This window comes from Vibrio caribbeanicus ATCC BAA-2122, from assembly GCF_000165125.1.
Lineage (GTDB): Bacteria > Pseudomonadota > Gammaproteobacteria > Enterobacterales > Vibrionaceae > Vibrio > Vibrio caribbeanicus.
The window spans coordinates 57,672-173,014 of record NZ_AEIU01000096.1; the positions used below are offsets into that span (position 1 = coordinate 57,672).

Below are 115,343 nucleotides of genomic sequence, written 5' to 3' on the forward strand. Positions count from 1 at the left end.
ATACCAACAAAATAAACAGCAAACACTTTCACGGTTAGTTCTAATTGGACTTGGGTTGGGCAGCGGTTTTGGCTTATTAATGCAAATGAGCTTTGGTTCTAATGACCCTACCATGGTAAACGCTCTACAGTGGATTAATATTGTTGGCGGAGGTTATATAGCATTACTCAAGATGATTATTATGCCTCTAGTATTAATTTCTATGATCGCTGCTGTGGTTAAGCTAGATCAAGGAGAAGCTCTAGGCAGAATGTCTGCACTAACCATCTCTGTGCTACTCATCACAACGGCAATATCGGCATTGGTTGGAATATTTATCACTCATTGGTTGGGGGTTAGCGCTGACGGTTTGACAGAAGGAACACGAGAAACTGCAAGATTGATAGCACTCGAAGATCGTGCTGATGTTGTAAGTGACCTATCGATTCCAACAATGCTGGTCAGCTTTATACCAACAAATCCATTTTTAGATCTGACTGGAGCTCGTTCAACCTCAATTATTGCTATCGTCATTTATGGTATTTTGACAGGCTTGGCAACTCGCAAAGTTATGTCAGAGCAGCCTGAACTATCAGCGCCAATTAAGCAGTTTGTTGAGGCTATTCAAGCCATCGTTATGAGATTGGTTAAAATGATCATGGCGCTTACTCCGTATGGAATTGCAGCATTAATGACAAAAGTGGTCGCCACATCAAACGCGAGTGATATGTTAAATCTTATTGGTTTTATACTCGCGTCGTATCTTGCGATCGCTGTGATGTTTGTAATCCACGCCATGCTCGTTTCATTTTTTGGAGTGAACCCTAAAAGCTACTTTAAACATATTTGGCCAGTATTGACTTTTGCATTTACATCACGCAGTTCAGCGGCAACAATTCCACTCAACGTAGAAGCACAAGTTAACAAACTTAAGGTGCCGCCAGCTATTGCCAACTTGTCAGCATCGTTTGGAGCCACCATTGGTCAAAATGGTTGTGCCGGTATCTACCCTGCAATGTTGGCCGTTATGGTCGCACCAAGTGTAGGAATCGATCCCATGAACATTAATTTTATCTTGTCTCTTGTAGCGATGATTGTAGTTAGCTCTTTTGGTATTGCAGGTGTTGGTGGTGGTGCAACATTTGCCGCATTAATTGTCCTACCCGCAATGGGACTACCGGTCGCTATTGCTGCCCTTTTGATTTCTATTGAACCTCTAATAGACATGGCCCGTACGGCATTGAATGTATCCGGAGCAATGACAGCAGGAACCATTACCAGTCGTATTTTAAAAAAACCATCTGCGGAAACGACCCCGAAAGAAGCATAAAATAGGTACAATGGCCAACTTAGTTGGCCATTGTTGTGGCCCCTGATTGAGTTAACATCGGCGGCAACTCACACGTTCCAATATCAAACCTTCAGATATTTATAACTATTCAGTGCTTCTTTGATTGCGGCCAAATCCGTTGAATGGTCTAATACTCGTCTGCCTAGCGTAAATGGTCGATAAAATGCACCAAGATACTCAACCAACATTTTTCTTCTTTGACTATGAAACATGGGGTACAAACCCTGCCACTGATCGGCCTTGCCAATTTGCAGGGGTAAGAACCGATCGTGATTTTAATATTATCGGCGAACCAGTCGTCCTCTATTGCCAGCCACCCAATGACTATCTCCCATCACCTGAAGCCGCGCTTATTACCGGTATTACACCACAAAAAGCACAGGCTGAAGGTTTGATTGAACCAGAATTTATTGCCAAGATCCATGAGCAATTAGCGACGCCCAATACCATCAGTTTGGGCTATAACAGTATTCGCTTCGATGATGAGGTGACACGTTATACCTGCTATCGAAACTTTATCGATCCTTATGCTTGGAGCTGGCAAAACGGTAACTCACGCTGGGATTTGCTCGATGTTATGCGCGCATGCCATGCACTGAGGCCGGAGGGTATAAACTGGCCGCAGAATGATGAGGGTTTCCCTAGTTTTAAATTAGAGCATCTATCGGTTGCAAATGGGATAGAACACGAAAACGCACACGATGCGATGGCTGATGTCATTGCAACTATTGAAATGGCAAAAAAGATAAGCGTGGCACAACCGAAATTGTTCCAATATTTTCTAGATATGCGTCATAAGCGTAAACTAAATGATCTTATTGATATAGTAAACATGACACCACTAATGCATGTTTCAGGAATGCTCGGCAAAGAGTGCCAGTATACCAGTTGGATAGTACCGGTTGCTTGGCACCCAACAAACCAAAATGCTGTTATCTGTATTGATCTTGCACGAGATCCTAGTGCAATTTTCGACCTAAACGCTCAACAACTTCATGAGCGCCTTTATACAAAGCGATCTGAGCTGAATGATAAAGAGGTATCGGCTCCTATAAAGCTTGTGCATTTAAATAAGTCCCCAATCCTTGCACCTGCAAAAACCTTAACGGCAGAAGATGCGCAAAGGATTGGTATTGATCGTGAAGCCTGTTTAGAAAACCTAGCAATGTTAAGAAACCATCCGGAAATTCGTGAAAAACTCATCGGCGTATACAGTATCGAGCGCGAATTTAAAAAAAGTTCAGATGTCGACGCTATGCTTTATGACGGTTTTTTCAACCCAGCAGATAAAACCGCAATGAAGATCATTCGTGAAACGGACCCTGAATGTTTATCAACGCTAGATATAAGCTTTGACGACGAGCGGATTAGTAAGTTGTTGTTTCGTTATCGCGCAAGAAACTTTCCATGGACACTCAGTGAACCAGAACAACAAAAGTGGGCAAATCATTGTCGAGAATATTTTGAACAACGCATTGAAGATTACATGCTAAACCTTGAGAATCTTGTTCATGAACACGAACAATGTCCAAAGCAAATGGCCATACTCAAATCTATTTATCAACACGTAGAAACCCTCGTATCTTAACTAGATTGTTTGCAACGTAATCACCATTATATTTATCAGCAAAAGAAATAAATGCTTTGTAACTCTTTTGCTGATAACACAGCCTTCCTGAATTATGGCTCGGAATATAAACGTTATGGTATCAATACTTTTCAAATACTTTGTTTCTTTTGCATTGATCTTTTTATGTTGTTTTCTTGGAACAAGTATACAAGACGCTCTTCAACTCTCAGTACCGGGTAGCATCATTGGAATGCTGATACTTTTTAGTTTAATGGCAAGCGGATTAGTAAAAGCAGAGTGGGTAAAACTAGGGGCATCCGTTTTTATTCGTTACATGGTGCTACTTTTTGTCCCAATAAGTGTTGGTCTGATGAATCATTTTGATCTTCTTTTATCCAATGCAATTTCAATATTGGCCAGTGCGGTAGGTGGTACAACAATTGTACTTGTTAGTCTCGCCCTACTTATCGATAGATTACTTAAAAGAGGTCAAAAATAATGTGGCTATTGGTAACCATTATTGTTTTTTTCTCCGCTCGTTGGATATGCCAGCGTACAAATAGCCCTTTGATGAATCCTCTTTTGATCAGCTTGGTTATTTTGATACCAACATTGATCTTTTTTAGTGTCCCCTTCGAGCAGTATTACTCGGATAATAAGTGGATAAATTATTTACTACAACCCGCTGTTGTCGCTCTTGCCTACCCGCTATATGAACAGTTACCTCAAATAAGGCGCAACTGGCGAATTATTATGCTCGCTTGTTGTGTTGGCAGTACTTTTTCTTTGCTCAGCGCTGGTTTAATTGCCATCTCCTTAAATACCGAACTTTCTCTAGTCGCTAGCTTACTGGGCAAGTCAGTTACCACACCGATTGCTATGGAAATTTCCAAACACCTGGGTGGAGAGCCTTCTATCGCAGCCATTATGGTGTTGATCGTTGGCTTATTCGGCGCAATCATGGCCTACCCCATTTATGGTTGGCTCAACATTTCTCATCCAATTGCAAGAGGTCTAACCATGGGCACTGTTTCACATGCACTTGGGACAGCAACTTGCGCAGAAAAAAGTAGCGAAGACGCGGCATTTAGTTCACTCGCTTTGGTGATATGTGGAGTCATAACATCCATTCTTGCACCTCTAGTATTTTCGATACTTGTTTGGTTATCAAAGTAACTTATTTTTAATGAATATCGAGACGCTTCACAATATTCATAGGTGTAATCGATTTCATGTGTGAGCTCACTCTAAATATGAAAACGGATAGCAAATTACATTATTTAATGTGACAGTGATCACCAAATAATTCTGATATTTGCTTAAAATAAAGCACCAAGTCGATAGCTGAAGTTCGAATGGGAAATTTTAACCAAGATAACCTATTTCAAACTAAGGAGTGACTATGAATAGCCGAATCGAACAGGCATTGGCAGAAGCACCTCAACCTATCGCTAACTTTCTCGACCCTATTATGCGGTCAGATCAATTCGACGCGACTTTGTCTGCAACACAGTTTGAAGAGTTACTCGATCTTTCTGGCCTTGAAGATCATCAATTGAGACTTGCCCTGCTTCCTTTTGCTGCCGCATTCGCTCATGTACCTTTATCACAGTTCTATGTCGGTGCTGTGGTCAAAGGCTTATCAGGAACACTATATTTTGGAGCCAATGTTGAGTTTTCAGGTGTACAGATAGGCCAGACTATTCATGCTGAACAGTGCGCTATAAGCCATGCATGGATGAAAGGAGAGCAAGGAATCACTGATATCACGATAAACTTTAGCCCATGCGGCCATTGTCGTCAGTTTATGAGTGAATTAGCAACCGCAGATGTACTGAACATTCAATTACCCGAGGGAGAAAGTAAAAAGCTTAATTACTATTTACCCGAATCTTTTGGTCCCCATGACCTCGGTATAAAATCAGGTTTTATGGCGAATGTTGATCATGGCAAAGAGACCACAGAGAAAGACCAGTTGCTAAAGATAGCGGCGAGAGCACTAAATAAATCATACTCCCCGTATACTGGCAGTCTAAGTGGTGTTGCTATCAAAACGAAAAATGGCAAAACTTACCAAGGTGCATACGCTGAAAATGCTGCATTCAATCCGAGTCTACCTCCATTGCAAGTTTCCATCATCCAGCTTCTTATGGATGCGCAAAAATTGGAAAATATTGAATCAGTGGCATTGATTGAGACGAAAAATGGTCATGTAAGTCAACTCGCGTCTACCCAAGCTATGCTTGAGGCAATCGACCCCGACATCCAGTTGATATATCAAGAAATCTGACATGTGGCGCCAGCAGGCGCCTTTTTTATTTCACTTTTTCAAGCAAATATACTTCTTCGGCAAAACGAGACATCCCTTTTTCTGCTCTCTTAGGGTGGTTTTTTCCTGCTTCTTTTCGCTGAAGTTTAGTCACGATACAATCAGAATAGAGTATTTTTATCTCTTCCTCAGGCACTGAGAAAGGAGGTCCAGCCATTTCAGACTGTTCATAGTCAAGATTAATAAGAAGTATTTTCCCGCCAACATTAAGTAAAGATTGAATACGTTTAGCATAGTCATTGCGCATCTCCATAGGCAATGCAACTAGTGCTGCTCGGTCATAGACAAGGTCTACCATCTCAAGAGGCACAGTAAAAATATCTCCAATTACTATGGAAAGCTCATCAAATTGATAGAGCTCGTGTTGTCCAGATACATTAGTCACCAAGGGTGTGTAAAAATGCTCAGCAAAAAAAGCCCGAACAGCAATGTTGCTCAAATCGACTCCTCTCACATCATCATGCTTACTTGCTAACCAGATAAGGTCTTCTGATTTACCACAAAGAGGTACAAGGACTTTGTCAGACCTAGTCGCCGAGGTATGTTTCCAAAACTGAATAAGTAATGGATTAACATCCTCCAAGTGAAATCCTATTTCATTTGTCGCCCATTTATTGTGCCAAAATTCCGGATCTTTCATATTACTTAACCCTCTGAATAATTGCGTTTAGATTACCGAAAACACCACAGAAGTGATATCAATTTTTTGTGTGTATTTCGGGTAATATCAAAGCCCATTCTTAACCGCTACTGTTCAATTTCATTCAGATTAGGTTCAGGTAAAAACCTTATACTCTCAGGTAAAGTAAAAAGCTAAATTTTAAGTCGAGGAAAACTTTTTTAAAAATTAACGACTCATAGGGGTTTAAAAAAATATAGTCGACCCAAGTTATTTTAATGGGTATGTAGCGCTAACACACACTTTAAAGTCCTACTTTGCGTAGCCCTACAGACCTAAGGAGAAGGGATGAACTTACTTCTGCGAACAACGGCTCTAGTGCTTTTCATGCTCAGCCGTACGCCTGCAGTTGCTGCAGCACCAGCAACTATGATCAGTGAGAAGTCTGACAACAGCACACAAAATGAAGTTTGCTCGAAAACATTTAAACATAATCTTAGTGGACTATACGGTATTCCATCAACAACCAACTATAGCCCTACACAGCCTCATGTTGACTTTGATGTCCTTTATGCAAAAGCTCATCACGGACAAAAAGAACTGGAGCAAATTTGTAAAAACACGGCACTACTCACCTCAACTCACGCCTACTTTTCAGGTGTAAAATCAGAGCAAAGAGCTAGGCAAAAAATAGCACATGAACTAAGCGGAGAGGTGAATCGGATCACCGACCTTGCTCGAGCGACCATTGTCGCTGAGGATATAGAAAGCCTGATGCTCGCTTACGAACAGCTAAATCGCTTCACAAAAATCGTTAAAACGAAGAACCGTTTTAAGACACCGGCTCGTTCCGGCTATCGCGATCTCAACTTACTTGTTCAGTTACCCCACAGCAACATCGTTGCAGAAGTTCAACTACATTTAAAAGCGATTGCAGATGTAAAGAGTGGTGAGGAACATGATATTTATGAAGAAATCCAGTCGATTGAGCGTGCTGCAGCGAGTCAGTCTCGCCAACTGAATGAAATTGAAGTAGCTCGCATTCATCATCTAAGAAATCAATCGAGATCACTCTATCAGGATGCATGGCAGCCTTATATTACAACGAACTTAATTGCAGCATAAGTAATATCAAAGCCCCTTATCTAGAGTAAGGGGCTAGAAAATTTGGTGCTCATTTACTATATTTTAGGTATGTAAACCTTTTCTTGAGTAGTTGAATGAGAGGTTACATCTTCTTGTTATTCTCATGTCTTGCTGCGGCTTCTCCCGGTAGTCTTGCAAACGAGTTTAATAGAGAGGACAAGTTCGGGCCGCTGCAACATCACACGCAATCTCCCCTTCATTCGAGTAGCCTATCCCCCCAATTGCGCTCTAGCCTGTTATCAAATTCTGAGTTTTACATTTCTAGTGTCATTGCAAGTGTGTGGGCCAATACCAACACTTATCAGCTCGATTATTACCAAAATCAGTTTGTTATTGGGAGCAACTGGCAGGTTAATGATGATTGGAGATTGGATGTCAATTATCGCTGGAACTATGCAGGCAATAATCAGCTTGATGGGCCCACAATCTATTTCCATGATATTTTCAACATAGAGCAGAACGGCCGTGATAGAGTTGATAAAGACCGTTTCATTATTGATATACCAGACTACGGCATCCACCTTGCTAATTTTAAAGGACAGTCACTAAGCCACACATTCACCAGCTATTTGCAATACCAACTCTATAAAGAACAGACCATGGGAATCTCTGTCGGTGGGACATTACATTATTCTAATACTAAGCATGGAATACTCGACACCCCCAGACTGGAACAAGGTTTGCAGCTCAACTTTAGTTTAAGGGAGAGGTCTTATACCATGGATGCTTCACTCGCTTTTACTCGAAGGAAACACTCCAGCACTTTTCAACATATCCCTTATCGAGAAAGTAATTTTTCGCTAGCCTTAGGATATCGATACTATATCAGCAACGCACATACACTACTTACACAATTCTCTATTCACCAAGGTATTACCAATGATGAGAGTGAGTTATCCAAGCCGATCAATGAATTTACTCTAGGCTATCGTTTTACATACCAAAGAACAGCTGTCGAATTCTTCGTCACGGAAAATATGTTTAATGCGGATAACAGCACAGATATTGCCCTTGGATTGAACGTTCGTTACTTGTATAACCAAGACTAAATTGACAGGATCTGTTTAACCATAGATTCCACTTCATGCGCTTTCGCATCTCTATTAAGGGTGAATGAAGCATACTGATCACCGCGCATACTCATAGATCTATCTACCTCTGCGAGACAATGAACACTGTCACCATTGACAATAAATGACAACTCAATTTCTTTTTTGTTAAGAAAACCTTTATTTTTAAATTCTATCTCTTGATAACAGCCTGACTGAGAGGAAAAGCCCTGTCCGCGAAGAAAGCCTTTCTCAACATCTGCTTTATTCATCACAAAACCTGCATCTTCGATGGCTGCAATAGTTTGACTTACAACAGAAGATGGATGTACTGCAAGATAATCTCGGTCTTTCGGATCGATAGCAAAATCGATATCTAGTGTTGTCTCTAACCAAACTTTGCTCTGATTCATTTGCGCGTTTAGTTCCGTTATAGGGGTTTCATTATCCAAAACCAATTCAAACGGAACTTGTTTAATTTCATCTGCCGAGATGGTGAACGTTTGGACGGCATCCAATCGAGTTAGAACATGCTTTTGGTAAGAGATACTGTCATCAATATCAACTTTTATCTCTGTACATAACTCAATTCTTATTGCGTCTATCTTCTGCTCAACTTCCCCACCTTTAATGACAACATCGCCTTTTAGGGTGCCACCTTGTTCGACAAATAAACTTTCCAAGACAGTATCAACTTTTGCAGCACCTATCCCTAAAGATGCCTTTAACATATTCAACATTAACGATAACCTAGCATAATATTCAAAGAACTCTTGTTTACCTTTTTTGTTGATATTTCTCAAGCTAAAAAGTCGTATGGGTTGCATTTTAATCCCAAATACATGACTATTTGTATAGTCAAAATAGAATTTAGTCTTTTTATGAATCAATCTCCCCTTTATCTCCAAATTAAAACCTACATCATCAAGCAAATTGAGCAAGGTTACTGGCCTATAGGGCACCGTATATCTACCGAATTAGAATTGACTGAGCAGTTTGGTGTTAGCAGGATGACCGTTAACAAAGCACTACGAGATTTAGTTTCTGAAGGAAGGTTAGTGAGAAGGCCGCGACTTGGTACATTTGTTAGCGCACCTGATGATAAAGCCGAATCTCCCCTTTTGAATATTCGCAATATTGCTGATGAAGTTTCTCAAAGAGGAAAAACCTATAGCAGTAAAGTCATCAAACAAGCGTCAATACTAGCTGATGACATGGTAGCGACTCAGCTAGGCGTTATGCTTAACAGCTCTGTATATTGCTCAGAAATCATTCACTTTGAGGATAAAACTCCGATACAACTAGAGATACGTTGGGTCAACGCAAACTATGTCCCGCAATACATTGAGCAAGATTTCTCTGATATTACACCAAACCAATACCTTTCTAATAGCTGTCCATTGAGTGCTATCGAGCATACAGTGGAAGCTATTGTTGCAAGTGATAGTGTTCGCGCTGCATTAAGGTTAGGTATCAACGAGCCTTGTTTGCTACTCAACAGACGTACATGGAGTGGTGATAAGCTAATCAGCACTGCACTACTTTATCATCCGGGAACTCGCTACAAACTAAGTTCAAAAGTGATGTTTTAACATAGATACCCAAGTGACTTTAAAATGCAGGATTCAGAACTCGCGGAAAGACATCATTCTTTCGATCACACTTTTATAACAAGCTACTTGAAGACGGCAATTTTTTACACGAGTATTTGTATATACATTTGAGTTTGAGAAGTAACTATGAGCAAAAAAAATGATATCTTGCTGACCAATGCAAAAATAGTGTCTATGAAGGAAAATCCACAAGGCTACCAGATATCAGAGCCCTGCAATATTTACATCCAAGACGGAGTAATCAAAACAATCACAGCAGACACAAGCGTTCAATGCTCCAACCAGTATGATTGTGGCGGTAAATTAGTGACTCCTGGCTTTATCGATAGCCACACTCATCTTATTTTCGCAGGTAGTCGAGCTCATGAATTTGAAATGCGATTAAACGGTATTCCATACCAAGAAATTGCAAAAAATGGTGGCGGTATTTTATCTACAGTTCGTGCTACGCGTAATGCATCTGAGGACGAATTAGTCAGCCTAGCGTTACCAAGATTAGATGGATTGATCCGCTCGGGGGTTACCACTGTTGAAGTAAAATCAGGGTATGGCCTTACTCTCGATGACGAAGTTAAAATGTTAAAAGCTGCGAAAAAGCTCGAAGAAAGCCGAAGAATCAGGGTTTCCACTACCTTACTCGCCGCTCATACTGTTCCTCCTGAGTTTCAGGGTCAGTCAGACAAATACGTCGACCTTATCTGCGAAGAAATTATCCCTTACGTCTCACAAGAAAAACTGGCTGATAGTGTCGACGTCTTTTGTGAATCAATAGGATTTAATCTTGCTCAAACTGAACGAGTATTTCTTTGCGCAAAAGAAAACGGGTTGGCGATCAAAGGCCATACTGAACAACTTTCCAACCTAGGCGGAACAGCTCTAACGGCAAAGCTTGGAGGGCGATCGGTCGACCATATTGAGTACCTTGATCTAGACGGAGTCCTCGAACTTCAAAAATATGGCACGGTAGCAACACTTCTTCCTGGTGCCTTTTACTTCCTGCGAGAAAGTCAGTTACCACCGATTGAACTATTAAGACAACATAATATTCCTATCGCGGTTGCCAGTGATTTAAATCCTGGAACCTCACCTTTCTCAGATTTGACTATGATCATGAATATGGGTTGTACATTATTTGGCCTAACCCCAGAGGAAACACTTCGAGGTGTTACCAATAATGCTGCGAAAGCTCTGGGTGTAAACCATAGCCGAGGGCAATTAAGCGAGGGCTTTGACGCTGACATCGCAATATGGAATGTGACACACCCAGCCGAATTTAGCTATTTCCAAGGTGAAAGCCGTTTGCATGCTCGCCTTGTCGTTGGAGAGTTAGAACATGTCGAATAACAGTGTGACTAATCAAGAATTTCATTGGCAGGGTCGGCATGACGCGGAAGATGGTCCGTTAGGTAAACGGGTTCACCATATTATCAAACAAATCCAAGTCGAAGATCTCCAGCCTTATCGAAATGCGGTAAGTATCCTAGGGTTTTGTAGCGACGCAGGTGTCGCAAGAAATAAAGGGCGCATAGGCGCAAAAAAAGCACCAGATCTGATCCGTCGTGCTCTTGCTAACATGGCATGGCATAAAGAAAGCAATTTGATTGATTTGGGCAACGTGATTTGTGACGATGATTTGCTTGAACAAAGCCAAGAGCTGTGTGCAGAGGTCATATCGAAAGCCTTAAGATCAACACCCGTAATTACCTTAGGCGGTGGTCATGAAGTCGCATGGTCATCGTTTTTGGGGCTTGCTAAATACTTCGAGTATCTCAATCCAACCAAGCCGCCTAAGATTGGTATTATTAATCTTGACGCTCACTTCGATTTAAGGGCTTTCGAAAGTGATCATATAGATGTTAAATCTAGCTCGGGCACCCCTTTTAATCAAATTCACCACTATTGTCAAAATAGGGACTGGCCATTTCACTACGCATGCCTCGGTGTGAGTCGAGCCAGCAATACTGAAGCGCTTTTCAATAAGGCTGATGAGCTTGGGGTCTGGTATGTCGAAGACAAAGATTTAGCCCACCTTAATCACATTTACCACTTAACCCAACTGCAGCACTTTATCGATAACTGTGACTATATATATCTGACCATTGACTTAGATGTTTTTCCCGCCGAAACCGCACCTGGGGTCAGTGCTCCTGCTGCTAGAGGAGTAAGCATGGATATGTTAGCTCCGTTTATAGATAGAATACTTCACTACAAACAGAAACTTGTCATCGCAGATATTGCCGAATATAACCCAACTTACGACGTAGACAGTCAAACCGCACGATTAGCGGCTCGACTATGCTGGGATATTGCCAACGCCTTTTCAGAAAAATAACGTTTAATAAAGCACTAGGTGATTATCGATGTTTATGACGTCGAGCACCAATGCGTCTAGATACCATGAATATAAGGAACACGATCATGACAGAACGCCAAGTAAACCAGAAGCGCTTAGACACATCCCGTACTATACGCGCCCCTCATGGCACGACTCTTAGGGCAAAATCGTGGCTTACTGAAGCCCCCCTACGAATGTTGATGAATAACCTTGATCCAGATGTCGCAGAACACCCACATTCACTCGTGGTATACGGAGGTATTGGTAGAGCTGCAAGAGACTGGGATTGCTTTGATAAAATTGTTGAAGTACTAGAACGCTTAGAGGATGACCAGACACTGCTCGTTCAATCCGGGAAGCCAGTTGGAGTATTCCCAACACATAAAAACGCTCCACGTGTTCTTATTGCCAACTCCAACATAGTTCCTCACTGGGCGAATTGGGAACATTTTAATCAGTTAGATAAAGAAGGCCTTATGATGTACGGTCAGATGACAGCAGGAAGCTGGATTTATATCGGATCACAAGGCATTGTACAAGGGACCTATGAAACATTTGTCGCTGTAGCAAAAAAACATTTTGATGGCATGGCAAAAGGTCGCTGGGTCATGACTGGCGGTTTAGGGGGCATGGGAGGCGCACAACCTCTCGCAGCAACGATGGCCGGCTTTTCTATGATTGCAGTCGAGTGTGATGAATCAAGGATTGATTACCGTATGCGTACTGGTTATGTCGATAAAAAAGCAACAAGTTTAGACGAAGCACTCTCGATTATTTATGAATCTGAGACCCCCGTGTCCGTTGGACTGTTAGGGAATGCCGCAGACATTTTTCCAGAATTAGTTGAGCGTAATATTACTCCTGATGTTGTTACAGACCAAACTTCAGCTCATGACCCATTGAACGGATATCTGCCTACTGGCTGGTCTATGGCACATGCCAGCGAAATGCGAGAAAAAGACGAATCTATGGTGGTTAAAGCGGCCAAAGAATCAATGGCTATCCAAGTCAAAGCCATGCTTACATTACAAGAGCGCGGTGCGGCTACATTAGACTATGGTAATAATATCCGCCAAATGGCTCTTGAGATGGGAGTGCAAGACGCCTTTGATTTTCCCGGTTTTGTTCCAGCCTATATTCGCCCGCTATTTTGCGAAGGTATTGGACCATTCCGTTGGGCAGCCCTTTCTGGTGACCCTGAAGATATTTATAAAACAGACCAAAAAGTAAAAGAGCTTATCCCTGATAACCCACATTTACATAACTGGTTAGACATGGCTCGCGAGCGTATAAAATTTCAAGGTTTACCAGCTCGGATTTGTTGGGTTGGATTAAAAGATCGTGAACGTCTTGGTCAGGCTTTCAATGAAATGGTAAAAAATGGTGAGCTGAAAGCTCCAGTTGTCATTGGACGTGATCACTTGGATTCAGGCTCTGTTGCCAGTCCAAACAGAGAGACAGAAGGAATGATTGACGGCTCAGACACCGTGTCTGATTGGCCCCTTCTTAACGCCCTACTTAATACTGCCGGGGGTGCTACATGGGTTTCTCTTCACCACGGAGGTGGTGTTGGTATGGGCTTCTCGCAGCATTCAGGAATGGTTATATGCTGTGACGGTAGTGACGATGCATCTCAACGAATTTCTCGCGTACTTCACAATGATCCGGCAACAGGAGTCATGCGCCATGCGGATGCAGGCTATGGACTAGCGAAGGATTGTGCGGCAGAGCAAAATCTCGACCTGCCCATGTTGAATGATGAACTTCGCAAGCTCAAATAAGGATTATCAGATGTTTAAAGTTATAATTAAGCCAGGCCATTTAAGCCTCATTCAATTGCGCAATATCAGCCGCTCAAAAATTCAGGCTGAACTTGACCCAGAATGTATAGCAGCGATAGAAGCGAGTAATCAAACCGTTAACAAAATAATTAAAGAGAACCGCACCGTATATGGTATCAATACAGGTTTTGGCTTACTTGCCAATACTAAAATCGCTGCAGAAGATTTAGAAACCTTACAGAGAAGTATCGTACTCTCTCATGCTGCTGGAATTGGAGATTTTATGGCCGATGAAACCGTCAAAATGATGATGGTTCTAAAGGTCAATAGTTTAGCTAGAGGTTATTCTGGGATCCGACTGAAAGTTATCGAGGCATTGATTCAACTTTTAAATGCAGAGGTATATCCTTGCGTGCCTAAAAAGGGTTCAGTGGGTGCATCTGGCGATCTCGCCCCTCTTGCACACATGAGTACGGTATTACTTGGCGAGGGGCAAGCTCGCCATAAAGGCGAGTTATTGTCTGGCTCCGACGCCCTTAAAATCGCAGGCCTTGAGCCAATAACGCTCGCTCCCAAAGAAGGATTGGCGCTACTCAATGGAACTCAAGCCTCTACCGCCTTTGCGTTAGAGGGATTATTTGCAGCAGAAGACCTATTTGCCTCCGCGCTTGTTTGTGGGGCTATGTCGGTAGAAGCCGCACTTGGTAGTCGTCGCCCATTCGACTCAAGAATTCATATGGTGAGAGGTCATGCTTCACAGATTGATACTGCAGCAGCATTCCGACACTTACTAGAATCAAGCAGTGATATTGGAGAATCTCACCATTGTTGTGAAAAAGTTCAAGACCCTTATTCACTGAGGTGTCAACCTCAGGTCATGGGGGCTTGCTTACAACAAATCCGTAATAGTGCTTCCATACTAGAAACTGAAGCGAATTCTGTCTCAGATAATCCGCTCGTTTTTTCAGAAGATGACGATATCATCTCTGGTGGCAACTTCCATGCCGAACCCGTTGCAATGGCGGCAGATAACTTGGCGCTTGCGATAGCCGAAATTGGTAGCCTATCCGAGAGACGTATGGCGCTTTTGATTGATAGCGCATTAAGCAAGCTTCCTCCATTTCTGGTCGACAATGGAGGGGTCAATTCTGGCTTTATGATTGCTCAAGTGACATCAGCGGCCCTTGCAAGTGAAAACAAAACATTAGCTCATCCCGCTTCGGTAGACAGTTTGCCCACCTCTGCCAACCAAGAAGACCATGTATCCATGGCTACCTTTGCAGCAAGGCGATTGAAAAATATGGCAGAAAACACTCGCGGAATTTTAGCTGTAGAGTACCTAGCGGCAGCACAAGGCCTTGATTTCAGAGCACCAAATTTATCGTCACCTAAAATTGAAAAAGCGAAATCAATGCTTAGAGAAAAAGTAAGCTTCTACGACAAAGACAGGTACTTTGCGCCAGATATTGAGGCTGCTAATAACGTTCTTGCAACAGCAACTCATCATTACTTGCTCCCTGAAGGGCTGCTACCTAGTTTAAGCTCAAAATAAACACTCCTAGCCCTGCTTTCTAAGCAGGGCTTTATCATTCTTTTCTTTTACTCAGCTTGTAAAATTCGCAGTAACGCTTGAAGTGGATGGCGAGCCCGTATATCTTCAAATCTCTTTACCTGACTCCGACAAGAGTAGCCTGTCATCAGGCAACGTTCTTTGGGCAAGTCTTGAAGACGCACCTTCCAGCTAAGCGCATAGATATCTTTGGACATTTGTAATTTATCGGTTTCATGCCCAAAAGTCCCTGCCATGCCACAACAGCCCACAGAAACGGCATCCAACTTTGCACCAAAATGAGCAAATATCTTGCTCCACTGTTTCTCAGCATTGGGCAATTTGGTTTTTTCTGTGCAATGTGACAAAAGGTACCAAGGTTTGGCCTCTTGATTATTTGGCGACTCAAATTGGAAAAGGTTGGGCTCGAGCCATTCGTGAACCGTCAAAACCTCAAAGTCTCCCCGCCGTTCACCCAGAGCCTCAACATATTCATCGCGGTAGCACAGCACAAGAGCAGGATCAACACCAACCATGGGAATACCCAAAGAAGCGACTTGCTGCAAAAAATCAGAAGTTGATTGCGCGTTTTCAGCAAATTGTTTCAAAAAACCTTTGACGTGTTGAGCTTTACCATTGGGTTTAAATGGTAAAACAATCGGTGTCTTGCCTAAACGAGTCACCAAATGCGCAAAGTCTTCCACAACAGTCGCGTCATAAAAGCTAGTGAATGGATCTTGGACAATCAGCACGTAATCAGATCGCTGAGCTTCGCTCATCGCTTTAAGTTTATCAAAATCAAACTGTGAGAGTTTACTCGTTCGTTTGGCAAGTGTCGGAACTGAAAGATAAGGTGAGTCGACATAACCAATGCTTTGTGCAGTTAATTTTTGTGTCCAAGGCCAGCTTAATACCCCATTAACGACTCTCGGCATCATTGAGAGTACAGGTAACATTGTCTCTATGTTCGAAACCAAATAATCCTTTATCGGTCTTTGGTAGCGAGTATGATAAATGTTTAAAAAGCGCGAGCGGAAACTTGGCACATCGACTTTGATCGGACATTGACTGGCACATGCCTTACAGGCAAGGCACCCATTCAACGCTTCGTAGACCTCGTGAGAAAAATCATGTGCATTTTTGTCGCTTATGCGATTAGAAACCCGGTTTATAAGGCTTTTGATAGATGAGGTGCCAGTCAGCGTCTTTTGCTCTAAATCTAAAATATCTACACCCGCTTCACTAAGCTGACGTAGCCACTCTCTTACAATACCCGCACGCCCTTTTGGTGAATGCCTCCTATCCGCTGTTACTTTCATTGAGGGACACATAGGAGAAGCAGTGTCATAATTGAAACACAGGCCGTTACCATTACACTCCATCGCTCCTTTGAAGCTATCACGTACGTCAACTTCTATTTGGCGGTCAAAATACCCCCGTTTTACGTCAGATACTCTGACAAGCGACTCGTCACTATCGATAGGTGTGCAAATTTTTCCCGGGTTCATCTTGTTTTTGGGGTCGAAAGCACCTTTAATCCGCCTTAAGTCCCTAAATAAGCTTTCGCCAAAAAATTCTGGGCCATACTCGGAACGATATCCTTTACCATGCTCCCCCCACATGAGGCCGCCGTATTTAGCCACCAAACTGACCACTTGGTCAGAGATTTTATGCATCATTTCTTCTTGCTTTGGATCACATAGGTCTAAAGCTGGTCTTACATGTAGTACACCGGCATCGACATGTCCGAACATACCGTAATGTAGTGAGTGAGCATCCAGAAGCTGGCGAAATTCCGCAATAAAGTCAGCCAGATTTTCAGGTGGAACACAAGTATCTTCAGCAAAAGCAATAGGTTTCGCTTTTCCCTTTGCGGCTCCCAGTAAACCAACGGCTTTTTTGCGCATTGCGTAAATGCGGCCGATACTCTCAACGTCATCACATACTTGATAGCCGATAATACCTGCTTGATCATTTACAATCATTTGGTCGAGTTTATCAGTCAATGCTCCGACCTGACGGGCATTTTCTTCTTGGCACTCACTGGCGTACTCAACCATGTTAATTCCCTGCATGTCATGTCCAGGAACATCGGTGAGTAACTCGCTAACGCTATGCCAAACAATATCCTGTTTAGCTAAATTGAGTACTTTTGAGTCAATAGTTTCAACTGACAACGCGTTTGCCTCGACCATAAACGGGGCATTTCGTAAAGCCGAGTCGAAACTTTTATACTTCACATTAACTAAGGTTCTAGCGCGGGGAATTTTTGTTAAGTCGAGCTTAGCCTCAGTAATAAAGGCGAGGGACCCTTCTGCACCACACAATACTCTAGTTATGTCAAAGTGATCATTTTCCGGAGTGTACGCGTTTTTCAAGTCATACCCCGTCAAAAAGCGATTTAGCGGAGGAAATTTTTCCTCTATTTCATCACGTTTCTCGCGACAAATTTTTTGGGTAGTATGGAAGGCTTCGTAGGCAAGTTCCCCTTCGGTAGGCATACCTCTCGAAAGATCAGACTCTAAAATGGAACCATCAGCAAATACTGCCGTTAGGGACATCACATGATCTGACGTTTTACCGTACTTTAACGAACCTTGCCCTGATGCATCTGTGTTTATCATACCTCCCAGAGTCGCTCTATTACTGGTGGACAGATCAGGTGAGAAAAAATAACCAAAAGGCTTAACGGCATCATTCAACTGGTCTTTAACCACTCCAGTTTGAACACGCACCCAACCTTCAGCTTCATTGATCTCTAATACATTGTTCATATGCCGAGACAAATCTACAACAATACCTTTCGTCAATGATTGACCATTCGTGCCGGTTCCACCGCCCCTTGGTGAGAACTTGATCGAATTGAAACGAGGTGAGTTTGCAAGTCTGGCAAGGCACGCCACATCATCCGTTGTCTTTGGATGAACAACTGCTTGGGGAAGTTGTTGGTATACGCTGTTGTCTGTGGCTACAGCTAAGCGACTTGAATATTGCGTCTCGATATCACCAGTAAAACGAGTGCCTCTTAGTTCATCAACGAACTTACGTACAGATGAATCAAGGTCTGATTCGGGATCTAATCGTGGTAACATGTGCTTCCTGCCCCTAATACGCTGATCCTATCAGCATCGGGAATATTGAATTTTTAAACGATTTCTTTGATTTCCATCACTTTACAACATTTAAATAGATGATTAAAACAGAATTGCAGTGTCAAAATGGCGTTTAACGCATTTTTTTCCCACACTTATATCTCAATCCACCTGATTTATAGTGTCTCTATGAGCGAAAGATCAATGAAAAAAAATAAAGTAATTACCACAGAAGATATCCTGTTGAAGCTCTGCCAATCTGTATCAAGCATTTTGACTGAGGCAACAAGTACGAATATCTCATATTCAGCAATGGTACAAAAAATCACTAAAACGAGTTTGAAGCCCGATTTCGGCTGCTTTGTTTTGTTCGATGGTGGCTTTTCTGGACTCGTGGTTATCAACTTCGAATCTAAAGCAGCTTTAGAAGTCTATACAAACTACATGCGCAACATGGGCATGCCCGAAGAAGAGCTTGCTGTATTACATACTTCAGATGAAGTTGCTGATGTACTCGGTGAATTAATGAACCAAATTGTAGGTGGCTTCACCAACCAAGTTCGTAAAGACTTACAGACTCACATCACACAAAACCAACCTAAGATGTTATCTCTTAACAAACAAGTCAACTTGTCTGTCGATACCAATTTAGATCGCCCACAAGCACGTCGAGTCACTTTTTCAACCGAGCAGAGTAATATATTTTACCTCGAGCTGGCGATGGATAAAACAGAGTTTATACAACTGGGTGATTTTGAAGTAGCGGAAGAACAAAGTCCCGATGATATTTTGGAACAAGCAAGGAGTAAAATGAGCAACAACAAGTCATCAGAAAAAAGTTCAAGTAACGCTGCATCTGATGACTTACTTGATGACTTAGGTATCTAATACCTCTTCCATATTAGCGAAGCACCACCGAACCAATAGGTGGTGCAAACGTATTTAAAAAATCATGCGTGATAACTCATTTCCGTTTTGTCTAATAAAAGGCTAAAATGATGGACTTTGCCTTATAAATGAATGTCTCTAAAGCCGATGGATAAACAGAAAGCCCTCAAAAAAATTGCAAAATGCTTAGAGCTCGGTAACTCTGCAAACGTTAATGAAGCGGCAAATGCTATAAAAATGGCACACCGCTTAATGCTCAAGTACGGCCTAGATAAAGATGACATTGAATTCATCAAGATGGGTAAGACTCAATCTACCCATTTACTCCCAGCAAACGTAGGTTCAAATATTCTGCGCATAATCAGAGGTATTAATACTAAGTTCGGAGTTGAAGCAGTTCTGTTGAACCACAAAGGCCTAAAGCGTGTTGAATTCATTGGGGAAGCCGATCGTGCAATTTTCGCCGCTTTCGCTTTCGATATCGTCTATCGAGAAATGAACGAACAAACTGGTCGTTTTAGAAATGGCTTCGCTGGGAGTGGTACATCAAATCAGGAAGTAACTCGCAGAGTAAATTCGTTTCTGTCTGGCTGGGTTGAGGGCGCTTTAGAAAAGCTACCAATTATTAGTCCAGACGAAGAATCCGCCAAAAAGATTGATGACTACATAGACAAAGAGTTCCAAAATATTGATCGCGAGACTTTCAAGCAGCAGTTAAAAGAAGCGATGAAGAATATTACCGAAGACTATGAAGTTGGCCTTAAAAAAGGCAGAACTGTGTCAGTGAGCCGTCCAATTGATGGCGCGCAAGCACCCAAGATGTTGCGTTAAATCATTATCGAGTCTTTCCCGAGTCATTATTCTGTCAAGTCTGAAGAGATCAATTGACAATACCATCATGATAAGTTTTAGTTCCCACTACTTTTAATTACTTAATTGTATACCTAATTCGTCTCGAGGTAATGGGTTCAATAACATTAGCTGACTTTTAAGACGCGGTAACGATTTAAAGATCAATTCTTTCAAATCGAAAAATACTGGGTCTGCGTGCAAAAAAGCACTCACCTAAAGGGTATTTCAAGAGGCTAATCTTTGTGAGAAACAACTGAGAAAGCCTCCACAGCCTCACTTTTGAACCCCTCGTCTCGAAACCAAATTAATATGTGATTCACACGGAGACATAATTGTGAATAAAATGACCCTTACTCTCGTTGCAACGCTCATCCTTAGCGGTTGCCAGGCAACACAACGTCAAAATGCAACAACAGGTCAAGATGAAACCAATTCCACCACTCAAGGCGCGATTATAGGTGCTATCGCAGGCGCTGCTATTGGTTTAGCAACTGGTGACAACGCCAAAGAACGTAGAAACCAAGCTCTCATCGGCGCTGCAGGTGGTGCTGCAGTTGGCGGTGGTATCGGTTATTATTTTGATCAACAAGAGGCAGCGCTTAGAAAAGAATTACTTAATTCGGGCGTTCAAGTCGAACGTACAGGAGAAAATCAACTTCGCCTACGAATGGAAAATGGCATTGGTTTTTCTTCAGGCTCATCGACACTTGATAATAGTATTCACAAAACGTTGAGAGGCGTCGCACGAATTTTGGTTGAATACCCAGAAACAAGTCTTGTTATCGAAGGGAATACTGACAGTACCGGGAGCGACAGAACCAATCAGATTTTATCAGAAAAACGCGCAGAGTCAGTCAGAGGCTACTTAGTTGGTCAAGGAGTTGCACCCGGGAGAGCAGTTTCAAGAGGACTCGGAGAAAGACAGCCTATTTGTACCAACAGTACTAAGGAAGGCAGAGCATGTAATCGTCGAGTAGAGATAAAAATATTGCCTCTAAAATAGACTTTAGAAAATTTATTTTTATTTAAATCAGTGGCTTTTTATGGATATGGGTTCTACATATTTATTATCACATTTCATGGAAAGCCACTTCGATATCAATCTCTCAAACCCTTTTAAGATAAGCTCTGCACAAAACATGAAAATCTTGATCGCCTCCATGTCTCAAATTGATATACTTAAGCGATAGTTTTATTGTTTTTCAGGTGAATCTTTGCGAACTATCGCACTTCTACTCACTTTTTTTGCTACTGCTGTCTCTGCCCAAAGTGTAGAGGAACTTATAGCAAGTGCTGAAAATAACAATGTCCATGCCCAGCTCCAGCTTGCAGAACGCTTTCTACGAGGACGAGATGTCGAGCAATCAGATCAAGATGCTATATATTGGTATAAAAAAGCGGCAGAGGGAGGCAGTCATGTTGCCGCTGCAAAACTCGGTTTTGCCTATTACCGAGGTATTGGTACTAAATCAAGCGATGAGAGGGCATCTTTCTGGTTAAGCCAAGCTGCTTTTGCAGGTGACCCACAATCTACATATTTACTTGGTAGGTTATACGAAGGACGAAAAGAGCCACTTAATAACCTAATACTCGCAGAAGTTTGGTATCAAAAGGCAGCCACGATTAATCCAAAGGCTGAGAACGATTTCGCACGCGTTGCCGAAAAACGTTTTAATCAGCTTAGGGCAAAACAATTGTCAAAAATGGAAAGCATGGACTTAGCAGAGCAGACACCCAGTGTTAACCAACATTCAAAAGGTGACAATCCACAAGCAATTTCAAATCCCACATACGCACTTTCAAGCGCGCTTTTGGGAGTGTTAGTTTTAGTCTGTTTACTATGGAAAAAGAACCGCTCACTTCGAGCTCATTCTAAATCACTAGAGGAGCAGATCCAGCAACAAAAATTAAAATGGACTAAAGAGTTAAGTTCCAAAACAGAAAGGCTTAAAAAGCAAAAGAGCCAAATTGAAACGCTTTATAAACACGTGAAAAATACACCTACTACCAGCTCCAAAAATCACGAAGCGCTAAACCTTTCCTGTGCACTTTTCGGATTTAATCCTGCCAAAATCCCAGAGCAAAAACAAATTAAAGTACGCTATAAGCAGCTTTGTAAAGTTTATCACCCCGACCTACAGGGCAGTGACGATGAGATGAAACGCTTAAATCAAGCACTAAAAATCATCTTAGCCTTTAAAACAAAATGAGTGCTAACAATAAACATTACAACATAAGTGAATATCTACAATTTTTTAGGTTAACAAAATCAAAAAGCAAACGATCTCCATCCCACAATCTATAACAAACAGTTAACTCATTAATTATCCATATGTCATAATTTGCAATAAATTTTCACTCAGAAACGACATAAAGAGTTTGATATGTACATCTATGAAGGTATTTGCGATTGGTGTAAGAAACTAGCAATGCTCAAAAAGCACGATTACATTGATGGTAAGAGCCATTTTTCCTGCCATGAATGCAACACACTCGCGACGCTTGATGTGAGGCAGTTCAATCTTGCAGAAACGAAGTCACAGAACGAAAAGTATTTTAAAAATAATTAAATTTAAAAAAGATAACGATTGAGCCACTCTACTTGGTGGTATTTTTATAATTGATACTATTGGGTATAAATAATGACAATCAATTTACATTGTTCCTATATTCGGGTAGGTTCGAAGAACATTCATAAAATAATATAAGTCAATGGATCCAATTAGAGCCTCTGAGATAGAACGCAGAAAATACTTGGAAATGTTGGACTCATTTCCAACCGTTGCAATAATCCAATCTGTTTTGGCCGCAACTGTACTCTGCTATTGCTTTTTATCCTATGGCGTAACAACACATGCCATCGTATGGACTGCTCTATTTCTCATTTCAATTCTCTATCGGTACCGGCTAGATCATGGTCTTAGACCTTTTGTAGTCGAAAGTAAACCCACGAAAAAACAACTCGCTTTACTTTTATCTTCAAGAGCATTCATAGGGTTAGTCTGGTCAATAGGGTCCATTGGATATATCGAGGCCTCGCCTGATGAAAACTTCTTAGCTGCCATTATATGGTGCTCCGCCCTCGCCTATGCTGGATGTTTATTTCACCAAAACTCCGTCTCGGCACTACTTTGCTATTTTTGGTCTATTATTTTGCCTTTATCAATATATATGGCTTTAGTATTAGACTGCTACAAAGAAGCATTCATACTTATATTCTGCGGAATTGCGTTTGTCATTCTTTATATTCATCTGCTTCACCAAAAAGTAATAACCAGAATTGATGAAACGATTACCAAAGAAAGACTAATTGAAAAACTTTCAAATGCGAACTTATCCGCTAAGTTACTTGCGGAACAAGATGCATTGACGAAATTGAAAAACAGAACTTTCTTCAACCAGAAAATCGTGAAAGTCTGGAGACTGTCTCACAAGAAGCAACAGCCATTGTCTGTTGTTATCCTAGATATCGATCATTTTAAAGCTTACAACGATAATTATGGGCATATAGCCGGAGATAAAGCACTGAGAAAGATTGCCAAATGTATCAAACAAATCAACTTGGAATCTGAGCATAGCTTTTTCGCTCGTGTCGGCGGGGAAGAGTTTATTGCAGTTCTACCAGATACCGAAGTTGAAAGTGCTGTTTCAATTGCAAACTTGATTAGGGAGAAGGTTGAAGACGCTGCGATACCACATGAATTTTCATCTTGTTCAAACATCGTGACCATAAGCGCAGGTGTATCCTCGATCATACCACCCAAAGGGCGATCATTTATTGAGCTCATCGAGATGTCAGATAAGGCCCTCTATCAGGCGAAAGAGGGCGGCAGAAACCGTGTTTCTGTTCTCACAATTCAGCATCATGCTGAAGCTCAGGAGCTGCTTCTGCAAAAGCAGGCAGTTGATTGAGGCTGTTATATAATCTTTCTATCGAGGGGAATTGGGAAATATCTACCCCAAAGCGTAGAGCATTGTAGACTTGGGGGACTAGGCAAACATCCGCGATACTCACCTCGTTCCCGATACAAAATTCCCTACTTGATACTACTAACCTCTTTTCTAAGGCCTCAAAGCCGACCTCGATCCAGTGTTTGTACCAAGCACTTTTTTCCGTATCTTTAATGGCAAGTTTATCCGATAAATACTGTAGCACTCTTAAGTTATTGACTGGATGAATGTCAACAACAATATCTTGCGCCATAGCTCTACTGAGAAACCTTTTAGCACCTTTACTTGGTGTTAATAATCTCTCTGGATATGTCTCATCGAGATAATCTATAATCACCAAAGACTGGTTCACCGTGAAGTCACCATGGACAAGGACAGGCACAAGTTGGTTAGGGTTCAATTCCTGAAAGTGCTGATGATGCTGCTCGCCACCATTTTTCACGAGATGAATAGACCGACTTTCATATTTCAGACCTTTCAAATTCAGAGCAATTCGAACTCGATAGGCAGCTGAAGATCGCCAATAACCATATAGGACAAGATCACTCATACTTCACCACTTGTTGATCAATCGCGCCAAATATTGTCATACCACTCTTATCATGCATTTCAATCTTGATTTTATCGTTGAACTTCATAAATGAGGTTTGTGGTTTGCCATCACGTATCGTTTCAATCATACGAACTTCAGCGATACATGAATAGCCTACACCACCTTCTGAAATAGAAGTGCCAAAATCGGTACCCTGCTTATTCGAAACAGTTCCTGAACCAATGATAGCACCTGCTGCTAGAGGTCGTGTTTTCGCTGCATGAGCAATCAATTCTGAAAAACTAAAAGTCATATCTACGCCAGCATTTGGGCAACCAAAAGGCTTATCATTATAGGTACTCAATAATGGAAGATGGACTTTAGAATCGCGCCATGCTTCACCGAGCTCATCAGGAGTGACCGCAACAGGCGAAAAAACGGATGAGGGTTTAGACTGAAAGAAACCAAAACCTTTCCCCAACTCATTTGGAATAAGCCCTCTCAAGGAAACATCATTGACTAACATCATGAGTCGAATAGATTTCTCAGCCTCTGATACAGAAACGCCCATAGGTACATCTCCAGTAATTACGGCCACTTCACCTTCGAAATCAATACCCCATTCCTCACTGGAAAGAGGAATAGGATCACAAGGACCTATAAACGAGTCAGACCCTCCTTGATACATTAAAGGGTCAGTCCAGAAACTGGGGGGCATTTCTGCTCCGCGGGCTTGGCGAACCAACTCAACATGATTGACGTAAGCAGAACCATCTGCCCATTGATAAGCACGGGGTAATGGAGACTCACACTCTGAAGTGCAGAACGGCATTTCACTGTTTAATTCACCGCTATTGAGGGCAATATAAACCTCATTCAACTGAGGTTCAGTCCTTTCCCAGTTATCCAATGCCTCTTGTAAAGATTGAGCAATTTCAGGCACCGCGACACACTTCGAAAGGGACTTATTGACTACAACTAATAGCCCATCTCGGCTATCATTTTTTAAGCTCGCTAACTTCATTTATTAAATTCTCTTTATTTTGTTTCTTGCCAACTGTAGACGTACTGAGGGTTTTCAACTTGTTGTGCATGTTCGCTAAACTGCAAAGCATGACGAGTGTCGATCATAACCGCTACTTCATCGGTAAATTTCTTTTTATGCTCTCGTCCTGCTTTAAACGCTTTGGGATGTGGCCCATGCGTAAAACCAGCAGGATGAAAAGTCACCATTCCCGCCTCAATGTTATCGCGACTAAAAAAGTCTCCAGCATGATAGAAAAGGACTTCATCATAATCATCATTGTTGTGATAAAAAGGAACTTTTAACGCACCTGGATCACTCTCTATTGGGCGTGGTACGAAAGTACAGATAACGAATCCTTGCCCAACAAAAGTCGTATGCGCAGAAGGAGGCAAATGATAACGATGCGACATCAAAGGCCGAATATCTCTCCAATTCACTCTAACCACAGCAAGATCGCCATGCCAACCAATTGCATCTAGTGGATTAAAAGGAAATGAAATAATACTTACCTTCTCATGTCTTTTGACATGAACTTGTGTGGCGACCTCTGAGTATTGAGCTTTAAACTGGTCGTCAATTTTTGGCACGTCGAGCACCGCAGGGTCAAATACCGCATGATTTCCAACCATACCTTTCTCAGGTAATGCATAGGCTGCGTCGGTATTTTCTATCATTAAGATAAACAAAGGTTCCTGAGTTTCAATCCGCCAATTTGTTGAACGGGGGATCATGACATAATCCCCCTCTTTCACTGTCATGTGGCCATAATCGCAAAAAAGTTCAGCCGTACCTTGGTGAATAAAAAGTAACTCATCACCATCAGAGTTTCTCACTAAATGGGTCATTGACGCATTTAACTTCCAAATACGTATTTTGCAATCAGAATTATGCAGCAATGAGGGCACATCCCAAGGCGAGGGCTGCAGTGCTTCATCTACATTATTGAGATTGAATGCCCTTGGTTTTAGATCTCCCTCCCACTCACTCCAGCCTGTTGGAGCATGTCGATGGTGAAAATGGGAAGCAGGACCGAAGAACCCACTCCGCCCAGCTTCTCGCTCATAAATTGCCTCATCAGGAAAATCGGCATGTGCCTGCTTTGAGCATATCCCTTCCTTGTGAGGAAATGATATCCATTTATGCATTATCAAGTACTCCACGACGGATCTGATCTTCTTCAATTGACTCAAATAGAGCCTTAAAATTGCCCTCACCAAAACCTTCGTTACCCTTGCGTTGGATAATTTCGAAGAAAACTGGGCCGATAACCGTTTGAGTAAATATTTGCAGAAGAATGCCGTCTTTTGTCGGTGCACCGTCAATCAAAATCTGTAGCTCACGCAATTTTTCAACGTCTTCTGAGTGGCCTTCAACTCGCGTATCGATTTTTTCATAGTAGGTATCTGGTGTTGGCATAAAATCCATACCACGACTTCGGAGGGTCGACACAGTTTTGTAGATATCATCTGTTGTCATGGCGATATGTTGAATGCCTTCGCCCTTGTACTCACGGATAAACTCTTCTATTTGCGATTTATCATCCGATGATTCGTTAATTGGAATTCGTATCTTTCCACATGGTGCAGTCATTGCTCGGCTCACGAGCCCTGTAAGCTTGCCCTCAATATCGAAATATCTGATCTCCCTGAAGTTTCCAATACGCTCATAGAAACCAGACCAAACGTCCATATTGCCCTGCTTAACATTGTGAGTAAGATGATCGATTTCATATAAGCCAACGTCCATTTTTGATAAGCGTGCGTCGGCATCATCATAAAAACGAAAATCAACATCATAAATACTGGCTTGCTTATAACGGTCAACGAAGTAAAGCAAGCTTTCACCGATCCCGTAAATCGCTGGGATACTTAACTCCATAGGACCAATCTCAGTAACGTATTCTTTTCCACCATTTGCGACGGCTTGTTTCATTGCCACACAAGAGTCATGTACACGAAATGCCATACCACAAACTGACGGGCCATGTATCTTTGCGAACTCGTGAGCTTGACTGTGAGGTTGAGCGTTAACAATAAAATTAACGCCTCCTTGACGGTACAACCATGCTTCTTTCGAGCGATGTTTGGCAACTTCAGCAAAACCAAGAGAATTAAATAAATTCTTCAGTGCTTGAATGCCTTCTTCATTGGCTGCTGTGTATTCTACAAATTCAAAACCATCTGTACCAAGTGGGTTGTACGCTTCGTTCATTTCCATTCCTCGTTATAAATAATACTGCCGTGTAACTATTTATAAGTTGGCCCAGAAACAGAAAAAAAAGAATATTTTGAGGAAAACGAATTGTTAATTAACTGTAAACAGTAAAGTGTAAAATGGGAGAAACCGAAACAAAAAGAATGGATAAAACAGTGATTTAATAAGCTCAGAAGCAGTAACAATAATTTTACATTATTCGTTACGTCGTGCTATTTGAGAAACCTAGAGTTTAAGAAGGATAAGCTCGGCCTTACAGGCCGAGATTTTGAGAAAGAGCTTTCATCTGTTTTAAGTCCATTTGATGAACTCGGATCATTTGTTCTACTTGGCTCAATCTTGACTGAGATTCATCTTGCTTGTCACAAGAGTCTGACTTTGCTTCCCAGGAAGTTCCAGAAAGGTAGTCATCACAAGCCTTCTTGAGTTTCTGTAGACGAGGATGAAGACTGTCTCTTTCTTTTTCAAGAGCATCAAGTTCTTGTTTTACCTTAAACTCTTTTTGGAAAATTTCCCTAGACCTCTCAAACATACTCGCTTGCATATCTGCTTGGCGGTTTAGCTTTACGTTTTCCTTTTGGGCAGACGCAAGACGATCAATCTGACTGGTCACCTTTTCTTCAAGAGATGTGTTTACCTTCTCTAGTTCTTTTATCTGCTGTTCGAGTTTTTTAATAATATCTGCGTGTTTGGTGTCGTTCTCTTTTATCGCGCTTTCAAGTTTAACTTTTACCTCATGATCTACATCAGCCACTTTCTCTTTTACCTTATGAGCCATGGCTTTTTGGTCTGCAACCATTGAAAGGTATTTCTGCTCGACCACATCATAGTGGGCTTGCCATTTTTTCGCTGTAAGAGAGGAACCGACCAAACCACCCAAAGCAAGACTCAATATACTCGCAATTATAATATACAGATAAGTGCGCTTGTCTCGCTCTTCAATAACTACAACATCATCATCTCTGGCTTCATTATTTTCGTCCAACTTACTACTCCCCAATTCTAACGTATCAACTCAGACACAACGACTGCACTGGTGTAAATACAAAAGGCCGATATTAGCGTTATTACAACATATTTTTGCAATTTTTCATTAGTTCGGTAACGGATCAAAACGTACGCAAGGACGACCAAAAACGCTATCGCAAGTAAACGAGTCATATTTATGCCCTAATTAAATTCGTATTTTCATTACTTTAACTCATTTTTACGTTATCAGGGTCAGAGCAAAGCAGTTTTGTGCTCGAAAATTCAAATTTTTTCAGATTAGTGGGTGTAACAACTCAATATTTCGACAATTACACTTAATATACCCAAAAGACAGAAAGACACTTGGTTATCAACGTTTTTAGGTTGGTTAGCAGCCGTGTTTAGGGTATAAAGAGCCTAATTCACTTAATGAGACTTTCAAATGAAACCGTACATTACGAAAAACAAAAAACGCCGGATAAAAAAGAAGCTCTTTCTCGATGAGTTTGCCATGCTGGGCTTCGAACTGAGTTGTGAGACATCGATTGTTGATTTTGACACATACGACCTTTTTGTAGATGAATTTGTTGATTTCATCGATGCTCAAGGACTTAGCTTTGGCGGAGGTGGTCTCGAACTATTTGAAGGATTCCTGTGTTGCAGCAAACGTTACCAAAGTGTCACAGAAGCGCAAAAGTCGAACGTAGTTGACTGGCTAAATGCGCATTCAAAAGTGAAGTCCACTAAGACCAGTGAGCTCATTGATGCTAACTATTTCTAGCGTCTCAAATAGCGCCAATCGGCGCTATTTTATAAGCTATCTTACTTCAAGTCCCAGTTCGTGCTGGGCACAGCACCTAACTACGTAACTCACTTTCAATAGCCCAGCAATGACCAGGATACTAACGTGCGCCGTCATTTGTACACCAAGGCTAAAGTGTTCAGCGTACGGGTACGAAATCAATATACTCGCGATCATTGCAACAAACGTCAACAACAATGCTGTATTTGCGTAAAATAATACTTTCTTCGCTAGGCTCTTATTCGAAATTGTAAACATAATAAACCTCACTCGATATCTCTGCTTACTTTTATTCAATCACTGCATAACCCTTGCCAAAAATAAAACTTAAACATAATCAATACTTTAAAATAATCACAACCAAATAGAGTCATAATGACACAAATAAAATTAGCATCATTAAAACACCAAGGAGTCAAAATGACTTCATTGTCAGTCATCCAATTTAGTTGATTAAAAGAAAAATAATGGTAAAGTGCTCGCGTCAAAAAGCTTCACAGGTTTTTTGACCAACTTTTATTCATATATTTGAATAATTGTTCCGATGAAGACTGCAGGAGAGTGGTTACCTACGGCTGAGAAATCAACCGTTAAGATAACCTACCGAAGAAGTAAATCTTTCAGGTGCTACTAAACAGTAGCGAGGACTGTAGTTGGAGGAACCTCTGGAGAGAACCGTTAAATCGGTCGCCGAAGGAGCAAGCTTTGAATATCAAAGTGAAACTCTCAGGCAAAAGGACAGAGGAGTGAAAGCAACCGCTCAGAAAACCATAAATCATCCGCTTTTTGGACTGGCTCAATGCCAATTCTGACTTTTCACTCTTCTCCTTATATTTGTATTAATACTTAAGGGGAACTAATGAACAACCTTCAATCTTTACTGCAAACCATCGATAACCTGGTTTGGGGACCACCTTTACTAATATTATTGGTCGGTACTGGCGTTTATTTCACCGTAAAACTTGGGGGAATACAGTTTCAGCATTTACCTAAAGCTCTCAAAATGGTCTTCAGTAAAGAAGAAAAAAAAGCAGAGGGCGAAGTATCTAGCTTTGCTGCACTCTGCACAGCATTATCGGCGACAATCGGTACGGGTAATATCGTTGGAGTGGCAACGGCAATTAAACTCGGAGGTCCGGGGGCACTCTTTTGGATGTGGCTTGCCGCTTTGTTTGGCATGGCCACCAAATACGCCGAATGCTTATTGGCTGTAAAATACCGTCAAGTCGATGAAAATGGTCAGGTGACAGGCGGCCCTATGTATTATCTTCGTGACGGAGTCGGCTCTAAGCTTTTGGCAACACTATTTGCTATTTTTGCGCTTTTGGTTGCTTGTCTAGGAATAGGCACATTTCCTCAAGTCAACGCCATTATTGATGCCAGTGTCATCTCATTCGGTCTCTCTCGTGAACTTGTCGCTATTTTATTAACCTTAATGGTGGCGGGCGTTACGCTTGGTGGAATCCAATCCATCGCACACGTTGCAAGTAAGGTTGTTCCCGCAATGGCTGTATTTTACGTAATGGCTTGTTTAAGTATAATTGTGCTCAATGGTGATAGGCTTATCGAGGTTGTACAACTTGTTGTAAGCTCGGCATTTTCTGGTAGTGCAGCTTCAGGTGGCTTTGCTGGAGCAAGTATCATGCTCGCTATTCAGTCCGGCATTGCTCGTGGGGTTTTTTCCAATGAATCTGGATTGGGTAGTGCTCCCATGGCAGCAGCGGTAGCCAAGACAAACTCCTGTGTTAAGCAAGGTCTTATATCAATGACAGGAACCTTTATTGATACCATCATTATCTGTACTATGACCGGCTTTGCGCTGATTTTAACAGGGGCATGGCAAACAGATTTTGCAGGAGCAGCAATGACAACCCATGCTTTTGCGGTTGGATTAAATGCCAGTACCGTAGGCCCAATGATAGTATCTATTGGCCTCATTTTTTTCGCTTTTACCACCATCCTAGGATGGAACTACTATGGTGAACGTTGTGTTGTTTTTTTGATAGGTACCAAAGCCATACTTCCTTATAAAATAGTGTTTATTGCTCTTGTAGCATCAGGGGCTTTTCTTAAATTAGACATGATTTGGCTTATCGCAGATATCGTCAATGGTTTAATGGCAATACCTAATTTAATTGGCCTGATATTACTCCGCCATATCATTATTGATGAAACACAACTTTTCTTTTCAAACCTCAAAACTCAATCTTCATCATTAATGTAATCATGCCAATAGCGAGTTCTGTTATCTAGAACTCGCTATCTCCATATGGACACGAGTCTCGACATAACTTAGGCAGGCATTTGTGACTGCAACAAATACTTCATCTTGCACGACATATAATCGTTTTAAACTAGTTCCAAAATCCAAGTTAGGAACAATTATGTCGCCAAGCCTACCCAAAGAAATTGAGCATATTGAAAATTTAGCTAATCGATTTTCAGAAAAAATTAAGCTAAGGAGCCTTGCTCAAATAGAACATCAAGCTCAAAGTATGCCTCTTTATGCCATGGAGATCGGGTGCACTTCTGCAAATGCTCCATGCCTTATATTGACAGGCGCGATACACGGAGTAGAGAGAATAGGTAGTCAGATCATACTCGTCTATTTAAAAAGCTTATTAAAGCGCGCTTTATGGGATAAAAGACTAGCCGATACATTGGATAACCTAAAGATTTTGGCTATCCCTGTTGTAAATCCATGGGGAGTGGCGCTCAAACGCAGATCGAACCATAACGGTGTTGATTTAATGAGAAATTCCCCCATTGAAAGTCAAAACCCATCTTATCATCTACACGCAGGACAGAACTTTAGTGATAAACTGCCTTGGTACAGAGGCAATCCACTGCAAATGGAAAAGGAACTCCAAGCTATAGATGCGTATATTAATGGGCATATCCAGTCTTCTCGAACTTGTATCTTGCTCGATTTACACAGCGGTTTCGGTACTCGAGATCGGCTTTGGTTCCCCTTCGCTCAGAATCATAATCCTCCACAACATCTCGCCCATTACTACATGCTTTATCATGTGTTCCGTAAGAGTTACCCACATTATGAGCTTTACCAATTTGAACCTCAATGGCACCAGTACACGACTCACGGCGACTTTTGGGATTGGCAGGTAATGAAAAATCAAGACAACGGAAAGAACTGCTTCCTTCCATTAACCCTGGAACTTGGGTCTTGGCTATGGGTGAAAAAGAATCCACTGCAGTTACTTCAATTTAACCAGTTGTTCCACCCGATCAAACCACATAGAGTAAAACGAGTGCAACGCAGACACAGCACACTTCTCGACTATTTTATTCAAGTTTTAGACAGTGATCTTGTTGTACAATTGTCTCCATTAGAAAAACAAAAATACCAACGACAGGCATTAAAATTATGGTTCCAATAGTTTTATTAAGGGGATTACTTCGTGAAAGTGGCCATTGGCATTACTTCATCAAAGCGATAAAACAGAGATACCCCGATATCGAAATACTGACACCTAATGTCCCTGGGAATGGTGACTTGAATCAATTAAAAAGCCCGACCTCTATTGATGCTATGATGCGAGCAGTGCAAACACAGATTCCCGAGCACTACGATAGTTTTCATTTAGTATCAATTTCTATGGGCTCGATGATCGCCAGCCATTGGGCTCACCAACGACCAGATTTAGTGAAAAGTTTAACCATGATAAACCCGAGCTTTTCTCGCTACAGTTCAATCCAACAACGGATTAATTTAGCAGCGTTATCACGGCTCTTTTGTGCAAAACAAAAAAATCCACTGATCTTTGAGCAAGAGGTGATCAAATGGACCTGTCCTAATTCACTCGATGACAATGAAAAAATAGAGTACTACGCGGAGCTTGCTCGTCAGCACCCCGTCACAAAGATAAATACGTTGCGTCAGCTTTTGGCAGCCGCTAAATTTAAAGGGGAAACTCACGCACCAGAGTGCCCCACCCAAGTGGTCGTTAGCGAACACGACAAACTCGTAAATTCAATCTCAGGCAAGAAGATAGCCGATGCCTGGAATATTGAACTCTCCTGTTTCAACAGCAATGCACATGACTTGCCGCTCGCCGAACCACACGAACTTGCAGAAAAATTGCTTAATTGGTTGTATAAAACAAACTGAGCTATCGGCTCTCCAACAGTAAGCGAACTCCCAAAAGCAATAAAATCGCAGCGGTGGACCCCTCCATCGCGCGGATAAAACCTGGTTTTTTCATTACGTGGCTAATAGAGGCCAACAAACGAGCTAGTGTACACTGCCAAACCATAGCAAGAACAAAATGAGTTCCAACCATGATACCAGCTTGGAGCCACACCGACTTATCGTAGTTAATAAACTGGGGTAAGAAAGCAAGATAAAATATGGCCGTTTTGGGGTTTAGTATATTGGAGAGAAAACCTTGACGCATTGATTGCCATACGCTTAATTTTGATTTCTCTACTTGATGAACAAGTACTGACGGTTTACGGCTGAACAGTGAAAAAACACCGCTAACACCAAGCCAAATAAGATATCCAGCCCCTATCATTTTTACCATAAGAAATAGCTCAACTGATTGATTTAGTATGGCTGAGATACCAAGCACTGAGAGCGTTGCATGTAAAAATAATCCACTACAAATACCTAAACTGGTGTACATACCATCTCTATATCCACCGCGAGCGGTATTTTTTAGAATCATTGCAGTATCCAACCCAGGCGTTATGGTAAGTATCAATATCGCAAGAAAAAAGGTGGGATAATTTTCTATCATGTTATTCCCTCATATACTGTTCGCTCTTCCCATGAAAACACTCAAAGGATCGAGTAGTAACATCCATTTTAAATTATGTCATTCACAAGCAAACACTTGTAGCAACGGTTGATGTTTAAAATCACCGAAATCTGCAGACACATTAACAGAAAATATTACTCTAAATTGATTTGACTTGGTATCTAAAAAAGATATTGATATCATTGGTTTTTTACATGTCAGGGATGGCGGCCATGAGCGCACTCGAAAAATTAAAAGCACACTCAAAAAAAATACATAACTTTAACCATTTATCAGCAATATGTGGCTGGGACCAAGCAGCAGTAATGCCTTCAGGAGGCAACCAAGCCCGCTCGGAAGCCATGGCTGAATTGTCCGTTCACATACATGGTTTAAATACTCAACCCCAACTAGCTGAATGGTTTGAGCAAGCAGAATCTGAGGATTTAAGTAGTCAAGATCGTGCTACGTTACGTGAATTAAAGCGCCAGTGGCAGCAAGCAAACGTACTACCTGAAGACCTAGTACAAGCAAAGTCTCTAGCTGGCTCGAAATGTGAACACGCATGGCGTACTCAAAGAAGCGATAATGACTGGCAAGGCTTCGAAAAAAACTGGAAGGAAGTAGTGACACTGTCACGTGAAGAAGCTCAGATTCGTGCCGAAGCAAGTGGCCTTTCGCCCTACGATGCAATGCTTGACCTCTATGAGCCTGGGGTAAATACTCAATCACTCAACCACCTCTTTAACGAAGTTAAAAGCTGGCTACCTGATTTAATCAATCAAGTCATCGATAAACAATCCAGTGAACAAGTTATTCAGCCCACAGGAAAGTTTTTAGCCAGCCAACAAAAAGCACTTGGCCTTGAAGTAATGAAACTGCTCCAGTTTGATTTTAATCATGGTCGATTGGATGAAAGCATGCACCCATTCTGTGGTGGTGTTCCATCGGATGTACGTATCACCACTCGCTACAGTGAAAGCGATTTTATTCAGTCTTTGATGGGTATTGTTCATGAAACAGGCCATGCAAGATATGAGCAAGGACTTCCGAAATCATTAGCTGGTTTACCCTCAGGCGACTCACGTTCTATGGGCATTCACGAGTCCCAGTCATTGTTCTTTGAGATGCAAGTTGGTCGAAGTGATGCATTTATTCAACACCTTGCTAAGTTCGCAGGTGAAAAGTTTAGTGAGCACAATAGTGACATCTTCTCCCAAGAGAATTTTCAAAAGCTCTATACTCGAGTGAAAAAAGACTTCATTAGGGTTGATGCAGACGAACTTACCTACCCTGCTCATGTCATTTTGCGCTACGAAATCGAGCGTGACTTGATTAACGGTACTATTGAGCATACCGATGTCCCTGATATTTGGGATCAAAAGATGCAGCAGTACCTTGGCCTCTCAACAAGCGGTAATTATCGCAATGGTTGTATGCAAGATATTCACTGGACCGATGGCGCATTTGGCTATTTCCCAAGCTATACATTAGGGGCAATGTATGCAGCCCAGTTTATGGCTTCAATGAGAAAGTCTGTTGATGTCGATGCCGCTATTTCACAAGCCGATCTTTCACCTATCTTTACTTGGCTATCTGACAACATTTGGAGCAAAGGCAGTTTGCTCACAACAGATGAACTGGTTAAACAAGCAACCGGTGAAACACTTAATGCAGAACACTTTAAAGCGCATTTAAAAGCACGTTATCTGTAAAATACTTGATACCCAGCGCCAGTACTTTACTGGCGCTTTTCTGAATATCTCGTTTGTGTCACAACACCCAAATCTGTTTTTTTCACTTAGAATTGTCGCAACTCTTCCCCTATACCATTGTCACTGTTTGTGTTTCAGATCTAGAATGGCGAAAACCTAAGCAAATGTCAGATTAATTACACGAGTATTGCCATGAGTCTTCAACCCTTAATCGACGAGTTTATCGACATTGTTGGTCGACAATACGTACTAACAGAAATGAAAAAGACCGAGTACTACCGCTCTGGGTTTCGTTCAGGAAAAGGCAAAGCGCTCGCCGTAGTTTTTCCTGGATCGCTCATTGAACAGTGGCGAATACTCAAAGCTGCGGTTCAATCAAATTGCATTATTATCATGCAAGCCGCCAAAACAGGTTTGACCGAAGGCTCAGCACCGAGTGGCGATGATTATGATCGTGAAGTCGTAGTCATTAATATTATGCGAATCAATTCGCTGCACTTGCTTGAAAATGGCAAGCAAATTATTAGTCTGCCCGGTGTCAGTCTACATCAGCTTGAAAAGACCCTAAAGTCGGTCAACCGTGCCCCACATTCTGTTATTGGCTCCTCTTCAATCGGTGCCACAGTAGTTGGGGGAATTGCGAATAACTCTGGAGGGGCACTAGTCAAACGTGGCCCAGCTTACACTGAGCTGGCGTTGTTTGGTCAGGTAAATAAAGCGGGAGAGCTTGAGTTAGTCAATCACCTTGGTATTGAAGGACTGGGTAACACACCAGAGGAAATCCTTACCAATGTAGAAAATGGTAACTTCGACACATCAAACATTGTACATAGCCAAGCTATGGCGTCTGACAAAGATTACGAGCAACGTGTACGCGATGTCGACGCAGATACTCCCTCACGCTATAACGCGGATTCTAGACGTTTATTCGAAGCAAGTGGTTGTGCTGGAAAATTGGCTGTATTTGCAGTTCGTGTTGACACTCATCCCGTACCTAAAAGGGAGCAAATTTTTTACATTGGCTGTAACGATCACGCTCAACTTACCAAAATACGTCGAGACATGCTTTCTCAATTTACTCATCTTCCAGAGATGGGCGAATACATGCACCGTGATATCTTTAATTTGGCCGAGACCTACGGCAAAGATGTGTTTTTGTCCATCAATCATTTTGGTACCGCGAGACTCCCCAAGTTTTTTGCAATTAAGGCAAAAATTGAAACGCTACTCAAGCGCATTCCATTTGTCTCTCATGATCTGCCAGACATCGCTCTCTATTGGCTAAGCAAACTCTTCCCGCAACACTTACCAAAACGCATGTGTGAATTTAGAGATAATTATCAACATCATCTGATACTAAAGATGAGTGATGGTGGTATTGAAGAAGCACAAGATTATCTTGAACATAATTGGTCAAAATCCAGTGACGGTAGCTACTTTATTTGTAGTGACGAAGAGGGAAAGAAAGCACTATTGCATCGATTTGCTGCCGCAGGCGCCGCGATACGCTATGAAACCATCCACTCCCGGGACGTAGAAGATATCCTGGCGCTTGATATTGCTCTTCGCCGCAATGATATCGACTGGGTAGAGGAATTACCTCAAGACATTAAAAACGAGCTTGTGGTCGCGCTTTATTATGGTCATTTCATGTGTAACGTTTTCCATCAAGACTACATATTTAAAAAAGGTGCGGACACTAAGAAAATCAAACAAAAGATGCTAGAAATCCTCACCCAAAAAGGGGCCAAATATCCAGCAGAACACAATGTAGGCCACCTTTATGAAGCTGAAGAATCGCTGCAAGAGTTTTATCATTCTCTAGACCCAACGAATACCTTTAACCCAGGTATCGGCATGATGAGTAAATACAAACGCAACTGCAATTGCTGCTAACCATAACCAAGTGAGCTTGGCCGAAGTGCTAGAACTACGGACTACTAAACACGCAAGCAACAAGTAGGCTCTGGATTTAATTCATTTGAGCCTACTAACACATTCAAGGCTAAAGGCTCGGTGGCTTTATGTGCTCATTTCCAAGTAAAAGCTGCATCTCAATCAGACCTTGACCAGCTCTTATCTTTCGATACCCCAGATAACGGTATAATTTAATCGCCGGATTTTCTTCAAAAGCTCGTAAAATAATTCGACTGGAGCCTCGTTGAATCGCTCTAGTTTTGATATGAGAGAAACACTCAGATCCTAGGCCTTGACCTTGATGACCGGGCTCTATTTGCAGGTCTCGTATGTAAGTTGTGGCATCATCATAGGTGAAGCGCGCAACACCCACACGAATATCACCGACAAGAACTTCATAATTATCGAATTCTTTCCAACTCATTTGATATCTGGGCGAATCCCACTCGATTCCTCTTGCCTGGTAGTAAGGTGCCATATTACTTTTTACCAGATGCTCCGCGTACTCTTTATCAGTTGCGGTCTGAAAACGGATTCTCAAAGTTACTCCTTAATCCACTGTTTCGCAGGGGTAGTCGAAAACAATAATATCGTCGAGAATTGGCCGAAAAACCTCTTTCAACGCCTGATGCTCTGGATGAGGTAAATACTCCAGTCGACCCGCATCGTTAGCAAAGGTCATCAGTACTGAATGAGAAAAGCCCTGATTCTTATTTTCTGGGCTATCGTTTATGCCCCATTCGACCGAGACAACGCCTTCTATTTTTGAGGGCATGGACAAAAATAGTTCTCGTAAAAGGTCAATTTGTGCAATATCTGCCGCGGGTTTAAATTTGATCAGAAGAATGTGACGTATCATGGTAAATCCTATTGGTATCTGGTGCTTTTCTGGGAAACTTAACAGTCTCTAGCCTACAACAAAAGCCGGCTCTTTACACCGCGATATAGATATCTACTTCATTCTCACTCAAATAGCACTCAAAGTCGGTGGTATATTTTCGAACGTACGGACAATTTGTATCGTCGAAAAAACGCCAAATAATACCCCATAGATCAATCACTGCTTGTGGCATTTCTCCCTGTGCCGAAAACACCAAATATTGACCACTGGGAATGGTCATTTCAGATAATGTCGGAGACGATGAAGTTTGTGAGCCCACAAATACATCAAACGCCCCCAAGTAATCGGACTCATAGTTGGTGTAAATTCCAAAAAACAATGCATCGCCAGAGTCAGTACTGGGCCGACTTTGGAGAAAAGATTGCCACAACTGTGGGATCTTTGCTTTTTCAGGATCAACCTCGTCGGCATTCGAAGTTGTTACCGACAAACCAAAAACTTTTCTTTGTATAAATGTTCTTTCTTGCATCAACTTATTCTCCTTATTTCTGGAACTAGCATAAGCTGACTGACTGTCAAAACCTGTCAGTAGTCGATACAGGTTTTGGGAACACAATCTTAAAACGCTCTAATAGCAGCATATCTTCAGATGGTGCGATGTTTAATTGTTCACATTCTTTTGAGAAAAATCGCCAGTGGGCCTCTCTCCACCATTGCAATGTTTTATCACCTTCCCCTTCTTCTGCGGCAAAACTCTCATCAACATCACAATATTTTTGTGTTGAAACTGAAGTTATTTCTATAATGCATACTGGCTGGTTAAATCACCTTCTTGGGGGCGCCTATCTCCTTCATGGCTATACCAGTAATCCATACTACAGGATGCACGCTTCTCACCTTTCAAGATCAAATCTGCACAGACATTAGCGTTGTATTCATCGGCGCAAAAATAATCTGCATTGCAGTAAGAATATTGCTCAATTTGAGCGGGCGTGAGGCTATCAAAGTATTTCTGCAGATACTCTTTATGACGTTGTTCCATTCTGTTTCTTATCCTTTTTTTGTTTTCGAGTACACAGCGGTATCACCCAGTTCTCCATTAGGTAGTCGGTGATCATAAATTTGTAAGCCCTCAAGAAAGAAGCCACATCGCTCTGCTACCGCACGGCTTTTAAAATTGATATCTGGCACTCTTATTTCAACTCGATTAGCTCCTAAATCATCAAAGGCATATTGCTGTATTCTATTCACAGCCTCTGTGATATAGCCATTTCCTGTACACGACGAACGTAGCCAATACCCGATCTCGAAACAGGGAACGGAGGCATCTCGGATCTTTAAAACCAAAACGCCTATGAGCATATCATTTTCTTTATCGACTAATGAAAAACGTAATTCTTCGGTAAAGTTTTGATAATTTTCTATCGCCTTTTCAGTTTGCTCGATCGAACTTTTCTCACAAAGAGCATCATCAACCCAAGATAGAAACTGTCTTAATTCAACTTGGCTTTCTTGTATCGCGTTAAACAGTTCCGGTTGATGATCGAGAGACGGCGGAATGAGCTTTAATCGACTTGTTTCTATCACACATTATTCCCTAACATGCATCCAATACAGATTGGTCACGCTTTTTTTACAAATTGAGCAGTGATCATCATTTCTCCGGCACCGTCAACTTTGCAATCCAATTGATGGTCTTTTCCGTTAACAATTTTTCTTACCAAGGCTTTTGTACCTATTTTTAGGACTAAAGAACTCCCTTTTACTTTGAGATCCTTAGCTATCGTCACTTTGTCGCCTTCAGAAAGAACAGTGCCGTTCGCATCCCTCACGACGACCACAGCCTCTCTCTCTTCTTCTGGGTTCCATTCATGCGCGCACTCCGGACAAATCAATTGATTTTGATCTTGATAAACAAATGGTGAGTGGCAGTTAGGGCATGGTGGTAAAGACATCACATCTCTCTTGGTAAATTTAATAAGTGGTCATCGGTATACTATACCGCTGATTTTTGATTTGTTTTAATGTGCTTTTTAACCTTCTTAAGCGCCATTTGACGTTTAAGAGGTGATAGGTAATCGATAAATAGCCGACCGGAAAGATGGTCTATTTCATGTTGCATTACAATGGCAAGAAAGTCATCACTCTCAACTTTTATTGCATTACCCAATCTATCCTGAGCCTGAACTACAACGGATGTGAAACGTTCAACATCAGCGTAATAATCTGGCACAGAAAGACATCCCTCTTGCCCCATCTCTCTATTTTTTCCACAGACCACTTTCGGGTTAACCAATATAAGGGGCTGGTCTCTCGCCTCAGACAAATCAATGACAACGACGGCTTCTTTACGACCAACTTGAGTCGCCGCTAAACCAATACCATTGGCAGTTGAATAGAGAGTATCGAGCATGTCATCAATGAATGACTGTACTTTATCAAAATCAGTGACCTGTTCGGCTTCATATTTAAGCCTAGGATCAGGAGTAGTTAAAATAGGTAAAACTGCCATATAAATTAAGGAATATATTTTCTATTAAGTAATATTTAAAACCATTGGAATATCGATCATTCCAGAACGATTTCTTATACCTTGAGTTTCAACAAAACCAAAGCTGAGATATACCGACTTAGCATTTATCGCTGAATTAACCGTAAACTGCTTAATATCGTACTCAGCTAATATTTCTTTTTTCATCGCTTACCAGAGCATACGTGAAACGCCCGACCCTTGGATACTTTCGCATACAAATAAGTGCAATAGATGTGATTTATCACGCATTCCAATTGCACCAACTAATTTAGACCCATCTTTAATTGCGAGCATATACTTGTGGTTTTTAGAGAGATAGTTTTTTATACTTTTCTCGCTAACGGAATCAATAACAATGTCATGAGCCGCAGCTTCTATTGTAGGAAAAACATATTTTTTCATCAGTGGCGTAATAAGCTCACTAATATTTTTTTCATCTCCAAAAGTGGCATTTCTTAATGTAATTCCAGGTTCTGCTCTCACTTTTTCTCCATTATTCTGTTCAAAAAAATATATCCAAGTTTCATGAATGAATATACCCACGTGATTTCATAATGCAAGGTTCAGAGCGGTGCCACAGTGTTGAATTTAAGGAAAATAACGCAGCAGAATATGTGTACTCTCACCAAGTTGTTTGACGATGAAATCGGCGCTGTACCATGCTCCCAAAGGGAGAGTTTCATCATTATCGCCATCACGCTTAGTCACTTGAGTTTGAGTTCTGGAAAGTCTTTGAAATTCTGTGGTGAGCGCGCTCGCTGTTCCATTTTTGTAAAGAAAGGATTCCTCTCTGGTTCGTCTTCATACTCTCGCCTAGAAAAATCTTCTACTGCTATTTTTTCTTCGGCTGGTTCGAGCCAAACCCAGCCGTCCTCATCCAGTTCTTCAAATGTATAGGACTGCACTTTGTTTTCAGAATTACAGACGACGCTATTACAATTCGAAGAAAGAGGTGGTGAAGTCTGTTGCCAACTATATTGCTCCTTTGAAAAACAGAACGCTGATAAGCAGAGTGAAACAGAAGCTAAAGAAAGACACAATTTTGTCATAGCGTGGAACCATGAATAGATATTTGAACGTCAAATTATCAGTTGCATTGATACAATTGTACAGAGTTTTATTTTGTAATGAATTGTAAATGAACATCCAGCTAGTCCAAAACACTGGCATTCGTGAATTGAATCTCCACCGCATTCTCAACAAACACCGCCCCTTTTTCGGAAAGTTCGCTTATTACCGACTCACTATTTTGCTTTATGACAGCCCGAGTTGAGGCAAGATTAACGATAACTTTGAAATTGGCATCAAGAAGCTGCTCAACTGATTTCTTAACACAAAAGTCGAGGGCAAGCCCACCAACAATGACGGTATCTATCTCTTTTGCTCGCAGAAATTCAATACCCCCCGTCGAGAGCTTCTCAGCGTTATCATGATAAAACGCACCGTACGGATGTGCATCAGGATCAAGCCCTTTATTAATCTGAAAATCGTAGTCACGAATACTTGGTAGCCCGGGTAGAAGTTCGCAGCCTAAAGTTCCTACTATACAATGGGGGTTCCATTTAATATCCACTTCAGGAAGCCCAACACTCGCTAACATTTCATCTGGTGAGCTCGCTTCCCACAACGCGCCAGAGGGATGCATGTCACGAGAGACAAGACAAACGCTTGCCTTTTGGTGGTTATGTAACAATTCTTCGACAATATTCAGTGCACCTTCTACCGGTAGCTCAGCTGGACACAGTTCACTAAACCCTTTTTGCGGATCAACATCAATCGATGCCGTTTTACTTTTCACAATTTTAATCGTACCAGCCATTATTTTATACCCAAGTGACTTCAAAATGCAGGATTCAGAGCGGTGCCACAGTGTTGAGTTCAAGGAAAATAACGCTGTGGAATAGCCGTCTCTTACCAAGTTGTTTGACGATGAAATCAGCGCTGTGGAACGCTCCCGAAGGGCGAGTTGCCTTGCTTTACATGCATCGTTACCGATTTTCAATTTAGATGACTAGATTTTCAAATCGTTGCCTTACCTGTAAAGCAAACCACTCTCGCTGAACCTAGCATCTTGAGGTTACTTGGGTATATACCCAAGTGACTTCAAAAATTTAGGATTCATCGAACTCTGATTGAGGCATAGATAATAACTTAAGTTACAAACAGTGAGAACAACCTAGGCGAGAACTTCACCATAATGGATGAAATCCAACATCCTGTTTGACATCAAAAATCATGTCAATTAGAGTTCAGAGCTTATCAATTATCGCGCTCTTAACTGGATAGCTGAATGAATTCATCACCACCGAACAACGCCATCATTCAAAGCATACTTGATCTTGACGTATACAAAATCAACATGATGTACGCTGCTCGAAAATTCTATCCGACCACTTTGGTTAGGTACGAGCTGATTATTCGCTCGAACGAAAGCCTGATTGACTTAAAAGCGCCGATTCACAAAGAAATTAATGAGTTGCACGGATACAAGTTTACTCAGGTTGAACTTGATTATCTTAGAAACCATGCCCCATATCTCGATGACAATTTTCTTGATTATCTGCCTGAATTTGAGTTTAAACCCCAACAACAGGTTAGATTAGATAATTCGGATAGCCAGAAAAACTTACGCATCTCGATTTCAGGGCTTTGGCATGAGACCATATTGTACGAGACAATGATCATGAGCATTGTCTCTGAAGTCCGTAATCACATTAGATGGTTTGACATACCTTATCACCAGCCAATAGATGTACTTGAGGCAAAAATTCGTGGCTTACGTGATAATCTCGCTCAGCGCAACATTACAAACTTTAAGTTCTCAGAGATGGGAACCAGAAGACGATTCAGTGCCAACCTTCAACGGTCAATTATCGATTACTTAGCCACTAACGCTTCTGATTTAATGTTAGGCACCAGTAATTATCATTTTGCAAAAGAATTCAACTTAACCCCGATTGGAACTGTGGCACATGAATGGTTTATGGCTCACCAACAATTAACTCAACCAGTTAATTCGCAAAAGGTGGCCTTAGATAAATGGCTGGAGGCGTTTGATGGGCAGCTTGGTATTGCGCTCACGGATACAATTGGTATCGATGCATTCCTCTCTGATTTTACCCTCGAAAGAGCCAATGCGTATCAGGGCGTAAGGCACGACTCCGGCGATCCTTTTATTTGGGGAGACAAAATTCTTGCTCACTACCACTCTCTAGGAATAGATCCCAAGAGCAAACTGCTGTTATTCAGTGACGGGCTTAATTTTGATAAAGCACTCGATATCTGCGAATACTTTGCCGATAGAGCCAATATAAGTTTTGGTATTGGAACTTTTCTTGCCAATGATATGGGCGATTGGCGTGGAAAACAGGGGAAGTATCAACCTCTCTCTATGGTCATAAAAATGGTCGAATGTAATGGCTCTGCAGTTGCAAAAATAAGTGATGAGCCTGAGAAAGCAATGTGCGAAGACCCCGCCTTTCTTACTCAGCTAAAGCAAGAGTTCAAGGTCACCGTCACGTGAAAGACACAGAGATAGAATTGCAGCACATTTTTTTAGAGGCAAGCGCGCAAAGATGGCAACACCTAGAGCGTTTCTTCTTCAGCTATTATTGTTTTCGTGAAGGTTTTGTTGGTAAAAATGGCAAGCCTGACTGGCAAATAGCGAGGAACGAAGCACCATGTTCTCAAGGCCTATTGGACCGTAATACCGCTATTATCGAACCTTTAGTACCGCACAAGGTTATTATTGGAGAGATCAAAAAAATGCAGCGTAATAACTTACTCACGATTTCATCACTCGCCCAGTGTTTGGACTCATTACTCAAGTATGCGGTTATAAGTCAACAAGAGCAAAGCCAACTCAAACAGGCAGGTTTGAAAGACTGTATGCCAGCCACCTGGTATACCTCTGAGAATAAAGTTGCGACAAGCCGGTTTATAGAGAGCAACATCGGCTTTTAAAAGCCCTAACTAATCCATAACTGGTTTTTAAGTTCACAGCGCGTTGGAAGTCGAGGCGACATACGTTAGGGCTAATTCAATATACCTATTGCGCGCGCAACTTCACTGCCGTACCAAAAGCCATGATTTCAGAAGAACCATCCATAATCGCACTGGTCGAAAAGCGAATGCCGACGATAGCATCAGCATTTAAGTCAGCGGCTTGAGCAACTAGACGAGAAATTGCGGTATCTCGAGCCTCTGATAACATTTCTGTGTAACCTCTTAGTTCCCCACCCACAATGCTCTTTAATCCAGCCATAATATCGCGGCCTACGTGCTTTGACTGAACCACGTTACCAGTCACAACTCCGAGAATTTCTTCGATCTCACGATTGGGTATCGTATCTGTTGTAGTGAAGATCATGATTTTTCCTTGAAAATAAGATAAGAAAAGGTATCAAAGCACATCATGGCGCACAAAACAAACTCTCATTTCCAACGCCACATATCTACTTAGGGAAAGTTTTAAACTTGGTGTGTAAAATCAGAGATCACCGCTTCGCTTGTCAGAAATAAATTCTTGAGATAACAACGTAAAAAAGACAATAAAAAAGGAGAGCATCGCCCTCCTTTTTAAAGTGATATTCAGACAACAAGATTAATCTCTTAAACTTGCTCCGAATTTCTCTGATACGTGACTAACAATCGCATCAACCGCGCCAGAGATGTCTGCATCTTCTAGAGTCCGCTCTACAGACTGTAAGGTCAAAGCAATTGCCAAACTCTTCTTGCCTTCTTCCACACCTTTGCCGACATACACATCAAACAAGCGCGCATCTTTCAAGAATTCTCCGCCTTGCTCCAAGCAAGATGTTACGATGTCACCAGAGGCAATAGACTCATCGACAACAAGCGCAATATCACGACGGTTAGACGGGAATTTAGACAGTTGGACAGCTTCAGGTATAACCTTAGTATCAATAGCAGCCCATTCAATTTCAAAAACAATGGTGCGACCATTCAAGCCAAACTTACGCTCAAGCTCTGGATGAACAGTACCAATGACACCTACTTCTTTTCCATCTAACACAATCGCAGCAGATTGACCTGGGTGAAGTGCTGGGTGTTTTGCAGGCGCAAAAGAATAAGCTTTCTCGTTGGCAGACAATTCTAGGATGGCTTCAAGATCACCTTTTAGATCATAGAAGTCAACGGTATTTGTCTCCATATCCCAGTGTTCTTCATTACGCGAGCCTGAAATAACGCCAGCAAGCATGGCTTCTTGGCGCATACCGTTCTCAGCTGATTCACACGGAATAAAACGTAAGCCATGTTCAAATAGACGAACTCGTGGTTGTTGGCGTTTCTGGTTATGAACAACGGTATTAAGTAGCCCCTGAATTAAACCAAGGCGCATTGCCGACATCTCAACTGAAATTGGGAATGGCAGAACTAATGGCTCAACATCAGGAACAATCAGTTTTTGCTGCTCCGGCTCAACAAAGCTATAAGTGATCGCTTCGTGATAACCACGATCAACGAGAAGGTCACGAACACGCTTAAGAGGAATATTTGCCTCTTTGTGATCGTGCATCTTAAGTGCTGCCGCAGGGCTTTGGTTTGGAATGTTGTCGTAGCCATAAATACGCCCTACTTCCTCGATCAAGTCCTGCTCAATGGCAATATCAAAACGCCAAGTAGGAGAAACGGCTTTCCACCCCTCTTGCGTCGTCTCAACGGTTAAACCAAGACGCTCAAGGATCTCAACAACATCGCTGTCCGCGATAGAGTGACCAAGCAAACTATCCAGTTTTGTACGACGTAATGACACTTGATTTTGACTAGGTAAGTCAGACTCAGACTCAACAGCGACAACAGGTGCTACTTCACCACCACAGATTGAAACCAGCAACTCTGTCGCTCTCTCCATCGCACTCATTTGAAGTGCATAGTCCACACCACGTTCGAAACGCATTGAAGAGTCAGTGTGCAGACCATAGCTACGAGCCCTGCCACGAATATGGTCAGGTGAGAAAAATGCACATTCGAGTAACACGTCTTTTGTTTCTGAAGTTACTCCTGATCCCTCACCGCCAAAGATACCTGCAATAGCTAGCGCTTTATTGTGGTCAGCAACAACAAGAGTATCTGCGTTAAGCTCAGCCTCAGTACCATCTAGTAAGGTTAGCTTCTCACCTTGTTCTGCCATACGCACCAAGATACCACCATCGATCTTATTAAGATCAAAGGCGTGCATAGGTTGGCCTTGTTCAAGCAGAACATAGTTAGTGATATCCACAACTGGGTCAATAGAGCGAAGCCCACAACGGCGCAATTTCTCTTGCATCCATAAAGGAGTGTTCGCTTTAACATCAACATTTTTAATCACGCGTCCCAAGTAACGAGGACAGGCCGCAGGTGCCTGTACCTGAATAGAGACTTGGTCATCAATGGCAGGTGCGACTGGATTTACAGTAGGTTCTGTCACATCAGCACGATTTAGAACACCAACTTCACGAGCCATACCGCGAATACTAAAACAATCGGCTCGGTTTGCAGTTAGGTCTACATCGATAGTGACATCGTCCAAACCTAAGAATTCTCTGAAATCAGTACCGATCTCTGCATCTTGAGACAGCTCCATGATGCCATCTGACTCAACATCAATACCAAGTTCTGTAAACGAACAAAGCATACCGTGCGAAGGTTGACCACGCAGTTTCGCTTTCTTAATTTTAAAATCACCCGGAAGAACAGCGCCGACCGTTGCAACAGCAACTTTGATACCTTGACGACAATTTGGAGCTCCACAAACAATGTCGAGCAGCTCATCGCCACCAATATCGATTTTGGTCACACGCAGTTTATCGGCATCTGGGTGTTGTCCACATTCAACAACGTGACCAACTTTTACTCCAGAAAATGTACCGGCAACTGGCAGAACGTCATCGACTTCTAAACCAGCCATAGTAATTTGGTGAGTAAGCTCGTCAGTAGAAACCGAAGGGTTTACCCACTCACGAAGCCAAGTTTCGCTAAATTTCATTGTGATAAACCTCTGGATTACTTGAACTGTTTAAGGAAACGAAGATCATTTTCGAAGAAAGCTCGAAGATCGTTAACGCCGTAACGGAGCATAGTTAGACGCTCTACTCCCATGCCAAACGCAAAACCGGAGTATTTCTCAGGATCGATACCGACAGAACGAAGTACATTAGGATGAACCATGCCACACCCAAGCACCTCAAGCCATTTACCATTCTTACCCTTAACATCCACTTCAGCTGAAGGCTCAGTGAAAGGGAAATAAGAAGGACGGAAACGAACTTCAACTTCTTCCTCAAAGAAATTACACAAGAAATCGTGCAAAATACCTTTTAGCTGTGCAAAGTTTACGTTTTCATCAACTAACATGCCTTCCACTTGGTGGAACATGGGCGTATGAGTTTGGTCGTAATCATTACGATAAACACGTCCGGGAGCGATAAAACGGAACGGCGGTTTACCGTTTTCCATAGTACGTATCTGAACGCCAGAGGTGTGAGTACGAAGCATCAAATCTGGATTGAAGAAGAAAGTATCATGGTCTGTACGCGCTGGATGATCTTCTGCAATATTCAGCGCATCAAAGTTATGAAACGCGTCTTCAATTTCAGGGCCAGATTCTGTATTAAAACCAAGTTCACCAAAAAACTTCTCAATACGCTCGACAGTACGAGTCACAGGATGAAGCCCACCATTCTCGATGCGGCGACCAGGCATAGTTACATCAATCGTTTCTGCCGATAACTTTGCTTCTAACTCAGCACGTTGAAGTGCGTCTTTACGGGCAGAAATAGCTTGTTGAACAATACCTTTGGCTTTATTAATTTCTTGACCTGCAGTACGGCGCTCTTCCGGTGGTAATTTTCCTAGGCTTTGAAGCTGAGCCGTCAGCTCACCTTTTTTACCAAGATACTGAACACGCACTTCATCAAGTGCGACAAGCGAGTCAGCAGCGTCGATCGCAGTACTCGCATTAGCAATGATCTCTTCTAGATGTTGCATCGTTTCCTCATCTACCCCTTGGTAGTATCCATAAGGTTTCCCTGATGGGATTTTGGTAATTTTAAATAGCTGTACATAGTAACCAAAGCCAAGGGTAAAGCCAAACTGAAATCACCCACAGAAGCATCGATGCACATTAAATGATCGTTTTTATGACATGTTAACTACCTACTTCACACAATCTATCACTTTTTGTTATTATTAGAATCACATAAAATAATTTTTAATCATCAAGGCTCAGGATTATATTGGCTTTAAATCCATCATGAAATTTAAAGGCTCAAAGTGAAAATAGAGATAAGACCCATTGCTAACCAAGACGATCAAGACATTGCACAAATCATACGTTCAGTGGGCGCAGAATTTGGAGCAGTAGGTGAAGGTTATGGTCCATCTGATCCTGAGGTAGACGCGATGAGCAAAAACTTCAGTGCAGAAAATCGCTCAATTTACCTGGTTGCAACCATGAATGGTAAACTCGTTGGTGGCTGTGGTATTGCATCTTTTGCAGGAAGTGAAGAAATCTGCGAATTAAAAAAGCTGTTCTTACTCACGGAAAGCCGTGGGCACGGTATCGGCCAAAAACTGGTTCGAGATTGTTTAGACTTTGCATCCAAATCCAATTACACCTCTTGCTATCTTGATACCTTATCGGGAATGAAGGCTGCGATAAAAATGTATGAAAAGTTTGGCTTTCAACACCTAACTGCACCTCGACCTGAAACCGAGCACAATAGCTGTGACGTATGGATGATTAAGGAACTCACCAAGAGTGAATAACTACAAGCTACTCCCCGGACTCAATGCTCTGCTCCAAACCCAGAGTTTAACAGAAGCGGCAAAGCTGCTTAACGTCACTCAACCTGCAATGAGTCGGACTCTGAGCCAAATTAGGGTCGCATTCAACGACCCTATTTTGGTCAGAGACGGGAAAGAATTTTATCTCACTCATCGTGCCAAACAGCTCAAAGTGCTTTTACCTTCTTTACTGCTAGAAATTGACACTTTATATGAGCAGGCGGACTTTAATATACAAGAAAGCCAAAGAAGCTTTCATATCGCTTTTGATGCCTTCATTTCAGACAAATCCTTACCTAATATCGTAGGGACACTTACTGACACTTCCCCAAAAGTCTCAATAACGGGGTCGATATTGCAACCAGGCTCACTCGATTCACTTGCCGATAGTGAGTTGGATTTAGTTGCGACAATGGCACTCGATATTCCTCATGAATTGCACGGTAAAGCCATTGCAACCGACCGTTATGTAGTCCTTTATTCACCAAGCCATTGGCAAGATTTAGCGGACATTACCGACAAACGCTATTTCAAGGCAAAGCATGTGCAGGTAATTGGCCTAGCAGATAAAGTTCGGGAAGTAGACAGAGCATTCTATAAACAAAACAAAAAAAGACAGGTGGTCGCGCGCGTACCCTCATTCGAGTGCGGGGCAAAAATTCTCGAAACATCAAACTTTCTGATGACGGTGCCTCTTCATATTGCCCTATTGCTCTGTGGGCAGTATCAATTAGCGTGGTGCGATATTCCTTTCGAGCTCCCCGACCATCAATATTACCTGCTTTGGCATCAGAAACACCACAAGGACCCCGAACATCAATGGTTCCGGGATGTATGTTTTAATGCCATTTCTGCTTATCTTAATGTGGATGGATGATAAGGCCTGATCTTTATTACGAGGATACGATGGACTTTAAGTCTAGAGCCAAATTTTTTTTTTGGGGGGGGGGCGCGTTTTTGGACAATTATCATTCGCCTTTTTAGATAATCTGGCAGAACACATGAAAAAATGTTGCGCCACCGTTGTAGGACAGAAAATATTAACCACTGCGGTCATGAGTCGAATCGGAAAAATCGTGAAATTGATGGATTGAAAAAGCCCTCAATTATCAGGGCTTTTTCACAGGTGGCTGTAGAGTCAAGCGAGCTTTTTCACCAAGGCCTCACCTACTCCATGAGCACTCGCTGGGTTTTGACCAGTAATAACATTTTTGTCCTCAATTACTAAACTGCCCCAAGGCTGCACTTTACTGTAACGACCCGCTTTGCGAGCCAACGCTTCTTCCAGTAAAAACGGAATGTGCTCTAATGTGCCAAAATCAATCTCTTCCTCACGAGTAAAGCCAGTGATGGATACCTTTGCCAATAGCGGCTCATCATTACTCAAAGTGATTGGTAGCAACGCTGCCGGACCGTGGCAGACAGCCGCAATAATGCCACCGTTTTCATAGTGCTTGGCGCTCAATTGGGCGAATTCAACATTCTCCGCTAAGTCACTCAACAAACCGAATCCACCTGGGTAAAACACCGCGTCGTAATTGTCGATGTTCACTTCGCCAACAGGCAGTGTATTGTTAATACGATTTTGAAAACTCTCGTCCGCCAAAATAGCATTATTGACATCGTCACCTTCAATATCAGTGCCGTAAAGCGGTGCTTTCCCGCCTTTAATAGACGCAATATCGTAATCAATACCTGCGTTTTTCAATTCGTTTAACACGTGGGTCAATTCCGGTGCATACGTTCCGTTTGCTTGTTCAGTGTCGCCCAAGGTCTCGTGATTCGTCAAAGGGATGAGTACTTTTTTCATAACAGCTCCAATGATTGTCATTCTATTTTCTACTTTCTTGTAGTCATTCTAATTAACAACCATATTGACCACAATCCCCTTTTTTTGATAAACACTATTGTTATACAGCAACAATGAGATGAACCTTAATGGACAGTTTTGAAGGTATTATTGAATTTGCCGCAGTGGCTGAAACCGGCGGTTTTTCAGCAGCTGCCAAACAACTTGGTTGCAGTACCAGTCATGTCAGTCGTCAAATATCGAGGCTAGAAGAGCGCTTAGGCAGTACGCTGTTGACCCGCTCAACCCGTTTGGTTTCCCTCACCGACAGCGGCATCGTGTATTACCAGCAAGTTAAAGAGTTGATAGTTGGATTAGAGCAAGCCAACGACACTATCAACGCAACACAACAGCACCTCTCAGGAAACATAAAGGTGTCTGCCGCTGGCGGCTTTGTCGAGTACTACTTGGCTCCTGCCCTGATGGAATTTTCCGCTCTATACCCAAACATCACTGTAGAGATTGATTTAAACAGTCGTTTGATCAATTTGAATGAAGAAGGCGTCGACTTTGCCATCCGCTATGGCGAGGTGTCAGATTCCAATTTGATCGCGAAAAAGTTAATCAGTCGTCCATTAATGGCCGTTGCAAGCCAAAGTTACTTAGAAAAAAATGGCACTCCCAAACACCCTGCTCATCTCAAAGATCACGATTGTTTGGTCGCCAATAAAGAGACTTGGGAGTTCATTGTCGATGGTAAAAAGGAATTTATCACCGTAAATCGACGCTGGAAAAGCAATAACGCAAACATCATTCTAGAGGCTTGTATTCGCGGTTTAGGTATCGCTTACATGCCAAAGAGCACCTTTGAACAAGCACTCGAAAATAAACAAGTGCAACCGATTCTTGAACCATTCTGGGGAGAAGGTACCAACAGCTGGATTGTCTACCCACACAAGCGTTTCATGCCGGTGCGCGTGCGCACTAGCATCGATTTTCTGATCGACTATTTTGCCAAATGGGGCAAGTAATGAATTAAGCGTAATAATTCGGGACACACCAAAGGTGGACAACACATTTTTGGACAAAAGTGTGTCAGGGATTGTGCTAATTTAGCAATTCATGGATAACTTTAGGTATTGCAAGTATCAATATTCAAATGGCAAGACCCTACTTTTCATTAACCTGTCATTTTTTTCACAACATACTTGTATACCTTCGGGCAAGCCTTTCTCTTAATCAATTTTCCAGTACTAAGATAAGCCAAAAGAAATGTAATGAAGACTGTAATCCATAGAAAAAGGTTCAATATGTTGAAGCTGGTATTTTCATCTTGAGAAAGCTCGGGACCATAGGAATAAAAGGCCGCACTACCTACAACAAATGCTAAAATAAAATATCCATAGTAGATTAACCTACTGGCTTTATCTGCTAGCCATTTTACATTACCAACTAAGTGTTCGTTTTCTGTTGTCACCTCGTTTAGTTTGTCGTTACTTTTCTGTTTAATCTCTTCGACAATAGCGTAAACATCCTCATCATTAAGATCTTCATCCTTCATAACCGCATTATGTTTGGCTAAACTAAACAACGCGCTGTTATCCCGCACAATCAAGAAGTCTTCCTCACCAACACCACCGCCGTCTTTTAGTCTCTCTAACCGAGCTAGGAAGTTTCGCCAGAAGTCATCATTGGCATTTAATGTGCTGTATGCATTAGTAAGTAAAACGTCAAACGGAAATGATTGGAACTGTTCTGGATGTTTTAACCATAGCAACGTTGCTAGCCAGCTCTCGGAGACAACAACTTGTATTGAATGTTCATCTGTTCCCTTACTGAGAATTTTTTTCGCCACATCTTCAATAGTCTTGTTAGATGTTATAAACACAGAAAACGATTCATTTAACCTAGTGATGGAGCGATTTTCTCGCGAGCTAAAAACTTTTGAGATGCAATCAACATCATGCTCACGAGTCTTTCTTTTAAAACCAATCCTTTTTAGTAAACTATCTAATCGTTTTACATCACAGCAAAACTCTGGCTTCATCGTAAACGTCTTGTCCACTTTAATAGAGAGTTTCATTAAGTTGCTCTCAAGTAATGCTTGCTCATGGCGGAGCTGTTCTGGAGTTACACCCTTTGATTTGAATAGTTGTCTAGTCATTTCATGAAGCGAAAAATAATTTTTTCTTTCTAGCGAGTTGATCCAATAAGAAAACACGCCGGATAACTCAGAGTAAGTTATTTCAAAGATTTTTATCGTAACTTTAAGCTCTTTAAGTAACTCCAAAAACTCATTCAATGATTTTTGCTTGGTAGGCCCGTCCCACCCTAACATTCCAATCACGATAGGAGTATCAAGATAAATAGTAATGTTGTCAAATCGGTCCTTTGACACCGTTTTGTCTACAATGGTCAAATAGTTCGCCAGTAATGTGCCTCGAATGATACACATTATATCTGGGATGACCCCCTTCTTTTTTGAGTTGATAAATTTGATAAAGCTGGCAACCATATAATTGTTTTTGTTCCTTTTTTTTTCTGGTAGACCAGATACGGTGTCATGTTCTGAGAAAATAGAAATGTTTCGCCTGATAAAATCGTATATTTCTTGCTCAGCTTCATTCCTATGCAGTTTTTTTTCAAACTCGCTCATACAAAAGCTTAAATATTCATCGATCACCACGTTGATTGATCTTTTAATTTCTGCCTCTTTTGAACTGAATGCGGATAAAACCTTTTCTAAACTCTTCTTATTAACAAAATACTGACAGTTTTCTTTAAATAACAGATCTCTTTTTTTTGCTCTAACCAATAACGAGTCAATGGCCGATAAAGGAGTAGTGACATTAAATTTTTCTTTAAACTTACCCTGCACAGCCCTTTTGTCCACAATATCCCCGCCTAGTTCATGAACAATATTGGCGAGGAATGGGAGATAAAGATCAATTTCATCGACTTGCTTATCTCCTTTCATACTTTCAAGCAAAGCGAGGTTTTCTAATGGGGAATTGTGCATATTTGGTTCCTAATTTCCATTTAAGAATACCCCTAATACTAACCTATGTTCATATCGTCACACCTTGTCGTGAGTCAATATTCTGTAAAATCCCATAACTCTTTATAGAGCTAGTATGTCCAGCTAGTCGAAGCGAAATTTTACAAAATGAGAAATTACCGCACTCCTAATATTTGATAATCTATGGAAAGCTAACGGTGTAAGAATTTAAGGATTTGATATCACTATCGATGAATGGGGCAAAAATAATCCTTTACACACCAAAAAAGTGCAAAAGTAACACTTCCAAAAAGAACATTTTAAACACTATTCCATAAAATTGGAGTTCATAAGCTTACGAAGTAGAATATGGAATAATAAGTTCAGGGCACACACTTGCAGAAACCCAACTTGTTACCGCTCCAAATAAGCACTGCCCGCTACTGTCAAAGTCGAATAAATAATCTTAGGAGGAAATGTGCAACTCTAAATTTTGTAGAGCATTTGTTCTAAGTGATTTCGGGGCAAATGTTTGTTAAAGGTGCGTGCCCTGAAGCGTTGCTACGCTTACTGCTAGCCAATGCAGGGAGACGAAAGTACGTCTTATCTTATGTCTATTTGGGTAGAGAAATATATATGATGTGCGTTATTGCCCTGATGAGCGTTCGTTAAGTTACGTATATGGACAGTTATCAACACTGGCTGTAAGGCTTATAGTTCTTTTGGTGCCTGTCCTGAATTATTTTAACTAGTAGTATATGAAGAAACTAATCATAACCTCAATCGTCTCTGTGACCATACTCGCTGGCTGTGACAGTGTCCCTGAAGAAAATTTGCAATATGCTAAAGATTTAGCCTATTGTTCTGGTGTTACTTACGCAGTGAAAAGGCATCCAGAAACTCGACACGGAGTAATGTTAGATGATTCACAACTTGGAATTGCGGTTGCCCGAGAAATTACAAATAGTGCTGACACTGAACTAATTAAAGCGTTCAACAATGGTTATAACTCTGTAGAAAATAGAATCGCCGCTGTAGATAGATCAACTATAAATGAAGGCGATAACTTTGTTGAATGGGATCGAATCTCTTTGATGCCCTCTACTTGCAAAAGAGAAATTAACATAACACCAGTAACAAACAAAACCTCAGCTAATATACCGGACTCATCATTAACCAAGGTATATATTGAAGATCTTTCCAGCTGGCTAAATTAAACCAATTTACAATATAAAATAGGTAAGTAAATAAAATTTTTGCTTACCTATTTCTCATTTATTGCTGTTGTATAACGCCCTGTTATGGGGCGGATTAAGCTTGGCTATAATAGCGAAGAATGAGCGCCAGCCAAGCATTAAGACGTCCATTCCATAAACAGCTTGTTATATTTTCACTACTCATCTTCCAAGTCATAAAGGTTAGCTGGGGTTATGAGGGCGAGTATAGAGACTAAAGTGTTGCTAAATGACTCATAGTAATCGTCGTTATCCTTCTCGGAAAAGTCCTTTCCTTCAATGCGCTTTTTTAACCTATTTACCTCTGCTAAATATTTTTCTTCAAACTCCTTTTCCGACATCTGCGCTGAATCAGATAGCATTTTTTGTAATGCATCTCTTTCACCTAAGTCATAGTTATCACCATCCCAAGGGCTTATTTCGTTACTTAAAAGAAATGATAACTTACGTTCAATAATTTGACTTAGTTTTATTCCTGAAACTGGTTCATTACTCATAATTTACAAGGAGCCTAAAGAAAATATAACGCCAGCTTAAACCGCAGACAACGCACAAAACAAGCCTCTGCACTGCGCCTTAAACACAATTATTACTGCAAACCAAAAATGCCACGCGTTGTTTGTCGGTTTGAAGCTTTTGTTAGCCCTTAAACCCTTTTGAGGGGGTGGAATGGCTCATCAGGCAACTCAATCGCCATGCTATCACCTGCCGACACTCTACCACCAACTTTAACGATCCCCATTACCCCTGCCTTACGGACTAACTTTCCTGAGCTATCTTTACCCAAAACAGCAGACAACAGCCCAGTCTGGTATCCCTCGATTTGTGGGCAAGGGTTACGGAGACCTGTAATCAGTACTTCTGCCCCACTGCTAAACCTAATTACGGTATCTCTTGGCAAACCAAGTAAATCAATACCAGATGTTGTGATGTTTTCCCCAAGTGATGCTGGCTCAACTTTGAAACCTTTAGCCTCAAGCTCAGAGAATAACTCATTGTGAAGAAGGTGAACTTGTCTAAGATTTGGTTGACTGGGATCGACTTTGACTCTCGAACGATGCTTTACAGTTTTTCCCCGATGAGCATCTCCGTCAACTCCTTCCCCCTCAATTAGCAATATTGAATCAACAATTGATTTAGAAAAAGTGTGCTCGGCACATTTACTGACTGAAACTACCTTTGGCATCCTTTCCTCCTGAGGGCTAACATTCTTAATAACAGGCCGGCTCGTTTTCCCTCCAACCTAACTTACAATCAATCTACCATAAACCATTAAAAAATAAAGAATATACATAAATTTTATTATTTTACCTTCACATAAAAACGAGCCGGCCTGTTATCACTTTTTACGTGGCATGTTATCTTGGGGAGTTCTTGCTTCAACTTACCTATTAACAACGACTTACTAATTGCTCTGCCGACAAAATGAGCCACTACTCCTGATAAAACAGCCGTTTTTCATACTCAAACTCCTTCTAACACCAATAAACTGTATAAAAAAACAGTTTTGGGAGGTGGGAAATGGTAAGCAAATTCATTGAAGAAATCCGTAGACACATGCGAATGCGAGGCTATAGTCTCAAAACAGAAAAGGCCTATATATACTGGATAAAATACTTCATTCGCTTTAATAAGCTAAAGCATCCTCAAGATATGGGAACGACTGAGGTAACAGCCTATCTGTCTTATCTTGCTAATGAACAACACGTTGCTATCAACACTCAAAAAGTCGCGCTTAATGCGATTGCGTTCCTTTACAACCAGTTTTTACAAAGACCGCTTGGTGATCTAGGTTTTACTTATGCTAAAAAGCAGCGCAAGGTTCCGAGCGTACTTACCCCAAATGAAGTCCAACTGATACTGTCACACCTTTCTGGTGTTAATCACAGCATTTTTTCTCTGTTGTATGGTTCTGGACTTAGAGTTAATGAGTGTTTGAGAATTAGAGTTCAAGATCTTGATTTACAAAACCTATCTTTAACCGTGCGAGATGGAAAAGGAAAAAAAGATCGCGTAACTTTACTTAGCCCAACGTTAATTGATTCTCTTCAATTGCAAATTCAGAAAGCGTCAAAAATACAAGAAGAAGATATCAAACAAGGCATCGGTCCCTCGCTTCCACACGCCCTTGGTAAAAAGTACCCGAACGCTTTTAAACAAATTGCTTGGATGTTTATCTTTCCTTCTTTAAGCATCTGTCGGCACCCACTGACTAATAAGCTTTGTCGGCATCATTTACACGATTCTGCACCAAGAAAGGCTCTCAAACGAGCGGTGCAACAGGCTAAAATCTTTAATAAACGAATAACATGCCATACCTTCCGTCATAGCTTCGCTACCGAACTGCTGCGCTCGGGGCAAGATATTCGTACAGTCCAAGAGCTATTAGGACATTCAGATGTAGCGACGACACAAATCTATACCCATGTTATTGGCGAACATTTTGCGGGTACTGTAAGCCCACTAAATAAAATCTTTATTGAAAACTATAAGGAAAACCAATGATCCTTGCCATGAACCAAACATAAGAAAAATTAGGGCTTATTTGGAATAGATACTTGAGTGGAGTAAACAATCTTAATTGCTTTGGGGCAATTCCGAGTTACGAAGTGCTATTTTAAAAGGTGTGTCCTGATAGCAACTCGTTATAAGTTCACTAGCGTCGTAACTATAGCCAATCTTGTTCACTTGGCATTGATTCAAACTGCGGTATTCCGTCGTTTACGAACCCAACGTCCCAGTTTGCATGAGAGCCGACATAAACATGAGCGGCAACTTTTGTATCGACGGGCTCGATGAGCAAACCAGCAGGTACCCAATATGAGTCACCGTTTGAACTGATATTCGGTACTGGGCTACCACATTGAGAACAAAACTCAGATTTAAAGCCAGAATGAGTAGAGAAAGACTTAATTTGATGCTCGCCAGTACACCATTTAAAATTTGATACTTTAACAATCAAAGCTGAGTTGGATGCAGAACCCGACACTTTTCGACACAATGAGCAATGACATTGATAGATAAGTGGTAATTCACCTGACAGCTCAAACGAGATCTCTCCGCACAAACAGTTTCCTTTCAATGTAATTATCCCTTGTTAAATAGAACGCATAACGCCTTGTTAAGGTATGAGGCACACAATGCCGAAGCCTCCGCATGCCATCTTAAATACGAAAATCAACATTATGATGCAATCTTTTTTATCGCAATTCAATTAAAAATCAATACATTAAATAGGACTAATGAGTGGTTAGATTGCATAGCGGCGCATAATTCTTGGTAAGACAAACGAAGATTCAGAGGTTGTGAATGAATTTCAACTCTGGAAGAGACATTTCTCAGTTACGAAATACCAACAGTAAAGATTCTGAATAGAAGTCAGTTAAGAAAAATAGCTAAGAACATACACCAAAAAACAAATAGAAATAATAGATTACATTGATAATGTTAATTAAAATCCAGAAATAAAATATAAGTATATCATTACAAGCACCAAAAGTTTCAAACACTAATTTAAATCTAACTGAACTAATTATTTTTTAAGATATAAAACCAGAGATATCTTTTAAATAATTGACCTTTAAGTTAATAAATCAACATCAAATTAAGTGTGAAACGTCATATTTGTTTCATTCAAAACTGGTAGATATGACATGTTCTGTAATATAATTTCAAAAATATTAAAAAACAAAAACCAAATCATAGAATGAGTAAGCGTCAAGGCTCAGAGAATCTCGTATGCACGCTATCCGTAAAGTTTATCAATATGCTGAACCGAACCTAACCCTATTGGGCTGGATGGGCTCGGTTGGTTACCCCGTTTACTATATGGTTTGGGAATATTTATTTCCACAGCCATATGAAAACCTGACTCTACGCCTATTTTGCTCAGTGCTATTTCTCGGCATAGCTTTGCGTAATCGTATTCCATTTGAATGGAGAAAATATCTTCCTACGTATTATCTGATTACTATTACACTCTGCTTGCCATGTTTTTTCTTTTATATGTTGTTGATGAATAATTGGTCCAATATTTGGGTTATGTCTTTCATGTCGGCAATATTTCTCCATATTCTTTTAGTACAAGTTACTAGAATTATGTATGCACAAACATTGGCTGGAATAGGTATTGCAACATTTGCTGCATGGATATCACAGAACTTCTCTTTGGAGGTTACAATAAACTGGGAGCACGTGCCGATCTTCATGTTTATATTTCTATTTGATCATTTGTTCTATTTTCGTAATCAAGTGGAACACGAGAATAAAGTATCACTAGCAAAATCATTTGGTGCTAGTATTGCTCACGAGATGAGAAACCCTCTCAGTGGCTTATCAACTTCTATTAATGCCATTCAATCCATACTTACGTACCCCAAAAACAGTGATATCCAAGGGCGCCATACACTGAGTACCCAAGAGTTAAAGCAGTTACACGATGTGGGCAATGAAGCCATGGAAATGATCCAGTCAGGTAACGAAACGATAGACCTATTATTAACCTCAATTGATGAGAATCGAGTATCTCGCTCAACCTTTCAAAAACACTCAGCGCAAGCAGTAATCGAATATTCAATCGACAGCTTTAACCACAAGCGATTGTCAGATAAATCAACCATAACTCTAGAAGTGCAAAACGACTTTGAATTTCTGGGCAGCGATACCTTATTGAAGTATGTAATGTATAACTTGTTCAAGAATGCAATCAATCATCGTACCTCAGGAGAGTTTTATATTCATGTCAACATAAATAGTAATGACGAAACCAATCAGGTTGTGGTTACAGATAACGGTTGTGGTATATCAAGTGATGTGATGCGTCATATTTTTCAAGATTTTTATACGACAGGAAAGTCTGGCAGTCACGGACTAGGCTTGCCATTTTGTCAAAAGGTAATGCGCTCGTTTGGTGGTGAAATCAAATGCCAATCTGAGGTCGAACAGTTCACCCAGTTTACGATGACCTTTCCCTCCTTGACATCAAAGTCAATCAATGAGATTAAGAATGAATTGAGGAAGCTTAAGTCGGTGCTGATGGTTAGTGAGCAAGCCATATTGATTCAAAATATCACTAAAATATCACGATTGATGGGTTTCAGTCTCAAAGTGCTCGATATAGCATCAACTCTTAAAAATAAAGAGTACCAATTCGAGTTTGACCTAATATTCGTAGACATAGCGAGCTATGCAAATAGGGCAAGTGACCGCAAGCGGCTTGAGTCTTTATTGTCATTTACCGAAGCAAAAATCATTTATTTATATGAGCATTCTCATACTGTACGAGTCAATGATGTTTCATTTGAACCCGTTTGGTTGGAAACTCAAGCTTGGCTACTCGATACCAAAGCAAGCATCGACCGCCTATTTTTCGACTCGAGTTACTTAATACCTTCGCTCCCCATTAAACCTATGACAGGCTCTGATAAACGAACCATCATGATTGTGGATGATAACGAATCTTTGCGTCGCTTTACCGCGATATTATTGGAAAAACAGGGCTTCGATGTTATCCAGAAGGAGGATGGCCAGAAAGCGTTGGATGCGCTGGACTCAGGCAATGTTGACTTGATTCTGATGGATATAGAAATGCCGATAATGGGTGGTGTGGAAGCCTCTCGACATATTCGAAATAATGCCAAGCCATACTCATCTGTTCCTATTATTGCGCATACAGGTGATATTTCATCAGCAACACTGGCGAAAATCGAGTCGTCGGGAATATCAGATTTTATTGTTAAACCAATAGACAAAAGCCGACTACTCGACAAGATAACTTACTGGATTTAGTGGAACGATAAATGAACATACATTTTATTTGCGAAAGGTTAAAAAAATATAACTCTTCCACTACCGACCTGAGATAAAGACTATACTTTTCAGATATTAATCCAAGATATCGAGCAGGCTTACAGATGTATCGTCTTTTCAATATTATTATTGTACTGATTTTTTTCTCCTCTCAGGTACAGTCAAGTTCATTACAAGTTGAGAAGGTTGTCTCTGGCCTCTCTATTCCCTGGGGAATGGCATTTATTGATAACGAGCACCTGTTAGTTAGTGAAAGAAATGGACACCTCTTGGTCATTGATATTAAGAGCCAGAAAAAAATTAAGTTAATGGATAACCCAACCGATTTGTATGCTGCTGGCCAAGGTGGCTGGCTAGATATCGCCCTATCCCCTTTCGAACGCAACAAAGTGTATGTTACGTATAGCCGAGATACGACATCGGGACCTGACACAACCCTAGCCGTATTTGAGTTTGATAGTAATCGAGCCATCAGGTTTAAAAACTTACTCACTACAACTTCTTTCTCGGACACATCACGCCACTTTGGTAGTCGATTGGCATTCAGCGATGAGCATATTTTCATGAGTATCGGGGATAGAGGAATAAGGGAAAATGGGCAAAGCCTCAGTACGCATGCTGGTAGTATTCTTAGGCTTTCACCAGACGGAAGCCCAGCCAAGAATAATCCTTTCATCGACAAGTCCTCCTTACAAGAGGAAATCTATAGCTTTGGACACCGAAACCCTCAAGGGTTGTTTTATGATAAAAAGACTCGAGACCTTTGGTCTATTGAGCATGGCCCTAGAGGGGGAGATGAAATTAATCTGATTAAAAAAGGAGCCAACTATGGGTGGCCCATTACCTCCCATGGTAAGGAGTATTGGGGTCCCTTTGATGTCAGTGAGCTACGAGAAAAAGAAGGAGTGGAATCTCCCAAAAAAGTCTATATACCCTCTATCGCACCCTCTAGCCTTATGCTTTATCGAGGAGATAACTACCCTGAGCTCGATGGAAAATTACTGGCACCAGCACTGAAACTCATGCACATTAACGTAATCACACTCAACGAAAATAAGCAGGCCATCGACGAGCATCGGCTGTTTGAAGACCTGAAAGAAAGAATTCGTCATATTATTGTAAGCCCCGACGATGAGCTTTTCTTTAGCACAGACCAAGGTAATATCTTTAAAATTTTACCTTCTCAGGTACCATAAATTTGAGCAGATAAGAGTTGTTTATCAATAGGAAAGCATTCGCTCACTAAATCATTAAGACAATGCAGAATTCATCTCATATACCCAAGTGACTTCAAAGTGCTAGGTTGCTTGGGTATACACCTCGGTTAATAAACAAAAAAACGATAAGGTGGATGAATTTTTTTGAGGTAAATCGCAATTTAAATTTACATACCAAAAACCATTGAAAATTGATTGTCAGCTCGTTAGCTTGAAACTGAATTTGTGGTGAAATCAAGGATTATGATGGATAACCTATTTGAGCCTCTCGAACTAAATAAGAAGATCACATTAAAAAACCGCATCATTATGGCGCCACTGACACGATGTATGGCCGATGATAATCTTGTGCCTACACAAGATATGGCCGAGTATTATGCGCGGCGTGCAGAGACGGGATTAATTATCAGTGAAGCGACAATAATCAGGCCAGATGGACAAGGCTACCCAAATACGCCGGGTATATTTACTGATAAGCAGATACAAGGCTGGAAAAGAGTCACCTCAGCAGTTCACCAGGCAGGTGGAAAAATATTTATGCAATTATGGCATACTGGGCGCGTTGCTCATCCACATTTTTTTGGTGGTGATGTTATCGCCCCATCAAACATTGGCTTGAATGGCACCATTCCACGCATGCGAGAACTCTCTTATGTGACACCAAAGCCCGTTACTAAGAATGAGATTATCCAACTAGCCGAAGACTATCGTCAAGCTGCCATAAATGCTTTAGAGGCGGGGTTTGACGGTATTGAACTTCATGGTGCGAATGGATACCTCATCGACCAATTCCTCCACCACTCCTGTAATGAGCGTGAAGATGAGTTTGGTGGAAGTGTAGAAAACATGGCTCGGTTTCCCCTCATGGTGATTGATACAGTGGTAAGCGCAATTGGCCGTGAACGCACTGCTCTAAGGCTCTCACCCGGTGCTTATTTTAAGATGGAACCTGATCACCGTGACAGAGACGTTTTTGATTATCTTCTCCAACAATTAAAGATAAGAAACCTATGCTATCTTCATATCGGAATTTTTGATGAGAGCATGGCGTTTGATTACCTAGGTGGGACAGTTGGTGACTATATACGCACGCGCTATGATAAGACATTGATAGGCGTTGGAGGTCTCACCCCAGAGACAGCAAGTGAAGCAATAAAAACAGGTAAATATGATCTTGTCGCCATTGGACGACCACTTATCGCTAATCCCGATTACGTCCAAAAAGTTAAGATGGGTGTACCACTGGTAGATTATGAAGACTCAATGTTACTAGAACTTATTTAGCTGAAACAAAAAAACCTAAACAATAATGTTTAGGTTTTTTGTTTGGAGCGACACACGAGGTTCGAACTCGTGACCTCAACCTTGGCAAGGTTGCGCTCTACCAACTGAGCTAGTGTCGCGTAAAACTAGATGGTGCCCCGGGCCGGACTTGAACCGGCACAGCGCGAACGCCGAGGGATTTTAAATCCCTTGTGTCTACCAATTCCACCACCAGGGCACACAAATCTAAATCTGCGATGGAGACACCATCTAAACCGAGATATCTTATCTCGATAAAAATATTTGGAGCGACACACGAGGTTCGAACTCGTGACCTCAACCTTGGCAAGGTTGCGCTCTACCAACTGAGCTAGTGTCGCTTGGAGGCGCGTCCCGGAGTCGAACCGAGGTCCACGGATTTGCAATCCGCTGCATAGCCACTCTGCCAACGCGCCTTAATTTTTTTGAGAGCTTCCTCTCTGGTACGGGATGCATTCTACGGATTCGAACTAATGAGTCAACACTAATTTTAATTTTTTGACGCGTTTGCTTACTTTCCATTCAAAAAGCGTTAATTTAAACACTTTAAGTCCATATTATTGAGTAAATCCGCTGAGTTAGGTTTCGTATACAAAAAAGCGAGCTATAAGCTCGCCAGTCAGTTAGTGATGATTCTTATCGAGTAAATCGTCCTTTGCCGCTAAAAGATACTGCGCCATCGACCAATAAGTTAAAAAGGTTGCAATATACAAAGAGCCATAACCAATCCAAATCATCCAATCATCATAACGCCACACAAGAACCCACAGCGCAAACATTTGACTTAGTGTCTTTATTTTACCTGTCCATGAGACAGCAACACTAGCACGTTTTCCAATCTCAGCCATCCACTCCCGAAGAGCAGAGATAATAATTTCTCGGGCAATCATAGTGACCGCTGGGATGGTTATCCAAATCGTATGGTAGTGCTCTGTGACAAGTATCAAAGCGGTTGCCACCAGAACTTTATCTGCTACTGGGTCAATAAACGCTCCAAAGCGTGACGTTTGACCCAGTTTGCGCGCAAGCATCCCGTCTAACCAATCAGTAAAACCTGCAACCCAGAAGACCATCGCAGCGGCAAATGGAGACCAATTGTATGGAAGATAGAATACAATAATAAAGACAGGTATTAAAATTAGTCTCAGTAAAGACAATATGTTCGGAATGTTTAAGCGCATGTTTGTATAGACTCTTTTGGGGTTGCTTACAGCTAGGTCTGAAATTTCAAACAGGCCATATGGTGCGGGATTTTTCTCATTGTTTCAATGCTTGGTGAATGATTTCTGCTAAAGAAGCGCTGATACCAGGCACTTTGGTGATTTCTTCAACAGAGGCTTTCTTCAACTCTTGTAGTCCACCCATATACTTAAGTAGAGCTTGCCTTCGTTTTGGTCCTATCCCTTCAATTCCTTCAAGAATACTTGTTTTTCGAGTTTTACCTCGTTTTGCTCTATGGCCAGCAATAGCATGATTGTGACTTTCATCACGAATATGCTGCATTAAGTGCAATGCGGGTGCATCTGTTGATAATCCAAATTCTCGTCCGTCATCGGTAATCAACGTCTCAAGACCTGGCTTTCTGGTGGTTCCCTTTGCTATACCGACCAATCTTGGTCGTTTGGGCCAGTCAGTCCAATGGTTGGCTATCATTTTCATTGCGCTGTTTAATTGACCTTTTCCACCGTCAATAAATATGATGTCAGGAATTCTATCAACATCAATTTGCTTAGCATATCGGCGTTCTAACGCTTGAGCCATTGCGGCATAATCATCACCGCCCGTAATGCCCGTAATGTTGTATCTTCGATATTCCTGTTTTAGTGGACCTTCTTGGTTAAACACTACACAAGATGCAATCGTACTCTCGCCCATAGTATGAGAAATATCAAAACATTCCATGCGTGAGATATTTTCAATTTCCAATAACTCGCTTAACTCTTTAAAACGCTGAAAAATAGTCATTTTATGATTAATTTTACTCGTTATTGCAGTCAATGCATTTGTATTGGATAACTTTAAATACCGACCTCGATTTCCACTAGGAGCAATATGGAAACTTACTTTTCTATGGGCTAAATCAGATAACGTAGACTCGAGAGCTGAAGCATTCTCAATCAGATGCTCATTGAGAATGATCCGCGTTGGGATCGTTCTTGACTCACTTTGGTTAAGGTAATATTGAGTTAGGAAACTGTAGAAGACCTCTTCTCTATCCGTATTGCTAGGTATTTTGGGGAAATGGCTGCGACTACCTAATACCTTACCTTGGCGAATCATCAAAATATGAATACAAGCAATACCATTCTCTTGCGCAAAACCGAGTACGTCCATATCCTCTTCGGAATTCTCCGAGACAAATTGTTGCTCTTGAATACGACGAATTGCTTGGATCTGATCTCTGTTCTTAGCCGCGTCTTCAAACCTTAGTTCTTTGCTAGCAAGCTCCATTTTTGCGACTAAAGACTCCAGTACTTGCTGATCTTTACCTTTTAAAAATAAACGCAAAAAATCAACCAATTCAGCATACTGTTCATCAGAAATAATGGAGCTTATGCAAGGCGCAGCACAGCGGCCAATTTGGTACATTAAACAGGGTCGACTCCGATTCTTATAAACCGTATCTTCACATTGACGGACAGTAAAGATTTTCTGAATGATATGGAGTGTTTCCCTAACCGCCTTCGAGTCGGGATAAGGTCCGAAGTACTCACCTTTACGTTTTTTAGTTCCTCGATGAATCGAGACTCTAGGGTGCTTGTGCGCACTAATAAAAATATAGGGATAAGATTTATCATCACGCAGCAACACATTGTATTTAGGTAAATACTGCTTGATATAGTTATGCTCAAGAATAAGGGCTTCAGTCTCAGTGTGAGTAACCGTGACATCAATTTTATCTATATTACTAACTAATGCGCGGGTTTTCTCACTGTCGACTTTTGAACGAAAGTAGCTCGAGAGACGCTTTTTTAAATCCTTTGCCTTTCCTACATAAATGACATCTGAGTCGGCGTTATACATACGATAAACGCCGGGCTGATTGGTAACCGTTTTGAGAAAAGAAGACGAGTCGAAAACAGGCATATAGTGACGAGAAAGTGACCGAAACCTAGAGGGTTTCGGTATCTATCATGCCATGGCGGATGGCTAGATGGGTCAGCTCGACATCACCGCTTATGTCTAGTTTACTAAAAAGTCGGTATCGGTAACTATTGACTGTCTTCGGGCTAAGGTTCAACTGCTCGGATATATCTGTAACTTTCTGACCTTTAGTTATCATCATCATGATCTGAAGCTCACGCTCAGAAAGTTCTGCAAAAGGGTTCTCAGAAGCAGAAGAGAACTGGCTCAATGCCATCTGCTGCGCAATTTCAGGGGATATGTACCTCTGGCCACTATGAACCATTCTTATGGCATTCACCATCTCATCGGGCCCTGCCCCTTTAGTCAGATAACCAGAAGCCCCTGCCTGCATCACTTTAGTAGGGAACGGGTTTTCTGTATGGACCGTCAATACGATAACTTTTACATCAGGATTATATCTCAGCACTTTTTTGGTTGCTTCAAGTCCCCCAATACCAGGCATGTTCATATCCATTAAAATGACGTCAGCATGATTACTTCGACACCATTTTACCGCATCTTCACCGCTTTCAGCTTCCCCTGCTACGTTCATTCCACGGACGTCTTCAATAATACGTCGTATCCCTGTGCGAACCAGCTCGTGATCATCTACAAGGAAAACATTTATCAAACTTGTATCTCCACGCTTTTATATGGCTCTGCGCCTAACCAATTTCAGACAACAGTACTACATATAGTTTAACTCAAAATTGCCTTTCGTTTTAGCCTCAATGTGTGCTTTACTGCAAATTTTAGCAAGTAGTTATCTCGATACATGCGATTAAAGATGCCTTAACACACTAATATATAACAAAGTAAAAGAGGTTCAAGGGCTAATCTAATCGTAAATTGCACGGCGTCATTTGCTTATCAATTGTCATACGCTTCGTGCACAATTTTATATCATCATCACACCTTAAAAGTCCGCTATTTTAGCCAAAAGCTTTTGTTTTGATGCTACTCAGCCCTCGGGTATCTTACGAAGTTTCTAACTATAACCTAAAACAGTCCTATCTGAGGCTCACTTATCTGTCTGAAGCTTTGACCAATAAAAGGCAAAATCGCATCTGCAATAGGCTGCAATTGTTTATCAATGTAGTGTTGATAATCAATCGCACTTTCTCGATACTCTCTTGGCTCGGGTCCATTAACCGTTATTATATACTCTATTGTGCCTCGATTCTGATACTGGAGCGGCCTACCTAATCGCAAGTTTTTTTCATCAGCTAAAAGTGCAGCTCTCACCTGTGGTGGTATATTTTTTTGGTAGTCCTTTAAACGTCGGCGTAATCGCTTTTTGTAGATCAGCATATCGTCAAACTCACCAGCATACGTTCGCTCTATTACGCTTATCACGTAGTCTTTTGGATCATAACCATTAAATACCATATCATAGAGTTTGTACTGAAAGTCTTGAGCAAGGGATGTCCAGTCGGACCTTGCACTCTCTAGACCTTTGAAGATAATTTTTTTCTCTCCATCCCGAGAAACAAGGCCAGCATAACGCTTTTTAGAACCTGTTTCAGAGCCACGGATAGTTGGCATTAAAAACTTCTGATAATGAGTTTCGTATTCAAGTTCTAAGTAAGATTCAACACCAAACCTCTTTGCCAAATCCACCTTCCACCAATTGTTGATCTCAGAAACTAACTGTTCACCAATCTCACAGGCTCTCTGATCACTGTATGCAGAATTTAAGGCGACAAAGGTCGAGTCTGTGTCTCCATAGATCACTTGATAGCCTTTTTCCTCTATCAACTTTTTAGTCACTTTCATAACTTCATGACCACGCATAGTAATACTTGAGGCTAAACGGGTATCAAAAAACCGGCAACCAGAAGAGCCCAATACACCATAGAAAGAATTCATTATTATTTTCAATGCTTGGGAAAAAGCATGGTTGTTGTTACGTTTTGCTTTCTCTCGCGCTCGCCAGATGTCTTCAACCATTTTAGGTAGAAAGTGGTGTTGACGATGAAATTGTCCACCACGGAAGCCCTCGATAGCCGATTGATTATCGGTACCGATAGGTAAACGTAAACCTTCTATCAAACCGAGTGGATCAATCAGGAACGACCGAATAATAGACGGATAAAGACTTTTGTAATCGAGTACAATAACAGAGTTATAGAGATTAGGCAGTGAGTCCATTACATACCCACCCGGAGAAGCCACCCAATCTTCAGAATGCATATTGGGCGCAATATATCCAGCGCGATGTAGCTGAGGTAAATAAAGATTTGTAAATGCCGCAACCGAACCACCTACCCTATCCAATTCGATACCAGTTAGGCACGACCGTTCTATGGCAAAATCCAATAGGTGAGTTTTATCGAAAATACGGCTTACCAACATACAATCTTGTAGGTTGTATTTGGCAAGAGCTGGCTTATTCGATGAGAACATGTGATTGATCTCTGCCATCTTATCATAGTGGCTATCAATTGCTTTCCCCTCACCAAGTAGCTCCTGGGAAACCGATTCGAGAGACCAAGAACGGAAATGGTAAGTAGCCGCCTTCAGCATATCAATACCATCGATCACAACTCTTCCGGGAATAGAAACAAAGCCTTGTTGATTTCTGCCCTCTCGAAAAAAAGCATTCTTATTTCCACGCCCTACAGCCAAAGAAATTCCATTTATCTTGGCGCGCTTATCGAGTAATTTAAAATCGAAGCCAATAATATTCCATCCGATGATTACGTCAGGGTCAAAATCCTCGAACCATTGGTTTAACGCCAAAATCAGCGCTTTCTCATTTTCAACCCATTGAATATTTGTTTCTGCAGACTCAGTGACACCAACCATTATAACGCGGCTATCATACTCACAATGCAACCCAACAGAATATAGTTTTCCGTTTTCGGAGCATTCGATATCAAGAGAAACAACCGATAACTCGGGTTTATAGTTTCCAGACCTAGCCTTTACTGATGTAATGCGACGATATTTCCCGTAATCGCGAGTTAAACCCGTAAAATCAATACTTCCTTTAATAAACCTCTCCATCAAGAAACGGTCGGCTAGGCGTATATCAGTTTCATAAACAGTAATATCGTCTCTTCTGAGGCAACTTTCTGCCCTATTAGCATCATGAAGCGTAGCGAAGTAACAAGCCGCCGTTTCCATACCCTCAAAAGTTTTAAGTGTCAGAGGGTTAAGTTGAAATGGAACCCCCTCTTTTTTAAGACATAGCTCTAATAATTCAATATCTTCAGAAGCAACAAAAAAGGTTGGTGTTTCATCTTCTATCTCTAGCTGGGCAGGACCATATGGGGTAGAAACCCATAGCTCTATAAGCGTTTTTTTCCCGATATCTCTTGCACTGCGGGTTAAAATAAACCCTTGATTGATCATGTACTGGTTCCCTGACTTAGCATTGATATTTCATAAAACTCGATTAATCACGAAATGCTTGGCTTTACCTTTTGTCCTAAAAGAAAGTCTATTCCCTCATTAATACGGTTACTATGCCCAAGTAAACTCAAGATGCTAGGTTCAACGAGATTGGCTTACATTGCCGACAAGACAACAATTTGAAGATTGGGGCATCTCAATTGAAAATCGGTGGCAACGTCTACACAACAAGGCAAATTGCCCCTTATGCAGGAGCAAAGGACGGATTTCATCGTCAAATAACTTAGAATCTACCAACTATCTCGTAATGCTGTTTTCTTTGAACTCAACACTATGGCATCGCTCTGAACCCTGCATTTTGAAGTCACTTAGGTATAAATCTGAATTATAGAGTCATTTAGGTATAGGTGAGAGAATAACCTTCGTTAGCTCTTAGTACTAGCCAATCCTAAACTCTGTCTTTTTATATTGCACAACCAACCATTCTCCAAAGCCATCAAGGATGCCAATTACTGAGCGCTTTGCAATAACATGCCCAGACAGCAGTATACCCAAGCGATGAATTTCAACCTCTTTTTCTGGGTAGTGCTTTAAAAATGCTTGACCACATTCAACAGGATCATCAAACCACTGCTTGTCTTTATACATAACAAGCGAGTAACTGGCCCTCAGTAACTTTTTTGAAATCATCTTTTGGGCTTTAACCTGATCAGCATCATTTTTACATCGAGCAATACGATTGCGATACACTGCTAACCAGTCTTCGACATCCATGTTCCAGTACTTGGCAATTTCCCAACTAGGCTCATAATCTCCAAAGCATTCTGAGAGATCATCACCATAAATACAAACAGAGCAATGCCGCAGGAGAAATCCCCAAGAAAAAATACTCTCTAAACTGGCAACTTCATTCACCAAGGCAGTTTTGTATGAAACTTCAGTAACAAAAGGATAGGCCTTTTGAAAACGCCACTTTATAGAATTAAACAAAGTTGTCCTTGTATCACTAAAAGGAGCATGTGTGACAACGATAAAATCTATGTTTGATAGATTTTCTTTAGCTGTTTTACGGGCAACACTACCGTATAGATAAATGCTGTGTAAATTTTCTCCCAGCCCATTTGTTAAGAAGTTTATTAACTCATCAATCACTGGGCGGTAAGCTGCTTGGAAGGCGTCGTTAGGGTCTATCGTAGAAAGATGCATTTCACCATTAACAAATCAATCAAATGTACTCTTCTAATGTTCGCTCACTGTTGTAGAACAATCAAGATATTCCTTCAAATCTGTCATAGGTATATAATGCTCGGTAAAATACTAATACCAAGGAAAACGATAAATGCCAAAAGCGAGCGAACTTAAAAAAGGTTTTGCTATTGAGTCCAATGGAAAAACTCTACTAATAAAAGATATCGAAATAACGACTCCCGGTGGTCGCGGCGGAGCGAAGATTTATAAACTACGCTGTACCGACCTCGCTTCAGGTTCACGAGTTGATGAACGTTATAAATCCGACGACATTTTAAATACTGTCGATATGTTTAAACGCACCTCCTCTTTCTCTTACATCGATGGAGATGAATACATCTTTATGGATAGTGAGGATTATTCTCAATATACATTTAAGCAGCAAGAGATAGAAGATGAGCTTCTATTTATAACAGAGGAGATTAAAGGTCTTCAGGTAATTCTTGTTGATGGCAATGCTGTTGGCATCGAATTGCCTTCTTCTGTTGAGATGATCATCGAAGAAACTGACCCTTCAATAAAAGGAGCGTCAGCATCGGCGCGGACTAAGCCTGCAAGGTTTTCCACAGGATTAACCATCCAAGTACCCGAGTATATTGCCACAGGAGATAAAGTGGTAATCAATACAGCTGAACGAAAATATATGAACCGAGCTTAGTTATGTCAGAGTTAATTTCATACGATGATGCGATAGAAGCCGCCTATGACATTTTTTTGGAGATGGCACCCGATAGCCTTGAGCCTGCTGATGTCCTTCTCTTTACTGCTCAATTTGACGAAAGAGGTGCCGCTGAGCTAGTGGAAGTTGGTGATGATTGGGTTGAGCATGTAGGATTTGATATTGATAAAGAAATATACGCGGAAGTGAGAATCGGATTAGTAAATGAGGCAGACGACCAACTTGATGACGTCTTCGCTCGCCTCTTAATAAGTCGAAATCCCGAGAACAAGTTCTGCCACGCTCTTTGGAAGCGAGACTGAACCAGAAACAAAAAACCTAGCATTGGCTAGGTTTTTGTTTAGTCCTAAAAGAACTCTAATCTACCGAAACCATGTTTAGTCCGGCTTAATGTTTTCGACGCGGGCTTTCAGTTTCTGTCCTGGGCGGAACGTCACAACGCGACGAGCGCTGATAGGAATGTCTTCACCTGTCTTCGGGTTTCGACCTGGACGCTCATTCTTATCACGAAGATCAAAGTTACCAAATCCAGACAGTTTTACCTGTTCGCCACTTTCAAGCGCCTTACGAATTTCTTCGAAAAACATCTCAACCGTTTCCTTGGCATCCCGTTTACTGTATCCAAGCTTCTCAAACAGGTTCTCAGCCAAATCGGCCTTTGTGAGCGCCATAAAACTTTCCTCAAAGCTGTGTTAAACATTGCCACCACAAGGCAGCACCATAGCATTTAGCCAAGCCAATCAACAACATATCGACTTCACATTGAAAAGTGTATGCCAAGCTCATGATTTTCGCCAACTTTTTTATTGAATAGAATTATTTTCTTCCCAAAAACAATGGGATAGAACTCTAAGTCAACAGGATTTCTTCACAAAATCATCTAATACACTAGCTCAAAACCCGCCAAATTGATTACTAGTAACAAAGCTATCAGAACAATATTCTTTTTTTACTCATTCTAGAGAAAAGTTCACTGTCTAAACCGGTTGTATATAAAATTTGACCAAAATTTAGTCATTAAATGACCTTTCAATCAACATTGGTAGTGATAATAATGAGATTAAAAAGATCAATAATGGTGATGAAAGTCAAAATTAACACAATCCACAATGGTACTGGGGATAAATCCATAATAAATAAATTGCACAAACTTTTATGTAAGTGAATACTACGCCGCTTTAAAAACTACAAAATCAATACATACAATGAATATTTCTAGCTTCGCTGCAAAACTATATGATAACAATGATAAAGTGATCGGAATTTTCGAAACACTTGAAAAAAATTTCGGTATAGATGGGAACACATTCTTTCAAACAATCGCTGACCTAAGAATGAAACAAGCTGTTGAACAAAGTCCAGCGTTAAAAGAGACGAATATCAAGACAAAAATGAATTCGCCTCAATATGCCAAATGTATTCAGTCTAAAATTGCCGATAAACCCGAGCCTTGGTTCGAAGTTGAAAAGCAACTTCTTACCTCTTTTGGTAATTGGGCTGAAGCTTGGTGTGCCTTTAACATATGGAACATACACCATAAATATCACACAAAGAATACGAGCAGCGTGAATTATAATAACTTTGAGGACAGTCAAGACGAACAACTCTTCATAGATTTTGTAGTCCAACGAGTCGAAGAACACAGTAATCTTTATTATTCTCCGCATAGCCCTTATCCAATGCTTCTGCCAGACATCATCTTATTGACAAACCTTTACACCTTGGTATGGGAACAACATTGGTATGAAATATTGTACAAAATGGAGATCTCTTTAGTGGGGACACACTTCATTTTGGCGCAGCAGAACAATCACCTTGATTACCCTGTGGTCGTATCGACGGCCCTGATCAACACATATGAAAATTCCGAAGATTGGTTGTCATTTGCTCCATTTTTTAGAGCTGATTATTGGCACTCTATCAATCAAAACAAATTGACAAAAGAATTCGAACGGCTGGACATTTTACCCGATATGGTAAAATTCTCTGAAATAAAGAGCTATGAGGAGTTTGAATCCTCTTTATGGCATTCAATCGAAAAGAAGAGCAAGTGTTGTGAAGTCATTCGTCTCACCGTAGCTGGGAATACGCGTCAGAGAATTTTTCTACTTTATCTTTGTCAAAAGAGATTAATGCAGCAGTTGCATAATTTTGGCTTTGACGTAGCATTCACAATTATTGAACAGCCATTGATGTTACATTACTACCAGAGTTTAACAGACAATGAATACATTCCGTTCAGTTACTGTAAACTGACGCCGGAAAGTGCAAAATCAGTCACGCACAAAGGCGTCTGGGTTGTCGATAAGCTAAAACATGCCTTATCACAATGTAGATATCAACATTATAAAACAGCAACGTTTGATAAGTTAAAACAGCATCGTCTTCATGGAAATGAGCCAAGACACATTTAACAACATTGCCGAGCACCTTATGTATCCCAAGGCAATATTACTAATTTGTATCGCCCTGCTAGTTTTAGTATGGGCAATATTCTTTTGCGCTACTCTTGTCCAGAAGAAGGGCATAAGTAGCGTTAAACAATATGCTTATTATGTCTCCTACACTGCTGGCCTATTCGTTTGGATATTGAGTAATGCCTACTTCCATACCGGATGGCTGTTAGAGTTTGGGCCAAAGTTTGCAGAAAGTGTAGCCATACTCGCTAACCTTTCTACGATTTTAGCATTCGGATCTGCCTACTATTTCTCTGTAAAACTAAGGAGCCACTCAACCACATTTGCAGTGAGCCCTTGGCAGTTGATCCTCGCAGCTTCAGTAATGAGCTTTTGTGCTGCGATCAACTTTATTCCCGGAATAATGCTGAAATCGGTGAGTGTTGTAGGCCCAAGTAACTTTATCCTTGATTTTGGTCCAGGCACAGGGCTATTTTTTGTCGCTCTGACCCTTATATTCGGGCTTACCTTTTTAAACCTATGGTCGATAAAAAGAAGCGGTAACAGGCTCAGCAGAACTAGGGTCAACTATATGATCCTTGGAATGGCAATTTTTATGGTATCCACAGCAATGATACAAATGTGGTTTACCTTTTTCTTCAAAAACTTTTCGCTAACTTGGCTTCCTCCAGCACTATCCATCAGTGAGATGCTATTCATGGGATATGCTATCCTCGCATCTCGTTTTTATAGCTTTAAATATCTTTGCTTTGTATTTCTTACAGTACTGATCACAGCATCAGGGTATGCAACCATTGCGTTTATTTCCAAGCCTATGGACTACCTGAGTATGACCGTGGTGATGGCTTCGATTATTACTGTCGGATTATCGTGGCCACATGCCTCAAAGATAGTGAAAACATGTTTGAGTTATCTACTCTATGGCTCAGCAAACTCACCGACAGAAAAGATTGCAAAACTTGAAGAGGAATTTCAAAAATCACCAAGTAGAGCGATTGAATCACTCGCAAGTTACCTCGGAGTACCAAGTAATAGCCTAAAACTACTTGATGACTGCCAAGGTGCAAGTATATATCGTTCCTACTTTACCAACCACAGTGCTCCTCTGGTAATTGATGAGTTGGAAGATGGATTACAAAAGACAGATGATACCGAGTTGCTAACTCTACGAAGCAGTATGAACGAAATGAACTCGGCACTGGTTTTACCGATTTACGAATCCAACAATAAGTTGACCCACGTTTTAGTCTCGAGTAGAAAACAAGGTGGACTCAACTTTTCTTTCGAGGAGTTGAAAGCACTTGAGAGAGTGCTTCAAAAAGTACAGGTTCATATTAACTACGAGAGAAAAGTACGTCAGTCTCAAGCACTCGCAAACTCAATTGCACATGAGATGCGTAATCCTTTCGCTCAGATCCAACTTGAATTTGAATCGTTGAATCAAAAGCTCGATTTCCCTATCGAAAAGATCGATCTACAGAAACACGTGGATAAAGGAAAAAGGTCGATTAAGAGAGGACAGCAGCTCATTGATATTATTCTTAGAGAAGTTAATGACTCAAGCTTAGAGCACGAGCCAGTCGAGGCAACGTCTGTTACGGCAGCACTGAATGGCGCAATAAACCAATATGGCTTCGATAATGAGCAAGACATTCGAAGGATCAAACTAAAACTTGACCACGATTTTGTGGTAAAAATAAATGAGACATTATTCAATTTTGTCATTTTTAATCTGCTAAGAAATGCCATTTATTACTTTGATGCCTATCCTTCGAGTACAATAGAAATTCGTACCCAGGAAGGAAAGTACGAAAATCATATTATCTTTAAAGACACAGGTCCGGGTATACCAAAAAACTTAATCGATAGAATTTTTGATGACTTTTTCAGCCACAAAAAAAGTGGGGGTAGCGGACTTGGATTAGGATATTGTCAAAGAGTAATGCGCTCATTTGGTGGATCTGTGAGTTGCCATTCAGTGTTACATGAACATACAACTTTCACGCTTTCGTTTCCTGCCAAAAATATTGATGTCGGGACTATATTTAAGCAAGAGAGTGGGAATGTTAGCTATCATCCATTCCCGCACCACGATAATGGTAAAACTGAGGACCCTCGATTAAAGTCGAAGAGTCTCACTTCTCACAATATTCTCGTCGTGGATGACAAAGAAGTTCAACGTACCCTCGTAAACCTCTACTTAAAACAGCTTGGTTACAGCGTTATCCTCGCCAATAATGGAAAAGTAGCGATTGAAATTATTCAAAGTAATCCCATAGACCTCGTCTTTATGGACATTCAGATGCCGATAATGGATGGCTTTAAAGCTGCAAAAATTATCCGTGAGACATTTCCTGGTATACCAATCATTGCTCTTTCAGGAGAGTCTGGGGCAGAGGACTTATTAAAAATGGAGGAGTTAATGGATGGCCGCCTAACCAAGCCAACGACAAAAGATTCCCTAGATGCAACACTAAAATCAGTCTTAAACAAATCAAAAACGACGTAAATTTGCCGTCATTATTTTGAACAATATGACGCCATTTTAGTCTGTATTTTTATCTTATTGAGTTTATTTAATAATTTTGAAGTATCGATGATGTGGCACATAACATGCTTTGTTCTTGTTATATTTTTTGGAGGTTAAAGTATGGAAATGTCACGTCACACTTATTATCGATTAATTCACCATGGGATTAAAAGCCTACTCAAAGAAAGGCTCGGTCACTTTACCGAGGTGGAGTATCATGAATATCTCAACGGCATCACAGGTAAATCTTGCTGTTTCTCCATGAGTGATGAGGAGCTAGAGTTTACCCTCGCTAGTTTACAAAATGAAGGGTATATAGAAAAGTAACAGTAGCTGGCAATATACCCAAATAGCTTCAAAGCACTAGGTTTAGCGGGCAAGATTAGGAATTGCTCACCGTTACCATAAGCCGGTGAAAACACCCTAAATCTCCTGACCTTGAAGCCATTTGGGTATATCTATTCGATTTTGACTTTGTGATTAAAAAATTTTTAGGTAGACTAGCTGAAGTTGCACACTAAATGATTTTTTTATGAAACAATTCACTGATTTTATTCCATTAATTGTCTTTTTTATATTATATAGATTTTATGATATCTATGTTGCCACCGCAGCACTCATCATCGCTTCTGCTGTCCAAATAGCTGGTCTCTTCATCGTTAACAAAAAAGTAGAAAAATTGCAGCTAGTCACTTTTTGTATTGTCACAATTTTCGGTGGGCTGACAATACTTCTTCACAATGATGATTTTATAAAATACAAAGTAACAATTGTTTACAGTCTGTTCGCTGTAGGGCTTATGGTAAGTCAGTTTCTGGGAAAATCGCCTATTAAAAATATGCTCAGAAATGAAATTGATCTGCCAAAGAGAATATGGAGTCATATTACATGGGCTTGGGTTAGCTTTTTTGCCCTGTGCGCAATCGCTAATCTATACGTAGCATTTAATATGTCTCTAGATATATGGGTCAACTTTAAGGTCTTTGGATTGTTGTTCGCTACGTTCTGCTTTACCGCAATCACTGCATTTTATGGTTACAAGCACATGCCAAAAGATAACTCAGAGCAGAAAAATTGATTACTTATATAGGAATTTATACCTAGGTAACACTGTTATATTTGTTACAAAAGATATAGGTAATCGCAATAATACGTCGAAGATTCAAAAGCTTAGTGTCTCTGATACGGGTTAACATAATGCTTGAATCAATAGTTAATAATCGGAGCGTTTTATTTGCTGACCTGATATGTTAAAAATATTATGCTCTCAAAAACAATTAATTAGAGTAAAGTACGAATTCTCTATAATTCATAAGGACAATTGAACATGTGGTACGTCATTTTCTCTCAAGATATCGAAAACTCTCTCGAAAAGCGACTCAGCGTTCGTCCTCAGCATCTCGAACGTCTAAAAAGTTTGCAAGATGAGGGACGATTACTCACCGCTGGTCCAATGCCTGCCATCGATTCAGACAATCCGGGAGAGGCTGGGTTTACTGGTTCAACCGTCATCGCAGACTTTGATTCACTTGAACAAGCTCAAGCATGGGCTGATTCAGATCCCTATATTGCAGCAGGGGTGTATGAAAATGTGATCGTGAAACCTTTTAAGAAAGTTTTCTAACCATGGAAAATATCATCAGAAAACTCAGCGTAATCACTTTTGTTATTCTCTTAGTCGGATGTTCTTCCGCTGCGTCGCAAAAGCAGAAGTATCTTGAGATGGTGGCAAAAAATAGGGCAAGCCTCTTGGCTTCAGAACTTCCTTTAGAATCAGGTCCTTTATCAATAATGAGAGCCAACTCAAAAGGAAATATCATTGAAATTATGATGGTCTATAATGACGACGCAAAAGGCGCCAAACCAACAGCCTCTTTGCTGGCACAAAGCGTCAACACTTATTGTAGTAATAAAGATACCAAAGCTAACTTAGACTTGGGCATCCACTATCGTATTAAGATTCGAAATAGTCGAGGCCAACTAATGTCGGATGAGTTAGTCACGTCTCAAAAGTGCCAGCAACAAAGTAATAAATAACAAGCAATATACCCAAGGAGCTTCAAGGTGCTAAGTCCAGCGAGAATGGCTGGCCTTACAGACAAGGAAATCATTTGTCCCCTGCCCCTTGAAGTCACTTGGGCGAAAACACCTCTAACAAGTCGATGGCTACAATACCCTCTTATTTACCCAAATAAACTCACAAAACCCAGATGAATTTTTTGTTACCGAAATAGGTCAATTCTTTCTCGCTCTTACCCATGTATTCATAGAGATAAGATTTACGCTATCAAGATTTTCATAGCTGTTTCACAATAGTCATTCTTTGTCTCAGTTGACGCCTTGCTCTTAACTACCTAATTTTTGATAACAAGCGTGCGTATGTGAAGGGAATCACAAAATGAAAAGATCTAGGCATTCTTATCGACTTCAACTTATAAAAGAAGCAGCAATGAGGCAAAACAGATTGAGTAGCTCAGACCAAATGACAAACTACATACAAGGTTTGCTCGATTCAAAATCTGACTGCGACTATGAATTCCAGAACGACTCAAGGTTTTCAGGCTGCCATTTCGATGACAACATTGGCGGCTGGGTCAGCAATAACTGGAAAGTTAAGTAAAGTGATGGTGAGTCCTAATATTTCCAGCGCCTTAAGATAATATGGAATGAAAGCTGAAGCCTCAAAATAAAGTTTGCTGAGGATCATTTTCTTCTATTTCCATCTCAACGTGAGTTTTTTTATGCTTCCTATAATAGCGCTGGCGACATAGTTTAATGACATGAAGCTGCTGGGATGGAGACATATTGAGCCACTCGAATCGTTCCGTTCGATTTCTCATACATCCTTTGCAATACCCCTTAGCGTCCGAGTCACAAACACCTATACACGGACTAGGCACTTTAAATAATTCAATCTGCTCCAAAAACTTCCCTCCAGATCCCCTTATAAAATTCAGTTCAGACTGACGCTTATCTCGTACTTAAAACAAACCAACTGACCGTACCTTGACAATATAGCGCGTTTACTTGAGTAACCTCGTGTGCCTAGTTCATCTGGGATAGCTAAACCTGCAGAGATGATGACCTCTTGAAGGTAGACCGACCTTGTTCAGAAGTCGTTAACAACGTCTAAGGGCAATATAACTTGCTCTTGGGGACTGGTTTCATTGCTTCACAACCTCACAAGAGCTCGCTATCTTTATAGATTGTTTTCTCTGAATTCGATTCCGTGATTACTCGCTAAAGCCTATATTTCGAAGTCACTTAGGTATACGCTAAGTATAACCCAAATGCTTTTATACCCAACATTTGCAGGCATCTTTAGGTTCATTAAGTATGTTCATATAGTATGTCGCTTGAAAGGAATTAAAAAACTATGAGATTTAACATTAAGTCACTCTTAACAGCACTGGCACTACCTGTCCTTGTCACTTCATGTGCTAGCCATATGAATACTCCACCAACCGCACAAGATTTGGCTCACCACCGGTGGGTATTAGTCAACATAAATGGCGACAACCCCTTTGATGTAGGTGATAAAAGAGCCACATTGGAAATTGGAGAAAACTTGAGTGTAAATGGTAATGCAGGATGTAATGGATTTTTTGGAGAGGCAGAACTTTCGGGTGAAAAATTTCGAGTCAAGAACATGGCAATGACGAGAAAAATGTGTTTCGGTGATATCATGGATACCGAGCAAGCCTTTTCTCAAACATTGTCAGATTGGTCCAACATCATCATCAATAAAGACTCTATGATTTTAAACGGTGACACCCATACCCTCACCTTCAAGCTTGATGATTGGAAATAAGATAGCGACTAAGCTAGAAGTTAGTTTGTGTTTTGATTTTTCAACTGAAGTTAATTCTGCAGTACCCAAGCGACTTCGCTTTGAGTCAATGTTCTTGAAGTCGCTCGGTTATAATCGTGTATAAATAGTTAATAAAGCGATTTTTTCAGTCATAATGAATAAAAATATTATCAGTCCGGTCTATATCATAGTCTGGCCGATCTTCTGTTCAAATAAGGAATATTATGACCAAAATTTTCACGTTCATTGCATTAGTTACTTTGTCTCTATCATCGTTTGCTTCAGATAGTTGGACAGAGATCACTAGCAAAGCAAAAGGTCAAACCGTCTATTTCCATGCATGGGGTGGTAGTCAAGAGGTGAATCGATACATCCAGTGGGCAGCCTCTGAACTTAAAACCCAATATGGAATAAAGTTAAAACATGTCAAAGTCTCCGATATTTCCAAGACCACGGCAAAACTCGTTGCAGAAAAAACTGCGGGTAAAAATACCCATGGTAGCGTCGATATGGTTTGGATAAATGGAGAAAACTTCAAATCTATGAAAGATCAGCAACTGCTTTTAGGCCCATTTGTCAGTCAACTTCCCAACTGGAAGTTCGTTGATAAAAGCCTACCGATAGACGTCGATTTTTCAGAGCCTACCGAAGGGTTAGAGGCCCCATGGGGAGTAGGTCAGCTCGTTTTTATCCATGATAAAACCAAATTGAATAATCCACCTCTATCATTCTCAGAGATGCTCAGTTATGCTCGAGCTTACCCCAAACGACTCACCTACCCTAAGCCACCAAGCTTCCACGGTACAAGCTTTTTGAAAGCACTACTCATTGAGCTCACCGATAACGATAAATCGCTCTCGTCTCCTGTCGATATGAAAACGTTTCCAATAGTTACTGAAGCATTGTGGTCATACTTAGACTCATTTCATCAAGTAGCGTGGCGAGATGGTAAACAATTTCCTAGCAGTAGTGCTGAAACGATCCAATTACTCGATGACAACCAAATTGACTTAGCTATCACTTTCAATCCAAATGCTGTCTATTCAGCACAAGCAAATGGAAAGTTAACCTACAATACCGCTGCTTACGCAATGAAACAGGGCGCTCTCTCAAATATTCACTTTCTGGCCATCCCCTGGAACAGTTCGTCCTCAGAAGCTGCCATGGTAACCATTAATTTTCTTCTCGGCCCGCAAGCTCAATCACACAAAGGGGACACTGAAGTATGGGGAGACCCGTCAGTACTTCAAACAGAATACCTTTCTGGAACCGCAAAAAAATCGAAGCATTTTAAAGCAATATCAGAGCCTCATCCTAGTTGGCAAACAGCATTAGAAAAAGCTTGGCTGGAAAGATACGGAAAATAATCAACACTATGCTTTACATGCTCTACCTAGGCGTCATTTTTGTCTGCATTGTCCCTATTTTCCCTGGGATATTGGGGGCTATTCTTCCTGCCCTGGGGTATTTGCCTCCTCTCAATCTGACTGAACCAAATATACAAGGGTTAATCAGTGTTTTTGACTGGGCTGGTGTGTGGACATCAATCTCACTCAGCATCTACTCTTCAGCAATAAGTACATTCCTTGCCTGCTTTTTTTCTTTTATCATCATTCAAGCGTCATGGGGGACAAAGTTTTGGTATAAGCTTGAGAAAACATTGGCTCCACTTCTGGCTTTACCGCATGTCGCCTTCGCAATAGGTTTTGCTTTTTTATTTTCTCCTACGGGACTAATAAGCCGTCTGCTTTCTCTAAATGCGGATTTGTATAACTATGTTCAGTCGTTATCTGGTGGAGCATTACTGATTAAGGACCCATATGCTCTGGGACTGATCGTTATGTTAACGATTAAAGAAGTGCCATTCTTGCTCCTGATGAGCATCTCTGTCTTACATCAATTCAATGTCGAAAAAACGTTACGAGTGAGTCAAGCAATGGGATATAGGCCCTCACAAGTTTGGTGGAAGTGTATTTTTCCACGATGGCTGAGTGGTCTTCGCTTTCCAATTTTTGCTGTCATTGCTTATGGACTTTCTGTGGTGGATGTTGCTCTAGTACTCGGTCCTACAAACCCTCCCACATTCTCTGTGTTGGTTTGGCAGTGGTTTAATGACCCAGATTTAGCTATGTTACCAAGAGCAGCTTCCGGAGCACTGCTATTATTCGTCATTGCTAGTTTAATGATTGCTGCTAACCGTATGGTTGAATGGGTGCTTTGCAAAAAATACATCAGATGGCAATTCTCTGGAAGGTATGGTCCAGAGATTTCCGGTAGATTTTTTTATTTGTGTACCTTTGGTCTAACCCTACTTATCGTTCCGATAACCTTAATATGGAGTTTCGCTCAGCGTTGGCCATTTCCCAAATTGTTACCAACCCAATGGAGTAACCAATTTTGGCTGTATGAGTGGGATAATATTCTCAATGCCATTGAACAAAGTGTCTTTGTTGCTCTAGTCAGCTCAACTGTTTCGTTACTGTTCGCCGTCATAGCTCATGAATACCACGGAAAGTCATCTTGGAGAGTTCCAAACTATATCATCGCTATACCTATGCTCATTCCTCAGCTATCAATTCTCTTTGGAATACAGATAATGACCTTGCTTATAGGTACTGATTTATATTTATTTTGGGTATGTTGGGCACACGTGCTATTTGCTTTCCCCTATGTTTACCTCTCGCTTGATGGGCCTTGGAGAAACTTTAACGCAAAGCTTATTAACGTTGCCACAAGCCTTGGAAAGTCACCAACCTACGCTTGGTGGAACATAAAATTACCCAATTTGTTACCCGGAGTTGTTATCGCATGGAGCGTTGGAGCCAGTGTCAGCTTTGCACAATATCTACCAACACTGATGCTAGGTTCCGGACGAGTCAATACAATCACTACCGAAGCGGTCGCTATCGCAAGTGGCGCAGACAGAAGAGTGACCGCCATTTACGCTTTATGGCAAACATTTTTACCTCTCATCTTTTTCTCAATTGCGATGTTAATGAGTTATAAGTTCTCTCAAAGATATCGAATCATAAACAAAGGAAACTCAGCGAATGACGCTACTACTTAAAGAGATTACGATTGAGTCTCCCAATGGAAATACACTTCTTGGTCCACTGAATATTGAAGCTTTACCCGGGGAAGTAACTACTCTAATGGGCCCTAGCGGATGCGGTAAGTCGACCCTATTAGACCTTATCGCAGGGCATCTTTCAGATGGGTTTAAATATTCTGGCCACATAGAGTTATGTGGTGACGTGTTATGTGGGCTGCCTGCACATGAGCGTCAGGTGGGCATTTTATTTCAAGATGATCTTCTCTTCCCTCACCTAAATGTTTGGCAGAATCTCGCATTTGCAATACCAAATAAAGTCAGAGGCTCTGCTCGTGAAAAGTTAGCATTATCAACTCTAGATAGCATCGGACTAAACAACCTAGCAAACTCATTCCCTGATCAGATATCAGGAGGCCAGAGAGCTCGAATTTCTTTGTCTCGAATGCTACTCGCCAAACCCAAGCTTGCTTTACTTGATGAACCGTACAATAAGTTAGATCAAGAGCTGCGCGAACAGTTTCGCTTCTGGGTGGAGGAACAAATAAGAATAGCAAATATCCCTGCTCTGATGGTCACACATGATAAAGCGGATGTTCCCTCCGGTGGCCTTTGCCTAACTTGGCCTTGGGAGAATGCATATGCTGGATAAATTTGCCGTAAAAGCAATAAGATGGCCTCTCTATCAAAGTGCAAAGCTTCTCGATAAATTGGGTGTAACTGCCAATCAAATTACTACTGTTGGCTTTTTGTTTGGTGTACTCTCAGCTGGTGCGGTTGTCATCGGTTGGTTTTATCTCGCGCTTATATTAATCCTGGTCAACCGAATGTTCGATGGTCTCGATGGTGCCCTTGCCAGAATTCAAGGCATTACTGACGCGGGTGGCTTTTTAGATATTGTGCTCGACTTTATTTTTTACTCAATGATTCCGTTTGCCTTTGTGTTATACGAACCTTCGCAAAATGGCGTCGCTGGTGCCTTTTTAATTTTTTCTTTCATTGGAACTGGCAGCAGCTTTTTAGCATTTGCAGTAATGGCCGCCAAGAGAAATGTTCCAGATCCTGTCTATTCACAAAAGTCTCTGTACTATCTAAGTGGGTTGACAGAAGGGACTGAAACCATAGCATGTCTTGTATTATTTTGTATTTTTCCCCAGTATTTTCATATTATTGCTTTCGTTTTCGGGGCAGCATGCTGGCTTACAACTTGTACACGAATATATGGTGGGTTTCAAAGCCTAAATAGTACTGAATAAAACATCCTATATGGGATTATTGGATAAATCACCATTAAAAGGACCAAGTCAGATGATATTTGAACTGATAGTACAACACTACGATACGTCGACGATACGCGATTTTCATCAACATGAACACGCTCATATTGTTTACTTACATAAGGGCTGCCATATCGCTTATGCAAGTGATCAAAGTTTATTATGTATGCCAGGAAGTTTGCTCTATATATCCCCTAATACAATGCACAGAGTTGAAATATTAGAGAATACCCAAACTTCTCTATTGTCATTACCCAAGCTGGATCACATGCCCTCAAAAGCCATGTGCACTCTTGAAACTAGTCCACTTCTCACTCAGTTGTTTAGTATTTGGCAAAATGGTGGGCCCTCTCAATCACTAAACAATGAATATAAAGCGGTTCTCCTTGACCAGCTAATCTCATGCAAGGTCGCAACAAACCCGATGTTAGCGGACGGAAAAATAGACCGACGACTTATACCAATTATTGAGGCTTTTTCAGACAAACCTAACATAAAAATGTCTATTTCTACGTTTGCCACGTCATCGGGTGCCTCCGTGAGAACCCTAAACAGACTTTTTCAAAGTCACTTCAATGCTTCTTTCAAAGACATCCGAAATACCGTTATCATGGAAAGAGCAGAACAACTGCTCAAATCGGGAATGATAGCTACAGATGTTGCTTTTGAACTCGAGTACTCAAGCCTATCAGCCTTCTCAACCGCTTTTAAAGAGTACCAAAAAGGTAAGTCGCCAGCATAATATGTCGTTTAGTCAATACTACTTGGCGCTTATGATAAAACCATCTAGACCAAAAAATAATAACCTATAAATCCAAGTACCCCAGCGGTTACAGGCTTGTTTATTATTTTGAGAGGTCGTTAATTATATTATGTCTAAGGTTACTCTTACTTTTATTAGTCTTCTAATGGCATCTAGTTTCTTTTTTGCATCTAGTATGTATTCACCCAGTCTGCCCGACATAGAAACCAGCTTAAATACTACTGCATCACTTGCTCAACAATCTATGAGCTATTTTTTTGTTGCACTAGCCATAAGCCAACTAATATGTGGCCCACTTTCTGAACGTTTCGGCCGTAAGCCAATCGCCCTCATATCCTCACTGATTTATCTTCTGGGCTCTATCGGATGTTTAATGTCAGACAATATCCACGTCCTACTTCTTTCAAGAATCATCCAAGGTGCAGGAGTTGGCGGCTTATACCTCTTATGCAGAACCATCTTACAAGATTCTTTTTCTAGGACTGAATTGATGGGGCTTCTTGCGTGGATGGGAGTTCTTTTTATGGCACTGCCTGGCCTCACTCCCGTCATCGGTGGCTATATCTCTGAATGTTATGGTTGGATGGGTAACTTTGTATTTATGGCAGTTATCGGGTTTATTATCACACTCGTGATCTTCTTTATAAAAAAAGAAACCATTAAAGAAATTAACCCAAATGCCATTAAGCCAAAGCAAATGTTAAATGATTATTGGATGATTGCTTCTGACACCACTTTTCTTGCATTTTTAGCAATGATGTTTAGTGCTAACAGCTGTATCATGCTTTTTCAGATCACAGGAGCTTTCGTTGCCAATAATGAGTTCTCATTATCAGCAACACAATTTGGAATATGCTCAATCGCCCTAATAACAAGCAGTATAACTGCTCGATTAATATGGAATCGCTATTTAAAGAATAACATCACTGACAATACGACCATGAGTTGGGGTTGTGCTATTCAGCTCGTTGGGTCTGTAATCACCACATACAGTATTTCAGTAAATAGCTTTGTAATGATTGTTATTGGTTTTACCGTTACCGCGTTCGGTGCGTCATTATTGATTACGATTGCAGCGGTCTCCGCACTGTATCTATTTCCCAACCATAAAGGGCAAGTAGGTGCTATTTATGGAGCACTGCAGATGCTAGCTGCGTCAATTTTTACTCTATGTCTTTCAATGTTACCCACCACACATACGACTTTAGTTGAAGTGAGCTGGCTTTTGGCGTTAGTCGCCATAGCCGCACTATTACTTCTTAAGAAAAAGGCAACCCAACTCGCTTAAAAAAATAAGAGCCAGCTCGGCTCTTATTCTTACTCTTGGGTATAACTTCATTCCGATTACTTTTCGCGGCTGAAGCGCAACACTTTTAGCGAGGCTTCAGGGTTAATATCAGCAAATTCAGGAGGATTATCAATGCGCTCCTTATAAGAGAGCTCTGGCGCCTCTTCTTGCATTCCATCGATAAGAAACTGACTCGATACTTTTGGCGAATTTACGCAAGCGAGTACATCACCGTCTTGGTTAAGCAGTTCAGGTAAACGGCGTAAAATTCGTTTGTAATCTTTAGTCAAGGCGAAGCTCCCTTTTTGAAAAGAGGGAGGATCAATCACGATGAGATCATAAGGACCCATTCGGGAAATTTTTCCCCATGAACGAAAGATGTCATAAGCTAAAAACTTAACCTGGTTTAGGTTATGACCATTCAGTTTATGGTTCTCCCTTCCTTTAGTTAAAGAAGATCGCGACATATCAACATTGACAACTTGGTCGGCGCCTCCTTCAATTGCAGCAACAGAGAACCCGCACGTATAAGCGAAAAGGTTGAGTACATTTTTACCCTTTGATTGTGCTTTGACCCAATTACGGCCAAGTCTCATATCTAAAAAAAGGCCGAAATTTTGGTTTTGTCCTATGTCAAGTCGATAGTTTATATCGGATTCAACAACAATCGGATTTCTTTGAAGCTCCCCGACCAATACTTCCGAAGGAGCACCTTTTTCGTACCTATGCTGAAGAACAATCGAGCGCCCCTGACATTTTTGCCATAAGGGAGAATCAGCCATTGCGATCAACCCATGTTTCAGGTTGTTGAGAAAGCCTTCTGAAGGCTGTTTGAACACACTGACCATAAGTTGCTGGCCAACCCAATCGCAGGTAATTTGCTCGAGCCCATCAAACATGCGTCCTCGACCATGAAAAAGTCGGCGTACCTCACTACCCGCAAGTAGCAGTTGACTATGGATTTGTTCAAAAAAGATGGGCAAAGCCCCTGCTTGTAATCCGGCTAAAGAATCGCCGTTCATTGTATCTTCGGCCATGAAAGCTCCCATGGTTTTAGCCAAGATTCGACACCTTGGCTGACCGTATTATTATTCCAATTATTACCTAAATGAGGTTGATTTCGTGGGTCACAAACGAATTGGTAGTGCTCTCCTTCAAACCGAAAACACAGCGCAAAGGCATGTAAATAGCCCCTATCACTTGCTTTTGGATCTGCATAGATAGGATCGCCAAGAATTGCTCCACCGATTGACTTTAGAGCAACTCTAATTTGGTGAGTTTTACCTGTGTAAGGCTTACATAGGTAGAGCCTCAAGCCAGGACCGGCGGAAATAGAGAAAAACTGAGTCGTTGCAGGGTTATCTAATGACTTGACTAACTTCCACGAAGAGCGACGCGAGCGAACCATATCTCCACAAATCAATCCTTGTTTCTTTTTGGGTTTTCCTGAACCAATTGCTAGATAAAATTTTTCTACCTGACGAAGCGCAAATTGCTCAGATAACTTTCGCGCAGCATCGACATGTCGAGCAATCAGCATTAGTCCCGATGTCATTTTATCGAGACGATGAACTAGATATAATTGTTCATCTCCTGTTTTGCTTGAGATTTCCTGCAACAACATCGTATCCCCGTCATCTTTGTGAACAGATACATTAGGATGCTTGTTAATTACGATGAAATCATCATGCAAAAATACTAAATCAAACATTTTGCTCGCTCCATTTGGGCTGCAAAGTATACCTTGAGATAAAACTAAATCTACCCGTAATCTCGCTTCCAGAGTCGACTTACTCTAAAAGCCCTCTGTATTTAGCGTAACAATACTCACTAAATAAAACAGACCATCCTTGGATATCCAAATGACTTAACGTTAACGGAGTCTGCTGTACCTATATTAAAACCAAAAAAGCCTCTCTAATATAGAGAGGCTTTTCTACTAATGAGTCTTTGACATTAGAGCTTTTTGGAGAAAATCCCCGTCAGCACGATAATACCAATTCCCAGCAGCATGATGGCACCCTTGCCACTATCAAAGCCAGACTTGATGCCCATCACAGCAACCACGGCAATAGCAACAGGTATAATATATTTCACCAATGTGTACCAAAGACCGAAAAGAGGGAATGAAATTTCACCGTCATTAGTGATTTCTTTCTCTAAATCAGACCTTGATAATCTCCATCCTGCAAAGATACAAACCAACATACCACCAACAGCTAAGAAGATCTTGTCTGTCAGTAAGTCGAAGATATCAAATACACCAGTACCAAATAAGGTTGGGCCAACACCGCCAAGAGAGAGCGAAGCTATAATACAAAGCAAACCCATTACCACACTAGAACCAATTACAGCAGTCGAACGTTTTAAACCTTTTTCATCGATCAAATAAGATACAACGACTTCCAAAAGAGAAACTGAAGAAGTAAGAGCGGCAACTGTCAAACCAATAAAGAATAACAACGCTAGTACTAGGCCTACCGCACCACCCATTTCAGCAAACAGCTGTGGCACCACGACAAAAACCAAGCCTGGCCCCGCCGCAGGCTCCATACCAAATGCAAACATTGCAGGGAACATCGCGATACCAGCAAGAAGTGCAACCCCGGTATCCATCGCTGTAACCATGCCTGTTGTCTGGACTAAGTTTTCTTTCTTTTTAATGTATGAGCCGTAGGTGATCATACACCCCATCCCCAAACTTAAAGAGAAGAATGCTTGACCAAGTGCTGCGAGTACGACATTACCATCAACTTTTGAAAAGTCGGGCATAAACAGGAACTCGAGACCTGCCATTGCTCCAGGAAGCATGAGTCCTTTAACAGATACAATGATCAGAATAACGAAAAGTAAAGGCATCAGAATTTTACCTGCCTTTTCGATGCCGCCAGAAATTCCTTTCATCACAATAACGACGTTCAAAAGTAGGTAGATACCCATCCAGGTCAAAGGTTGCATAGGATGAGATATAAAGCCACCAAAGCTATCTCCAATCGCTTCTGGAGTCGAAAGTAATCCACCACCGACTTTAAAGATATAGGCTAGAGCCCAACCACCCACCACAGGATAAAAACCCATGATAAGAAGCCCACTTAGCACACCGAGTACACCAGTGAATGTCCATCGCTTATCTGTTGATTTGAAAGAACCGACCGCCGACAGACCTGTTTTTCGACCAATGGCGAACTCTGTCAACATCACACTAAAGCCAATAAATATTACAAAAAGTAGATAGATAAAGACAAAAGCGCCCCCTCCACTTTCCCCAGCTGTGTATGGAAATTTCCATATGTTGCCTAAACCCACAGCAGAACCAGCTGCTGCCATTACGAAGCCTAATTTTGATCCCCATGTATCACGGGGCTGCGCACTTGTACTTGTAGCCACGGTTACTCCATTAAATCGTTTTTTAAAGTTGTGTTTGCGTAGCAGACCATCAAAAGTGGGCGTAAAAAATATATTACACCAAGAAAAAGTTTCTACGACGTCTGCACTATGGCCAGTAAAACAGTTTTAGATTAAAATTAAAAGGCTGCTTAGCATATTTAATTAACATATCAGTAATTATCATACTTAATCGCTGCTTTTTTAATCTTTCTCATTGACCATACACTAAATTTTACATTCTTATAACATTAAATAACTAGTTAAGGTTAATTTCTGTGATAGAACATGTCTTAGTGTTGTGATTGCATGAGATAAAATTATTATAAGTCAATAAACAAGACTCTCTATCTAGGGTACTGAATGGAAAAGCTTTACCACCTCTTCACGATTGCTTTAGTACTTTTATACTGGGCACTTGTTGCGGGTGTTACTTTAAGGGTCGTCTTAAAAAGGCGAGCTGTAAGTGTTTCACTGGCTTGGTTAATGATTATTTACATTATTCCGATTGTTGGAGTGATGTGCTATTTCCTCTTTGGTGAACTTAATTTGGGGCGAAAACGTGCAGAGCGAGCAAAAGACATGCTATCGCCTTTCCGGCAATGGTTCGCCAAATTAAATAAATGTCATGCGCATGCTCCTGAAAACTTCGGGCGTCATATCTATCGAATTGATGAGTTATGTAATAATCGCCTAGATTTACCTGCTTTGTCGGGAAATACTTTATCTCTGCAAAGCACTCCCTCTTCAATCACCCAGTCTATCTTATTTGATATCGAGACAGCGACATCCAGTATCCGCATGGTTTTCTACATATGGCACCCTGGTGGGGCTGCAGATAATGTTGCTGCTGCTCTTATTCAAGCTGCAGAGCGCGGTGTAAAAGTAAAGCTTCTCCTGGACTCTGCAGGGAGTAAAAACTTCTTTCGCAGTAAATGGCCTAAAAAAATGCGCCGCGCTGGTATTGAAGTCGTTCAGGCGCTCCAAGTTAATGCTTGGCGTATATTTCTCCGTCGACTAGATCTACGCCAACATAGAAAGATAATTGTTATCGATGAAAGAATTGCTTATACGGGTTCAATGAATATGGTTGACCCTGCATGCTTCAAGCAAGATACAGATCTTGGCCAATGGATAGACATAATGGTTAGGATAACAGGGCCAACGGTCAATGTTCTGTCTGCAATTCACTGCTGGGACTGGGAGGTGGAAACCGGTTCTCGTTCTTTGCCGCCTATCCCAGAATGTGGGTTTGATCAGACCAAAACTCAGCATCCTGTTCAAGTTGTCCCCTCTGGTCCAGGAATGCCAGCCTATTTAATTTCACAGGTTCTTACGCTAGCGATTAATCAAGCCAACCATTCTGTCACAATAACTACCCCCTACTTTGTTCCAAGTTCTGATTTACTCGCAACATTGAAAATGACGGCACAACGTGGGATCAAAGTCGAACTCATTATCCCACATAAAAATGACTCCTTAATGGTGCAATGGGCATCACGAGCTTTTTACGCAGAATTGCTTGAAGCTGGTATCATAATTCACGAATTTTACGGTGGGCTACTTCATACTAAATCCGTTGTAATAGACAAAGAATTTTGCCTTATCGGAACCGTAAACCTTGATATGAGAAGCTTATGGCTAAACTTCGAAATTACCTTAGCAGTTGATGACCAAAAGTTTACCAATTCGTTGAACTCTCTCCACAAACGTTATATCGAACAATCACATCCCGTAAATAAAGCGAAATGGCTTCAAAGGGGCTTACGTTATCGCTTTTTAGAGCGCCTCTTTTATTTGTTTAACCCACTCCTCTAATCCGACTTGATATTCGTCACCCTACGTGTTTTAAATAGGAATATACCCAAGTAACTTAAAGATGCTAGGTTCAGCGAGAATGGCTTGCTTCGGCCAGTTGAGGTATGGACTCTGAGAGGATAGTTTAGTCAATACTTGCTCAAATTGGCTCTAATAAATTTAGGTATTCGCCGATACAAAAATAGGGTGACTCGTCGGGTTAAAAATTCATTCATAGGGAATATTAATGTCAGAACACAATAAAACAAAACTTGTTTCCGTGGGCCGGAAACGAAAATGGACTCACGGTGTTGTTAACCCGCCAGTTCAAAGAGCTTCAACGGTCGTTTTCAATACAGTCGCTGAAAAACAAAGCGCAGCGATAAACCGCACTAATCAAACCCTTTTTTACGGTCGTCGAGGAACACATACTCATTTTGCCTTACAAGACGCGATGGCTCAGATCGAGAATGGTGCTGGCTGCGCCCTATACCCTTGTGGTACGGCAGCAATTACCTCAGCCATTTTGTCGTTCGTTAAAAGTGGAGACCACATCTTGATGGTCGACACTTGTTACGAACCGACCCGAGACTTTTGCAATAATATTCTCAAAAATCTCGGAGTCGAAACCACTTATTTTTCACCGACTATTGGTCAAGATATCGAACAGCATATCCGCCCTAACACGCGGTTACTCTTTTTAGAGTCGCCTGGTTCGATTACCATGGAAGTTCAGGATGTACCAACATTGAGTAAAATAGCTCACCAACACGATTTAATTGTAATGTTGGATAATACCTGGGCCGCTGGAGTCAACTTTGAAGCTCTAAAATACGGCGTCGATATTTCGATACAAGCAGCAACAAAATACATTGTTGGACACTCTGATGTTATGTTAGGGACCGCCGTTGCAAACGAGAAATACTGGGAGCAACTTCGTGAACACAGCTACTTGTTAGGACAATGTGTGTCGGCTGATGATGCATACTTGGGGCTTCGCGGTATCCGGACACTAGATATTCGCCTTCGACAACATGCTGAAAATAGTTTAACCATTGCCAATTGGCTAACATCTCGTCCAGAAGTTGATCACGTCAGACACCCTGAACTACCAAGTTGTCCCGGCCACGAGTTTTTCAAACGTGATTTTAAGGGTGGTAATGGACTTTTCTCCTTTGTACTCAAAACCAGTTATCCCAAAGCTACCAATGCCTTTCTCGATACCCTTCAGCACTTTAGTATGGGGTATTCTTGGGGTGGTTTTGAAAGCTTGGTCTTGGCAAACGAGCCTAAAAGTTTCAATAGTCTTAGAACGATCGCCAATCCTAACTTCAAAGGTACTCTGATCAGAGTACATATTGGCCTTGAAGATGTTGATGACCTAATTGCCGATCTTACTGCTGCGTTTGAAAAATATAATGAGGTATTAGACTAAAAGCATGCTCGGCGTAGAAATACATTCACGTCGAGCATTTTTTACATGCATCTTTTTCTAGTAATAGGTCACGTTTTAATAGTTCTTCTACACTTTCTTCAGTCTTTTTATTCATTTATCTCCTACTTTTAAATTTCTCACCAGAAAACAAAATAAAAGGAGATTATTTTGAAATCAAGATTCGCTCGCTCTGCTGCTTGGCTAATTTTCGTGCTCTGTTCTATCATTCATGGCCAAGTTTTGGCTAGTGATTACACAAAGACCCAGTACCCAATTGTACTTGTACACGGTTTATTTGGTTTCGATACCCTTGCTGGAGTTGAATATTTCTATGGCATACCACAGATGCTGACCAAAGGAGGTGCAACCGTTTATGTGGCACAAGTATCCGCTGCCAACAGCTCTGAATTACGCGGAGAACAATTGCTTCAGCAGATCGAAACGCTCACCGCAGCAACGGGAGTATCAAAGGTTAATATTATCGGACACAGTCATGGAGGACCGACCGCTCGCTATGTTGCCTCTGTTAGACCCGATCTCGTCGCGTCTGTAACCAGTATTGGAGGACCACATAAAGGCTCTAAAGTTGCAGATATTGTCAGGGGAAAAGTACCGCCGGGGTCACCATTTGAAGGATTGGCGGAGTATTTAGCAACAGCTCTCGCGATACTTATCAACCATCTATCAGGAGGACAAGACTTAGCTCAGGATCCTATAGCTGCTCTTGATGCATTGACGACAGAAGGTGCAGAAGAATTCAATCGATACTATCCCGAAGGTGTACCAGAAAGCGAGTGCGGTGAAGGTGACTTTCAATCCGATTTCGGGGTTTACTATTATTCTTGGACAGGGTCAAAGGCGAGCACCAACTTTTTTGACCCCATAGATGGAGTTTTAGCTATTCTAGGTCTCGCTTTTGATGGTCCAAATGATGGACTTGTATCAACTTGCAGCGCTCACCTTGGAAAAGTCATAGGAGATAATTATAAGATGAATCACCTTGATGAAATTAATGGCTTGTTCGGTATTCACCATCTGTGGGAAACCGATCCACTCGAACTTTTCAGTGAACATGCCAACAGATTAAAACTTCTCGGACTATAACAAGGGTACAATAATGAAACGGACTTTCCTGATAGCAGGTTCTATATTAATCCTGATGGCTTTCGGGTCAGTCCCATATCACCTTCTTACCGCGAATACTTTTCCCTCACTCCAAGATAAAGAGAGAGTCGAAATAAATTTATCAACCCCAAAAAACTATTTTGATTTTAGTTTAAGTAAGTTAGACGAAGCATCTCTGGAGCAGATAAGGAATACAGTAAAAGCTCAATCAAAAAAGACTGAATCAATCCAAATTGATGAGGAAATGTTTGAAAAATATTTGCAATACAAAGGAGCGTTAGAGACTCTTTCTCCGAGCTCAACCATCAACCTCGATTACATGATTTCACTCGACAATCAAATAAAAGGCCTTCAACTTCAGTTCTTCACTAATGATGAAATTGAGCTCTTATTTGGTGAAGAGAATCTTCTTCGCCAATTTGCCATCAACAAAATACAAATTTCACAACAAGAACTCTCCCATGACGAACGTTTATCTCTGCTAAATACGCTCATCAGTAATATGCCAGAACATATACAACAAGCAGAAAAAAACAATCAGCTGATTACTCACTTAGAAGAATTATCTGACCTTGAAGGACAAAACCTGCACCTTCGCCGTCAGGAGCTTGTGGGTAGCGAGGGAGCCGCACGCTTGGCAGATTTGGACGATCAACGACAGCATTTTCAATCGGTTCTAGCAGGTTATTTTGTTGAGCGTAATGAGATACTAAAAAGCCAACAATTTTCAAACCAAGACCGTGAGGCTGCTATTGATTACTTGAGATCTCAAAGGTTTCAAAAAAAGGACATCCGAAGAGTCTTAGCACTGGAACGTATACACGACCAAAATCAGTAACGAGCAATACTCTCACCTAGTTTTTTTGTATATACATCCTTCAAGGTGGTCATCGACCATACCCACTGCTTGCATAAAAGCATAACAAATTGTTTCACCGACAAAAGAAAAACCATTCAATTTTAAAAAGCGGCTCATTGCTCTCGATTGTTCTGTAGCAGTAGGAATTTGGGATGGAGAGGACCAATGATTAATGATTGTTGAGTGATCAACAAACTGCCACAACGCATCAGAGAGGCTTGAATATTCTTCAATTAAGTTCAATGAAGCACGAGCATTATTGAATACTGAACAAATTTTTCCACGATGCCTGATAACGTCATAATTTTTAATGATATGATCCGCATGAGCATCATCTCGCATAGCCAGTTTACTAAGCTCATAATGCTCAAAGGCGCTCCGGTACGCGTCTCTTCTCTTCAAGATAGTAATCCAACTCAAGCCCGCCTGAGCTCCCTCTAAGGTAATAAACTCGAATAAGGTTCGATCATCAAAAACGGCTCTGCCCCACTCTCGATTGTGATATTCGCGCTCTAGGGGATGTTTCATCGCCCACGCACACTCTATCTCGTGTTTCAATTAATAACTCCTTGAGCCTGAATAAATGCAAGATACACTACCGCCCTCCCAAAATATGAGAGGGCCTTGATGATACAAACCTAATTTGGTAAGGCAACTCTGTGGAAAAGTCGATAAAGGACAGGAACAACAATTAAAGTCAGTATTGTCGCAAATCCAAGCCCGAACATAATCGTCACAGCCATTGGTTTGAAAAAGATATCCGGAAGTAGGGGCACCATACCTAATATCGTTGTAATGGCTGCCATACATACAGGTCGAACACGACTAACCGCGGCATCCACCACCGCATCATAGGGATCTTTACCTGATTTCATTTCGATTTCAATTTGGTCGAGTAGAACGATACCATTTTTGAGCAACATTCCTGACAGACTTAGGAAACCGAGTAAAGCCATAAAGCCGAAGGGCGTATCCAAGGCCAACAATCCTGTTGTCACTCCCATAATCGCTAATGGCACTGTAAGCCAGACAATCAAAGGCTCTTTGACAGAGTTAAACAAAAATACCGTAACTAAAAACATAAATAGATAGCCCATCGGCATAGTACTAAATAGGGAAGCTTGGGCATCACCTGATGATTCATATTCTCCCCCCCACTCTAGCGAATAGCCTGCCGGTAATTGAATCTGATCAATCTTCGGCATCAAGCGTTTTTGCAACGTAGCCGCAGTTTCCTCTCCAAGAATGTTGGGGTCAGCCATAACCGTCAGCGTTCTCTTACGATTCTTACGCATTATTACCGGGTCTTCCCAGCGTATATCATAGCCCATCGTAACCTGTTGTAGTGGGATGTATTCACTCAGTGCCGGACTCCAAATTTTCATGCTTTCGATATTGCGGATATCGACCCTTTCTTCTTCAGGCAACCTAGCCACTATAGGCATAAGTGTTGTCCCATCTCGGTACACACCAACCGCTTTTCCTGAAAATGACATCGCCAAAAATTCATCAACATCAGATTTTGTGATCCCATATCGACGCGCTTGACTCTCATTAAATTTTGGCTCGATTACCTTAGTACGTTCACGCCAGTCATGACGTATATTCGTCGCACCAGGATCGTCATTCATAATATCTTCGACTTGTCGGGCAAGACCGCGCAAGATGGTTGGATCAGAGCCAGTAATACGCGCTTCAATCTTAGCCCCGCTACTAGGCCCGAGTTCGATTTGCTTAAGTTTATAGTTCACCTCTGGGTATTTATTTTCAAGGTGGGCTCTAAATTGCTCCATCAATGTGTGAAGTACACTGTAGTCAGTAACTCGAACAGTAATTTCACCATAGGCGGCATAACTTTTCTCAGGCGCATAAGTAAGCATAAACCTTTGCAAACCTTTACCGGCCGTTGTCGTTACATGTTCCACACCATCATGAGCGAACAGCCACGACTCTAAATCCTCAAGACGCTCGTTGGTGGATCTGATATCTGTTCCTTCTGGTAACCAAATATCGGTTTGAAATATCGGAGTTGTTGAAGAAGGAAAGAATGATTGCTTAACTTGTGTGAAACCTAAAATACTCGCCGCTAGCCCCAATACTAGCACTGCAACCGTAGCCCATGCACGCTTCATACAAAATTCTAGGAAGCCCTTATAGACAACAAACAACACACCTTTGTAAGGGTCTGCATCTTCATTGATATTCGCTTTTTGACCTTTGAAAAAAATATCGGCAAAAAAAGGCGTCAAAGAAATCGCTGTAAACCAACTCAACATTAGTGAAATCAGCAACACTGAAAATAGTGTTCCACAATATTCACCTGTGGCATCATCCGATAAGCCAATTGGAGCGAAAGCCGTTACTGCAATCACAGTAGCACCTAACAGAGGCCATTTTGTTTGGGTGACAATATCGGTCGCAGCCTGCATTCTCGATCGACCTTTTTGAGTACCAATCAAGATTCCCTCGACGATCACTATGGCATTATCAACTAACATTCCTAGGGCAATAACGAGCGCCCCAAGGGAGATACGCTGTAATTCAATGCCCATATACCTCATGAAAATAAAGGTGCCAAGTACGGTGAGCAATAGAATGAGGCCAATAAGAAGGCCTGACCGAAGTCCCATAAAAAACAATAGTACTATGATAACGATAGCGACTGCCTGACCAAGACTCACGACAAAGCCACTTACGGATTTGTCTACTTCTTTAGGCTGACTGTATATTTCAGAGATATCGATACCGACTGGTTGTTGATATTTTAACTCTGCCAAGCGACGACTAAAACCTTTACCAACCTCTACAACATTAACTCCTTGAGCAAAGGCGATACCAAGGTTCAGCGCCAACTTACCGTTGTATGTGATAATATTATCTGGAACTTCGACGTATCCTCGAGAAATTTTCGCTACATCTTTCAGGTAGATAAGTCCCTGAGCCCCAGATTCTGTAATAATCAAATCGCCTAACTGATCAACATTTTCAAACTCACCGGTAGGCTGAATATGAATGTACTCATCACCAATGCGAATGGCACCAGCATCAGAAACTGCATTTTGAGTGGCTAACAAATTAAATACAGTATTAGGGTCGATACCCAAGCTACTTAAACGCTTCATCGAAACTTCGATAAAAACTTGTTCCTGCTGCTGCCCAGACACTGATACTTTACTTACACCATCGACTAGCTCTAGCTCACGACGGAGATAATCTACGTAGTCGAGCAGTTCTTTATAGTTATACCCCTCACCAGTTACAGCGAGTAGGATCCCATACACATCACCGAAATCGTCAATAACCGAGGGCTCATTCACCCCTGGGGGTAACCTTTTTTTCAAGTCATTAACTTTTCGCCTCAACTCATCCCAGATTTGTGGCAGATCGTCGGGGCCATAAGTCTTTTTCATTGACACTATGATCTGAGACAAGCCTCTACTCGTTATTGATTTGACTTCATCAACATAGGGCAATTGCTGAATCGCTTTTTCCAATGGATAAGAAACTTCCTCTTCGACTTGTTGGGGTGTTGCGCCCGGGTATGAGGTAATAACCATTGCATCTTTAATAGTAAAAGCAGGGTCTTCGAGTCGGCCAAGACCTAAAAACGCATTAATGCCACCAATTAAAAAAATCAGAGCGATCATCCAACTTATTACCCGATTACGGATAAAATAAGCAGCAATTCCGGTCACATTATTGTCGTCGTGTAAATTTTGATTGCCACTACTCATCATCTGCTCCCTGCTCTATTACTTCTACCTTTATTCCCTCTCTCAACCGAGAAATACCCGCAATAACAACGTACTCACCACGACTTAATCCATCGAGTATTTGTACTGAGTCCTTATGAGCCTTACCAGCAATTACTTGCTTTTTTATTACCGTATTATCTTCTTTAACACACCATACATATTTCTTGTCACGCGCTAGATCATCGCCGTCCGCGTTAAAGATGGCTTCAATTGGAACATGAACTACATTACCAACATCCATGTCAATATTTTGATTCTTTGCCGTTACCTCAACCGCCATTCCATCCAGGATATACTCTTCTTTTGGCATCGGCATAATCAACGTCACAGTGAATGTTGCAGTCTGAGGATCTGGCTCAGTGGTAAACTCTTTAATGCGAGCATCGTATTCATTACCACTAGGAACCTTAACAATAGCTTCTACCTGGGACAGTGCCTCTTTGCTTGACTGTTTTATGTATAAACGATCTGGCAACTGTATTAGCACTTCAATATTTTCTGTACTTTGTATATTAACTATCTGTTGACCTACTCGAACATTTTCAAATTGGTCAGTATTAACTCGAGAAATAATGCCATCAACTGGAGCACGTAGTTTAGTGTAAGATAGACGTAGTTTTGCTAAGTCCAGTTCTGCTTTGGCAATTTGTCGGTTCGCTGCAATCTCATCGAATTGTGATTTGGCAAGCGACCCCTTATCAACCAATGCCTTAGAACGACTATATTGGCTATCAACGACATTATAGCGAGCCAAAGCATTATCAACATCCAGCTTATAATCTGTAGGATCTAGCTGTGCTATGATCGCCCCTTTTTTTAATCTATCTCCCTCTTTAACGTACAATTTGATAATTTCTCCAGCGACTCTAAAGCTCAGGTGGGAACGATCAGCAGCATGAGCAACTGCGGGAAAATAGAGCTTATCACCACCTGAAGTTCGATTAGATAGTTTAACAACCTTGACTTTAGGTGGAACAACTTCTGTATTTTCTGGGTCTTTACCACAGCCAACTAATAACACCGTACTGAGCGACAATAAATAATAGAAGTAACGATTCATTTTATAAGCCTCGCTCTTTGATCCATTCACGCACTTTATCGCCAGACTTAAGTCCACCAACGCCAGAAGCAACGATCTTGTCTCCATTCTCAAGACCTTGTTCTATTTGTCTTATCTCATTCAAAATCACCTTTACTTTCTCAACAGTACCGTCTGATTCCACTCTCCAAACATAAGTGTGCCCATCCGTTTCTATAACAGCGGATTTGGGGATAGGAGTCGCTTTTATCGCGTCCATTTTTACATGAACGTTTCCTGCCATGCCGGGCAATATCCCCACACCTTGAGGGCTTTCCATTACCATGGTCACTTTGTAGGAACCAGTTTTAGGATCAGCTTCGGTATCTACTTCCTGAAAAGCCAATGAGTAATGATGATCGGGAAAAGAGTCAAAAGTCATCGTCGCGTCAATATTTGGACCACCCGCAAACCGATTTAAAAGCTGGTTAGGTAATTGAAAAATTACTTTTATCAACTGATTTGTTTGTATGTTCATAATGCCCTGTTTGGCATCTACGAATTCAAACCGCTCTGCTGGTAATAGGGAAATTGTCCCGCTGTACGGTGCCGTTAGTCTTGTATAACCGAGGTTTGCTTTGGCTTGTTCTAATTGAGCTATCGACGAATTATAGTTAGCCTTCGCTTGGTCAAAATCTTGCTCAGAAACAACTTTGTCAGCACGCAGCTTTTTATAACGTTCAAATTGAACGCTTGCCAATAAATACTTCGCCCGCGCCTGCTGCTCTAACAGTGAGTATTCATCAGCATCAAGAGATGCAAGTACTTCTCCCTTTTCAACTCTTTGTCCAGCATTGACTAAAATAGTTTCTATCTGGCCAGGTACTCGAAACGTCAATACTGCTTTATCTCCTGCCTCAGAACTCGCGGGGAAATTTCGTTCAAAAACGTTATTGTCGACAGATACAGTAAATAACTTGGCAGGCCTAGATTCTGGCTCTTCTGTGGGTGGAAGGTCTTTATTACAACCATACAAAATGGTCGTGCTGAGAAGTAACAATATCGGTTTATACATAATCATCCATCCAAAGCAAGCTAGTAGCGGTTAAGATAGATGAATGACAAAGCAACTTCCATAAAGATGTGGCTAAATTATTATACGAAATAATAGTTTAGCCACTAGATGTGCGGGATATCTCAATTTTCGGTAACAAACTATTGCCCAGTGCCGCAGCACTGGACAATTATAACGCATTGAACTCTTTGTTTACTTGGTAAGCATCAGAGGTTACATAGGCTTCGATAGACTGTATTTTCTCTTCAACATTATCAAAATCTCGCTCGAGTCTATCCAAAAGTAACTCCGGAGAAGAGCCTTTTTGCCAAGGTTTATTTTTGAGCGTGTGCTCATGCTCCGACCGAATGGCCTCAACGTAATTGGGTGGTTGTTTCTCTATCATAAATGACAATGCAATATAGATGAGAAGAATAAGAAAGGTTCCCCCCAAGAGCAAGGCAGAAATCACTGAAATTCTTACCAACCAGACTTCAAGCGAAAGGTAATTGGCTAAGCCAGCACAAACCCCTGAGATCTTTCCATTTTCAGTATCTCGATATAATTCACGTTTAATCATAATTTTGTCTCCAAGTCGGCGACTCTGAGTCGAGAATACGCTCTAGTGTTTCTACTCTCATTTGCATCGACTCTGCTTTCTTGGATAAATGTTCCAGCCTTGTTAAATCCTCAGCAGACAGACCAGCACTTGCGTGTTTTTTGCTCCGATAGTGTAAAAACAGCCACAGCGGGGCAACAAATATCAAAAAGACGGTTAATGGTCCTGCGATTAAAAATGAAGACATGATCTGCTCCTAGTATCAAATTAGCCAAGCTGTCCAAAATAGCCGGTTTAGTTATTGTTTATCTTGTTGCATTTTTTGTTTTAAGTTTGCCAGTTCCTTCTCTATTTCATCATCCGCCTTTAACTCAGCAAACTCTTGCTCTAGAGACTTAGAATTTCCTGTTTGAGCGTAGAGGTCAGCTTCTGCTTCCATCTCATCAATTTTTCTTGAGTATTGCTCAAACTTGGCAAACGCTTCACTGGTTCTTGATGTATGGAGATGTTTCTGTACATCACGGCGATTAGAGGCGGTACTATTCCGAATAGCAAGTGCCTGCTGTTTTGCGCGTGTCTCGGTAATTTTAGCTTCTAATTTACCGATTTCTCCGGTGAGCTTTTCGATAGTCTCTTCGACTAAGGTTTGTTCTGTAAGTAGCCCCTTGAGAACGTCTTGAGTCTTTTGCTTTTCAACCAAAGCCGAGCGCGCTAGATCATCTCGCTGTTTAGTTAGCGCCAATGTTGCTTTTTCTTGCCAATCTTCAATACAAGCTTGGATCGATTCCACTTTGCGAGAAAGTTCCTTCTGGTCTGCAATTGCCTTCGCAGAATTAGTACGAACTTCAACTAAAGTATCTTCCATTTCCTGAATAATAAGACGAATCATTTTTTCAGGGTCTTCTGCTTTGTCTAACAATGCGCTGATATTCGAATTGACGATGTCGGCAAATCTAGAAAAAATACCCATAACTAGCTCCTTTTTTCCCAAAATAGTAATGTGCGATTTAAATATATTTTAGAAGTAATCAAAACTTGTGCCAAAAATAAAAACCATTAATATCAGCAACTTAAAAACGTTGCTATTGAAAAATGAAATAAGGTGTGTTGAATTTACCTATAGTTGGTAAAAATAACCAAGGTACACTTATGGCACAAAATCTTATTGGTCAGTCTCCGGCTTTTCTCAGTATTCTGGATAAAGTTTCACAACTCGCACCTATTGAACGCCCCGTTTTAATTATCGGTGAAAGAGGCACGGGCAAGGAACTTATCGCTCAAAGGCTACATTTTCTCTCTAAAAGATGGGAACAGCCACTCATCTCGGTAAACTGCTCAACTTTGGATGAAAACTTGATCGGGAGCGAGCTATTTGGTCACGAACAAGGAGCATTCACGGGAGCGAAAGCAAAACATAAAGGGCGTTTTGAACGCGCTGAAAAAGGGACCTTATTCCTCGACGAACTCGCAACGACACCGCTCTTTGTACAAGAAAAACTCCTCAGAGTAATCGAGTATGGTCACTATGAAAGGATCGGTGGACATACATCCCTAAATGCCGATGTCAGAATCATAGGTGCAACCAATGCCAACCTACCTGAAATGGCCTCCAAAGGGCGATTTAGACCAGACTTACTCGATCGATTAGCATTTGATGTTATTCATTTGCCCCCTTTGCGAGAAAGGAAAGAAGATATCATACCTCTCGCTGAACACTACGCCATCAAAATGTGCAGAGAACTCGAACTGGAGTATTTCGCCGGTTTTAGTACGCTAGCTCAACAAAGCCTCCTAGACTATCACTGGCCCGGAAATATCAGAGAGTTGAAAAATGTTGTTGAACGGGCGGTCTATCAAAACCATAATTCCATGACCCCCATTGAGTCATTGTTGTTTAATCCATTTAGCGCGGATTGGCAGTCAGAAAGCCGAGATACAGCAATTAATCTGGATCAGGAAGAAACTCAGGTCGAGTTCCCTATAGATTTTAAACTATGGCAGGAATGTCAAGATCGCGTGATTCTAAAAAAAGCACTCAAACAAAGCCAATATAATCAACGCAAAGCAGCAGAACTCCTCGGGCTAAGCTACCATCAATTAAGAGGAATGGTGCGTAAATATGATCTCTCAAATTGATCAGTTTATAAGATAGAGTCTAAGTTAGACCTAAAATAGTCTTTTATTTACTAGCACATAAATAATAAAATGAGGCATAATAGTGAGTTACTTCGTGCTTTGGCCCAACGAGTTTTTCGTATTATGAAGGCATTTATTCAATTTGTAGTGAGTTCCATCGGTATTGGCCTACTATCTGGCTGTGGACAAGAAATTGACCACGATAGCGTCCGGCAGAAAGGATTTGTATACTGCGGTCAGAATGCACCAACGACATTTAATCCCCAACTCGTTGATAGCGGCATAACATCAGAAGCACTGAGCCCTCAGATATACAACACGCTGCTTACATTAAATAACGACAGCTATGAACCAGAGCCAAGTCTAGCCACAGATTGGAGTGTCAACAAGGCAGGGACGGAATATACATTTACTCTGAAGAGAAATGTGCACTTTCAAACAACACCATGGTTCACACCTACAAGGACGATGAATGCTGACGATGTGGTGTTCAGCTTTCTCCGTGCAATTGACATCTCCCACCCTTACCACTTTGTGGGTGGTGGTTTATATCCATGGTTCAGTGGCATTGATATTGAAAGTCTGGTTTTTGACGTAAAAGCTGCTGGACCGGATAAAGTAAAGTTTTTTCTCAGTCGTCCCGATAACAGTTTTTTATCCAATATCGCGACTAGCCACGCGGTCATATTATCGAAAGAATACGCAGACCAGTTGCAGTTAGAAGATGAAAAACATTTGATTGATAGCCACCCTGTTGGTACGGGGCCATTTTATCTGGCCGAATATAATCCCAATGATTTTATTAGACTCAAGCGAAACAACCAATACTGGAAAAAGCTGCCAAAGATGGAGCAAGTCGTTTTTGATGTATCGCAACGCGGTACAGGCACGCTTGCAAAGTTGCTACGTAAACAATGTGATGTGTTAAACCTTCCACTTTCTAGTCAATTGGCGGTGCTTCGCAATAATCCGGACATCACGCTGATGCCAAAACCAGCAATGAATATATCTTTTGTTGCAGTCAACACAGCACACCCAGCTTTAAACCTACCTGATGTCAGGAAAGCATTAAACTACGCCATTAATCGACAAAATATCTTAGATTCCGTGTATTACGGTACAGGCAGTCAGGCATACTCTGTTCTACCTCCTTCTTCATGGGCCTATCAAAAGGACACGGTTCAGATACGTTACGATCGAAAATACGCTAGTGCATTACTCAGAGAAGCTGGCTACAGCCAAGGGCTGGAGCTTACTATGGCTGTGCCCTCACAACCAAGGGCATATAATCCCAGTCCAAGAAAAACCGCTGAGCTGATACAATCTAACTTTGCCGACATCGGTATTAAGTTAAATCTGATCAATGAAGATAGATTTTTACGAGGCGATCAGGATGGAGAAAGCGGCGCTGATCTATATTTAACCGGATGGATTGCAAGCACTGGTGACCCAGATAATTTCTTAAGGCCATTACTCTCATGTGATTCAGAAAGAGCCGGTCTGAACGTCTCAAGCTGGTGTAATCAGGACTTCGACTTTCTGCTTGATTTAGCCCTAGAGGTTGATAAAACCCGCTACCGTAAAAATTTGTATAAACAGGCACAAAATATTCTAAACGAAGAGTTTCCAGTGATCCCACTTAATCACGGAATGCAAACACAAGCACAGAGAAACTCACTCAAAGGCTTTAAAGTAAGTCCATTTAATGCTCAGCCTTTTGATACAGTGGAGAGGGAGAGGTAATGTTACTGTACGCGTTTCGTCGACTGAATTTATTTATCATTACGCTGCTCTTTCTGACGATGATAGGATTTGGTTTAGTAAGATTAGACCCTGAATCACACTGGGCGTTGGAGAGTTTTTGGGCGGGGTGGCCCTCCTACCTTCAAGAGTTGCTGCAATTTAATTTTGGTATCAGCAAAACAGGGAACCCGATTGCCAATGAGCTTGCTATAGTCTTTCCTGCGACATTGGAGCTGTGCTTCATCTCATTCATTATATCCTTGCTGATTGGTATCCCGCTTGGAACTATTGCGGGTATGAAACAAGGGCGATGGATTGATACCGCTATCTCGTTCACCTCAATGTCTGGTTACTCTGCCCCACTCTTTTGGGTCGCACTGCTAATGATCATGGTTTTTTCACTTTATTTCGAAATGTTCCCGGTGGCTGGGCGTTACGACCTACTTTACCACATTGACCATGTCACAGGGTTCGCTGTTATTGATGCTTTCTTCGAAAAAGGCGCCTACCGTTCCCACGCATTGCAGAGTGTCCTTGAACACCTTGTTCTGCCGTGTCTTGTGCTTGCACTTGCTCCGACCACTCAAGTGATCGGGCTTATGCGAACCTCGGTCGCAGAAGTCATGGGGCAAAATTACATTAGGGCGGCGCGAATTAAAGGCTTATCAACTTATGAGATTGTCACACAACATGTAATGATGAATGCGATCCCACCTATCATTCCTAAGATAGGCGTTCAGCTCTCAAGCGTTCTAACTCTTGCCATTGTAACTGAGTCTATTTTCAACTGGCCTGGCATCGGGCGATGGCTTCTTGATGCATTGTCCAATAGAGATTATGTTTCTATTCAAGCAGGTGTCATCGTAGTCGCATCTTTTGTCCTCACCGCCAATATTCTCTCAGATTTAATAGGTGCTATGGTTAATCCTCTAGTAAGAAAAGAGTGGTATCATGCTGACCGATAATGTTTATCAAAAAGAACGGATACCAACCCAATTCGAGCGATTTTGGCGTAGCTTTCGTTCAAACAATCTGGCGATGTTCGGAATGTGGTGCTTTATTCTTCTTTTTATAATCACACTACTGTCGCCCTTCATTGTCCCTCACGATCCTTTGGCTCAAAGCAGCGAACTTTTGATTCCTCCTTCTTGGGATCAAGCAGGAACTATCGACTATTTTCTGGGCACTGATGACTTGGGGAGAGATATCTTATCTAGACTCATCGATGGCACTCGCTCGACGTTCGGAGCCGCAATCCTTATCACATTAATCTCAACACTCTTAGGGTGTAGTATTGGCGTATTAGCGGGTATGACTAAAGGCATGATTTCAAGTACATTGAATCATTTGCTGGACACCGTTATGTCGATCCCATCGATGCTTTTGGCAATCATTTTCGTTTCATTCTTAGGCTTTGGTGAGTTTAATATTCTTCTTGCTATTGGCCTCGCCTTGATCCCGAGGTTTGTACGCTCAGTGTACATCGCTGTTCACAACGAAGTTGAAAAAGATTACATCATGGCCGCTCGTTTAGATGGCGCAAATGACTTTTACCTGCTTTGGAATTCAATACTGCCAAATATTTTAGTGGTTATTGCCATCGAAGTCACAGCCGCGTTGTCTATCGCTATTCTGGATATCGCTGCTCTTGGCTTCCTTGGTTTGGGTGAACAAGCCCCTAGCACAGAATGGGGAGCCGTAATCGGTGACTCTGTCGAACTTATCTACCTTGCTCCATGGACAGTAACCTTACCCGGGTTGATGATTATGTTTAGTGTGATTATTATAAACCTTGTTGGCGAAGGTGTTCGTCAAGCACTAAACGCGGGGATAGAGTAATGCCACTGCTAGATATTCGAAACCTGACGATTGAGATTGAAACGCCACAAGGGATGATGAAAGCAGTCGATCGAGTAAGCCTGACAATGGGAGAAGGCGAAATTCGTGGCCTGGTGGGTGAATCTGGATCAGGAAAAAGCTTAATTGCTAAAGCCATTGTCGGCGTTTGCAAAGAGAACTGGAATGTCACCGCAGATAGAATGCGACTTGGCAATATCGACCTTTTGCAATTGACACGTAAGGAAAGACGGCGTGTTATAGCAAGAGATATTGCAATGATTTTTCAGGAGCCGTCGACCTGCCTTGACCCGTCGGAACAAGTTGGACGTCAACTCATAGAAGCCATTCCCAATGAAGCCTATGACGGGAAATGGTGGAAAAGATTTCATTGGAGAAAAAAACAAGCTATCGTTCTGCTTCACAAAGTAGGAATCAAAAACCATCAAGATATTATGGGTCGATACCCCTACGAGCTAACCGATGGCGAATGTCAAAAAATTATGATTGCGATGGCAATTGCAGCAAAGCCAAAGCTATTGATCGCTGATGAACCAACCAATGACCTTGACCCCATCACTCAATCTCAAATTCTGCGCTTGTTGAGTAGAATGAATCAAATTAATAATACATCAATCTTGCTCATAGGCCATGACTTAACCACCATCACTCAGTGGGCAACTCGGATAACCGTTATGTACTGCGGTCAGTCAGTCGAGTCGGCTGACACACAAAAGATTTTAAATAACCCCAAACATCCTTACACCGCAGCTTTGCTCAAAGCAATGCCAGACTTTAGTCATTGGATACCTCATAAAGAAAAGTTGCAGTCACTGTCAGGCAGCATTCCCCCGCTTCAACATCTTCCCATAGGTTGTCGTTTGGGTCCACGCTGTCCGCAAGCCCAGAGACAATGTGTTGAGATGCCATCAACCCGAAGAGTTAAGCATCACAAATTTGCTTGCCACTTTCCACTCAATATGGAGAAGAAAGACGCATGACGGCTTTATTAGAAGTTGAAGATTTATCCAAAGTTTTTGTCACGCGTTCAGGCTTATTTAAAAAGAAAGTTACTGAGGCCGTTAAGCCTGTGAGCTTTAGTCTTGAAGCTGGCCAGACTATTGGTTTTATAGGGCAAAATGGCTCTGGCAAGTCCACACTTGCAAGAATGCTTGCAGGAGTTGTTGAGCCCAGCTCAGGCGATATTAGAGTCAATGGTGAAAGTTTGCACCATGAAGACTACAGCACCCGTTGTAAGCTAATAAGAATGATATTTCAGGATCCAAACACGTCCCTCAATCCAAGGATTCAAATAGGACGTATTCTTGAAGGACCTCTGAAACGGAACACTAGTATGCCTGCTGAAGCGCGCATAAAAAGAGTAAAGGAGACCCTAGTCAGAGTCGGCTTGCTGCCAGAGCACGCGTACTTTTACCCGCAGATGTTAGCAACAGGCCAAAAGCAAAGGGTTTGTCTAGCAAGGGCACTTATCTTACAGCCCTCTATCATTGTGGCAGACGAGGCTTTAAATGGCCTTGATATGGCGATGCGCTCGCAGATCATCAATTTATTTTTAGAACTACAACAAGAAATGGGCGTGTCGTTTGTTTACGTCTCTCAACACTTGGGGGTGGTAAAACACATCACCGATACAGTTATGGTAATGCATGAAGGCTGTGTCGTCGAAGAAGGTAAAACAGGCGATATCTTAACCTGCCCTGCTCACCCTATCACACAAAAGCTGGTGGAAAGTCATTTTAATAAAGCTACTTGTTTCAGGTAACAACTTAATATTGGTATTTATAGGTGCAGACTTCAGAATGTTGCCACCGCGTTGAGTTCAAGGCAAATAACACAGCTAGATAAGCATCGCTTTCCACATTGTTTGACGATGAAATAGCCGCTATGGCGCGCACCCAGTGAGTCTTAAATTATATTCAAATTATTATACGACTTGGACAATGTTAGACATCCAAATCACATAATCTAGCTAACGATTTTGGCTGCACATGAGAAACGGCCACTTTGAACCTTACTAAAGAAAGCAGCTTCACCGTTTTGATCGAAAAACATTAATATATTGTTATCTAAATCATTCAGGCTATATTCGTAAACCTGATATTCTGACTCAGGGCATTCATACAGGTACAGAGGTTCACCCATTAAACTTTTGATATGCTCTTGATTAGCACCTGCTGAGATTTGAATATAATCCTCATCGGCTGATTTGGTAATCTTGGAGCCCGTATGAAATAGATTTTCAATAAAAAAAACTGGAGCCAAGATAATAGTAAAGGGCAGCATAATCACAGCGATAACAGTAAAACTTACCATCTCAGCGGCACCGTTAATGTCTGCACAAGAGGTCAAAAGTAAGCAAGAAGCCAAAACAAATAAAGAAGATAATTTTTTCTTTATTACACGACTATTGCTAAAAATATATAACAAGCTGTTAAACATCATAGCTTCCTATTTTAATCTAGTATTAACTTAAGCCTTTGTAATATAGATTTTTATTATCTGCTTTATTATTACACCCGATAAAATATCTGATATATTAATGGCTCATATTTCTGTTTGCAGCATTTGATGAGATACCACCAAATTTACCGCTAACGAGTAGGTTAACCAGTGTCTTGTCGTTGAAATGTCGTTAAAGAACTTTCTCTTCATTACCGCTCTTTTAGTTACATGAGCACATGATAACTTCCCATTTAATTAAATGGCGACCATATACTGTTTGAAAGCATCTGTCTTTTAATCGCGATTTATCAGAATTTAAGAGCATAAAGCGGATTAAGTATCCTTAGAGATGCCAATATACCCAAGTAACCTCAAAACGCACGCTCCCAGAGGGCGAGTTGTCTTGCTTTACATGCGTCGTTACCGATTTTCAATTTAGATGACTAGATTTTCAAATCGTTACCTTGCCTGTCAAGCAAGCTATTCTCGCTGAACCTAGCATCTTGAGGTTACTTGGGCATAAGCCATATTCTTTATGTCCCATAATTTAGTGTACCCCTTTAACATTTAGCCAGAATTTGTCCTATGTTATTCATTAAGATGAAAGTAAAAGCCTCTAGCGTTACAGATCAAAGAACGGGCTTCATTAGATAGAAAGTAGCGAATTTTTGATAGAAGCGATATCAAACGCAACCAATTTCGTTACAAATCTAAATAAATCCTTATCTTATATTTGCGACAATGGCTATGTAGGAATAGAAAAGCAGTGAAGCACTACTTACATCAAGGTAACGCCATAAAGCTGTATGGGTTTAGTTCTTCCGGAGAGCTTAGTATTTATATGCCCCTACAAGTAGATTTCAGAAGCAACAGAACTCAGGTTTAGGATAAAATTTCAGGGAGTACAAAGCGATGAATAAAACCGAAGTATTTATAACCACCTATAACGATCCTGATTACTTAAACCTCGTTCTTGCTGGCTATGCACACCAAAGCGATAAAGATTTCTCTATTTGCATCGCTGATGATGGCTCATGCTGTAGCGCTGGAATTAATTCCATTAAACTCCAGTGCAACAAGGGCACGAAAGAGTTCTACGGGTGTCTTGCCAACCTATCAGTAATTTCAAAATACTCAAAAATACTAGATATCAATTATGTTTGGCACGAAGACAAAGGCTTCCGACGCTCGGAAATATTAAACAAGGCCGTTAAATCTAGCGTCGCAGATTGGCTTATATTTACCGATGGAGATTGTATCCCCCATGAAAACTTTGTACGGGACCATAGAGCCTTGGCATCCGATACAAAGATAATCACAGGGCCAAGGGTTGATCTGAGTTTAAAGTTGACAGATAGGTTCACAGGCACGATACACAAACGATCTTCTATTAATACGAATAAGATAGATATGAACGACTTTGGAAACGTAAGACACACCTACCAAAGCGCCTCATTGATGCTTGCCTTATCAATTTTTAAATTATGTAGAAAAGCAGAGCAAATGATAACCGTTCCCTTTCTCGCACAAACTTTTGAAAAATTGAAAAACTTCTCTGGTCCATATGGTGCGAATATGGCCATGGCTAAACATCACTTCGTAGACATTGGTGGATTTAATGAAAACTATATCACTTATGGGGGTGAAGATATCGATCTGCTAAACCGACTCGTTGTAACAAAAAAATTAAAACCTCTAGGGCATTGCGGTAAAGCCGTTATTTTCCATTTATTTCATGAAAAACGAGATTAGTTAATGACGAAAAAGTATATGTATTCACTATGCTTCCAAAGAGAATAAAGCCAAGTTAGCTTGAAAGCAAGAAACACAGCATACGATCCGAAGACTAAAATAGACGCTGTGTAAAAGAACAACGTCTTTATTTGGAAGTGATTACCGCTTTTTTAGCTCATATTCAAATTCTTCGGGAAATAGCAATACACCCTCTTCGCGAGCGTCCGGAAAAACCACTACAGAAAGCTCATCTTGCTCTAAACCTATGGTCCAGCGACTAAACCATTTATTGGTCGAAATACTCTCAGCTTTACAATGGGACCATTCACCCGTAGCCCATTCTTGTGCGAACTCTTCATGAGGCCAAACAGGAACACCTTCTTCCTCTTCCGTATTTAACATCACACAACCATGCTCATCGGTCAGAATCCAAACTTTTTTGTGCTGGGCAATCTCTTTTATGCAATATTTAAAACGCTCTTCAGAACTGAGATTATTAATATTGTCTCGCTGTTCTTTGGTTAACGACATTCGTCAATCCTCCAAAATAAAAAGCCCACGGGTAAACCCATGGGCGTGAACAATTAAACCGTGACGCTCTAAACGAGTTCAGCTTGTAACCAAGGCCACCCTTGCTTTTTACGGCTCAAGGTGTTTTCCATCATTAGCATACCGTCTTTTTCATGTTTGGTCAGCTTTTCTGCCCACTCACCTTTGTATAGTAGACGAGTTTGTGCAGTGGTAATATCCGTTAGCATAACTGCTGCGAATGCTAGGTTTTGCTCTTCACAACGTGAAGTCAAATCTGCTTCAAGTGCATCGATCATACCGTCGACTTGCTCCAAGGTAGCTAATTCAACTTGACCAACGACCACATCTCTGCCGTTAAAAGGATAACCTTTGAGGTCCTTCTCTACTAGCTCTGCAGCAGACAGGCCTTCAATATTGGTCTTTGCAATAAGCAAATCTTTAATGAAGGCATCGACATCGTTAACACCAGCAATCGTTGCCAGCTCTTCAACTGCGTCTTTGTCTTTTTGAGTACAAGTTGGTGAAGCAAAACCGACTGTGTCAGATAAAATAGCTGACATCATGAGTTTAGCGATAGTCGGAGAAATAGCGTGCCCTTCAATTTTGAACATATTGAATAGTACTGTGTTGGTACAACCGACAGGCCAAATCCAAGCTTCCATCGGGTTGACAGTCATCACGTCACCAAGACGGTGATGATCGACGATACCTAAAATCTGAGCTTCTGCAACATCATCTGGAGCTTGTGCTAGGTCAGAATAGTCAACCAACCAAATTTTTTCCCCTGCCACAGAAGTTCTAAGTTCGGGTAGCTCTGCACCCGCAACTTCTAATATATGCTGAGTTTCGCGATTGATTTCACCTTGGCGAATCGGCGTCGCTTCTTCACCACGCGCTCTTAGGAGCTCAGTCGCTACAAGAGCGCTACAAATGCTATCACTATCAGGGTTTTTGTGACCTACAACTAGAATCATCTTTTTTCCTATCTGCCTAAACTGTTCCCATTGACGGGCTTATTACTCACGTTGGCGGCATTTTACCAAAAATAACTCGTTTGTCATCGTTTGTCGCGATAATTTAGGCGCAGACTGCAATCGAGAAACGTAGTGCTTTTCCCAGACAGACCACCAAGTGAAACACCTTGCTAAACCAATGAAGGCTTTCTCCCTACATGGAAGAATTATTTGCTTATAACGCATTCATACGTTATCTAGGAAAAAAGAGTCTTGATTAATGCATAAATAATTTTACCGATTTTCAGATCCTTGCCTCATCTTAAGAACAGGCAAAGCAACGATTTGATTCCTGCATTTTGAAGTCACTCAGGTACAGACTGGGAATGAGATAAAAGTGCCTAAGGACTCAGGCACTCAAATAAGCGGTTATTTATGTCGCTCTTTCAACTTGTTGATGACGTCATCAAATGACAGTCCCTGATCTTGAAGGAGAACATAGAGGTGATAGATAAGATCAGCAGACTCGCAAACCAGCTCGTCTTTGTCTCCGACAGTAGCTGCTAATGCAACTTCTACACCTTCCTCACCCACTTTTTGCGCAATTCTTTTAGTGCCACTAGCATAGAGACTAGCAGTGTAAGAGCTATCTGGATCAGCGTCTTTACGGGCTGCTAATATCTTTTCAAGTTGGTTTAGCCAAACCATTTGAGTTTCTTGCTGTTCATCCCCATCCCAACATGTTGTTGTGCCTTTGTGGCAAGTCGGTCCCACAGGCTTTACTTTGACTAACAGCGTATCGTTGTCGCAATCAAGCGCCATATTTTCCAGTTGCAGGACGTTACCCGAGGTTTCTCCTTTGG

Annotated in this window: 109 protein-coding genes, 4 tRNA genes, 2 pseudogenes and 1 riboswitch (2 of these 116 cut by a window edge); of the genes and pseudogenes, 61 read left to right on the forward strand and 54 right to left on the reverse strand. The window is 41.3% G+C overall.

The features are described 5' to 3' along the window. The 5 genes from RH40_RS15995 to cdd all read left to right on the forward strand — a co-directional run. Positions 1–1,309: the 3' portion of an L-cystine transporter gene (locus tag RH40_RS15995; protein ID WP_009602692.1), read on the forward strand. It extends 59 nt beyond the left edge of the window; only the last 1,309 of its 1,368 coding nucleotides appear in the window; its start codon lies off the left edge, out of view; its stop codon occupies positions 1,307–1,309. Positions 1,310–1,493: 184 nt separating this feature from the next. After that, positions 1,494–2,918: an exodeoxyribonuclease I gene (gene sbcB, locus RH40_RS16000; protein WP_009602693.1), complete on the forward strand. Its 1,425-nt coding sequence runs from the start codon at positions 1,494–1,496 to the stop codon at positions 2,916–2,918. 115 nt (positions 2,919–3,033) lie between these two features. After that, positions 3,034–3,399: a CidA/LrgA family protein gene (locus RH40_RS16005; protein WP_009602694.1), complete on the forward strand. Its 366-nt coding sequence runs from the start codon at positions 3,034–3,036 to the stop codon at positions 3,397–3,399. Beyond that, complete coding sequence (locus RH40_RS16010; RefSeq protein ID WP_009602695.1) at positions 3,399–4,076, forward strand: CidB/LrgB family autolysis modulator; 678 nt, start codon at positions 3,399–3,401, stop codon at positions 4,074–4,076. The genes RH40_RS16005 and RH40_RS16010 overlap by 1 nt, the downstream gene beginning before the upstream one ends. Positions 4,077–4,302: 226 nt before the next feature. After that, complete coding sequence (gene cdd, locus RH40_RS16015) at positions 4,303–5,190, forward strand: cytidine deaminase (RefSeq protein ID WP_009602696.1); 888 nt, start codon at positions 4,303–4,305, stop codon at positions 5,188–5,190. A 25-nt stretch (positions 5,191–5,215) separates the two neighbouring features. On the opposite strand, the gene RH40_RS16020 is transcribed toward cdd, so the two are convergent. Further along, entirely contained in the window at positions 5,216–5,869 is a 654-nt protein-coding gene (locus RH40_RS16020) for a thiopurine S-methyltransferase (RefSeq protein ID WP_009602697.1), read from the reverse strand. Between the two features lie 327 nt (positions 5,870–6,196). On the opposite strand from RH40_RS16020, the gene RH40_RS16025 reads away from it, so the two are divergent. Both RH40_RS16025 and RH40_RS16030 read left to right on the forward strand, forming a co-directional pair. Then, the gene (locus RH40_RS16025) at positions 6,197–6,973 is read left to right on the forward strand and encodes a nucleotidyltransferase family protein (RefSeq protein ID WP_009602698.1); all 777 of its coding nucleotides are present in this window, start codon (positions 6,197–6,199) and stop codon (positions 6,971–6,973) included. 95 nt (positions 6,974–7,068) lie between these two features. Then, the gene (locus RH40_RS16030) at positions 7,069–8,043 is read left to right on the forward strand and encodes a DUF3187 family protein (RefSeq protein WP_009602699.1); all 975 of its coding nucleotides are present in this window, start codon (positions 7,069–7,071) and stop codon (positions 8,041–8,043) included. On the opposite strand, the gene RH40_RS16035 is transcribed toward RH40_RS16030, so the two are convergent. After that, positions 8,040–8,783 carry a sporulation protein gene (locus tag RH40_RS16035; protein WP_009602700.1) on the reverse strand — a complete coding sequence of 248 codons (744 nt, stop codon included), beginning with the start codon at positions 8,781–8,783 and terminating at the stop codon, positions 8,040–8,042. The two genes, RH40_RS16030 and RH40_RS16035, sit on opposite strands and share 4 nt — an antisense overlap. Positions 8,784–8,924: 141 nt before the next feature. Here RH40_RS16035 and hutC point away from each other — a divergent pair, with 141 nt between their 5' ends. From hutC to hutH, 5 genes are all read left to right on the forward strand, one after another. Continuing rightward, a complete protein-coding gene (hutC, locus tag RH40_RS16040) occupies positions 8,925–9,635 on the forward strand; it encodes a histidine utilization transcriptional repressor HutC (protein ID WP_009602701.1) in 711 nt (236 codons plus the stop codon). A gap of 147 nt (positions 9,636–9,782) precedes the next feature. Further along, positions 9,783–11,000 (forward strand): imidazolonepropionase, encoded by a 1,218-nt coding sequence (gene hutI / locus RH40_RS16045; RefSeq protein ID WP_009602702.1) that lies wholly within the window; start codon positions 9,783–9,785, stop codon positions 10,998–11,000. Continuing rightward, positions 10,990–11,988 carry a formimidoylglutamase gene (gene hutG, locus RH40_RS16050; protein WP_009602703.1) on the forward strand — a complete coding sequence of 333 codons (999 nt, stop codon included), beginning with the start codon at positions 10,990–10,992 and terminating at the stop codon, positions 11,986–11,988. Before hutI ends, hutG begins: the two co-directional genes overlap by 11 nt. A gap of 86 nt (positions 11,989–12,074) precedes the next feature. Continuing rightward, positions 12,075–13,772 (forward strand): urocanate hydratase, encoded by a 1,698-nt coding sequence (gene hutU, locus RH40_RS16055; protein ID WP_009602704.1) that lies wholly within the window; start codon positions 12,075–12,077, stop codon positions 13,770–13,772. 10 nt (positions 13,773–13,782) lie between these two features. Then, a complete protein-coding gene (gene hutH / locus RH40_RS16060; protein ID WP_009602705.1) occupies positions 13,783–15,324 on the forward strand; it encodes a histidine ammonia-lyase in 1,542 nt (513 codons plus the stop codon). A gap of 47 nt (positions 15,325–15,371) precedes the next feature. Here hutH and ydiJ read toward each other — a convergent pair whose 3' ends face one another. Continuing rightward, positions 15,372–18,413, reverse strand: a complete 3,042-nt coding sequence (ydiJ, locus tag RH40_RS16065) for a D-2-hydroxyglutarate dehydrogenase YdiJ (protein ID WP_009602706.1) — start codon at positions 18,411–18,413, stop codon at positions 15,372–15,374. Between the two features lie 204 nt (positions 18,414–18,617). Between ydiJ and RH40_RS16070 the strand changes: the two genes are divergently transcribed. The 6 genes from RH40_RS16070 (at position 18,618) to RH40_RS16095 (ending at position 24,065) form a co-directional block, all read left to right on the forward strand. Further along, the gene (locus tag RH40_RS16070) at positions 18,618–19,301 is read left to right on the forward strand and encodes a DUF3334 family protein (protein ID WP_009602707.1); all 684 of its coding nucleotides are present in this window, start codon (positions 18,618–18,620) and stop codon (positions 19,299–19,301) included. A 147-nt stretch (positions 19,302–19,448) separates the two neighbouring features. Next, entirely contained in the window at positions 19,449–20,132 is a 684-nt protein-coding gene (locus tag RH40_RS16075; RefSeq protein ID WP_009602708.1) for a DUF2786 domain-containing protein, read from the forward strand. Positions 20,133–20,487: 355 nt separating this feature from the next. Next, the gene (locus RH40_RS16080; RefSeq protein WP_009602709.1) at positions 20,488–21,156 is read left to right on the forward strand and encodes a YiaD family glycine zipper/OmpA-like lipoprotein; all 669 of its coding nucleotides are present in this window, start codon (positions 20,488–20,490) and stop codon (positions 21,154–21,156) included. Between the two features lie 211 nt (positions 21,157–21,367). Beyond that, complete coding sequence (locus tag RH40_RS16085; protein WP_009602710.1) at positions 21,368–22,363, forward strand: J domain-containing protein; 996 nt, start codon at positions 21,368–21,370, stop codon at positions 22,361–22,363. 174 nt (positions 22,364–22,537) lie between these two features. Next, on the forward strand, positions 22,538–22,723 hold the full coding sequence (locus tag RH40_RS16090; RefSeq protein ID WP_009602711.1) for a hypothetical protein: 186 nt from the start codon (positions 22,538–22,540) through the stop codon (positions 22,721–22,723). Positions 22,724–22,865: 142 nt separating this feature from the next. Further along, positions 22,866–24,065: a GGDEF domain-containing protein gene (locus RH40_RS16095; protein WP_009602712.1), complete on the forward strand. Its 1,200-nt coding sequence runs from the start codon at positions 22,866–22,868 to the stop codon at positions 24,063–24,065. Here the strand turns inward: RH40_RS16095 and maiA are convergent. The 6 genes from maiA to RH40_RS20925 all read right to left on the reverse strand — a co-directional run bounded on the left by maiA (position 24,004) and on the right by RH40_RS20925 (position 29,038). Then, positions 24,004–24,654, reverse strand: a complete 651-nt coding sequence (gene maiA / locus RH40_RS16100) for a maleylacetoacetate isomerase (RefSeq protein WP_009602713.1) — start codon at positions 24,652–24,654, stop codon at positions 24,004–24,006. The genes RH40_RS16095 and maiA overlap by 62 nt on opposite strands. Then, on the reverse strand, positions 24,647–25,660 hold the full coding sequence (locus RH40_RS16105; RefSeq protein ID WP_009602714.1) for a fumarylacetoacetate hydrolase family protein: 1,014 nt from the start codon (positions 25,658–25,660) through the stop codon (positions 24,647–24,649). Before RH40_RS16105 ends, maiA begins: the two co-directional genes overlap by 8 nt. Positions 25,661–25,674: 14 nt before the next feature. Beyond that, entirely contained in the window at positions 25,675–26,808 is a 1,134-nt protein-coding gene (locus RH40_RS16110) for a homogentisate 1,2-dioxygenase (protein WP_009602715.1), read from the reverse strand. After that, the gene (hppD, locus tag RH40_RS16115) at positions 26,801–27,874 is read right to left on the reverse strand and encodes a 4-hydroxyphenylpyruvate dioxygenase (protein WP_009602716.1); all 1,074 of its coding nucleotides are present in this window, start codon (positions 27,872–27,874) and stop codon (positions 26,801–26,803) included. Before hppD ends, RH40_RS16110 begins: the two co-directional genes overlap by 8 nt. A gap of 256 nt (positions 27,875–28,130) precedes the next feature. Beyond that, complete coding sequence (locus tag RH40_RS16120; protein ID WP_009602717.1) at positions 28,131–28,862, reverse strand: hypothetical protein; 732 nt, start codon at positions 28,860–28,862, stop codon at positions 28,131–28,133. Positions 28,863–28,879: 17 nt separating this feature from the next. After that, positions 28,880–29,038, reverse strand: a complete 159-nt coding sequence (locus tag RH40_RS20925; protein WP_086009815.1) for a hypothetical protein — start codon at positions 29,036–29,038, stop codon at positions 28,880–28,882. Between the two features lie 250 nt (positions 29,039–29,288). Here RH40_RS20925 and RH40_RS16125 point away from each other — a divergent pair, with 250 nt between their 5' ends. Next, positions 29,289–29,627, forward strand: coding sequence for a 50S ribosome-binding protein YggL (locus RH40_RS16125; protein ID WP_009602718.1), 339 nt, complete (start codon positions 29,289–29,291; stop codon positions 29,625–29,627). Between the two features lie 36 nt (positions 29,628–29,663). Here RH40_RS16125 and RH40_RS16130 read toward each other — a convergent pair whose 3' ends face one another. Then, entirely contained in the window at positions 29,664–29,906 is a 243-nt protein-coding gene (locus RH40_RS16130; RefSeq protein WP_009602719.1) for a hypothetical protein, read from the reverse strand. A 397-nt stretch (positions 29,907–30,303) separates the two neighbouring features. Further along, positions 30,304–30,400: riboswitch (glycine riboswitch) on the forward strand. A gap of 107 nt (positions 30,401–30,507) precedes the next feature. Here RH40_RS16130 and RH40_RS16135 point away from each other — a divergent pair. The 3 genes from RH40_RS16135 to RH40_RS16145 all read left to right on the forward strand — a co-directional run bounded on the left by RH40_RS16135 (position 30,508) and on the right by RH40_RS16145 (position 33,777). Beyond that, positions 30,508–31,872, forward strand: coding sequence for an alanine/glycine:cation symporter family protein (locus tag RH40_RS16135; RefSeq protein ID WP_009602721.1), 1,365 nt, complete (start codon positions 30,508–30,510; stop codon positions 31,870–31,872). 160 nt (positions 31,873–32,032) lie between these two features. After that, complete coding sequence (locus RH40_RS16140; protein WP_009602722.1) at positions 32,033–33,046, forward strand: DUF2817 domain-containing protein; 1,014 nt, start codon at positions 32,033–32,035, stop codon at positions 33,044–33,046. Beyond that, positions 33,034–33,777: an alpha/beta fold hydrolase gene (locus RH40_RS16145; protein ID WP_009602725.1), complete on the forward strand. Its 744-nt coding sequence runs from the start codon at positions 33,034–33,036 to the stop codon at positions 33,775–33,777. The genes RH40_RS16140 and RH40_RS16145 overlap by 13 nt, the downstream gene beginning before the upstream one ends. Position 33,778: 1 nt before the next feature. Here RH40_RS16145 and RH40_RS16150 read toward each other — a convergent pair whose 3' ends face one another. Then, positions 33,779–34,408: a LysE family translocator gene (locus RH40_RS16150; protein ID WP_009602726.1), complete on the reverse strand. Its 630-nt coding sequence runs from the start codon at positions 34,406–34,408 to the stop codon at positions 33,779–33,781. Positions 34,409–34,641: 233 nt separating this feature from the next. On the opposite strand from RH40_RS16150, the gene RH40_RS16155 reads away from it, so the two are divergent. Both RH40_RS16155 and dld read left to right on the forward strand, forming a co-directional pair. Next, positions 34,642–36,123: a carboxypeptidase M32 gene (locus tag RH40_RS16155; protein ID WP_009602727.1), complete on the forward strand. Its 1,482-nt coding sequence runs from the start codon at positions 34,642–34,644 to the stop codon at positions 36,121–36,123. A 192-nt stretch (positions 36,124–36,315) separates the two neighbouring features. After that, positions 36,316–38,019, forward strand: coding sequence for a D-lactate dehydrogenase (gene dld, locus RH40_RS16160; protein ID WP_009602728.1), 1,704 nt, complete (start codon positions 36,316–36,318; stop codon positions 38,017–38,019). Positions 38,020–38,128: 109 nt separating this feature from the next. Here dld and RH40_RS16165 read toward each other — a convergent pair whose 3' ends face one another. The 10 genes and pseudogenes from RH40_RS16165 to RH40_RS16210 form a co-directional block, all read right to left on the reverse strand. Next, positions 38,129–38,581, reverse strand: a complete 453-nt coding sequence (locus tag RH40_RS16165; RefSeq protein ID WP_009602729.1) for a GNAT family N-acetyltransferase — start codon at positions 38,579–38,581, stop codon at positions 38,129–38,131. 9 nt (positions 38,582–38,590) lie between these two features. Next, the gene (locus RH40_RS16170; RefSeq protein ID WP_009602730.1) at positions 38,591–38,899 is read right to left on the reverse strand and encodes a Dabb family protein; all 309 of its coding nucleotides are present in this window, start codon (positions 38,897–38,899) and stop codon (positions 38,591–38,593) included. A gap of 73 nt (positions 38,900–38,972) precedes the next feature. After that, positions 38,973–39,410 (reverse strand): GyrI-like domain-containing protein, encoded by a 438-nt coding sequence (locus RH40_RS16175; RefSeq protein ID WP_009602731.1) that lies wholly within the window; start codon positions 39,408–39,410, stop codon positions 38,973–38,975. A gap of 46 nt (positions 39,411–39,456) precedes the next feature. Then, a pseudogene (locus tag RH40_RS16180) lies at positions 39,457–39,923 on the reverse strand (ASCH domain-containing protein). An 8-nt stretch (positions 39,924–39,931) separates the two neighbouring features. Then, complete coding sequence (locus tag RH40_RS16185) at positions 39,932–40,465, reverse strand: GNAT family N-acetyltransferase (RefSeq protein WP_039954865.1); 534 nt, start codon at positions 40,463–40,465, stop codon at positions 39,932–39,934. Positions 40,466–40,503: 38 nt separating this feature from the next. Further along, positions 40,504–40,836, reverse strand: a complete 333-nt coding sequence (locus RH40_RS16190) for a zinc ribbon domain-containing protein YjdM (protein WP_009602734.1) — start codon at positions 40,834–40,836, stop codon at positions 40,504–40,506. A gap of 41 nt (positions 40,837–40,877) precedes the next feature. Next, a complete protein-coding gene (gene def / locus RH40_RS16195) occupies positions 40,878–41,393 on the reverse strand; it encodes a peptide deformylase (RefSeq protein ID WP_009602735.1) in 516 nt (171 codons plus the stop codon). Between the two features lie 24 nt (positions 41,394–41,417). After that, positions 41,418–41,816, reverse strand: a pseudogene (locus RH40_RS16200) (GNAT family N-acetyltransferase). A 302-nt stretch (positions 41,817–42,118) separates the two neighbouring features. Continuing rightward, on the reverse strand, positions 42,119–42,463 hold the full coding sequence (locus RH40_RS16205) for a hypothetical protein (RefSeq protein ID WP_009602739.1): 345 nt from the start codon (positions 42,461–42,463) through the stop codon (positions 42,119–42,121). A gap of 101 nt (positions 42,464–42,564) precedes the next feature. After that, positions 42,565–43,233, reverse strand: coding sequence for an isochorismatase family protein (locus RH40_RS16210; RefSeq protein ID WP_009602740.1), 669 nt, complete (start codon positions 43,231–43,233; stop codon positions 42,565–42,567). A gap of 471 nt (positions 43,234–43,704) precedes the next feature. On the opposite strand from RH40_RS16210, the gene pncB reads away from it, so the two are divergent. Both pncB and RH40_RS16220 read left to right on the forward strand, forming a co-directional pair. Next, positions 43,705–44,937, forward strand: coding sequence for a nicotinate phosphoribosyltransferase (pncB, locus tag RH40_RS16215; RefSeq protein WP_009602741.1), 1,233 nt, complete (start codon positions 43,705–43,707; stop codon positions 44,935–44,937). Beyond that, entirely contained in the window at positions 44,934–45,377 is a 444-nt protein-coding gene (locus tag RH40_RS16220) for a hypothetical protein (RefSeq protein ID WP_009602742.1), read from the forward strand. Before pncB ends, RH40_RS16220 begins: the two co-directional genes overlap by 4 nt. Before the next feature lie 85 nt (positions 45,378–45,462). Here the strand turns inward: RH40_RS16220 and RH40_RS16225 are convergent, their stop codons facing one another. The 3 genes from RH40_RS16225 to pheS form a co-directional block, all read right to left on the reverse strand. Further along, positions 45,463–45,783 carry a heavy metal-binding domain-containing protein gene (locus RH40_RS16225; protein WP_009602743.1) on the reverse strand — a complete coding sequence of 107 codons (321 nt, stop codon included), beginning with the start codon at positions 45,781–45,783 and terminating at the stop codon, positions 45,463–45,465. Positions 45,784–46,017: 234 nt separating this feature from the next. Then, positions 46,018–48,405 (reverse strand): phenylalanine--tRNA ligase subunit beta, encoded by a 2,388-nt coding sequence (gene pheT, locus RH40_RS16230; RefSeq protein ID WP_009602744.1) that lies wholly within the window; start codon positions 48,403–48,405, stop codon positions 46,018–46,020. 17 nt (positions 48,406–48,422) lie between these two features. Then, positions 48,423–49,406 (reverse strand): phenylalanine--tRNA ligase subunit alpha, encoded by a 984-nt coding sequence (pheS, locus tag RH40_RS16235; RefSeq protein WP_009602745.1) that lies wholly within the window; start codon positions 49,404–49,406, stop codon positions 48,423–48,425. A gap of 285 nt (positions 49,407–49,691) precedes the next feature. On the opposite strand from pheS, the gene RH40_RS16240 reads away from it, so the two are divergent. Both RH40_RS16240 and RH40_RS16245 read left to right on the forward strand, forming a co-directional pair. Then, a complete protein-coding gene (locus RH40_RS16240) occupies positions 49,692–50,186 on the forward strand; it encodes a GNAT family N-acetyltransferase (protein ID WP_009602746.1) in 495 nt (164 codons plus the stop codon). Next, positions 50,179–51,081: a LysR family transcriptional regulator gene (locus RH40_RS16245; protein WP_009602747.1), complete on the forward strand. Its 903-nt coding sequence runs from the start codon at positions 50,179–50,181 to the stop codon at positions 51,079–51,081. Before RH40_RS16240 ends, RH40_RS16245 begins: the two co-directional genes overlap by 8 nt. A gap of 261 nt (positions 51,082–51,342) precedes the next feature. Here RH40_RS16245 and RH40_RS16250 read toward each other — a convergent pair whose 3' ends face one another. Next, positions 51,343–52,014 (reverse strand): type 1 glutamine amidotransferase domain-containing protein, encoded by a 672-nt coding sequence (locus tag RH40_RS16250; protein WP_039954852.1) that lies wholly within the window; start codon positions 52,012–52,014, stop codon positions 51,343–51,345. Between the two features lie 128 nt (positions 52,015–52,142). Here RH40_RS16250 and RH40_RS16255 point away from each other — a divergent pair, with 128 nt between their 5' ends. Next, positions 52,143–53,024, forward strand: a complete 882-nt coding sequence (locus RH40_RS16255) for a LysR family transcriptional regulator (RefSeq protein ID WP_009602749.1) — start codon at positions 52,143–52,145, stop codon at positions 53,022–53,024. A gap of 149 nt (positions 53,025–53,173) precedes the next feature. Here the strand turns inward: RH40_RS16255 and RH40_RS16260 are convergent, their stop codons facing one another. Continuing rightward, on the reverse strand, positions 53,174–55,012 hold the full coding sequence (locus RH40_RS16260; RefSeq protein WP_009602750.1) for a hypothetical protein: 1,839 nt from the start codon (positions 55,010–55,012) through the stop codon (positions 53,174–53,176). A gap of 737 nt (positions 55,013–55,749) precedes the next feature. Between RH40_RS16260 and RH40_RS16265 the strand changes: the two genes are divergently transcribed. Next, positions 55,750–56,208: a hypothetical protein gene (locus RH40_RS16265; protein WP_009602751.1), complete on the forward strand. Its 459-nt coding sequence runs from the start codon at positions 55,750–55,752 to the stop codon at positions 56,206–56,208. Between the two features lie 176 nt (positions 56,209–56,384). Here RH40_RS16265 and RH40_RS16270 read toward each other — a convergent pair whose 3' ends face one another. Both RH40_RS16270 and RH40_RS16275 read right to left on the reverse strand, forming a co-directional pair. Further along, positions 56,385–56,723, reverse strand: coding sequence for a hypothetical protein (locus tag RH40_RS16270; RefSeq protein ID WP_009602752.1), 339 nt, complete (start codon positions 56,721–56,723; stop codon positions 56,385–56,387). 149 nt (positions 56,724–56,872) lie between these two features. Beyond that, positions 56,873–57,412, reverse strand: coding sequence for an MOSC domain-containing protein (locus RH40_RS16275; protein ID WP_009602753.1), 540 nt, complete (start codon positions 57,410–57,412; stop codon positions 56,873–56,875). Between the two features lie 335 nt (positions 57,413–57,747). Here RH40_RS16275 and RH40_RS16280 point away from each other — a divergent pair, with 335 nt between their 5' ends. Beyond that, the gene (locus tag RH40_RS16280) at positions 57,748–58,731 is read left to right on the forward strand and encodes an integron integrase (protein WP_009602754.1); all 984 of its coding nucleotides are present in this window, start codon (positions 57,748–57,750) and stop codon (positions 58,729–58,731) included. A 163-nt stretch (positions 58,732–58,894) separates the two neighbouring features. Here RH40_RS16280 and RH40_RS16285 read toward each other — a convergent pair whose 3' ends face one another. Further along, positions 58,895–59,308, reverse strand: coding sequence for a GFA family protein (locus RH40_RS16285; protein WP_039954853.1), 414 nt, complete (start codon positions 59,306–59,308; stop codon positions 58,895–58,897). Positions 59,309–59,964: 656 nt separating this feature from the next. On the opposite strand from RH40_RS16285, the gene RH40_RS16290 reads away from it, so the two are divergent. From RH40_RS16290 to RH40_RS16300, 3 genes are all read left to right on the forward strand, one after another. Then, positions 59,965–62,013, forward strand: a complete 2,049-nt coding sequence (locus tag RH40_RS16290; protein ID WP_009602756.1) for an ATP-binding response regulator — start codon at positions 59,965–59,967, stop codon at positions 62,011–62,013. A 125-nt stretch (positions 62,014–62,138) separates the two neighbouring features. After that, on the forward strand, positions 62,139–63,230 hold the full coding sequence (locus tag RH40_RS16295) for a PQQ-dependent sugar dehydrogenase (RefSeq protein WP_009602757.1): 1,092 nt from the start codon (positions 62,139–62,141) through the stop codon (positions 63,228–63,230). A 267-nt stretch (positions 63,231–63,497) separates the two neighbouring features. Continuing rightward, complete coding sequence (locus tag RH40_RS16300; protein WP_009602758.1) at positions 63,498–64,535, forward strand: alkene reductase; 1,038 nt, start codon at positions 63,498–63,500, stop codon at positions 64,533–64,535. Positions 64,536–64,578: 43 nt separating this feature from the next. On the opposite strand, the gene RH40_RS16305 is transcribed toward RH40_RS16300, so the two are convergent. The 9 genes from RH40_RS16305 to RH40_RS16345 all read right to left on the reverse strand — a co-directional run bounded on the left by RH40_RS16305 (position 64,579) and on the right by RH40_RS16345 (position 72,242). Then, positions 64,579–64,654, reverse strand: a tRNA-Gly gene (locus RH40_RS16305). Positions 64,655–64,665: 11 nt separating this feature from the next. Then, positions 64,666–64,752 (reverse strand) — tRNA-Leu (locus RH40_RS16310). Positions 64,753–64,818: 66 nt separating this feature from the next. Beyond that, positions 64,819–64,894: transfer RNA gene (locus RH40_RS16315), tRNA-Gly, on the reverse strand. 1 nt (position 64,895) lies between these two features. Then, positions 64,896–64,969: transfer RNA gene (locus RH40_RS16320), tRNA-Cys, on the reverse strand. Positions 64,970–65,176: 207 nt separating this feature from the next. Next, a complete protein-coding gene (gene pgsA / locus RH40_RS16325; RefSeq protein WP_009602759.1) occupies positions 65,177–65,734 on the reverse strand; it encodes a CDP-diacylglycerol--glycerol-3-phosphate 3-phosphatidyltransferase in 558 nt (185 codons plus the stop codon). Positions 65,735–65,810: 76 nt separating this feature from the next. Next, positions 65,811–67,640: an excinuclease ABC subunit UvrC gene (gene uvrC, locus RH40_RS16330; protein WP_039954854.1), complete on the reverse strand. Its 1,830-nt coding sequence runs from the start codon at positions 67,638–67,640 to the stop codon at positions 65,811–65,813. 25 nt (positions 67,641–67,665) lie between these two features. Continuing rightward, on the reverse strand, positions 67,666–68,310 hold the full coding sequence (gene uvrY / locus RH40_RS16335) for a UvrY/SirA/GacA family response regulator transcription factor (protein WP_009602761.1): 645 nt from the start codon (positions 68,308–68,310) through the stop codon (positions 67,666–67,668). A 368-nt stretch (positions 68,311–68,678) separates the two neighbouring features. Beyond that, positions 68,679–71,036, reverse strand: coding sequence for a DNA polymerase II (locus RH40_RS16340; RefSeq protein ID WP_009602762.1), 2,358 nt, complete (start codon positions 71,034–71,036; stop codon positions 68,679–68,681). 438 nt (positions 71,037–71,474) lie between these two features. Next, positions 71,475–72,242: a nucleotidyltransferase domain-containing protein gene (locus tag RH40_RS16345; protein ID WP_009602763.1), complete on the reverse strand. Its 768-nt coding sequence runs from the start codon at positions 72,240–72,242 to the stop codon at positions 71,475–71,477. 133 nt (positions 72,243–72,375) lie between these two features. Here RH40_RS16345 and yeiP point away from each other — a divergent pair, with 133 nt between their 5' ends. Further along, entirely contained in the window at positions 72,376–72,942 is a 567-nt protein-coding gene (gene yeiP / locus RH40_RS16350; protein WP_009602764.1) for an elongation factor P-like protein YeiP, read from the forward strand. Positions 72,943–72,944: 2 nt separating this feature from the next. After that, entirely contained in the window at positions 72,945–73,265 is a 321-nt protein-coding gene (locus tag RH40_RS16355; RefSeq protein ID WP_009602765.1) for an HI1450 family dsDNA-mimic protein, read from the forward strand. Between the two features lie 75 nt (positions 73,266–73,340). Here the strand turns inward: RH40_RS16355 and ihfA are convergent, their stop codons facing one another. Beyond that, entirely contained in the window at positions 73,341–73,634 is a 294-nt protein-coding gene (gene ihfA / locus RH40_RS16360; protein ID WP_009602766.1) for an integration host factor subunit alpha, read from the reverse strand. A 534-nt stretch (positions 73,635–74,168) separates the two neighbouring features. Between ihfA and RH40_RS16365 the strand changes: the two genes are divergently transcribed. From RH40_RS16365 to RH40_RS20435, 7 genes are all read left to right on the forward strand, one after another. Further along, the gene (locus RH40_RS16365) at positions 74,169–75,377 is read left to right on the forward strand and encodes an acyl-homoserine-lactone synthase (RefSeq protein WP_009602767.1); all 1,209 of its coding nucleotides are present in this window, start codon (positions 74,169–74,171) and stop codon (positions 75,375–75,377) included. Further along, the gene (locus RH40_RS16370) at positions 75,352–77,889 is read left to right on the forward strand and encodes a hybrid sensor histidine kinase/response regulator (protein WP_009602768.1); all 2,538 of its coding nucleotides are present in this window, start codon (positions 75,352–75,354) and stop codon (positions 77,887–77,889) included. The genes RH40_RS16365 and RH40_RS16370 overlap by 26 nt, the downstream gene beginning before the upstream one ends. A 141-nt stretch (positions 77,890–78,030) precedes the next feature. Beyond that, positions 78,031–78,237 carry a hypothetical protein gene (locus RH40_RS16375; RefSeq protein ID WP_009602769.1) on the forward strand — a complete coding sequence of 69 codons (207 nt, stop codon included), beginning with the start codon at positions 78,031–78,033 and terminating at the stop codon, positions 78,235–78,237. A 205-nt stretch (positions 78,238–78,442) separates the two neighbouring features. Beyond that, positions 78,443–78,988 (forward strand): septation protein A, encoded by a 546-nt coding sequence (locus RH40_RS16380; RefSeq protein ID WP_009602770.1) that lies wholly within the window; start codon positions 78,443–78,445, stop codon positions 78,986–78,988. Positions 78,989–79,237: 249 nt separating this feature from the next. Beyond that, positions 79,238–79,534 carry a YciI family protein gene (locus tag RH40_RS16385; protein WP_009602771.1) on the forward strand — a complete coding sequence of 99 codons (297 nt, stop codon included), beginning with the start codon at positions 79,238–79,240 and terminating at the stop codon, positions 79,532–79,534. 2 nt (positions 79,535–79,536) lie between these two features. Beyond that, positions 79,537–79,947, forward strand: coding sequence for a GspS/AspS pilotin family protein (locus RH40_RS16390; RefSeq protein WP_009602772.1), 411 nt, complete (start codon positions 79,537–79,539; stop codon positions 79,945–79,947). 361 nt (positions 79,948–80,308) lie between these two features. After that, a complete protein-coding gene (locus RH40_RS20435) occupies positions 80,309–80,530 on the forward strand; it encodes a hypothetical protein (RefSeq protein ID WP_009602773.1) in 222 nt (73 codons plus the stop codon). A 61-nt stretch (positions 80,531–80,591) separates the two neighbouring features. On the opposite strand, the gene RH40_RS20440 is transcribed toward RH40_RS20435, so the two are convergent. Then, complete coding sequence (locus RH40_RS20440) at positions 80,592–80,834, reverse strand: DUF1289 domain-containing protein (protein WP_009602776.1); 243 nt, start codon at positions 80,832–80,834, stop codon at positions 80,592–80,594. Between the two features lie 452 nt (positions 80,835–81,286). Between RH40_RS20440 and RH40_RS16395 the strand changes: the two genes are divergently transcribed. The 7 genes from RH40_RS16395 (at position 81,287) to RH40_RS16425 (ending at position 88,098) form a co-directional block, all read left to right on the forward strand. After that, complete coding sequence (locus RH40_RS16395) at positions 81,287–81,721, forward strand: META domain-containing protein (RefSeq protein ID WP_009602778.1); 435 nt, start codon at positions 81,287–81,289, stop codon at positions 81,719–81,721. A gap of 224 nt (positions 81,722–81,945) precedes the next feature. Next, entirely contained in the window at positions 81,946–83,088 is a 1,143-nt protein-coding gene (locus RH40_RS16400) for an ABC transporter substrate-binding protein (RefSeq protein ID WP_009602780.1), read from the forward strand. Positions 83,089–83,096: 8 nt separating this feature from the next. Beyond that, entirely contained in the window at positions 83,097–84,788 is a 1,692-nt protein-coding gene (locus tag RH40_RS16405) for an ABC transporter permease (RefSeq protein ID WP_009602782.1), read from the forward strand. Beyond that, positions 84,772–85,422 (forward strand): ATP-binding cassette domain-containing protein, encoded by a 651-nt coding sequence (locus tag RH40_RS16410; protein ID WP_009602783.1) that lies wholly within the window; start codon positions 84,772–84,774, stop codon positions 85,420–85,422. Before RH40_RS16405 ends, RH40_RS16410 begins: the two co-directional genes overlap by 17 nt. After that, entirely contained in the window at positions 85,412–86,026 is a 615-nt protein-coding gene (locus RH40_RS16415) for a CDP-alcohol phosphatidyltransferase family protein (protein ID WP_009602785.1), read from the forward strand. The genes RH40_RS16410 and RH40_RS16415 overlap by 11 nt, the downstream gene beginning before the upstream one ends. A 52-nt stretch (positions 86,027–86,078) precedes the next feature. Then, entirely contained in the window at positions 86,079–86,789 is a 711-nt protein-coding gene (locus tag RH40_RS20445) for an AraC family transcriptional regulator (protein WP_009602786.1), read from the forward strand. Positions 86,790–86,919: 130 nt separating this feature from the next. After that, entirely contained in the window at positions 86,920–88,098 is a 1,179-nt protein-coding gene (locus tag RH40_RS16425; protein ID WP_009602787.1) for a Bcr/CflA family efflux MFS transporter, read from the forward strand. Between the two features lie 56 nt (positions 88,099–88,154). On the opposite strand, the gene RH40_RS16430 is transcribed toward RH40_RS16425, so the two are convergent. From RH40_RS16430 to RH40_RS16440, 3 genes are all read right to left on the reverse strand, one after another. Continuing rightward, positions 88,155–89,135 carry a class I SAM-dependent methyltransferase gene (locus tag RH40_RS16430; RefSeq protein ID WP_009602788.1) on the reverse strand — a complete coding sequence of 327 codons (981 nt, stop codon included), beginning with the start codon at positions 89,133–89,135 and terminating at the stop codon, positions 88,155–88,157. Beyond that, on the reverse strand, positions 89,117–89,809 hold the full coding sequence (locus RH40_RS16435) for a TIGR01621 family pseudouridine synthase (RefSeq protein WP_009602789.1): 693 nt from the start codon (positions 89,807–89,809) through the stop codon (positions 89,117–89,119). The genes RH40_RS16430 and RH40_RS16435 overlap by 19 nt, the downstream gene beginning before the upstream one ends. 245 nt (positions 89,810–90,054) lie before the next feature. Beyond that, complete coding sequence (locus RH40_RS16440; RefSeq protein WP_009602790.1) at positions 90,055–91,485, reverse strand: sodium-dependent transporter; 1,431 nt, start codon at positions 91,483–91,485, stop codon at positions 90,055–90,057. Between the two features lie 360 nt (positions 91,486–91,845). On the opposite strand from RH40_RS16440, the gene cls reads away from it, so the two are divergent. From cls to RH40_RS16460, 4 genes are all read left to right on the forward strand, one after another. Further along, positions 91,846–93,300, forward strand: coding sequence for a cardiolipin synthase (cls, locus tag RH40_RS16445; RefSeq protein ID WP_009602791.1), 1,455 nt, complete (start codon positions 91,846–91,848; stop codon positions 93,298–93,300). A gap of 226 nt (positions 93,301–93,526) precedes the next feature. Beyond that, positions 93,527–94,714, forward strand: coding sequence for a cystathionine beta-lyase (locus tag RH40_RS16450; protein WP_009602792.1), 1,188 nt, complete (start codon positions 93,527–93,529; stop codon positions 94,712–94,714). 204 nt (positions 94,715–94,918) lie between these two features. Next, a complete protein-coding gene (locus tag RH40_RS16455; protein WP_050790460.1) occupies positions 94,919–95,818 on the forward strand; it encodes a lipase family alpha/beta hydrolase in 900 nt (299 codons plus the stop codon). A gap of 13 nt (positions 95,819–95,831) precedes the next feature. Continuing rightward, positions 95,832–96,677 carry a lipase secretion chaperone gene (locus RH40_RS16460; protein WP_009602794.1) on the forward strand — a complete coding sequence of 282 codons (846 nt, stop codon included), beginning with the start codon at positions 95,832–95,834 and terminating at the stop codon, positions 96,675–96,677. A gap of 12 nt (positions 96,678–96,689) precedes the next feature. Here RH40_RS16460 and RH40_RS16465 read toward each other — a convergent pair whose 3' ends face one another. The 7 genes from RH40_RS16465 to pspA form a co-directional block, all read right to left on the reverse strand. Continuing rightward, positions 96,690–97,226, reverse strand: coding sequence for a DNA-3-methyladenine glycosylase I (locus RH40_RS16465; RefSeq protein ID WP_039954869.1), 537 nt, complete (start codon positions 97,224–97,226; stop codon positions 96,690–96,692). A gap of 110 nt (positions 97,227–97,336) precedes the next feature. After that, on the reverse strand, positions 97,337–100,432 hold the full coding sequence (locus RH40_RS16470) for an efflux RND transporter permease subunit (protein ID WP_009602796.1): 3,096 nt from the start codon (positions 100,430–100,432) through the stop codon (positions 97,337–97,339). Further along, on the reverse strand, positions 100,425–101,513 hold the full coding sequence (locus RH40_RS16475; protein ID WP_009602797.1) for an efflux RND transporter periplasmic adaptor subunit: 1,089 nt from the start codon (positions 101,511–101,513) through the stop codon (positions 100,425–100,427). The genes RH40_RS16470 and RH40_RS16475 overlap by 8 nt, the downstream gene beginning before the upstream one ends. Position 101,514: 1 nt before the next feature. Next, on the reverse strand, positions 101,515–102,546 hold the full coding sequence (locus RH40_RS16480) for an efflux RND transporter periplasmic adaptor subunit (RefSeq protein ID WP_009602798.1): 1,032 nt from the start codon (positions 102,544–102,546) through the stop codon (positions 101,515–101,517). Between the two features lie 169 nt (positions 102,547–102,715). Then, the gene (pspC, locus tag RH40_RS16485; protein ID WP_009602799.1) at positions 102,716–103,105 is read right to left on the reverse strand and encodes an envelope stress response membrane protein PspC; all 390 of its coding nucleotides are present in this window, start codon (positions 103,103–103,105) and stop codon (positions 102,716–102,718) included. Beyond that, positions 103,098–103,331: an envelope stress response membrane protein PspB gene (gene pspB / locus RH40_RS16490; protein ID WP_009602800.1), complete on the reverse strand. Its 234-nt coding sequence runs from the start codon at positions 103,329–103,331 to the stop codon at positions 103,098–103,100. Before pspB ends, pspC begins: the two co-directional genes overlap by 8 nt. A gap of 51 nt (positions 103,332–103,382) precedes the next feature. After that, complete coding sequence (gene pspA / locus RH40_RS16495; protein ID WP_009602801.1) at positions 103,383–104,054, reverse strand: phage shock protein PspA; 672 nt, start codon at positions 104,052–104,054, stop codon at positions 103,383–103,385. 179 nt (positions 104,055–104,233) lie between these two features. Here pspA and pspF point away from each other — a divergent pair, with 179 nt between their 5' ends. The 6 genes from pspF to RH40_RS16525 all read left to right on the forward strand — a co-directional run bounded on the left by pspF (position 104,234) and on the right by RH40_RS16525 (position 110,582). Further along, positions 104,234–105,220, forward strand: a complete 987-nt coding sequence (gene pspF / locus RH40_RS16500) for a phage shock protein operon transcriptional activator (RefSeq protein WP_039954870.1) — start codon at positions 104,234–104,236, stop codon at positions 105,218–105,220. 123 nt (positions 105,221–105,343) lie between these two features. After that, positions 105,344–106,963 carry an ABC transporter substrate-binding protein gene (locus RH40_RS16505; protein WP_009602803.1) on the forward strand — a complete coding sequence of 540 codons (1,620 nt, stop codon included), beginning with the start codon at positions 105,344–105,346 and terminating at the stop codon, positions 106,961–106,963. After that, entirely contained in the window at positions 106,963–107,928 is a 966-nt protein-coding gene (locus RH40_RS16510) for an ABC transporter permease (RefSeq protein ID WP_009602804.1), read from the forward strand. The genes RH40_RS16505 and RH40_RS16510 overlap by 1 nt, the downstream gene beginning before the upstream one ends. After that, entirely contained in the window at positions 107,915–108,802 is an 888-nt protein-coding gene (locus tag RH40_RS16515; protein WP_009602805.1) for an ABC transporter permease subunit, read from the forward strand. Before RH40_RS16510 ends, RH40_RS16515 begins: the two co-directional genes overlap by 14 nt. Beyond that, on the forward strand, positions 108,802–109,800 hold the full coding sequence (locus RH40_RS16520; RefSeq protein WP_009602806.1) for a peptide ABC transporter ATP-binding protein: 999 nt from the start codon (positions 108,802–108,804) through the stop codon (positions 109,798–109,800). Before RH40_RS16515 ends, RH40_RS16520 begins: the two co-directional genes overlap by 1 nt. Next, a complete protein-coding gene (locus tag RH40_RS16525) occupies positions 109,797–110,582 on the forward strand; it encodes a peptide ABC transporter ATP-binding protein (protein ID WP_009602807.1) in 786 nt (261 codons plus the stop codon). Before RH40_RS16520 ends, RH40_RS16525 begins: the two co-directional genes overlap by 4 nt. Positions 110,583–110,785: 203 nt before the next feature. Here the strand turns inward: RH40_RS16525 and RH40_RS16530 are convergent, their stop codons facing one another. Further along, the gene (locus RH40_RS16530; RefSeq protein WP_139056900.1) at positions 110,786–111,262 is read right to left on the reverse strand and encodes a hypothetical protein; all 477 of its coding nucleotides are present in this window, start codon (positions 111,260–111,262) and stop codon (positions 110,786–110,788) included. A 912-nt stretch (positions 111,263–112,174) separates the two neighbouring features. On the opposite strand from RH40_RS16530, the gene RH40_RS20120 reads away from it, so the two are divergent. Beyond that, the gene (locus tag RH40_RS20120; RefSeq protein ID WP_009602809.1) at positions 112,175–113,014 is read left to right on the forward strand and encodes a galactosyltransferase-related protein; all 840 of its coding nucleotides are present in this window, start codon (positions 112,175–112,177) and stop codon (positions 113,012–113,014) included. Positions 113,015–113,155: 141 nt separating this feature from the next. Here the strand turns inward: RH40_RS20120 and RH40_RS16540 are convergent, their stop codons facing one another. The 3 genes from RH40_RS16540 to hisIE form a co-directional block, all read right to left on the reverse strand. Further along, positions 113,156–113,527 (reverse strand): DUF2750 domain-containing protein, encoded by a 372-nt coding sequence (locus tag RH40_RS16540; RefSeq protein WP_009602810.1) that lies wholly within the window; start codon positions 113,525–113,527, stop codon positions 113,156–113,158. A gap of 68 nt (positions 113,528–113,595) precedes the next feature. After that, positions 113,596–114,501: a manganese-dependent inorganic pyrophosphatase gene (locus tag RH40_RS16545; protein ID WP_009602811.1), complete on the reverse strand. Its 906-nt coding sequence runs from the start codon at positions 114,499–114,501 to the stop codon at positions 113,596–113,598. A gap of 408 nt (positions 114,502–114,909) precedes the next feature. Beyond that, positions 114,910–115,343: the 3' portion of a bifunctional phosphoribosyl-AMP cyclohydrolase/phosphoribosyl-ATP diphosphatase HisIE gene (hisIE, locus tag RH40_RS16550; protein WP_009602812.1), read on the reverse strand. 202 nt of this gene lie beyond the right edge of the window; 434 of the gene's 636 nt are visible here — the last part of the coding sequence; the start codon falls outside the window, past its right edge — the gene reads right to left on this strand; it ends in the stop codon at positions 114,910–114,912.

Coding starts and splice junctions, on each gene's coding strand:
- sbcB (WP_009602693.1), top strand. CDS start 1,494: ATGCACCAAGATACTCAACCAACATTTTTCTTCTTTGACTATGAAACA.
- RH40_RS16005 (WP_009602694.1), top strand. CDS start 3,034: ATGGTATCAATACTTTTCAAATACTTTGTTTCTTTTGCATTGATCTTT.
- RH40_RS16010 (WP_009602695.1), top strand. CDS start 3,399: ATGTGGCTATTGGTAACCATTATTGTTTTTTTCTCCGCTCGTTGGATA.
- cdd (WP_009602696.1), top strand. CDS start 4,303: ATGAATAGCCGAATCGAACAGGCATTGGCAGAAGCACCTCAACCTATC.
- RH40_RS16020 (WP_009602697.1), bottom strand. CDS start 5,869: ATGAAAGATCCGGAATTTTGGCACAATAAATGGGCGACAAATGAAATA.
- RH40_RS16025 (WP_009602698.1), top strand. CDS start 6,197: ATGAACTTACTTCTGCGAACAACGGCTCTAGTGCTTTTCATGCTCAGC.
- RH40_RS16030 (WP_009602699.1), top strand. CDS start 7,069: ATGAGAGGTTACATCTTCTTGTTATTCTCATGTCTTGCTGCGGCTTCT.
- RH40_RS16035 (WP_009602700.1), bottom strand. CDS start 8,783: ATGTTGAATATGTTAAAGGCATCTTTAGGGATAGGTGCTGCAAAAGTT.
- hutC (WP_009602701.1), top strand. CDS start 8,925: ATGAATCAATCTCCCCTTTATCTCCAAATTAAAACCTACATCATCAAG.
- hutI (WP_009602702.1), top strand. CDS start 9,783: ATGAGCAAAAAAAATGATATCTTGCTGACCAATGCAAAAATAGTGTCT.
- hutG (WP_009602703.1), top strand. CDS start 10,990: ATGTCGAATAACAGTGTGACTAATCAAGAATTTCATTGGCAGGGTCGG.
- hutU (WP_009602704.1), top strand. CDS start 12,075: ATGACAGAACGCCAAGTAAACCAGAAGCGCTTAGACACATCCCGTACT.
- hutH (WP_009602705.1), top strand. CDS start 13,783: ATGTTTAAAGTTATAATTAAGCCAGGCCATTTAAGCCTCATTCAATTG.
- ydiJ (WP_009602706.1), bottom strand. CDS start 18,413: ATGTTACCACGATTAGATCCCGAATCAGACCTTGATTCATCTGTACGT.
- RH40_RS16070 (WP_009602707.1), top strand. CDS start 18,618: ATGAAAAAAAATAAAGTAATTACCACAGAAGATATCCTGTTGAAGCTC.
- RH40_RS16075 (WP_009602708.1), top strand. CDS start 19,449: ATGGATAAACAGAAAGCCCTCAAAAAAATTGCAAAATGCTTAGAGCTC.
- RH40_RS16090 (WP_009602711.1), top strand. CDS start 22,538: ATGTACATCTATGAAGGTATTTGCGATTGGTGTAAGAAACTAGCAATG.
- RH40_RS16095 (WP_009602712.1), top strand. CDS start 22,866: ATGGATCCAATTAGAGCCTCTGAGATAGAACGCAGAAAATACTTGGAA.
- maiA (WP_009602713.1), bottom strand. CDS start 24,654: ATGAGTGATCTTGTCCTATATGGTTATTGGCGATCTTCAGCTGCCTAT.
- RH40_RS16105 (WP_009602714.1), bottom strand. CDS start 25,660: ATGAAGTTAGCGAGCTTAAAAAATGATAGCCGAGATGGGCTATTAGTT.
- RH40_RS16110 (WP_009602715.1), bottom strand. CDS start 26,808: ATGCATAAATGGATATCATTTCCTCACAAGGAAGGGATATGCTCAAAG.
- hppD (WP_009602716.1), bottom strand. CDS start 27,874: ATGAACGAAGCGTACAACCCACTTGGTACAGATGGTTTTGAATTTGTA.
- RH40_RS20925 (WP_086009815.1), bottom strand. CDS start 29,038: ATGACTCGTTTACTTGCGATAGCGTTTTTGGTCGTCCTTGCGTACGTT.
- RH40_RS16125 (WP_009602718.1), top strand. CDS start 29,289: ATGAAACCGTACATTACGAAAAACAAAAAACGCCGGATAAAAAAGAAG.
- RH40_RS16130 (WP_009602719.1), bottom strand. CDS start 29,906: ATGTTTACAATTTCGAATAAGAGCCTAGCGAAGAAAGTATTATTTTAC.
- RH40_RS16135 (WP_009602721.1), top strand. CDS start 30,508: ATGAACAACCTTCAATCTTTACTGCAAACCATCGATAACCTGGTTTGG.
- RH40_RS16140 (WP_009602722.1), top strand. CDS start 32,033: ATGTCGCCAAGCCTACCCAAAGAAATTGAGCATATTGAAAATTTAGCT.
- RH40_RS16145 (WP_009602725.1), top strand. CDS start 33,034: ATGGTTCCAATAGTTTTATTAAGGGGATTACTTCGTGAAAGTGGCCAT.
- RH40_RS16150 (WP_009602726.1), bottom strand. CDS start 34,408: ATGATAGAAAATTATCCCACCTTTTTTCTTGCGATATTGATACTTACC.
- RH40_RS16155 (WP_009602727.1), top strand. CDS start 34,642: ATGAGCGCACTCGAAAAATTAAAAGCACACTCAAAAAAAATACATAAC.
- dld (WP_009602728.1), top strand. CDS start 36,316: ATGAGTCTTCAACCCTTAATCGACGAGTTTATCGACATTGTTGGTCGA.
- RH40_RS16170 (WP_009602730.1), bottom strand. CDS start 38,899: ATGATACGTCACATTCTTCTGATCAAATTTAAACCCGCGGCAGATATT.
- RH40_RS16175 (WP_009602731.1), bottom strand. CDS start 39,410: ATGCAAGAAAGAACATTTATACAAAGAAAAGTTTTTGGTTTGTCGGTA.
- RH40_RS16190 (WP_009602734.1), bottom strand. CDS start 40,836: ATGTCTTTACCACCATGCCCTAACTGCCACTCACCATTTGTTTATCAA.
- def (WP_009602735.1), bottom strand. CDS start 41,393: ATGGCAGTTTTACCTATTTTAACTACTCCTGATCCTAGGCTTAAATAT.
- RH40_RS16205 (WP_009602739.1), bottom strand. CDS start 42,463: ATGACAAAATTGTGTCTTTCTTTAGCTTCTGTTTCACTCTGCTTATCA.
- RH40_RS16210 (WP_009602740.1), bottom strand. CDS start 43,233: ATGGCTGGTACGATTAAAATTGTGAAAAGTAAAACGGCATCGATTGAT.
- pncB (WP_009602741.1), top strand. CDS start 43,705: ATGAATTCATCACCACCGAACAACGCCATCATTCAAAGCATACTTGAT.
- RH40_RS16225 (WP_009602743.1), bottom strand. CDS start 45,783: ATGATCTTCACTACAACAGATACGATACCCAATCGTGAGATCGAAGAA.
- pheT (WP_009602744.1), bottom strand. CDS start 48,405: ATGAAATTTAGCGAAACTTGGCTTCGTGAGTGGGTAAACCCTTCGGTT.
- pheS (WP_009602745.1), bottom strand. CDS start 49,406: ATGCAACATCTAGAAGAGATCATTGCTAATGCGAGTACTGCGATCGAC.
- RH40_RS16250 (WP_039954852.1), bottom strand. CDS start 52,014: ATGAAAAAAGTACTCATCCCTTTGACGAATCACGAGACCTTGGGCGAC.
- RH40_RS16255 (WP_009602749.1), top strand. CDS start 52,143: ATGGACAGTTTTGAAGGTATTATTGAATTTGCCGCAGTGGCTGAAACC.
- RH40_RS16260 (WP_009602750.1), bottom strand. CDS start 55,012: ATGCACAATTCCCCATTAGAAAACCTCGCTTTGCTTGAAAGTATGAAA.
- RH40_RS16265 (WP_009602751.1), top strand. CDS start 55,750: ATGAAGAAACTAATCATAACCTCAATCGTCTCTGTGACCATACTCGCT.
- RH40_RS16270 (WP_009602752.1), bottom strand. CDS start 56,723: ATGAGTAATGAACCAGTTTCAGGAATAAAACTAAGTCAAATTATTGAA.
- RH40_RS16275 (WP_009602753.1), bottom strand. CDS start 57,412: ATGCCAAAGGTAGTTTCAGTCAGTAAATGTGCCGAGCACACTTTTTCT.
- RH40_RS16280 (WP_009602754.1), top strand. CDS start 57,748: ATGGTAAGCAAATTCATTGAAGAAATCCGTAGACACATGCGAATGCGA.
- RH40_RS16290 (WP_009602756.1), top strand. CDS start 59,965: ATGCACGCTATCCGTAAAGTTTATCAATATGCTGAACCGAACCTAACC.
- RH40_RS16295 (WP_009602757.1), top strand. CDS start 62,139: ATGTATCGTCTTTTCAATATTATTATTGTACTGATTTTTTTCTCCTCT.
- RH40_RS16300 (WP_009602758.1), top strand. CDS start 63,498: ATGGATAACCTATTTGAGCCTCTCGAACTAAATAAGAAGATCACATTA.
- pgsA (WP_009602759.1), bottom strand. CDS start 65,734: ATGCGCTTAAACATTCCGAACATATTGTCTTTACTGAGACTAATTTTA.
- uvrC (WP_039954854.1), bottom strand. CDS start 67,640: ATGCCTGTTTTCGACTCGTCTTCTTTTCTCAAAACGGTTACCAATCAG.
- RH40_RS16340 (WP_009602762.1), bottom strand. CDS start 71,036: ATGATCAATCAAGGGTTTATTTTAACCCGCAGTGCAAGAGATATCGGG.
- RH40_RS16345 (WP_009602763.1), bottom strand. CDS start 72,242: ATGCATCTTTCTACGATAGACCCTAACGACGCCTTCCAAGCAGCTTAC.
- yeiP (WP_009602764.1), top strand. CDS start 72,376: ATGCCAAAAGCGAGCGAACTTAAAAAAGGTTTTGCTATTGAGTCCAAT.
- RH40_RS16355 (WP_009602765.1), top strand. CDS start 72,945: ATGTCAGAGTTAATTTCATACGATGATGCGATAGAAGCCGCCTATGAC.
- ihfA (WP_009602766.1), bottom strand. CDS start 73,634: ATGGCGCTCACAAAGGCCGATTTGGCTGAGAACCTGTTTGAGAAGCTT.
- RH40_RS16365 (WP_009602767.1), top strand. CDS start 74,169: ATGAATATTTCTAGCTTCGCTGCAAAACTATATGATAACAATGATAAA.
- RH40_RS16370 (WP_009602768.1), top strand. CDS start 75,352: ATGGAAATGAGCCAAGACACATTTAACAACATTGCCGAGCACCTTATG.
- RH40_RS16375 (WP_009602769.1), top strand. CDS start 78,031: ATGGAAATGTCACGTCACACTTATTATCGATTAATTCACCATGGGATT.
- RH40_RS16380 (WP_009602770.1), top strand. CDS start 78,443: ATGAAACAATTCACTGATTTTATTCCATTAATTGTCTTTTTTATATTA.
- RH40_RS16385 (WP_009602771.1), top strand. CDS start 79,238: ATGTGGTACGTCATTTTCTCTCAAGATATCGAAAACTCTCTCGAAAAG.
- RH40_RS16390 (WP_009602772.1), top strand. CDS start 79,537: ATGGAAAATATCATCAGAAAACTCAGCGTAATCACTTTTGTTATTCTC.
- RH40_RS20435 (WP_009602773.1), top strand. CDS start 80,309: ATGAAAAGATCTAGGCATTCTTATCGACTTCAACTTATAAAAGAAGCA.
- RH40_RS16395 (WP_009602778.1), top strand. CDS start 81,287: ATGAGATTTAACATTAAGTCACTCTTAACAGCACTGGCACTACCTGTC.
- RH40_RS16400 (WP_009602780.1), top strand. CDS start 81,946: ATGACCAAAATTTTCACGTTCATTGCATTAGTTACTTTGTCTCTATCA.
- RH40_RS16405 (WP_009602782.1), top strand. CDS start 83,097: ATGCTTTACATGCTCTACCTAGGCGTCATTTTTGTCTGCATTGTCCCT.
- RH40_RS16410 (WP_009602783.1), top strand. CDS start 84,772: ATGACGCTACTACTTAAAGAGATTACGATTGAGTCTCCCAATGGAAAT.
- RH40_RS16415 (WP_009602785.1), top strand. CDS start 85,412: ATGCTGGATAAATTTGCCGTAAAAGCAATAAGATGGCCTCTCTATCAA.
- RH40_RS20445 (WP_009602786.1), top strand. CDS start 86,079: ATGATATTTGAACTGATAGTACAACACTACGATACGTCGACGATACGC.
- RH40_RS16425 (WP_009602787.1), top strand. CDS start 86,920: ATGTCTAAGGTTACTCTTACTTTTATTAGTCTTCTAATGGCATCTAGT.
- RH40_RS16430 (WP_009602788.1), bottom strand. CDS start 89,135: ATGGCCGAAGATACAATGAACGGCGATTCTTTAGCCGGATTACAAGCA.
- RH40_RS16435 (WP_009602789.1), bottom strand. CDS start 89,809: ATGTTTGATTTAGTATTTTTGCATGATGATTTCATCGTAATTAACAAG.
- cls (WP_009602791.1), top strand. CDS start 91,846: ATGGAAAAGCTTTACCACCTCTTCACGATTGCTTTAGTACTTTTATAC.
- RH40_RS16450 (WP_009602792.1), top strand. CDS start 93,527: ATGTCAGAACACAATAAAACAAAACTTGTTTCCGTGGGCCGGAAACGA.
- RH40_RS16460 (WP_009602794.1), top strand. CDS start 95,832: ATGAAACGGACTTTCCTGATAGCAGGTTCTATATTAATCCTGATGGCT.
- RH40_RS16465 (WP_039954869.1), bottom strand. CDS start 97,226: ATGAAACATCCCCTAGAGCGCGAATATCACAATCGAGAGTGGGGCAGA.
- RH40_RS16470 (WP_009602796.1), bottom strand. CDS start 100,432: ATGAGTAGTGGCAATCAAAATTTACACGACGACAATAATGTGACCGGA.
- RH40_RS16475 (WP_009602797.1), bottom strand. CDS start 101,513: ATGAATCGTTACTTCTATTATTTATTGTCGCTCAGTACGGTGTTATTA.
- RH40_RS16480 (WP_009602798.1), bottom strand. CDS start 102,546: ATGTATAAACCGATATTGTTACTTCTCAGCACGACCATTTTGTATGGT.
- pspC (WP_009602799.1), bottom strand. CDS start 103,105: ATGATTAAACGTGAATTATATCGAGATACTGAAAATGGAAAGATCTCA.
- pspB (WP_009602800.1), bottom strand. CDS start 103,331: ATGTCTTCATTTTTAATCGCAGGACCATTAACCGTCTTTTTGATATTT.
- pspA (WP_009602801.1), bottom strand. CDS start 104,054: ATGGGTATTTTTTCTAGATTTGCCGACATCGTCAATTCGAATATCAGC.
- pspF (WP_039954870.1), top strand. CDS start 104,234: ATGGCACAAAATCTTATTGGTCAGTCTCCGGCTTTTCTCAGTATTCTG.
- RH40_RS16505 (WP_009602803.1), top strand. CDS start 105,344: ATGAAGGCATTTATTCAATTTGTAGTGAGTTCCATCGGTATTGGCCTA.
- RH40_RS16510 (WP_009602804.1), top strand. CDS start 106,963: ATGTTACTGTACGCGTTTCGTCGACTGAATTTATTTATCATTACGCTG.
- RH40_RS16515 (WP_009602805.1), top strand. CDS start 107,915: ATGCTGACCGATAATGTTTATCAAAAAGAACGGATACCAACCCAATTC.
- RH40_RS16520 (WP_009602806.1), top strand. CDS start 108,802: ATGCCACTGCTAGATATTCGAAACCTGACGATTGAGATTGAAACGCCA.
- RH40_RS16525 (WP_009602807.1), top strand. CDS start 109,797: ATGACGGCTTTATTAGAAGTTGAAGATTTATCCAAAGTTTTTGTCACG.
- RH40_RS16530 (WP_139056900.1), bottom strand. CDS start 111,262: ATGATGTTTAACAGCTTGTTATATATTTTTAGCAATAGTCGTGTAATA.
- RH40_RS20120 (WP_009602809.1), top strand. CDS start 112,175: ATGAATAAAACCGAAGTATTTATAACCACCTATAACGATCCTGATTAC.
- RH40_RS16540 (WP_009602810.1), bottom strand. CDS start 113,527: ATGTCGTTAACCAAAGAACAGCGAGACAATATTAATAATCTCAGTTCT.
- RH40_RS16545 (WP_009602811.1), bottom strand. CDS start 114,501: ATGATTCTAGTTGTAGGTCACAAAAACCCTGATAGTGATAGCATTTGT.